This window comes from Burkholderia sp. FERM BP-3421, assembly GCF_028657905.1.
GTDB lineage: Bacteria > Pseudomonadota > Gammaproteobacteria > Burkholderiales > Burkholderiaceae > Burkholderia.
The window spans coordinates 2103129-2217362 of record NZ_CP117782.1; the positions used below are offsets into that span (position 1 = coordinate 2103129).

Genomic DNA, 114234 nt, shown 5'->3' on the forward strand with positions numbered 1-114234 from the left:
ACTCGATCTATCCAGAGAGGAATCCAACATGAATACCAAAATCGCGATGCGCTTGTCCGTTTTCGCTCTCGCCGGCGCCATGCTGGCAGGTTGCGCGACGCCGCAGGGCAATAACACGGCGGTCGGCACCGGCGCGGGCGCCGCGCTCGGCGCCGGGATCGGTGCGCTCGCGGGCGGCGGCAAGGGCGCGGCGATCGGCGCGGGCGTCGGCGCGCTGGTCGGCGGCGTGACGGGTTACAACTGGCAGGCGATCAAGAACAAGCTCGCGCCGTCGGCGCAGCAGACGGGCACCCAGGTCACCGAGCAGCCGGACGGCTCGCTCAAGCTGAACGTGCCGAGTTCGGTCACGTTCGCGACCAACCAGTACGCGATCACGCCCGCCTTCGCGCCGCTGCTCAACGACCTCGCGTCGACCTTGAACCAGAACCCGCAGATCACCGCGTCGGTGGTCGGCTACACGGACAGCACCGGCTCGGCGCCGTACAACCAGACGCTGTCGCAGAACCGCGCGCAGAGCACGGTGACCGCGCTGGTGCAGCGCGGCGTGGCGGGCGGCCGCCTGTCCGCGCAAGGCATGGGCGCGTCGAACCCGATCGCCGACAACGCGACCGAGGCCGGCCGCGCGCAGAACCGCCGCGTCGAGATCTACCTGCGCGCGCCGCAACAGCCGGCGCAGTAAGCACGACGCCCCGGGAGACGCCGCGCGCGGCGCGCCGAGCCCCGCCGGACAAGGCTCGGCGGGCGTCTGGCAAGAAATCGAAAAAATCTTCGAACTTCCTCGACGCCCACCGGTCTTTCTATACGGTACGTGGCTGGTGCTGCCGGCGCGTCACCATTCTCCTCTTGTCGTTGTTGCTCCGGGGCCGAATCCGCCCCGGTTTTTTTTGCCTGTCGTTTCCCTTGCGCAGCGCAGCATCGGCATCGTTTTCCGGTGCCTCCGCGCGTCTTGGCGCCCGTCCCCCATCCCGCGCCGCCGCCCGCTTCCCCCGTCCTGGGTTCGTCCCCGTCCCGCGCCGGACCGTCCACCGCCCCCGGCGAACGGCGGGCAAACCCGCGCCTGCTAGAATCGCAGCTTCCCCGAGATCGTCTCCACTGCCTTCTACCGACCCTATGTCCGCCTCCGACCTCACTTCCGCGCCCGCCGACGCACCGCACGCCCGCCGCCAGATCCTCGTCACGTCCGCGCTGCCCTATGCGAACGGACAGATCCACATCGGCCATCTGGTCGAATACATCCAGACCGACATCTGGGTGCGGGCGCTGCGCATGCACGGCCACGAGGTCTATTACATCGGCGCCGACGACACCCACGGCACGCCCATCATGCTGCGCGCCGAGCAGGAAGGCCTGACGCCGAAGCAGCTGATCGAGCGCGTGTGGCGCGAGCACAAGCGCGACTTCGACAGCTACGGGATTTCGTTCGACAACTTCTACACGACCGACTCCGACGAGAACCGCGTGCTGAGCGAGCAGATCTATCTCGCGCTCAAGGACGCCGGCCTGATCGCCGAACGCGAGATCGAGCAGGCCTACGACCCGGTCAAGCAGATGTTCCTGCCGGACCGCTTCATCAAGGGCGAGTGCCCGAAGTGCCACGCGAAGGACCAGTACGGCGACAACTGCGAGGTGTGCGGCAGCACCTATCAGCCGACCGACCTGCTCAACCCGTATTCGGTCGTGTCGGGCGCGGCGCCCGAGCGCCGCAAGTCGGTGCACTACTTCTTCCGCCTCTCCGATCCGCGCTGCGAGTCGTTCCTGCGCAGCTGGGTGAGCGGCCTCGCGCAAGCCGAGGCGACCAACAAGATGCGCGAATGGCTCGGCGACGCCGGCGAGGCGAAGCTCGCCGACTGGGACATCTCGCGCGACGCGCCGTACTTCGGCTTCGAGATCCCGGGCGCGCCCGGCAAGTATTTCTACGTGTGGCTCGACGCGCCCGTCGGCTATTACGCGAGCTTCAAGAACCTGTGCGCGCAGCGCGGCATCGATTTCGACGCCTGGGTCCGCCAGGACAGCACGACCGAGCAGTACCACTTCATCGGCAAGGACATCCTGTATTTCCACACGCTGTTCTGGCCCGCGATGCTCGAATTCTCCGGCCATCGCACGCCGACCAACGTGTTCGCGCACGGCTTCCTGACCGTCGACGGCGCGAAGATGTCGAAGTCGCGCGGCACCTTCATCACCGCGCAAAGCTACATCGACGCCGGCCTCAACCCGGAGTGGCTGCGCTACTACTTCGCCGCGAAGCTCAACGCGACGATGGAAGACCTCGACCTGAACCTCGAGGACTTCCAGGCGCGCGTCAACAGCGACCTGATCGGCAAGTACGTGAACATCGCAAGCCGCGCCGCGGGCTTCCTGCTCAAGCGCTTCGACGGCCGCGTGCAGGACAGCGCGATGAACCATCCGCTGCTCGCGACGCTGCGCGACGCGATCCCCGCCATCGCCGCCCACTACGAGGCGCGCGAATACGGCCGCGCGCTGCGTCACGCGATGGAACTCGCCGATGCGGTGAACGCCTACGTCGATACGGCGAAGCCGTGGGAACAGGCCAAGGATCCCGCCAACGCGGTCGCGCTGCACGAGACCTGCAGCGTGAGCCTCGAAGCGTTCCGCCTGCTCACGCTCGCGCTGAAGCCGGTGTTGCCGGGCGTCGCGGCCGCCGTCGAACAGTTCTTCGGGATCGAGCCGCTCGTGTGGTCGGACGCCGCGCGCCCGCTGTCGTCGACGCAGCCGATCCGCGCGTACCAGCATCTGATGACGCGCGTCGATCCGAAGCAGATCGAGGCGCTCCTCGCGGCGAACCGCGGCTCGCTGCAAGGCGCGGAAGCCGCGGCGCAGCCCGCGCGCAAGGACGCGAAGCCCGCCGCCAAGGCCGCGGCGCCCGCGGCCGGCGACGAGCCGTTCATCACGATCGACGATTTCGCGAAGGTCGACCTGCGCATCGCGAAGATCGTCGCGTGCCAGGCGGTCGAAGGATCGGACAAGCTGCTGCAACTGACGCTCGACATCGGCGAGGACAAGACCCGCAACGTGTTCTCGGGCATCAAGTCCGCATATCAGCCCGAGCAGCTCGTCGGCAAGCTCACGGTGATGGTCGCGAACCTCGCGCCGCGCAAGATGAAGTTCGGCCTGTCGGAAGGGATGGTGCTCGCGGCCTCCGCCGCGGACGAGAAGGCCGAACCGGGCCTGTACATCCTCGAACCGCACGGCGGCGCGAAGCCCGGCATGCGCGTGAAGTAAGCGCGCCCCGCGCAGCCGTCTGCGCCCGTTCGCGCCCGTTCGCGCGGGGCTTGGCGAACAGGCCGAGCCGCCCCGAAACGGCCCGATCCGCGTACGCCGATCGGGCCGTTTTCATGGGCGATCCGCCACGGCCGCCTGCCGCGCGGCGGGATGAGCCGGATCAGGCGCGCCGCCCTCGTAGGCGACCACGCTGCGCTGCGGATTCGCGATCCGGATCCCGCGCGCGGAAAACAGCGTCGCGATGCGCCGGTTGAACTCCCGCTGCACGCTCCAGCGCGTCGTGTCCGTGCACTGCATCTGCCCCACGAGCGCGAGCGACGCGCCGTCGACCTGGTCGACGCCCCAATAGCTGAAATCCGACAGGATGCCGTCGCGGTAGGTCGGATCGTCGCGCAACGCGGCGCCGATCTCCCGCAGCGCCGCGACCGCGCGGTCGACGTCCTCGCCGTACGCGATCGACACCTTGACGGCCGCGTTGCCGAGCCCGCGATTCGTGTTGTTGACGGTCGTCACCGAGCTGAACGGGATCGTGTACAGCGAGCCGTCGCCGGCGCGCAGCCGCACCGTGCGAATCGACAGGTACTCGACCGTGCCCGACACGCCCGCGAGCGTGACCGAATCGCCGACCTGCATCGCGTTCTCCATCAGCAGGAAGATCCCGGTGATGAAATCCTGCACGAGCTTCTGCGAGCCGAAGCCGAGCGCGACGCCGAAGATGCTCGCGCCGGCCAGCAGCGGGCCGACGTTCACGCCGAGCTGGCTCATCCCCGTCATCACGACCACCAGCGCGATCAGCACGAACAGCAGCGTGCGCAGCATCGGCAGCAGCGTACGCAGGCGCGCGGCGCGCATCAGGTTGCCGTCGTTCGACCAGGTCTGCAGACGGCGCTCGATCGCGATGTTCGCGGCCTCCCACGCCACGAGCGCGACCACGGCCGCGATCGCGATCGTCGCGAGCGCGGACGCGAGCCGGTGGCCGATCGTGCCGACTTCGAACGCGCGCAGCACCGGCACGCCCCACACCTGCAGCAGCAGCGCGAGCGTCACGAGGCCGACCAGGGCCGATACGATCTGGCGCAGCAGCGGGTAATAGCGGTACGCATGGCGATGGACGAGCGTGCTGTCGTCGTCGCGGCGCTGGAACAGCCGCGCGAGCGCGCCGAACACGACGATCGACACGATCCGCATGACGATCAGCACCGCGACCGACCGGCCGCCGAGCGTGACCAGCACGCGGTAGCCGTGGTGCACGTCGAGCGCCCACACGAACCACAGCGCCATCACGATCAGCGCCGACGCGGGCGCCCATGCGTCCGCGAGCGCGTGGCCGAGCGCCGCGAACGACGGCCGGCCCGCGCCATGCGCGCGGATCCGCGCGGCGACGGGCCGGCTGCACCGCAGAATCAGCACCGACACCAGCACGTGGCCGACGAGCGCGACGGCCTTCAGCAGCGCGACGTGGCCCGCTTCGCTCAGGCCGAAGTTCGCGGCCGTCTCGACGAGCGCGGTGCAGCCGCCGACGATCGTCACGAAACGGCCGATCCAGTGCTGCGCGAAGCCCGCCCAGCGATCGCCGATGCGCAGCAGCCGCAGTTGCGGCGCGTCCGGCTGGAAGAACAGCCGCGCGACGATCACGATCAGGCGGCAGATCACGTAGATGTCGATCAGCGCTTCGAGCGCGGCTTCGGCCGGCGTGCCTTCGTCGGCGAGGATCGACATCGCGAGACTCGCGACGCCGACGAATCCCAGCACCGGCACCGCGCGCAACAGCAGGCTGACGAGCGCGCGCGGCATCCGTTGCAGCAGCGTGCTGTGCCGTCGCACGTGGCCGCGTCCGCGCGCGGCCGCGGCGTCGGGCGACGGATCGGGGTCGCTGCCGGACGCGGGCGCGGGTTCCTGCGCGGGCGCGCCGGCGCCGCGACGCGCGGCCAGCGCATTCAGCGTGCGTCGCAACAGACGCGCGGCAAGGCGCTCGACGACGAGCGCAGGCAGCAGCACGGCGACGATGATCGACAGCGCGCGCAGGAATGCGGCGCGCGCGTCGGCGCGGGTCAGCAGGTCCTGCCACCAGTGTCCGACCGAGCCGATGTCGAGCAGCGAGCGCGCCGATTCGTGCAGCGCGCGGCCGAGATCCACGGCCCAGCGCGAGCCCTGGCGCACGAGCATCGAGGCGAGGCCGTTCGACTTGAGCGCGGTGGGCGCGGCGGCGTCCGATGCGGCGCTGGCCGGCGGCGGCGCGCTCGCGGCAGGCGCGCTCAGCGCACCGACGGCGGCGATCGCGCGCAGCGTGGTCTCGACCTGCGCGCGATCGCGCGGGTTCTCGAGCACGGCGAGCGCCTGCTGCGCCTGCTGCGAAGTCAGCGCGGGCGCTGTCGCGGATGAGGTGGGAACGTTCGCCGGCGCGGCGGCCGGCGCACTGGCGGCGGCCTGGGCGGCCGTGACGACGGCGGCAAGCAGCCAGCCAACGAGGATCTGTCGCATAGGTCGACGAGCGGGCGCGCATCGAGGCGGCCCGTGGTAAGGACGATGGCGAAAGTTAACATGATCGCGGGCGGGACCGAATAGTTCCGGCGAATCGCCCCCGGGGCGCGTCGTCCTCGACCACGCAGAAGCGTCATCCGACCCCGCGTCGCGCAGTCGCGCAGTCGCGCAGTCGCGCAGTCGCGCAGTCGCGCAGTCGCGCAGTCGCGCAGTCGCGCAGTCGCGCAGTCGCGCAGTCGCGCAGTCGCGCAGTCGCGCAGTCGCGCAGTCGCGCAGTCGCGCAGTCGCGCAGTCGCGCAGTCGCGCAGTCGCGCAGTCGCGCAGTCGCGCAGTCGCGCAGTCGCGCAGTCGCGCAGTCGCGCAGTCGCGCAGTCGCGCAGTCGCGCAGTCGCGCAGTCGCGCAGTCGCGCAGTCCCGCAGTCCCGCAGTCCCGCAGTCCCGCAGTCCCGCAGTCGCGCAGTCGCGCAGTCCCGCAGTCGCGCAGTCCCGCAGTCGCGCAGTCGCGCAGTCCCGCAGTCCCGCAGTCGCGCAGTCCCGCAGTCGCGCAGTCCCGCAGTCCCGCCCACGGGAAGCGAAGCCCGTACAGCACGGAGACCGGCCCCTTCAGCACCTCGACCCGCTCCATGAAGTACGGATCGATCCGCGGCAGCGCGTACCAGCCGTTGGTGGCGAGCTTCAGGCCGTTCCAGTACGGTGGGGGCAGGCGAAGCAAGGAAACGGCCGACAGAGGGCCGCCTTGCGCGGCCCTCTGTCGTCGGCATTCGGGATGTCAGGCGGTCGGACGTTCAAGCCTTCACGCCGGTCACGATGCTGTAGTACCCGCAGGTCGGCACGGTCCGAATCCCGACGAAGCCGACCTCGGCCAGCATCGCGGACAGCGCCGCCGAGGTGTATTGCTCGCCTTCCGTCCACGCGATCATCACCACGCTGTAGCCCGCCGCCGCGAGCGGCCCGCTCTTGTCGTCGCGCAGCAGCATCTCGTGCAGCGCGATGCGTCCGCCGCTCGGCAACGCGTCGAAGCTCTTGCGGGCGAGCCATGCGCCCTGCGCCGGCGACCAGTCGTGAAGGATGTTCGAATAGAAATGCAGGTCCGCCGGCGGATACGGGTCGGTCCACATGTCGCCCGGATGCAGCGTGATCCGCGCGCGCAGCACCTCGTCGTCGACGAACTCGCCGTGGATCTCGCACACCCCGCCCAGATCGAACAGCACGCCGCGCAGCGCCGGCCATGCGGCCAGCGCGCCATGCAGGTGCACGCCCGAGCCGCCGCCGACGTCGAGCATCACGCGATGCGCGGACAGGTCGAGCCGCGTCGGCCATGCCTGCGCGTGCGCCCCGCCCGCGCTGTGCATCGCGCGCGTGAAGCGCAGGCCCAGCTCGGCCTGGCGCTCGTGCGTGCTGAAGATGTCGTCGGTGTCGTAGGCGCGCGGCGCGTCGCGACGCAGTGCCGCCTCCAGCCCCGCGAGCGTGAAATTGCCGGCGTGGTCGGCCATCAGGTCCCACATCGCGCCCCAGTAGGTCGGGCTCGATTCGATCAGATAATCCGCGCCGAGCGGCGTCAGCGCGAACCGGTTCGCGGCGCGGCGCGCGAAGCCCAGCGCGACCGCCACGTTCGCGAGCGCCTCCGCCGGCCGCCGCGCGAGCGACAACGCATCGCCCAACTCCGCGAGCGTGCAGGCGCCCTCGGCGAGCCGGCGGAACAAACCGAACCGATGCGCGAGCAACAGCGCGGGAAAGGCGTAGAGACCCAGCATCACGTCGAACAGCGCGGCGTCGTCCTGACGCACCGAGGTCGCGCGCATCATGCCCTCCCGTGCGTCGCGAGCGCCACGCGCTCCATCATCGGCGAGCCCTGCCGCGCGCCCTGCTCCGCGGCGGTGCGCCCGACGAACCGCTCGGCCTCCTCGGTCCAGGCGGCAAACACGTCGAACACCCGGTCGACGAACACCACGCATCGTTGCCTGACGTCGTCCGACAACGCGATCCGTTCCAGTGCAACGGTGCCGTCATCGCGCTGCAGATGGCCGTTCTCGAGGGCGAAATGGTCGGCGCCCATGTAACGCAACGGCCGGCCCGTCGCCGCCTGCCATACCTCGGCCGCGCGCGTCGTCAGCGCGAAGAGCACGTGGCCGGTCGCCTCGATCGCTTCGACGATCGCGTAGCGCTCGACGCTGTTCGCCCCGCCGAGCATCGCGCACAACTCGTACATCAGGATCCGGCTGCGGTACGTGTCGTCGCGCCAGAGCGCGCGCAGCGCGTCGGTGGTGGTGGTCGCCGCGTTCCAGCCGAGCGTATCGAGATCTTCGAGGAACCAGACCCAATGATGATCGTCCTCGCGGGTGTGCGCGTTGACGCGCGCATCGTACGGGTCGCGCGGCGGCTCGCGGCGCAGCACGTAACGGTTCAGGTCGGCGAAAGCCATCACGAAGAAGGCCAGGCAGGGCATGAAGCCGAGCCTCGCCCGCGCCGGCAGGCCGTCGTCGCGCAGCCGCTCGAACAACGGCAGCGCAGCGTACGCGCGCTGGCGTCGCGCGATATGAGCAAAAACCGCGTCCATCCGTTGCCTCCCGTCAGGACAGGCAAACTCGCAGCGCGCAGGCCGGCGCGCCAACCCCGTTGGCGGCGCAATGCATCATGCGTTCGTCTGTATCCGCCGATGAAATGCCGGGCGGTGTCCTCAATCTAGGATGGGCTGATCGAATGTCAAGCCGCTACCACCACCAGCGATCGAAACGCCGCGTGTAGTTGAGGTCGACACCCTGGAACGTGCCGGTGTACGCCGACACCGACCAGAAACGGGTCAGGTTGAGCGTCGCCTTGAACGCGTTGCTGGCCGACTGCAGGCCCTGCTCGTAGCCGAGCACGAAGCGCTCGTTGATCGCCTTCGACACCATCACGACCTGCGGATCGGTGAGGCCGACCTCGCTGCGGCCGATCGAGAACTCGTCGAGCCCGAAGGTCTGCGCGACGCGCTTGCCGGTCGCGCTGCCGAGCAGCGCGAGCGCGGTGGTCATGGTGTTCTGCTGGCCCAGGTTGTTGCCCTGGTCGGTGCCGTGGCCGAACAGCAGCCACGACAGCTTCTCGTTGTCGGCGACGTTGGGCTCCGAGACGAGTTTCGCGACCGGCGCCTGCACCGTGCCCGTCACCTGCACGCCGGCCTCCACCTCCTGGTTGCGGCGCATCGCGAGGATGTTGATGCCGGGGTTCGACACCGGCCCGTTGAACGTGAAGAAGCCGTTCTCGATCGCGAGCTTGCGGCCGAACGAGGTGTAGGTCGAGCCTTCCGTCACGCGCACGTTGCCGACCGCGCGCAACGGCACGCCCGGCGCGCTCATCACGGTGATCGTGCCGCGCAGGCCGAGATCCGCGCCATGTCCCTTGAAACGGAAGTCGCTGCCGAGATCGATGTCGACGTTCGCGCGCGGCGCGAGCGACGGGGCGGGCTTGTCGGCGGCCGGCGCCGGCTTGGCGATCGCGGTGCCGGTGCGCGTCTCGCCGCGCACGGTGCCGTCCGGCCGCACGATCACGACGTCGTCCGACAGATGCGGCGCCGATTCCTCGGGCAGGTCGAACAGCGCGCGGTCGACGGTGAACTTGCCGTTGATCGCGACTCCGCCGCGCGCGCCGTCGTTCTCGACCGTCGCCTTGCCCGACAGCGACAGCTTGCGGTCGGGCGCGGCGAACAGTTCGAGCTTGTCCGCGACGATGCTCGCGGCGAGGTCCGGCTCGTTGCCGTCGAGGCGCACGCGGCCGAGCATGCGCAGCGTGCCCTGCCCGCCGTGGAACTCGACCTGCTGGAACTCGACCAGGTTCTCGGTGAGCTTCACGCGCACGACGCCATCCTTGAGCTGCACGCCCTGGTCGACCATCGTCGCCGACAGGCCGTCGCCCGTCAGCATCCCCGACAGGCTCGGCTTCGCCGGCGTGCCGCCCAGCGTGAGCTTGAGCGCCGCGTGCCCGTCGAGCAGGTAGCTCGGGCCGAACAGGCCGCCCGTGGTCTTGAGCGCGGGCACGTCGACGTCGATGCGCCCGGACAGCGGCGCGTCGGCGGCGGGCGCGAGCACGCCGTCGCGCAGCGTGAACGGCACCGCGAGCGAGGCGTCGAGCGTACCGATCCGGTTCGCCTGCGCGCGCACCGTCGCGTTGAGCCGGTTGCCCGCGCCGAACGCGGCGCGCGCCGTGATGTCGGTGATGCCGAGCGAGGCGACGCCGCGCCCCGATTCGAGCGTCACGTCGCCGCTGCGGCGCTTGATCTGCAGATAGCCGCTCGCGGTGTCGGCGAGCGCGAAATCCCAGTCGCCGTCGAGCACCAGGTCGGTGCGCAGCGGGGTGCGCGCGCCCGTCAGTTCCTCGCGTATCGTCAGCGCGCGCGCGACCGACAGGTTCGAGATCGCGCCCGCCGAACGCAGCTTGCCGTGATCGAGCGCGAACGATTTCAGATCGAGCTGCGCGCCCTCGATGCCGAGCCGCGCCGCGCCGAGCAGCACGCGGCCCGCGCCCGCCGACACGGTGAGCGGCGCGTCGAGCGACACCGACGGCGTGCCGCGATTCGCGAGCCGCGTCACGGTGCCGTCCCAGCGCGGTCCCTCGCGCGTCTCGACCAGCCCGCCCGCCGCCGCGACGCTCAGGTTGATCACGCGGCCGTCCGCGGCGCCGAGCGCGGCGGCCTCGAAGGTGTGCTTCGCGCGCGTGCCGTTCAGGTTCGCGGACGCGCTCCTGAGCCGCACCGCGCCGAGCGCGAGATCGGCCGCCTGCGCGTTGAAGACGAGCGCGCCGTGCGCGCCGTCGCGGATCTCCGCCTGCCCCTGCGCGCTGCCGATGCGGTTCTCGCCAAACGCGACGCCGCTCGCCTTGAACGCCGCGCTCACGTTCGGATGCGCGAACGAGCCCGTCAGGTCGCCGTTCGCCTGCAGCAGCCCGGCGAGCCCGAAGCCGAGCCGGTCGAGCTGCGGCGCGTCGACCGCGAAGCGCAGCCGGTCGCCGGCCGCGCCGAAGCTGCCTTGCAGATCCACCTGGTTGCCCGCGATCGACAGGTTCACGTTGCTCGGCAGGATCCGCGCGCCCGCCATCTGCAAGGTGCCCTGGCCCGTCAGCGGCAGGCGGTCGTACACGCTGTCGCCGAGCTTGAACTGCGCGCGCGCCGTGAAGCCCGGTTCGAGCGCGCCGCTCGCCGCGAGCGTGCCGTTGACGCGCGCCGTGCCCGCGCGCGGGCCGCCCGCCCCCGGCCGCGTGCCCGCCGCCGTCAACGCGAGCGGATCGAAGTCGGTGAGCGTCGCCTTCAGGTCGTAGCTGCTGCGCGCGTCGTGCTTGAGGGTGCCCGCGAGATCGACGCGGCCCTTGCCCGCCGTCACGCGCGCCTCGCTGATCGCGATCTGGCGCGGTTCGAGCGCGACCTTCGCCTTCGCGCCGAGCGCGAGCTTCGGATCGCTGAGATCGAACGCGATGGTCTGTCCGCCCTCCGCGAGCGTCACGCCGACCGGCCCGCCGAGCTTCATCGGCCGCAGCGCGGCGACGAACGCGTTCAGGTCGAGGTCGGCGACCTTCAGGTCGAAGCGCCCGCGCCCGCCCGCGAGCGCGCCGCCGCCCGTCACGCTGCCGCCGCGCAGCAGGCGCAGGGCAAGGCCGTCGATGCGCTGCGCGTGCGCGTCGAGCCGCGCGTCGGCGCGCGCGTCGAGCACCGGCAGCAGGTTGTCGCCGAGCGGGCCCGGCTTCGCGTTGACGATCGACACCGGCCCGGTGACGACGAACGCGCCCGGATGGCGCGGATCCGCCGGCGCCGGCGCGAGCTGCGCACGCACCGCGAGATCGGCGCGCGGCGCGCCCGGCGCGAAGGCCTGTGGGTTCACGTGATCGAACGCGAGCGTCGCGCGCGTGAGCGGCACGTCGGAGAACGGCGCGGCCTCGACCTGGGCGCGCCCGTTCAGCTTCATGCCCGAGGCGTCCAGCTCGGCCACCAGCGCGGCAAGCGAGCCGGACACCCGGGCCTGCGCGTTGACCGGCTCGTCGGCGAACTTGCCCGTGTAGGCCGCGTCGCCGGCGATCGCGAACGGCCTCACGCCGTCGAGCCGCGCGCGCGCGCTCAGCGCGCCGAACGGCGTGTCGAGCCGTTCGAGCGTCGCGTCGTGATGACGGCCGTCGCTGCGACCGCTGAACACGAGCCCGGCCAGTTCGGTGGTGGAGCCGCCTTCGTGGATCGACAGCGTGTCGAAGCGCAGGTCGCGCACCGTCAGCTGCAGCGGCAGGCGCAGATCCTCCGGCAGGGTCGTCGGCGACGGCGGCGACGGCGGGATCCGCACGTCGATCGCGCCCGCGCGCAGCGTGTCGATCGTGAGACGCAGCGGCGCGCGCGTGAGCGCCCAGCGCCCGCTCACGCGGTCGATCCGGACCTCGGTGCCGGCGCCGTCGGGGCTGGTCCACGCGAACCCGGACAGACGCACGCCGTGCGCGAGCGAGCCGCCCTCGAGCGTGCCCGCGAGACGGCCGCCGAGCAGCTTCACCGCGGCCTGCCACGCGATGCGCGTGCCGCGCTCGGTCGCCACGGCCGCGACGAGCGCGCCCGCCAGCAGCGCGGCCAGCAGCGCCAGCACGCCGAGCGTCCGCGCGAGCGCGCGCAGCGGCCGCCTGCGGCGCGGGGCGGGCGGCTCGGCGCCGGGTGCGGCGGCGGCGGGCGGCGGGGCGGAAACGTCCTGGGTCATGCGGGTTCGCGGTCTCGAAGATCAGAAGGCAATGCCGAGCGTCAGGTACGGCCTGACGCTCCGGTTGCGCAGCCCGTAGGCCACGTCGAAATTGACCGGGCCGACCGGGCTGCGCCAGCGCGCGCCCAGGCCGACGCCCTGGAAAAACACTTTCTCGCCCCACGCGTCGGTGGCGGTGCCGATGTCGAAGAAGGTCGCCGCGCCCCAGTCGTGGTTGAACCAGTGCTGGTACTCGGCCGTGCCCGTCACCAGGTACTTGGTCGGCAGCACCGAGCCGTCGACGTTGTTGCCGATGCTCTGATAGCCGTAGCCGCGCACCGAGTTCGAACCGCCCGCGCGGAACAGCAGCGACGCCGGCACGCCGGTCGAGCTGCCGCCCGTGAACACGCCGCCCAGTTCCGCGCGGAACACGAACAGGTCGCGCTTGCCGAGCGGCAGGTACTGCTGGCCGCGCGCGTAGCCGCGCACGAAGGTCTGGTCGGTCCCGACGCCCCTCACCGCGAAGCCGGCCTCCGCGTGGATCAGGCTGCCCGCGCGCGGAAACAGCGGATCGTCGACGTTGCGGCGCGTCCAGGCCCACTGCGGCACCAGCGCGCGGCTCGTGGTCGGGCCGACGGCGTTCTGGTCGAGCCGGTCCTGGTAGTACATCAGCGAGTACGAATAATCGATGAACTGGCCGGTGCGGGTGCGCTGCAGGCCGACCCGCGCGCTGTAGATGCGCGTGTCCGACACGTTGGTGTTGGTGTACGACGCGAGCACGCTGTTGGTCCACGCCTTCTCGCCGGGCGGCATCGACAGTTGGATCTGGCCGTACTGCTGGATCTGGTCGAGCCGGCCCGACACCGACAGCGGCCACGCGGCGCCGAAGGTGTCGAGATAGCTGTAGGAGCCCTGCACGTGCGGGCCGGTGTCGGTGGAATAGCCAACCCCGCCGCGCACGCTGTTGTACGGGTACTCGCTGACCTTGACGTGCACCGGCGTGCGCTCCGGCTGCTGCGTGTCGTCGCCGACGTCGATCGCGACGCTCGCGTAGTACGGCGTGTTCTGCAACTGGCGCTGCAGCTCGTTGATGCGCTGCACGTCGTAGATCTCGCCGACCGACAGCGGGCTCACGTTGCGCACGATGCGCTCGGGATAGCGCTGCACGCCCGACACGTCGAGCGGCCCCATCGTGAAGGTCGGGCCGCTGTCGAACGCGACCGTGAGCTTTGCCCGGCGGGTGCGCGGATCGATGCGCGCCTCGGACGCGGTAATCTTCCCGCCCAGGTAGCGGCGCGACTGCAATTGCTTGAGCGCGGCGCGCTTCGCGTCATCCCAGCCGGACTGCGTGAACGGATCGCCGGGCTTCAGCGAGAACGCGAAGCGGGCGGCGGCCGCCTGCTTCGGGTCCTCGCCGTCGATCGGCCCGCTGAAGTTCAGGTCGACCGCCTCGACCGTGGTCTGCGGGCCCGGATCGACCGACACGGTGACGCTGCGCTTGCCGTCGCGGGTGCGCACGTCGGTGCGCACCACAGGCGAAAAATAGCCCGCCGTCGCGGTCAGATCGCGCACCTGCTGCGGCGTCGCGGTGACGAGGAAGTCGAACTGGTCGTCGCTGATGTCGTCGCGCTTCGCGAAGCGGGCGATGTCGAGATGCTGCTTGAGCAGCGCGCGCACCGAGCGCGGCGCGTCGATGTCGACGCCGTACTTGGCGGCCGCGGGCCACGCGCAGGTCAGCGCCACGCACGCGAGCAGCGCCCGCCAGCCTCGCACCGGCAGCCGGCCGCGCCGCCGGCGCGCCAGCTGCCCGTGATCGCCGCGCGCCGTCGCGCGCTGTTGTCTCGCCTGCCCTGCCAAATACGACCTCCGCGTCGGATTCCTGTGAATAAACCGCCATTTGACCACACCGGAGCAACCCCGCCGCCGCGCCGGGCGTGAAAGATGTTCAAGCGACGCGACGCGGCGGGAGCGCATTCGACGCCGGATTGCGCCGGCTGTTCCCCGCATTGCGGTAAAATCCCGTCGATCGTATTCCGGGCGCGGTGCGCCCTCCTCTGAACGGAAGCCCGAACCATGCCGTACCAGTCCGATGTCACGCAATTCCTGAATCAGTTGAAGCAGCAGAAGCCGACGCTCGAGGACGAGCAGCGCAAGGGCCGCTCGCTGCTGTGGGACAAGCAGCCGGTCGACCTCGACGAGCGCGACGCGCAACAGGAATCCCGCGTCAAGCAGACGTCCTACGTCTACTACCAGAACTTCTGACGCCGTGAGCGCCGCGGACGAGGCCGGCGCCTCGCAACCGGAACAGGCGATCGCCGCCCCGTCGGGCGCCGATTCGACGCCCGACACCGTCGACGGCGTCGCCGCGTTCGCGCGCCTGTACGGCGAGCCGCTCTTCAAGCTGCCGCAGGACCTGTACATCCCGCCGGACGCGCTCGAGGTGTTCCTCGAGACCTTCGAGGGTCCGCTCGACCTGCTGCTGTACCTGATCCGCAAGCAGAACTTCAACGTGCTGGACATCCCGATGGCGCAGGTCACCATCCAGTACCTCGGCTATGTCGACCAGATCCGCGAGTCGAACCTGGAACTGGCGGCCGAGTACCTGCTGATGGCGGCGATGCTCATCGAGATCAAGTCGCGCATGCTGCTGCCGGTGAAGAAGGCCGACACCGGCGAGGAAGCCGAGGATCCGCGCGCCGAGCTGGTGCGCCGCCTGCTCGAATACGAGCAGATGAAGCTCGCCGCGCAGCGCATCGACCATCTGCCGCAGCTCGGCCGCGATTTCCTGCGCGCCGACGTCTATATCGAGCAGAGCATCACGCCGCGCTTCCCCGACGTGAACTCCGACGACCTGCGCGCCGCCTGGGCCGACGTGCTCAAGCGCGCGAAGCTGGTCCAGCACCACAAGATCTCGCGCGAGGAGCTGTCGGTGCGCGAGCACATGAGCTTGATCCTGCGCCGCCTGCAGAACGCCCGCTTCATGGAGTTCGCCGACCTGTTCGACACCTCGCGCGGCGTGCCCGTCGTGATCGTCAACTTCATCGCGATGCTCGAACTCGCGCGCGAGTCGCTCGTCGAGATCACCCAGCCCGAACCGTTCGCGCCGATCTACGTCCGGCTCGCCTACCTGCCCGCCTGACGCGCGCCGCCGCGCGTGCATCGTCCCCTATTTCCCGCCCTCCGTCTTGATGCGAACGGTCGTGCCTTTATCGATGCGCTGGAGCGGCAAATCCTCTACAATCCCGACGCTCGCCGCCTGGCTCCACGCCCGGGCGCCCCGCACCCAGTCATGACGCCGCCGTAGGCGGCGCAACGCGCGACCCGCGCGAGGAATCCGACCCGCCACCATGAAAGTCATCAGCTCGATCCAGGAACTGCGCGACCAGTTGCGCGGCCAGAACCGCGTTGCCTTCGTGCCGACGATGGGCAACCTGCATGAGGGCCATCTGTCGCTGATGCGGCTCGCCCGGCAGCACGGCGACCCGGTCGTCGCGAGCGTGTTCGTGAACCGTCTGCAATTCGGTCCGAACGAGGATTTCGACAAGTACCCGCGCACGCTGCAGGACGACATCGAGAAGCTGCAGAAGGACAACGTCTACGTGCTGTTCGCGCCGAGCGAGCGCGACATGTACCCGGAGCCGCAGGAATACCGCGTGCAGCCGCCGCACGATCTCGGCGACATCCTCGAGGGCGAGTTCCGCCCGGGCTTCTTCACCGGCGTGTGCACGGTGGTCACGAAGCTGATGTCCTGCGTGCAGCCGCGCGTCGCGGTGTTCGGCAAGAAGGATTACCAGCAGCTGATGATCGTGCGGCGCATGTGCCAGCAGCTCGCGCTGCCCGTCGAGATCATCGCGGCCGAGACCGTGCGCGACGCCGACGGCCTCGCGCTGTCGTCGCGCAACCGCTTCCTGAGCGAGCGCGAACGCGCGGAGGCGCCGGAACTCGTGCGCACGCTGCATCGCGTGCGCGACGCGGTGCTGGGCGGCGCCCGCGACCTCGCGGCGCTCGAGCGCGACGCGCTCACGAGCCTCGCCGCGCGCGGCTGGCAGCCCGACTACGTGTCGATCCGCCGGCAAGCGAACCTGGTCGCGCCCGACGCGGCGCAACGGGAAGCCGGCGAGCCGCTCGTCGTGCTCGCGGCCGCGAAGCTCGGCGCGACCCGCCTCATCGACAACCTCGAAATCTGAAGCACCTAGGAGTCACCATGCAGCGCCACATGCTGAAATCGAAGATCCACCGCGTCGCGGTCACGCACTGCGAGCTGCATTACGAAGGCTCGTGCGCGATCGACGAGGATCTGCTCGAAGCCGCGAACATCGTGGAGAACGAGCGCATCGACATCTGGAACATCAACAACGGCGAGCGCTTCTCGACCTATGCGATCAAGGGTGAGCGCGGCAGCGGCATGATCTCGCTGAACGGCTCGGCCGCGCGGCGCGCGCAGCTCGGCGACCTGGTGATCATCGCCGCGTTCGCGATGGTCGACGAGACAGCGCTGCAGGCCGGCTGGAAGCCGGACCTGGTGTTCGTCGACGAGCACAACAAGATGAAGGGCAGCCGCGACCACGTGCCGACCCAAAGCTGGACCTGAGCGGCGCGCGCCGCCCGGCCCCGGCCACCCCACGACCCGCCCGGGCGTGGGGTTTTTTATGCGCGCGTCAGGCCCGCGCCTGCGCCCATTCGACGATCGGCTGCCACTGCTCCAGGTCCTTGTCGACCCGGCTCTTCGCGACGTCCCACAGCGTGAGGCCGTGCGCGGCGAGCTGCACGTAGTTCTGGGTGTCGCGCACGTAGCCGAGCACCGGCAACTTGAGCCCCTCGACGAACCGGTGCAGCTGGTCGGCCGAGCGCGTGCGCGCATCGACCCGCATGCCGACGATCCCCACCTCCACCGCGCCCTTGCGCACCGCCTTCTCGCTCGCGAGCCGCTCCAGGAACTGCTGGGTCGCGAGGATATCGAACAGCGACGGCTGCAGCGGCACGATCACCTTGTCGGCGAAATCCAGCGCGAGATTCAGGCGGCCGCCGTGCAGGCCGGCCGGGGTGTCGATCACCGCGTATTCCAGGCCGCGCGGCGGCTTGGAGGGCGCGTCGGGATCGAGCGACCAGGTCTCGATCGGCGGCAAGGTCGACGGCCGCAGGTCAAGCCATGCATGCGCGGACTGCTGCCGGTCGAGATCGGCCAGCGCGACCCACGCGCCCTGCGCCGCGAAATACCCCGCCAGATTGGTGGACAGCGTGCTCTTGCCTACGCCGCCCTTCGGATTCGCCACCACGATCACCGTCATGAATTCCCCCGAAAAAGCCGTCGGCGACGCCGGCCGGAGCCGACGCCGCACCCGTTGCGGATACAGGGAGCGATGATATCGGCAAATGCGGCCGGGGACGACGGCCGCCCGCGCGGCGACCCGGGTTTCAGGCGGCGCGAAGGCGCTCGACCGCGAACGCGCCCGCGCCGAGCAGCGCCTGCACCGCGAGCGTGACGGCCCAGAACGCCGGATATTCCCAGCCGCCGTTCGGCGCGGCGAAACTCCAGCCGTTCGGCAGGTGCGCGAGCACCGCGCCCAGCATGAACGGCAGCAGCACGAGCGCGGCGAGCCGCACCCGGAAGCCCGCCAGCAGCGCGAGGCCGCCCGCCAGCTCGACCACGGTGGTCAGGTAGGCCAGCCAGCCCGGCAGCCCGAGCGAGACGAAGAACTGCGCGGCGCCCGGCAGCGTGAAGACGAATACCTTCTGGGCGACGTGGGCGAGATACAACACACCGAGCGCCACGCGCAGCAGCGTGGCGGCCAGATCGGTCAGGCGGGTCGGGTTCATGTCGGGTTCCTTGTTCCGGTTCGTTGAGATCGATGGAACGGACTTTATTCGAACCCGGCGGGTTGAAAAATCGCCTGACCGGCTTTAATTATTTCCTGTTTGGAACGAATAATCGTGCGACCGGCTGCTTTCATGCAAACGCGTCGAACACGCGCGGCAGGTCGAGATGGGCGGCCAGCGTATCGGCGAGCCGCTCCAGCGACGCCTCGCGCAGCGCCGGGTAGTCGACCGCCTCCGCGCCGTCGTCGAGGCCCGCCCACGCGAGCAGCGCCGCGCACGCGCCGGGCGCGTCGAACAGCCCGTGCACGTAGGTGGCCAGGATCTGCCCGTCTTCCGAGCGCGCGCCGTCGTCGCGCCCGCCCGCCGCGCCGTCGAGCCGCAGCGCGGGCGCGGCGAGCGCCGGCCCGTGCGTCTCGCCCATGTGGATCTCGTAGCCCGCCAGCGCCGGCGCGCCGCCGAACGCGAGCCGGCCGGTCACGTTGACGAGCGTCTTGTCGGGCCGCAGGGTCGTCGCGTAATCGAACAGGCCCAGGCCCGGCACGCAGGCGGGCGGGCCCTCCAGGCCATGCGGATCGTCGAGCGTCCGGCCGAGCATCTGCATCCCGCCGCAAATCCCGAGCAGCTTCCCGCCGTAGCGCAGGTGCCGCTTCAGCACCGCCTCCCAGCCCTGCTCGCGCAGCCAGCCCAGGTCGCGCTGCACGTTCTTCGAGCCCGGCAGGATGAGCAGGTCCGCGGCCGGCACCGGCCCGCTTTTCCAGTAGGTGAAATCCACGCGCGGATGCACGCGCAACGGATCGAAATCGGTGTGGTTGCTGATCCGCGGCAGCGCGGGCACCACGACCCGCAGCACGCCGGCGTCGCGCTCGGCGGCGACGGTGCGCGCCTGCGCGGGCAGCATGTCCTCGGCATCGAGCACGAGCCCGTGCAGGTACGGCACGACCCCGAGCACCGGCTTGCCGGTGCGCGCCTCGAGCCAGTCGAGCCCCGGCTTGAGCAGCGCCGGGTCGCCGCGAAAGCGGTTGATCACGAACCCGCGCACGCGCGCTCGCTCGCTCTCCGACAGGCATGCGAGCGTCCCGATCAGGTGGGCGAACACGCCGCCGCGATCGATGTCCGCGACCAGCACCACCGGGCAGTCGACGCGCTCGGCGAAGCCCATGTTCGCGATGTCGCCGTCGCGCAGGTTGATCTCGGCGGGGCTGCCCGCGCCCTCGACGACCACCGCGTCGTAGCCCGCGCGCAGGCGCGCATACGATTCGAGCACCGCTTCGAACGCGATCGGCTTGTACGCGTGATAGGCGCGCGCATCGAGGTTCGCGCGCGCGCGGCCGTGGATGATCACCTGCGCGCCGCGGTCGCTGGTCGGCTTGAGCAGCACCGGGTTGAAATCGGTATGCGCGGAGATGCCGGCCGCGAGCGCCTGCAGGGCCTGGGCGCGGCCGATCTCGCCGCCGTCCGCCGTGACTGCGCTGTTGAGCGCCATGTTCTGCGGCTTGAACGGCGCGACGCGCGCGCCCGCGCGGCGCGCGAGCCGGCACAGCCCGGCGACGAGCGTGCTCTTGCCCGCGTCGGACGTGGTGCCCTGGATCATCAGCGTGCCGCGCACGCGCGCGGGGGAAACGGAGGCGGTCATCGAAGCGGGCGTTCCGGCAAAAAGCGAAGGTCGCATTATCGCCCGCGCCGTTACAATCATGCGATGACTCCGCACGATCTCACCTTCGTCCTCGGCGGCGCGCGCTCCGGCAAGAGCGCCTACGCCGAGCAGCTCGCCGCCTCGAGCGGGCAGGCCGTCACCTATGTCGCCACCGCACGCGTCGCCGATGACGAATTCGCCGCGCGCATCGCCCATCATCGCGCGCGGCGCCCGGCCGACTGGGCGCTCGTCGAGGCGCCCGTCGAGCTGGCGCAGACCCTGCTGCGGCTCGACGATCCCGCCGCCTGCGTGCTGGTCGACTGCCTCACGCTGTGGCTCGCGAACCTGCTCTGTCCCGCCGACGGCGCGCCCGTCGACCCGGCGCTGTACGAGGCCCGGGTCGCCGAGCTGGAAGCCGCGCTCGGCGCGACGCGCGCGCGGCTCATCGTCGTCAGCAACGAGATCGGCCTCGGCGTGGTGCCGCTCGGCGCGGAAACGCGCCGCTACGTCGACGAACTGGGCCGGCTCAACCAGCGCATCGCCGCGTGCGCGACGCGCGTCACGCTGCTCGTCGCCGGGCTGCCCCTCGACCTGAAGAACGGGCGGGCCGGCTGATGCTGATGCTCTCGATGCCTGCCGTCGCGATCCTCGCGATCGCCGCGTTCCTCGTCGATCTGCGCATCGGCGAACCGCGCGCCGGCCATCCGCTCGTCGGCTTCGGACGGATCGCCGCGCATCTCGAAACCACCCTGAACGACGGGCGGCGCGGCCGCCTCGTCGGGCTCGGCGCCTGGTGCCTCGCGGTGGTGCCGCTCGTCGCGCTCGCCGCGTGGTTCACCGCGGTCCTGCCGTGGGCGCTCGCCGCCGCGCTGCACGTGGCGCTGCTGTGGTTCGCGCTCGGCGCGAAGAGCCTCGCCGATCACATCGCGCCGATCGCGGCCGCGCTCGCGCGCCGCGACCTCGCCGGCGCGCGCGCGCTGACCGCGCGCATCGTGTCGCGCGACACGCGCGACGCGGACGCCAGTGCGCTGTCGCGCGCCGCCGTCGAATCGGCGCTCGAGAACGGCAACGACGCGATCTTCGGCGCGCTGTTCTGGTTCGCGATCGCGGGCGGCCCGGGCGCGCTGCTGTTCCGCCTCGCCAACACGCTCGACGCCATGTGGGGCTACAAGACCCCGCGCCTGCTGCGCTTCGGCTGGGCCGCCGCGCGCATCGACGACGCCCTCAACTGGATCCCCGCCCGCCTCACCGCGGCGAGCTACGCGCTGCTCGGCGACACCGCGAGCGCGTGGCGCTGCTGGCGCACCCAGGCGCGCCTGTGGGACAGCCCGAACGCCGGCCCGGTGATGGCCGCCGGCGCAGGCAGCCTCAACGTCGTGATCGGCGGCCCTGCCGTCTATCACGGCGCGCTCGAAGTCCGTCCGGTGCTCGGCGCGGGCCAGCCGGCCGGCCCGGGGCACGTGCGGGCGGCGCTCGCGCTGGTCGCCCGCACCGCGATCCTGTGGCTCGCGCTGCTGCTGGTCGGCGCGGCCTTCGCGCTCGCGACGCATCATGGGTGACGCGCCGATCGTCCACGGCGGCAACCTGCGCGAGGCCGCGCGCCGCCACGGCATCGCGTACGACAGCTGGCTCGACCTGTCGACCGGCATCAATCCGCGCGGCTATCCGGTGCCGCCCGTGCCCGCCGCCGCGTGGCGCCGCCTGCCCGACGACGACGACGCGCTCGCGACCGCCGCCGCGCGCTACTACGGCGCGCCGGACGCCGCCCACGTGCTGCCGGTCGCCGGCAGCCAGGCCGCGATCCGCGCGTTGCCCGCGCTGCTGCCGCTCGGCACGGCCGGCGTCGCGCCGCTCGCGTACGGCGAATACGGGCCCGCGTTCGCGCGCCACGGTCATGCGGTCGAGGCGTTCTCGTGCGCACACGACACCTTGCCCGCGGCGCTCACCCACCTGATCGTCGGCAACCCGAACAACCCGACCACCGAGCACGTCGCGCCCGCGCGCCTGCTGCGCTGGCACGCGCAGCTGCACGCGCGCGGCGGCGCGCTGATCGTCGACGAGGCATTCGCGGACGCGGACGACGCCGATTCGCTCGCCGCCGAGGTCGGGCGCGCGGGCCTGATCGTGCTGCGCTCGGTCGGCAAGTTCTTCGGGCTCGCCGGGATCCGCGCGGGCTTCGCGCTGGCCGCGCCCGGCCTGCTGCGCGACCTGCGCGACCGGCTCGGCGCGTGGACCGTGAGCGGCCCCGCGGGCCATGCGGTCGCCGCCGCGTTCGCCGACACGGACTGGCAGCGGGCCACCCGCGCGCGGCTCGCGGTAGACGGTGCGCGGCTCGCGGCCGGCCTGCGCGCGCAGGGCTTCGCGACGCAAGCGACGCCGCTGTTCAGCTGGACCGACGACCCGCGCGCCGCCGCGCTGCACGAGGCGCTCGCGCGGCGCGGCGTCTGGACCCGCTACTTCGCGCACGCGCCGAGCCTGCGGATCGGCTTGCCCGACGACGAGGCGGCATGGCGGCGCTTCGAGCAGGCGCTCGCGGAAGCCGTCGCGACGCTCGGCGATCCGACGGCGGCGACCGCCGCCCCGGCGCCCCTGTGATGACGCGCAGCCTGCTCCGTCTCCTCGCCGCGTGCGCCGCGCTCGTCGCCGGCGCCGCGCACGCGGCCATCACCGTCACCGACGACGACGGCCGGACCGTGACGCTCGCCGCGCCGGCGCGGCGCGTGGTCAGCCTCGCGCCGCACGTCACCGAGTTGATCTACGCGGCGGGCGGCGGCGATCGACTGGTCGGCGCGGTGTCGTACAGCGACTACCCGCCCGCCGCCCGCGCGGTGCCGCGCGTCGGCGACAACAAGGCGCTCGATCTCGAACGGATCGCCGCGCTGCGGCCCGACCTGATCGTGGTCTGGCGACACGGCAACGCCGATCGCCAGACCGACCGGCTGCGCGCGCTCGGCATCCCGCTGTTCTACAGCGAACCGAAGCATGTCGACGACGTCGCCGGCGCGCTGACCCGGCTCGGCGACCTGTTCGGCACGCGCGCGGCCGCCGACGCGGCGGCGGCCGACTACCGCCGGCGCATCGCGGCGCTGCGCGCGCGCTATGCGGACCAGCCGCGCGTCGACGTGTTCTTCCAGGTCTGGGACCGGCCGCTGATGACGCTCAACGGCACCCACATCATCAGCGACGTGATCGCGCTGTGCGGCGGCCGCAACGTGTTCGCGCAGCTGAAGCCGCTCGTGCCGTCGGTGACCGACGAGGCGGTGCTGGCCGCCGATCCCGAGGCGATCGTGACCACGCGCACGGGCGCGACCGCGTCGGACACGCCGCCGCCGAGCCTCGACCGATGGCGCGCCTGGCCGGCGTTGAAAGCGGTCGCGCGCGGCAATCTGTTCGCGATCGACGGCGACTGGCTGACGCGGCCCGCGCCGCGCCTCGCGCTGGGCGCGGAGGCCTTGTGCAAGGATCTGGAGGAGGCGCGGGCGCGGCGGCCGGGGCCGTGACGGGCACGCCGTCACGCCCCCGGCGTATCGACCTGCAGTCCTGCCGTCACGGCCGCGCCGTCACGGCCCCGCTGCAGCAACCTCGCCGCGTCGAACTTGCCGTGAAAACCGTGCGCGCCGTCGCGACGCCAACGCGCGCCGACCGCGCATGATGACGCCGGCGCAAGCGCGAGACGTGGCGTGCCGTGGCCATCCCAAACGACGAAGCGGCGCACGCGTGCGGCATCGCTCACGATTCCTCTCCGCCTTTGCCGCCTTGCGAGACCCCGTTTCGCGGGCCTATTACGCGCGCAAGATCCACCAGGGCAAGCGCCACGCCCAAGCGCTCGCTGCGCCGGCACGGCGACGCTGTGACGTCCTGTTCGCCATGCTGCGCGACGGCACCATTTACCCACCCAAGTCAGCCCCTGACGCTTGACGAACAACATAGGGCAACCCCGCCGCCGCCCCGTGCCGCGCCCGCAGCCGCTCACGTCGCCCGCAGATCGACGACCGTCCTGCCCTGTCCCTGCCCCTTCGCCAGCGCCGCCGCGGCTTCGACGACCCCTTCGAGCGGCACCTCGCGCAACATGCTGTCGAGCGCCGCGAGCGGCACGCATTGCGCGAGCCGCTGCCACGCCTCGATCCGCCGCGGGGTCGGGCAGCGCACCGAATCGATGCCGACCACGGACACGCCGCGCAGCAGGAACGGAAACACGGTGGTTTCCAATTCGATGCCGCCGACGAGCCCGCATACCGCCACGCAGCCGCCGTAGGCGAGCCGCGCGAGCGCCGACGACAGCACCGGGCCGCCCACGGTATCGACGACGCCCGCGAACAACTCCGGCTCCATGCCGTGACGGCCCGGCTTCAGCGCCCCGGCGTAATCGTCGCGGCCGATCGTGCGCGCCGCGCCGAGCGATTTCAGATACGCCTCGTTCCCGGGCCGGCCCGTCATGGCGACGACGCGATAGCCGAGCTGCGCGAGGATCACGGTCGCCAGGCTGCCGACGCCGCCGCTCGCGCCCGTCACGAGAATCTCGCCGCTCGTGGGTCGCACGTCGTGCCGCTCCAGCGCGAGCACGCACAGCATCGACGTGAGGCCGGCGGTGCCGATGCCCATCGCCTGCCGCAGCGTGAGCCCCGGCGGCAGCGGGACGAGCCAGTCGGCGTCGACGCGCTCGACCTGCGTGAAGCCGCCCCAGCGCCGCTCGCCGAGTCCCCAGCCGGTCAGCACGACGGCGTCGCCCGGCCGGAAGCGCGGCGTCGCCGAGGTCGCGACGACGCCGGCGAAATCGATGCCCGGGATCGCCGGAAACGCGCGGATGATGCCGCGATTGGCCAGCGCCATCGCGTCCTTGTAGTTGATGCTCGAATAATGCACGTCGACGGTCACGTCGCCGTCCGGCAGGTCGTCGACGCCCAGCCATTCGATCGACGGCGCGACCACGCCGTCCGTCTCCTTCAGCATCAGAGCCTTGAATCGTGATGCACTCATCCGCGTCTCCCGCGAGGCGAAGCGCGCGGCGTCACGAGGACGCGGCGCGCTTCGTGATTGAGCTGGCGGCGCGCATGCCGGGCAGCGCGTCGACGAAAAAGTCAGCCTGCAGCGGCGAGCCCGCCTGCACGTCGTACTGCGCGAAATCGCGCACGCCCGCGGCCAGCAGCACCACGTCGTCGATGAAGAAGTTGCCGGTGCAGGTGGTCGCCGGCTGCGTCAGGATCGCATGGGCGGCGTCGGCCATGATCTCGGCCTTGCGCGACGCGGCGATCAGGTCCGCGCCGCCCAGCTCGTTGCGCACCGCCGCGGTCGCGATCGTCGTGCGCGGCCACAGCGAGTTGACCGCGATGCCGACATGCTCGAATTCGGCCGCGAACGCGAGCGTGAACAGGCTCATCGTGTACTTCGCGATCATGTACGGCGGGTAGTCGCGAAACCATCTCGGATCGGTCGACAGCGGCGGCGACAGCGTGAGGATGTGCGGATTCGACGCCTTGAGCAGATACGGCACGCACGCCTGCACGCACACGAAGGTTCCGCGTCCGTTCACGCCGTGCATCAGGTCATAGCGCCTGGGCGGCGTGTCGAGCGTGCCCGTCAGGCGGATGGCGCTCGCGTTGTTCACGACGATGTCGATCCCGCCAAAGGCCGCGACCGTCTCTTCGACCGCGGCCTGGACGCGGGCTTCGTCGCGGATGTCGACGATGAGCGGCAGCGCCCGGCCGCCCGCGTCCTCGATCGCCTTCGCGGCCGTGAACACCGTGCCGTCGAGCTGCGGGTGAGGCGTCGCGGTCTTCGCGGCGAGCGCGACATTCGCGCCGTCGCGGGCCGCGCGCAGCGCGATCGCGAGGCCGATGCCGCGGCTGCCGCCCGACATGAACACGGTCTTTCCGGCAAGGTTCATCTGTCTCTCCGTCAGGCCCGCGCGCCTAGGCGTCGCCGAGATCGTCGACGCAGGCCGCGCGCCGCGCGGGGCGCGGCTCCGCCGCCGCGCGTGCGCCGCGCTTCCCGCCCGGCCGCGCGCCCGATCGTCCGTCCGCGTCCGCGGGCGCGCCGCCGAGATCCGGAAACTGCCGCCGGATCGCCTGCTCCAGTTGCGGCACGCTGCGCTGCACGGCCAGCCAGACGAGTTTCTTCAGCCGCGCGGAGTCATGCGTGTGTTTCAGGTATTCCGCGCGCATGCCGATCAGCCGCCACGGGAAATCCGGCAGGCGCAGGCGGAACTCGGGACTGAGGCAGGTCCACGTGTAACCGATGAGTTCGATGTTGCGCACGACGGCGTCCTGCAGCAGGTCGGACCCGTCGAGCGCCTGGCGGCCGTCGCGCGTGTATTCGCGAATGCGGCCGATCCGGTGCTGCATGTCCCGCAAATGACGCAGATCGTCATCCATGTTTCGTTCTCCCACGCATCGACGCGTCGTCGCGCGCATCGCAGATGGCCGGGCGACAGCGGGTCGACGCCGGGCGCGCGGACGGCAGACGCGGGCCCGGGCGCTCATGCGGCGAGCGCATCCGAAATCGCGTCGAGAATGAAGCTGCGATCATCGACGACCCCGAAATGCGCCCCATCGCGCGTGAACAGGTTGAACTCGCCGCTCGTGAATTCGCGCCAGGCCAGCGCGTCCTCGTGCGTCACGTAGATGTCGTCGCGGCCCCGGAAGCTCGTGATCGGCATCGACCAGCCCGAATTCGGCACGAACACGTAGCGGCTCGCCATCTCGAATTCAGCCCGCACGACGGGCAGGACCAGCTCGCGCAGCTCCGGAATCGCGAGCATCTGTTCCGTCGCATCGATCTGGAAGTGGCGCAGCGCTTCGGCGAGCACGTCGTCCGGCTGCCGGTAGAGCGGCGCGACGACGTCGAAATCGCGCAGGCCGAGCAGCATCGACGTGAGCTTGCGCTCGAACGCGGCGTCGGCCATGAGCCTATGCGGCGGCCGCGCGCCCGATGCGAACAGGTGCACGGGCGCGACGCCCTCGCGGTCGATCAGCGCGCGCGCCGTCTCGTACATCGTGAGGCCGCCGATGCAGTGCCCGAAGAACGCGACCGGCTTGTCCAGCAGCGGACGCAGTTCCGCGAGCAGCCCGTCGACGAACCGATCGATCCGGTTCACGGGCGGCTCGCCGATCCGCGACAGCCGGCCGGGCGGCTCGACCGCGAAAATCTCGGCGTGCGGGTCCGCGCCGTTGGCCCAGGCGCGATAGATCGCCGAGCCGCCGCCCGCGAACGGGAAGCAGATCAGCCGGTAGCGCGCCGCGGGATTCGGCCGGATCTCGGCCAGCCAGCGTTCGTGCCGGAGCGGGGCCGCGCCCTGCGCGAGCACGGCGGGCGCAGCCGGTCGCGCCGCCTCGCCCGCCGTCTCGGCAATCCTGAGCTTCGGCAGCAATTCGTCGACGAGCTGGTCGAGACTCGGCCCCTTGAGCATCGCCGCGGCCGGCAGCCGCACGCCGACCGCCGCGTCGAGCTGGTTGATCAGCGTGATCGCCATCAGCGAGTCGAGCCCCAGCTCGCGCAGCAGCTGCGTCGAATCGAAATCGCCCTTGATCTCGAGCACCGCGCGAACCATCTGGCCGACGATGTCGCGCAACACGTCGCGCCGTTCGCCATCCGGCGCGGCCGCGAGCCGCGCATCGACCTGCGCGCGCGTGAAGAGCGCATTGACCGCGCGCGCCGGCGCGCCGCGCACGAGCCGCTCCAGCAGCGCCGGGCTTCTCGGATACTGCGCGGCCCACTGCGGCCACTCGGTCAGCGTCACGATGCTTTGCTGGATCCCGCGCGCGAGAATCGCATGCAGCAGGGCCATGCCGTCTTCCGCGTCGATGTACTCGGTTCCGCGCGCGCGCCAGATCGCCGCGCCCCGCTCGCCCGACTCGGTCGCGAGGCCCGCGCCGCCCCACGGCCCCCAGTTGATCGCCTGCGCGGGCAGGCCGAGCCGGCGGCGATGTTCGGCGAGGCCGTCGAGGAACGCGTTGCCGGCGACGTAGTTCGCCTGCCCCATCGCGCCCGTCACGCTCAGCACCGACGAGAACAGCACGAAATGATCAAGCGGCAGATGGCGCGTCGCGGTATGCAGCGCCCAGCCGCCGAGCACCTTCGGGCCGGTCGTGCGCGCGAACTTGTCCCAGTCCATTTGCGCCAGCACGCCGTCGTCGAGATTGCCCGCGCAGTGGAACACGCCTTTCAGCGGCGGCAGCTCGACGCCGATCTGCTCGATCAACGCCTGCGTGTCGGCCGCGCGCGCGACGTCGGCCTGCTTGACGACCACGTTCGCGCCCAGCCGCCGCCACTGCTCGAGCACCGCGCCGATCGCCTCGCCGGGCGCGCGCCGCGCGGTCAGGACCAGATGCCGCACGCCCTGCGCGGTGACGAGCCAGTCCGCGACCTTCAGGCCGAGCGCGCCGAGCCCGCCCGTGAGCAGATAGGTCGCGGCCGGATCGAACGGCGGAACGATCCGCTCGGGCGCCGGCTCGTCGTCGTGGTCGAGACGCGGCGCATAGCGACGCCCCCCACGCACCGCGACCTCGCTTTCGGCGTCGCCCGCGAGCAGGGCCGCGCCCAGCGCCGCGACATCCTCTTCGCCGCCGAGGTCGATCGTCCCGGCCCACAGTTCCGGATATTCGAGCATCGCGACGCGCCCGATGCCGCACAGCGACGACTGCAACGGGTCGCCGCCCGGCGCGCGCGGCGCGGGCGCATGCGCGCCGCGCGTGACGAGCCACACGCGCGGCGGCGGATCGGCAAGCACCGCGAGCGCGCGCACCAGCGCGAGCGTGCGGCCGCTCGCCCGGCGTTCCGCGGCCGCGAGCGCGTCGACCGTGGTCGTCTCGTCGACGCGCTCGCCGAGACCGTGCGCGAGCACGACGCCGACAGGGCCGGCCGCATCGGCGGCGCGCCCGGCCCATGCGGCGCTCAGTGCGGCCTGGAGCTCGGCGTCCGAGCCGTCGTCGGGCAGCGGCAAGACCGCCGCGCGATGCCCGAGCGCGCGCAACTGCGCGTCAAGCGCGTCGGCGATGCCGCGTTCGACGCCCGCGACGATCAGCCAGTCCGACGGCCCGGCCGCCGCGGCCTCCGGCAGCGGCGGCGTCGAGCGCTCGATCCATTCGAGCCGATGCAGCGCGCGATTGCGCGACGCGCTCGCGCGCGGCGCGAGCTGCGCGCGCGTGATCGGCTTCACCGTCAGCCCGCCGAGCAGCGCGACCGGCGCGCCGTCGTCGCCGTGGATTTCGATATCGAACGTGACGACGTCCGGCTGCGCGACCTGGCGGCGCTTCGCCCGCACCCACACGTGCGCCGCGCCGTCGCGCGCCATCTCGAAGCGCTCGATCGAGATCGGCAGCCAGGTGCCCTCCGGCTTCGCTTCGAGATCGGCCAGGCTCCGATATTCGGGGACCAGCGCCGGATAGAGGTGCAAGCACGCATCGAGCAGCGCGGGATGCAGCGCGTACGCGGCCGCGTCGAGCGGCTCGGGCAACTGCACGCGGCTCACCGCTTCATCGTCGCCGCGCCACAGCGCGACGATGCCGCGAAAGCCCGGGCCGTAGCCGAATCCGAGCGGCGCGATCGCATCGTAGTAGCGCGCCGGATCGATCTGCGCCATCCGCTCGACGCCGATCGAGGCCGGCAACGGCGTCGCGAGCGGCGCGAGGCGCGACGCCGCGAGCGCGCTCACGCGCGCGCGCAGGTGGCGACGCCAGGTTTCGTCGCCGGCGGCGCGGCTCGCCAGCTCGGCATCGATCTCGTCGTCGCCCTGCAGGATGATCTGCACGGCGCGCGCGCCGTCGTCGGGAATGACGAGCGCGTCGTCGTAGGTCAGCGATTCGATCGCGACGGCCGCGCCGCCCACCCGCTCGCGCGCGGCCGCGGCGAGCGCGACGAGCCCCGCCACGACCGGCAGCACGGCCATGCCGAAGATGCGGTGATCGGTGAGCCACGGCAGCGCGTCGAGGTCGTAGGTCGCCGCGTACTGCCAGGCGGCGAGCGGCGACGACAGGCGCCGGCCAGTCAGGTCGGCGCCCGCTCGCGAACCCGCGCCCGCGCCGGCCGTCGCACTGCCCTGGCCGGCGTCGAGCCAGTAGCGCTCGCGCTCGAACGCATAGGTCGGCGCGGACACGCGGCGACGCGCATACGGCGCGTCGAACGCACGCCAGTCGACCGGCGCGCCGGTCCGCCACAACGCGGCGAGCGTCGCCGTCAGCTCGCTCCATTCGCGCTCGCGGCCGATCGATGCGAGGAAGCGCCGCCCGTCGGCCGCGTCGTTCCCCAGGATCTGCTGCGCGAGCGATACGAGCGTCGTGCCCGGGCCGACCTCGACGAAGTCGACGATGCCGGCCCGCGCGAGCGTTTGCACGCCCGCGATGAAATGCACGGGCTGCAACGCGTGATCGCGCCAATAGCCGGGCGTCGGCGGGCCGTCGGCCAGCTCGCCCGTCAGATTCGCAACCAGCGGGAGGCGCGGCGCGGCCGCGCGATGATGGCCCGCGAGCGCTTCGAGTTCGGCCGCCGCGCGCGTCATCAACGGCGAGTGGAACGCATGCGACACGGTCAGCTCGCGCCCGCCGATGCCGGCCTGCCGCGCCCGCTCGACCACCTCGGCCACCGCGTCGGCGCTGCCCGACACGACGGTGTTCTCGGGCCCGTTGTACGCCGCGACGGCGATGCGCTTCGGGTCGCTCGCGTCGAGCAGGCGCTTGACGGCCGCCTCCCCCGCGAACAGCGCCGCCATCGCGCCGCCCTTCGGCAGCGCCTGCATCAGCCGGCCGCGCGCCGCGATCAGCGCGAGGCACGTCTCGAGGTCATAGCAGCCGGCCACGCAGGCGGCCACGTATTCACCGACGCTGTGGCCCAGCACCGCGCTCGGCACGATACCCCACGCGCGCCAGAGTTCGGTGAGCGCCCACTCGATCGCGAAGAGCGCCGGCTGCGCGTAGGCCGTCTCGTCGATCAGCGCCCTCGCGTCCGCATCGCCGTAGAGAACCGACAGCAGCGGCGTGTCGAGATGCGGGCGCAGCAGCGCGTCGCAGCGATCGAGCGCATCGCGGAACACGGGCTGCGTCCGGTACAACTCGGCCGCCATTCCCGCGTACTGCGAGCCCTGCCCGGTAAACAGGAACGCGAGCGGCCGCGCCTCGCCGCGCGCCGTGACGGACGGCGCCGCGAGCTGGGCCGACAGCTCGCCCGCCGTGCCGCCGATCGCGGTCAGCCTGACGTTGAGCTGCGCGCGCCCGGTGTTCGCGGTATGACAGAGATCGGCGACCGGCTGGTCCGTCGCCGCCAGATGCTGACGCCAGCGGTCCGCGAGCGCGGCGAGCGCGCGCTCCGAGCGGGCCGACAGCGCGAGGACGTGCAGCGGCCGCTCCTGCGCGGCCGCCGCGCGCGGCTGCGCGGGCGCCTCCTCGAGCACGGCGAACGCGTTCGTGCCGCCGAGCCCCAGCGAATTGACGGCCGCGAACCGGGGCGCGGCGCCGCGCGGCCAGTCGCGCAGCGCGGTGTTCACGAAGAACGGCGTCTGCGCGAACGGAATCCGCGGGTTCGGCGTCTCGAAATGGAGGCTCGGCGGGATCCGCCCGCGCTCGAGCGCGAGCGCGACCTTGATCACGCTCGCCACGCCCGACGCCTGTTCGAGGTGGCCGAGATTCGTCTTGACCGAGCCGACCGCGCAAAAGCCCGTGTCCTGCGTGTGACGCCGAAACGCCTTGGTGAGCGCATCGATCTCGAGCGGATCGCCGACCACCGTGCCGGTGCCGTGCGCCTCGACGTAGCCGATCGCGCGCGGCTCGACGCCCGCGCCGGCGAATGCATCCAGCATCGCCTTCGCCTGCCCGGTCACGCTCGACGCGGTGTAGCTCACCTTCGATCCGCCGTCGTTGTTGATCGCCGTGCCGCGAATCACCGCATAGATGTGATCGCCGTCCGCGAGCGCATCCTCGACGTGCTTCAGCACGATCGCGCCCGCGCCGCTGCCGAAGACCGTGCCTTGCGCCCGCGCGTCGAATGCGCGGCAGTGCCCGTCCGGCGACAGGATGTCGCCCTGGCGCGCGGTATAGCCGGCGAGGTGCGGCACGCGGACGGTCGACGCGCCCGCGATCGCCATGTCGCATTCGCCGTTCAGGATGCTGCCGCATGCGAGATGGATCGCGACGAGCGAGGTCGAGCAGGCGGTCTGCACGGTCACGCTCGGCCCGGTCAGGTTCAGCTTGTACGACACGCGCGTCGCGAGAAAATCCTTGTCGTTGCCGATGTGCTCGACGCCGCCCGTCGAGCCGTGCAGCGCGGGATTCGAGGCGAAATAGCTGCTGACCACGCCGCCCGCGCCGGCGAACACGCCGATCGCGCCGTCATAGGCGTCGGGCCAGTAGCCCGCGTCTTCGAGCGCATCGTGGACGACTTCGAGAAAGACCCGATGCTGCGGGTCCATCACGCGCGCCTCGCGCGGCGAATACTCGAAGCGGCCCGCGTCGAAGCGGTCGAAATCGTCGATCACGGGCGACGCCTTCACGTAGTCCGGCGCGGCGAGCTGCCCGGGGTCGACGCCCGCGCGCAGCAAGGCCGCGTCGTCGAAGAAGCGGATCGATTCGACGCCGTCGACGAGGTTCTGCCAGAACGTCCGCCAATCGTTCGCGCCCGGCAGGCGGCAGCCGATCCCGACGATCGCGATGCCGCCGGGCGCGGCATGCGCGGCATCCGGCGGCGGCGCGTCGTCGGCCGGCTCCGACACCTTCGCCGCCGTCATTCCCGCGCCCCGCGACGTTGCCGGCGGCGTTCGCTCGCCGCCTGCGCGTCGGCGAGCTCGTCGCGTGCGTCGGCCGGCGTCGCCGTATCGTCGAAGAGGCGCAGGTAGGCGCCGGCAAGCTGCCCCACCGTCTGCACCGACGTGATCGGCACGAGGGTCCGGAACGGGTCCGCGCCGAACGTCAATTCAAGCTCGAACACGAGCTGGGCGAGATCGAGCGAACTCAGGCCGAGCGTCGCGTTGAGCTTGTCGTCGTCGCGCAGCTCGCGCGGCGGCTGTCCCTGCTGGCTCATGACCTTGAGCACGGCGCCGTGGACGAGACGCGCGGTCTCGTCGCGATCGAAATGCGTGGTCAGCATGTGATGCCTCCGTCAACGGCGATCGTCTGCCCCGTCACGAACGCGGCGCGATCAGATGCGAGGAATTCGACGACCCGGGCGATGTCGTCCGTGTCGGCGAGCCGGCCCAGCGGCGTGCGGCGGGCGATCCGCGCGCGCGCGGCCTCGTCGAGATGCTGGACCATCTCGCTTTCGAAGTAGCCGGGCGCGACCGAGTTCACGCGCACGCCGCGCGCGCCCAGCTCGCGCGCGAGGCTGCGGGTCAGGCCGTCGAGCGCCGCCTTGGTCGCGCTGTACACGGCCACGCCGGCATGGCCGCGGATCGCGTTGACCGACGCGATGTTGACGATCGCGCCGCGGTTGGCGCGGATCATCCACTTCGCGCAGCACTGCGTGAGCAGGATCGCGCCGGTCAGGTTGACCGCGATCATCTGTTCGATCTGCTCCTCGCGCATCAGCGCCAGCAGCCCGTCGTGGCTCACGCCCGCGTTGTTGACGAGCACGTCGACGCCGCCCCAGCGCTCGGCCACGCCCGCCACGAACGCCGCCGCGGCCGCGCCGTCGGTGCCGTCCACCTGCGCCCAGTGAAACCGCGCGCCGCGCGTGTCGCGCTCGATCAGGTCGTCGATCCCGGCGGTGCGCGAGCGGCTGAACGTCGCCACCCGCCTGCCCGCGTCGAGGAACGTACGCACCAGCGCGAGCCCCAGCCCCCGGCTGCCGCCGCTGACGATGACTACGTCGTTTGCGTCGCTCATCTGGCTTGCTCCGTCGGTCGTGACACCCTGGCTTTCTTGAACCGGTCGTTGTGATGCGCGCTTTCGTCGACATCGATATGGACCGGCACCTTGAACCGTTCGAGGCGGCTCGCGCAGAACGTCCGCAAGCGCGCGGCGAGCGCCGCCGGCGTCTCCGGTTCGATCGGCGACACGCGCGCGATGACGACGTGCCCGGTCACCGGATTGGGCCGGCCCGACACGGTGACGTCGCGCACGTTGCCGGCCGCGAGCAGCGTGTTCTCCACCTCGCTCGGATAGACCTTCTCGCCGCCGACGTTGATGATTTCCGAACGGCGGCCGAGCACCCGCACGTAGTCGCCGTCCGTCTCGACGACGTCCTGCGTGTTGAACCAGCCCGCGTCGTCGAACGGCGACGGCGCGTTCAGATAGCCGAGCATCGCGGTTTCCGAGCGCACGTGCAGCACGCCGTCGACGACGCGGTGCTCGAACCCGTCGGCGCCGAGCTTCATCCACAGCGAGCCCGATTCCTTCGATTGCGTCGGCAGGATGCCGAGTTCGGACAACCCGTAGGTCTGCTTCAGCCGGACCTCGGGCAGCGCGGCGTGCAGCGCGGCAAGCGTCGTCTCGGGCATCGGCTCGGTGCCGTAGGTGACGAGCTTCAGCGACGACAGGTCGTAGCGCGCGCCCGCATCGGCGATCAGCATCATGTTGAGGAACGTCGGGCTGGTCGGCAGCAGTTCGACGCGATGGCGCGCGATCGCGTCGCACACGGCGTCCGGCGTCCGGCTGGCGGGCGTCACGATCGTGCCGCCCTGGCTCAGCACGTTGAGCAGCGTGTTGATGCCGCCGATGTGATCGAGCATCAGGAAGACGAGCGTCACGTAGGCGCGGCCCTTCGTCCGTTCGAGCTTCCCCAGCATGCGATCGAGATCGAGCAGCGAGGCCTTGCTGCGGCCGGTCGAGCCGGAGCTGAAGAGGATCAGGCCGGCCGAGCCGGCCGCGCGCAGCTGTTCGAGCAGCGGATGCGACGCCGCCGGCGTCGTGCGGCGCTCGACCCGCGTGGCGCCGGCCGAGTCGAACGTGACGACGAAGCCGACTTCCGCGATGTCGAGAAACTCGCCGCGCTTCGCGCCGGCCGACGCGATCGGCACGACGATCGCGCCCGCGAATGCCAGGGCGAGCAGCAGCGCACAGACGTTCGGCGCGTAGTCGCCGCAGACCGCGACCGTGTCGCCGCGTCCGATGCACCATACGTCGAGTTCGCCGCGCCAGAAATCGATCCGGTCGGCGAATGCGTCGTAGGCGATGGTCTCGTCCGCCGAGACGAGACAGGGACGCGCGCCGAACGAACGGATGCGCTCGTGGAGGAAGGTTGTCATCGCGCCCTCACCGGGATGCGTGGGAAACGGCCGTCGCGTCGTTGGCGGACCCATCCGCGGACAGTTGCACCGCCACCACGATCGCCTCCCTCAGTTGTTGGCTGAACAGCTTGCCGGCGACGTTTTCGTCGATCGCGGTGCGCAGCAGGGACTGCGCCGACTCGAGCGCAAGCAGGCTCACGCGCAAGGGCGTATCGGCGAGCAGGCGAAACGCCTCGTACGAATCGCTCAGGCCCTGCACCCATTGCTGATAGAGAAACGATTGGCTCGGTATGACTTCGGTGGACATCGCGACGGCCTCCTCATCGAAAACGGGCGCGCCGACCGCGTCGCCGACGCGCGCGCCTCATCGTGAATGGATACGGGCTTGGCGCCCGTCAGGATGTTGCCCGGCCCGCCCGCTCGGGGCGGCCGTGTGCTTCGCGCAGCGCAGACCGCTCGCGTGCGTGCTCGCCGCCGCGGTCATGTGGAACAACATCGGTGTCGCCAATCACGAGGCCCGTGGGACTGTGCCCGGCCTCGCCGCGCTCGGAGATGAACGCGCGACGGTGAACCGGTCCATTTGCCTCATCGAATGCTCCCTCGCGCCGACGATCGATCCCGTCGGATTACGGCAATTCGACACGTGCGTCTTTCCAACCATTTCCCGATTGCGGAGGCAACGATCGACCCTCCGTTCCGAAAACGGAAATAGCGGAGACATGGGGATACACAGCGAAGATATGGCCCTCTACCCTCCGCGAAAACCGCGTTCGCTGGAGCACTGCACCATATTCTTATGTCGTTGATCATAGGAGGAAATCCGCAAGATGCAAGATCGCGATCGTGGGATTTGCTGCTTAGCGAAATGCGTGCGCGCGTGCGATGGCCGGGCGGGCAGATAGCTTGATGCAGGACAAGAAACGCGTATTTTTTCCGCCATCGGGAAGGTGGCTGCGATTGTTCGAAATCGAGGCCGCCGATGATGCGGACGCTGCGGGAGCCGGGAAAGAAAGCGCGTGGGATCGAACGTCCGGTGCAGATGATGATCCGATCGGGTTGTCGAGGAACCCTCTCGCCGGGGCCTGCGAGCGTGCGCGGCTCCCTGGCTCCAGCGGCGCAACCCGCCGCGGTACGAAGGAGATGTAGGGCTCAGGGGGAGAACATCGCGCGGCTGACGCCCGGGGTGCCGCGCCCAGCACGATCTCGACATGGAAGGACGCGCCGGTGGCGTGGCGGCGGTTCGCTGCCGTGAATCAGCTGGGTCCGCGCAGGCCCATCAGCGCAACGACGGAGAGAACCATCAGGATACGAAACGAATCAGCCGGCGGATCCGATCCTCGCGCCCGAGCCGTCAGGCTTCATCCCACGCCATCAGCCGCCAGCCCGAACGCGTCGCCGGATCCGCGCGCAACCACACCACGCCGCCATACGCGACCGGCCGTTGCAACAGACCGTCGAGCGGCAGGTCGAGCGCCCGAGCCGCGAGCGCGCGCACCACGCCTGCATGCGTGACGTAGCCGCGCATTTCGTTGGTCGTGTTGGTCGTGTTGGTCGTGTTGGTCGTGTTGGTCGTGTTGGTCGTGTTGGTCGTGTTGGTCGTGTTGGTCGCGTTCGTCGCGTTCGTCGCGTTCGTCGCGTTCGTCGCGTTCGTCGCGTTCGTCGCGTTCGTCGCGTTCGTCGCGTTCGTCGCGTTCGTCGCGTTCGTCGCGTTCGTCGCGTTCGTCGCGTTCGTCGCGTTCGTCGCATTCGTCGCATTCGTCGCATTCGTCGCATTCGTCGCATTCGTCGCATTCGTCGCATTCGTCGCATTCGTCGCATTCGTCGCATTCGTCGCATTCGTCGCATTCGTCGCATTCGACGCATTCGACGCATTCGACGCATTCGACGCCGGCAGCATGGGCGCGATCCGCGCGACGAACTGCGCGACGCTCTCGCCGCCATGCTCGCGCGCGCCCCACAAGTCCGCGCTCCAGCGTTCGATCGCCTCACGGCCGATCTCATCCCAACGCAGCATCTCCCACGCGCCGAAGTCGATCTCGCGCAGCCGCGGCTCGCTCCGCAACGATGCTCGCCAGCCGCGCGCGAGCGCCGCCGCGAACCCGGCGCAGCGCGACAGCGGGCTCGTGACGAGCGCATCGGGAACCGGAATGCCGCGCGCGTCGAACGCACGCATCAACGCACGGGCCGCCTCGTCCGGGTCGACCGCGAGCGGTACGTCGCTGCGCCCGTAGCACACGCCCGGGTCCACCGCGACGGCCGGATGACGGATCAGGACGAGATCCATCCGAGCGCCACCAGATAGATCGCCAGTTCGAACAGCTGCTGCGCGAAGCCGAGGCAATCGCCGGTATAACCGCCGATCCGCGCGACGAAGTAACGCGCGAGCAGCACGCGCAATCCGGCGAGCACGCCAAGCGCGACCAGCCCCATGCGCCAGTCCGGCCACAGCAGCCACGGCAGCCCGCCCAGCGCGGCGAAGCCGAACGCCCGCGCGGACATCCGCTGCGCGACCGGCTTCGCCTTGCCCTCGCCGCGCACGTAGTCGAGCGTGACCAGGAGGCTCACCGCGCCCACGCGGCTCGCCGCATGCGCGGCGAGCATCGTCCACGCGACATGCGTGGGCGGCAGCGCGACCAGCGCCTGCCACTTCAGCGCAAGCGCGATCACGAGCGCCGCCGCGCCGAAGGTGCCGATCCGCGAGTCGTGCATGATGCGCAGCACGTCCTCGCGCCGATACCCGCCGCCGAAGCCGTCGCAGCTGTCCGCGAGGCCGTCCTCATGGAACGCGCCCGTCAACAGCAGCGTGGCCGCGATCGACAGCAGCACCGCCACGCCGGCCGGCCACAGTCGCGCGGCCAGCAGGTACACGCCGGCCGCGACCGCGCCGACGCCCACGCCGACCAGCGGGAAATAGCGCGCCGCGCGATTCAGGTCGTCCGCTTCGTAGCCGACCCAGCGCGGCACCGGCACGCGCGTGAAGTACCCAAGCGCGACGAACGCATAGCGCAGCTCCGCGCGCAGGCCCACGGCGCGCTCAGGCGTCACGGTTCGCGACGCCGGCCGCATCGAAGCTCGCCATCTCGACGAGGAACGCGGCGGCGGCCCGCACGAGCGGCAGCGCGAGCGCGGCGCCCGTGCCCTCGCCGAGCCGCAGGTCGAGCGCGAGCAGCGGCTCCGCGCCGAAATGAGCGAGCATGCGGCGATGCCCGCGCTCGTCCGACGCGTGCGAGAACACGCAATACTCGCGCAGCGCCGGCGCGAGCGCATCGGCGACCAGCAGCGCCGAGGTCGCGATGAAGCCGTCGACGAGCACTGTCATGCGCGCGGCCGCCGCCGCGAGAAATGCGCCCGTCATCATGGCGATCTCGAAACCGCCGAAGGCGGCCAGCACGTCGAGCGGCGCGCGCGCATCCGGGTGGCGCGCGAGCGCGCCCGACAGCACCGCGCGCTTGTGCGCGAGCCCCGCGTCGTCGAGGCCGGTGCCGCGCCCGACGCACGCGTCGAGCGGCAGGTCGAGCAGGCGGCTCATCACGCACGCGGCCGCCGACGTGTTCGCGATGCCCATCTCGCCGAAGCCGATCACGTTGGTGCCGAGCGCCGCGTGGTGGCGCACCCGCGCCGCGCCCGCCGCGAGCGCCGCCTCGCACTCGGCGCGCGACATCGCCGGTTCGTGCGCGAAGTTGCGCGTGCCGGCGGCGATCGGCAGGTCGAGCAACGACGCGTGCGCGGGCAGCGGCGTCGCGACGCCCGCGTTGACGATTTCGAGCGCGCAGCCTGCGACGCCCGAGAACGCATTGATCGCCGCGCCGCCCGCCAGGAAGTTCGCGACCATCTGCGCGGTCACGGCCTGCGGATACGGGCTCACGCCCTCCGCCGCGATGCCGTGATCGGCCGCGAACACGATCATCACCGGCCGCTCGACGCGCGGTGCATCGCACTGCTGGATCCGCGCCAGTTGCAGTGCGAGCGCTTCGAGCCGACCGAGGCTGCCGGGCGGCTTCGTCTTGTGATCGAGCAGGTGCTGCAGCGGTGCACGCGCCGCTGCGTCGAGCGGATCGATCCGGGGCACGGAAAAAGTCGAGGTCATGGGTTCGCCTGAGTCGAAATCGGAAACGGAAACGGAAACGGGATCGGAAACAACGCCGGGGGCGCCGGGCGGCCCCCGGACGCGAACACGTACGGGCGGCCCGACATCATCGCGCCGTCTGCGCCGGCCACACCGGCACCAGCGCTTCGCGGCCGTCGCGCTCGATCAACACGAGCGGATAGCCGAACGCCCGGCTCGCGCGCTCGGCGCTCAGCACCTCGCGCGCGGGGCCGGCCTGCGCGCCGCCGCGCCCGTCGAGCAGCAGCGCGTGGGTCGCGAAACGGCGCGCGAGGTTCAGGTCGTGGCACGAGAAGATCACGGTGCGCGCGCCGCCGCGCAGCCAGTCGGCCAGCGCGGCGAGACAATCGATCTGGTGATGGAGGTCGAGATGCGCGAGCGGTTCGTCGAGCAACAGCAGCGGCGCGTCCTGGCACAGCGCGCCGGCCAGCGCGACGCGCTGGCGCTCGCCGCCCGACAGCGACAGCACGTCGCGCGCGGCGAACGCCGCGAGCCCGAGCGCGTCGAGCGCGGCCTGCGCGGCCGCGCGATCCTCGGGACGCTCCCAGCCCCAGCCGGACAGATGCGGCAAGCGGTTGAGCAGCACGGTGTCGAACACGCTCGCGCTGAACGCGTCGTGCACGCTCTGCGCCATCAGCGCGCGCCGCCGCGCGAGCGGCGCGGGCGACCATGCGGCGAGCGGCACGCCGTCGAGTTCGACCTGCCCGCGCGCGGGCGGCGCGAGTCCGGCGAGCGTCGAGATCAGCGTTGTCTTGCCCGCGCCGTTCGGGCCGGCGATGCACCACAGCTCGCCCGGGCCGAAGCCTTGCGTGAAATCGTCGAGCAGCAGGCGGCCACCCGCTTGCAGTGCGAGCCGCCGCGCATCGCAGCGCGCCGCGACGGCATCCGGAAGCAGGCGCGGCGCGCTCATCGCGCCCGCCTCAGCAGCATCCACAGGAACACCGGCACGCCGATCAACGCCGTCATCACGCCGACCGGCAATTGCGCGGGCGCGATCGCCGTGCGCGCGAGCAGGTCGGCCGCCATCACGCCGCCACCGCCCGCGAGCGCGGCGGCGGGCAGCAGCATGCGCTGGTCGTTGCCGAATGCGAGCCGCAGCGCGTGCGGCACCACGAGGCCGACGAAGCCGATCGTGCCGGCCGTGGTCACCGCGGCCGCGGCGGCCAGCGAGGCGATCAGGTAGATGCGCAGCCGCAGCCGCGCGACCGGCACGCCGAGCGCCGCCGCCACGGCGTCGCCGCGCAGCAGCGCGTTGAGCTGCGGCGCGACCGGCAGCGCGGCGAGCAAGGCCGCCGCGAGCGCCGCGAGCGCGAACCAGGGCGCGGCCGCGCCGCTCAGGTCGCCCGACAGCCAGAACAGGATGCCGCGCAGCCGGTTGTCCGGCGCGATCGACAGCAGCAGCGTGATCAGCGCGCCCCACCCCGCCGCGATCACCACGCCCGTGAGCAGCAGACGCGGCGATGCGTCGCGAACGTCGCCGCGCCACAGCGCGCGACGCCCGAGACCGAGCAGCACGGCGATCGACGCGAGCGCGCCGAGGAACGACGCGGCGTCGACCATCCACCACGCGCCGCCCGCGATCATCGCGACGAGCGCGAAGCCCGCCGCGCCGCCCGATACGCCGAGCACGTAAGGTTCGGCGAGCGGATTGCGCAGCAGCACCTGCAACAGCGCGCCCGCGAGCGCGAGCAGCGCGCCGCAGCTGAAGCCCGCGAGCGCCCGCGGCAGGCGCAGCGTGCGCACGACCTCGACCGCGAGCGGCGTCGCGTCACCGCCCCCATGCGGCGCGAGCGCGGCCAGCGCCTGTCCGGGCGAGACGGGCAGGCTGCCGCACGTCAGCGACGCGACGAACACGGCGGCCGCGACGCCCGCGGCCCCGGCCCAGATCAGGGCCGCGCGGCGCGCGTTCATCCGCGCGCCCCGCCGCGTGCGTCACGGCTGCTGCCAGCCGATCGTGACGTAGGCGCCGCGGCGCGGCGTGTTGTACGCATAGGCAAGTTCGTAATCCTTGTCGAGCAGGTTGTCGATGCGCGCGCTCACGTACCACGCCTTCGTGATGTTGTAGCGCGCGGACAGGTTGACGACCCCGTAGCCGCCGAGCGGATTGCCGGTGTCGTTGCGCGCGCCGCTGACGAGCCATTCGCCGCCGACGCGCCAGCCGCCGAACGCGCGGTTCAGCGCGAACGATGCGAAGCGGCGCGCGCGCCGGTTCAGGTCCTGGCCGGCCGTCTCGTCGACCGGGTTCTGCACGGTCGCCGCGACCCGCACCTCGGTCTTGCCGACATGGCCCTGCCACGAGCCCTCGACACCCTGCACCTTGGCCCGGCCGATGTTCACGGCCTGATAGTAATAGCTGTTCGCGACCGGCTGGTAGTCGATCAGGTCCGTGTAGCGCGTCTGGAACACCGTCACGCGCGCCACGCCGAGCGCGTCCGACGCGTACTGCACGGCGGCCTCGACCGAGTGGCTGCGCTCGGGGCGGATCGCCGGATTGCCTGCGTTCGGGTAGTACAGATCGTTGAAGCTCGGTGCGCGGAATGCATCGGAATAGCTGGCCGTGACCTTCCAGTGCTCGGTCACGTCGAGCCCATAGCCGAGATAGTAGCTGTTGGCGCCGCCGAAATCGGAGTACTGGTCGCGCCGCACGTTGGCCTGGAACTGGCTGTTCCCGAAGCGGCCCGTGTAGCCGAGCCAGCCCGAATTCACATGACGCTGCGGCGCGGCGAACACGTCGGAGTCGAACGCCTGGTCGAGCCGCTCATAGCCCGCCTGGATGCGCTGATCCTTCAGCGGCGCGAAATCGTTTTGCCAGGTGTACTGGCGGTTGTCGGTGTTGAAGTGATCGGTATAGGCGCCGTTCAGCCAGGACTGGCTTCGATCGTTGCCGCTCGCGACGCGCAGATGCGTGGTCCACCAGTCGGTCAGCTTGCCGTCCGCGAACGCGGCGATCTGCTGCACCTTGGTATACAGGCTGTTGAGATCGGTCGGCTGCCCGTAGGCATTGTCGAAGCTGGTGTCGCCGTTGCTCTGGAAGTAGCTGACACCCGCGCTCCAGCGCGCGTTGAAGCGATGCTTGAGCGACGCGGCCACGCTTTCGTCGAGATAGCCGTTCGCATTCGGATTCGCCTGCGGCTGCCGGACCGGATCGATGGCCGAGAAGCCGTCGGTCTTGTCGCGCGACAGCGACACGCTGAAGGTCGTGTCGCCCGCCGCGTCGAGCCGGCCCGACACGCCCGCGGTCTGGCTCTGCGTGTGATAGCTGCCATAGCCGACCGAGAAGTTGAAGCGCGGCGGATGATCGCCGCCGTCCTTCGTGAACACCTGCACGACGCCGCCGATCGCGCCCGAGCCGTACAGCGACGACACGTTGCCGTTGACGATCTCGACCCGCTCGATCTGGTCGAGCGGCAGCTGCGCGATCTGCGCCTGGCCGAGGCTCGCCGAATCGACCCGCACGCCGTCGATCAACACCAGCGACTGAGTCGACTGCGCGCCGCGCAGGAACAGGCTCGCGGTCGCGCCGGGCCCGCCGTTGCGCACGATCTGCGCGCCGGGCGCGAGCGCGAGCAGGCCGGGCAGATCGGTCGCATTGCTGTTCTCGATGTCCGCGCGGGTAAACAGAGTGGTTTGCGGCAGCGCGTCCGCGAGCGCTTGCGGGGCACGCTGCGCGGTCACGACGATCGGCTCGAGCTGGGTCGGCGCGGCGGCGGACGAAGGCGGCGGGGAAGAAGCAGGCGGCGTGCTCTGCGCGACGGCGGCGCACGGCAGCCCGGAACACGCGACGAGCGCGGCGCGGGCGATCTGGGTTCGCATCGATGAATCCTGTTGAACGGTGCGGCCCCCGCCTCCCCGCAGGTTCCGCCTCACGAGGACGGCGCGCATCGCGCGTCCGCCCTCCCGCCCTGGCCGGTATCCGGGCTGGCGGCGTCACCGCCCCGCCTTCCCGCGCGCATCGCGCAGTGGCCGCGCGGCAAACGCCGCGCTTGTGGGGACAGCTGGCATCGCACGCGATGCGCCGCTTACCGTTGCGGGGGCAGCGCAGGTTGGCCGGTCCTGGCGGACCGTGCGCCCTGCTTCCCGTTTAACCGCGTGCGCGTGCACGCGAGCACCAAAGCGGCGCCAGTGTAGGAGCGCGGGTGCCGGCCGTCAAGAAAGCCTCCCGCGCGCCGCGCGCGCCCCCCAGCTCGCGGGATTTGACCCAGATTTGTCGCAAAATTCGCATCAACACGCATGAACGTTACGTCTCGATACGATCCGGATCTCGGGTTGGACGATAATCCGCGCTAAAATGCTGGGTCTTTAGAGGACGCAGCAGATGCTCAACGAACTCGAAACTCTATCTCAAAATATTGGCCGTTTGATCGCGCTGAACAAGCGTCATCACACGGAGCGGCTCGCGCTCGAAGAGCAGCTCGCGCAATTGCGCACGGAAGCGGAAGCGACCCGCACGGAACTCTCGCAACTGCGCGAGGAACGCGACGCCCTTGCGGCGGAGCGCGACGCGCTGTCGGCGAAGATCGACGATGCCCAGGTGAAGCTCAATGCGATTCTCGAGAAGCTGCCGCGCGCGAAGAACGCGCCGGACGCGGAAAACCAGCTCGACCTGCTCGACCCGCGCGATGATGCGCGCGAGGGCGGCCCGGCCAGCCACGGAGAACATGCATGAGCACCAAGCAGATCGAAGTATCGATCCTCGGTCAGGCGTATCGGCTCGCCTGCTCCGCCGACACCGAAGCCGCGTTGCTCGAGGCGGTCGCGCGCGTCGATGCGGAGATGTCGAAGATCCGCTCGAACAGCTCCGTGCGCGGCACGGATCGCATCGCCGTGATGGCCGCGCTGTCGCTCGCGTCGGAGCTTTTGAGGCTGCAACAGAGCGTGCGGCACGGAGAAGCATTTCCCGCGGAGGAAATCCGGCGTACAATGCATCAAATGAATGAACAGCTTGGTGCAGTGCTCGCACAGCACGAAGCGCAGTAAGCGGGTCGCACGGGTTCTCGTGGTGCTTGATGTCCAGCGTGATGAGCATCGCGCAAGCCACTGAATCCAAACACGATCCGCACGATTAGTCAGCTTCCCTGCCTGGTTCGCCAAGGTCATATATTCCTTGAACCAATGCCATGTGCACGGTTGCGGAAATTTGTAGCACGGGCGCGCGCGTCACTCTGTCTGATGTACCCGATGTGCTGCTAACTGCGACCAATTCTGAACCCCAGGTTCAGGATGCCGGCCTAGCGGCCAAGGCGGGGGCCTTTTCAACGGCATCGGGCGATTCCCGATGCCGTTTCCTTTTGCGGCAGCCTTTTTCCTGCGTCGATCACGATCCATGCACCACTGGCTGATGAAGTCCGAACCGGACGAAGCGAGCATCGACGATCTCGCGAACGCGCCGCAGCGCACGCTGCCGTGGACCGGCGTGCGCAACTATCAGGCGCGCAACTTCATGCGCGACACGATGCACATCGGCGACGGCGTGCTGTTCTATCACTCGAGCTGCCCCGAGCCCGGCATCGCCGGCCTCGCCGAGGTCTGTTCGACGCCCTATCCCGATCCCACGCAGTTCGATCCGAAGAGCCCCTATCACGATCCGAAATCCACGCGCGAAACACCGCGCTGGATGCTGGTCGACGTGAAGTTCGTGCGCAAGTCGCCGCTCGTGCCGCTCGCCGCGTTGCGCGAGCACGACGCCCTTGCCGACATGCGCGTGCTCGCGAAAGGCAACCGCCTCTCGATCACGCCCGTCACGCCCGCCGAATGGCGCTTCATCACGCAGAAGCTGATGAAGTGAGGTCGCGCCGCGGCCCGCTTCAAGGAAAGTCAAATCGGCCGGCCCGGCCGGCCGCGCAGCGGAACTCGGCGCGCCTTTCATTGGCCTAACGGTCGCTCAGCCGGCAAGCCGCCGGTTACGATCCTCATCAGGCGCGGCCTCGTACCGCGTTTTTGCGCGTATCGCGTGCGCGCTTCCGTTCAAGGAGTCCAACATGACGAAAAAAACCGCCCTCGTGCTCGCTCTCGCCGTCGCCACCGTGGTGCCCGTCGCGCTGTCGCTCGCCCCGTCCGTCGCACGCGCGCAGAGCGTCGGCCAACAACCGCCGCCGGCCGGCGTGCTGTCGCTGTCGGCACAGGCCAGCGCCGACGTGCCGCAGGACGTCGTCACGATCACGCTGTTCTACGAGCAGCAGGCGCGCGACCCCGGCAGCCTCACGGCGGACCTGAACCGCCGCGCCGACGCGGCGCTCGCGCAGGCGCGCGGCGTCGCCGGCGTGACCGCGCGCACGGGCGCGTTCTCGGTCTATCCGAGCACCGACCGCGACGGCAAGATCTCCGCATGGCGCGGCCGCACCGAGGTCGTGCTCGAATCGCACGACTTCGCGGCCGCCTCGAAGCTCGCCGGCCAGCTCGCCACGACCCTGCAGATCGCCGGCGTCGACTTCTCGCTGTCGCCCGAGGCACAGCGCGCCGCCGAGCAGAAGCTCACGACGGAAGCGATCAAGTCGTTCCGCACGCGCGCCGAGGAAGCCTCGAAGGCGTTCGGCTACAGCAGCTATTCGATCCGCGACGTCAACGTCGGCGGCGGTCACAACGTGCAGCCGTATCCGCGCATGATGGCGATGGCCGCGGCCGCGCCGATGTCCAAGGACGCCGGCGCGCCGATCTCGGTCGAGGGCGGCAAGGCGACCGTGACCGTCAACGTGAACGGCTCGGTCCAGATGAAGTGACGCGCGACGCGCGACGATAAAAAAACGCCGGCTCCCGCCGGCGTTCTTCATGGTGCGCGGCTCACGCCGCCCGTCATGCGCGCGCGGCGCGCGCGCCACGACGATAGGCCCACACGAGCATCGCGATGCCCGCGAGGATCATCGGCAACGACAGCCACTGCCCCATCGACAAGCCGAACGTGAGCAGTCCGAGGAAGTCGTCGGGCTCGCGCGCGAACTCCACGGTGAAACGCGCGAGGCCGTAGCCGATCAGGAACACCGCCGACACCGCGCCGAGCGGCCGCGGCTTGCGCGCGAAGAAGAACAGCACGAAGAACAGCGCGACGCCCTCGAGCGCGATCTCGTAGAGCTGCGACGGATGGCGCGGCAGCATCTGATACTGCATGAACACCTCGTTGAGGTTCCACTTCGCGGCAAGCGCCGGATGCGCGCCGAGCCACGCGGCATCGTCGCGCGCGGCGCCGGGGAACAACATCGCCCAGGGCGCGTCCGGGCTCGTCACGCGGCCCCACAGCTCGCCGTTGATGAAATTGCCGAGACGCCCCGCGGCGAGCCCCGTCGGCACCATCGGCGCGACGAAGTCGGTCACCTCCATCCAGCTGCGCTTGCGCTGCCACGCGAACAGCGACATCGCGAACACCACGCCCAGGAAGCCACCGTGGAACGACATGCCGCCCTCCCACACCTTGAAGATGTCGAGCGGGTGCGAGAAATAGAAGCTCGCCTTGTAGAACAGCACGTAGCCGAGACGGCCGCCGAGCACGGTGCCGAGCACGCCGTAGAACATCATGTCGTCGATGTCCTTCGCGGTCCAGCCTTGCGCCGCGACGTGCGGCAGGCGCAGCCGCAGCCGGCCGACCACGATCGCCGCGATGAACGCGACCAGATACATGAGGCCGTACCAGCGGACGGCGAGCGGCCCGAGGTGGATCGCGACGGGATCGAAATGCGGGTGAATGATCATGGATAAACGGTGTAGGGTTCGGATTCATCGCGCCGCGCACGAGGTGCGCGACGCGTGTTTGACGGCGGGCGCGCGCCGAGGTTCTCAGCCGTCGATGCCGGGCGCCGCGCGCCGCACGATCTCGATGAAGGCCGCGAGCACCGGACTCACGTCGCCCGTGCGCCAGGCCAGCCCGGTCTCGACGACCGGCGCGTCGGCGGCGAGCGGCCGGTAGATCACGCCCGTGCGCCGCAGGTTGCGCAGCGACTGCGGCACCAGCGCGACGCCCATGCCGGCCGACACGAGGCTCACGATCGTCTGCATCTGGATCGCCTCCTGGCCGATGCGCGGCGTGACGCCCGCCGCGCCGTAGCAGCCCGTAATGATGTCATAAAAGCCGGGCGCCAGACGACGCGGAAAGATCACGAGCGGCAAGTCCGCGACCTCGGCGAGGCGCACCGGCGTCTCCTCGCCCGCCTTCGACGCGTCGGCCGGCATCGCCACCACGAGCGGTTCGCGCGCCACGGGCAGATAGGACAGCACGGCCGCATGCCGCGGCGGCACGGGCGGAATGATCAACCCGGCGTCGATCCGCCCGGCCGCGAGTTCGTCGATCTGCACGTCGCTCGTCGCCTCGGTCAGTTGCAGCCGCACGTGCGGATTGCGCGCGCCGAACTCGCGCAGCAGGTTCGGCAGCAGGCCGTAGTCCGCGGTCGACACGAACGCGAGCGACAGCGAGCCGGCCTCGCCGCGCGCGAGACTCTGCGCGAGCGGCGGCAGCGCGTCCGCCGCAGCCAACAGCCGCTCGACCTCGGGCAGGAGCGCCGCGCCCACCGCCGTCAGCTCGACCGAGCGCTTGGTGCGCGCGAACAGCGCGACGCCCAGCGCCTCCTCCAGCGCGCGGATCGCCTGCGACAACGGCGGCTGCGTCATCGACAGCCGGGCGGCCGCGCGGCCGAAATGTCGCTCGTCGGCGACGGTCACGAAATAGCGCCACTGGCGCAGGTCGGGGCTCACCTCGGTCACGCTCCCTGATATGTTGATCGACCTAATCGGCTATGAATAATATATTGGACATTCCCAAAGAGAAACTGCATCCTTGGCCCACTTGAGCCGTTCCGCCCGTGCCGCGGCCGGCCGCCCCGCAATCAAGACAACAAACGGATGGAGTTCCCCATGTCGTACAACCGCCGCTCGAAGAACATCACGCAAGGCGTCGCGCGCGCGCCGAACCGCTCGATGTATTACGCGCTCGGCTACCAGAAGGACGATTTCGACAAGCCGATGATCGGCATCGCGAACGGCCACTCGACCATCACGCCGTGCAACGCGGGCCTGCAGCGCCTGTCCGACGCCGCCGTGAAGGCGGTCAAGGACGCCGGCGCGAATCCGCAGATCTTCGGTACGCCGACGATCTCCGACGGCATGTCGATGGGCACCGAGGGGATGAAGTACTCGCTCGTGTCGCGCGAGGTGATCGCCGACTGCATCGAGACCTGCGTGCAAGGTCAATGGATGGACGGCGTCGTGGTCGTGGGCGGCTGCGACAAGAACATGCCGGGCGGGATGATCGCGCTCGCGCGCCTGAACGTGCCGGGCATCTACGTGTACGGCGGCACGATCCGCCCCGGCCACTGGAAGGGCAAGGACCTGACGATCGTGTCCTCGTTCGAGGCGGTCGGCGAGTTCACCGCGGGCCGGATGTCGCAGGAAGATTTCGAAGGGGTCGAGAAGAACGCGTGCCCGACGACCGGCTCGTGCGGCGGGATGTACACCGCGAACACGATGAGCTCGTCGTTCGAGGCGCTCGGCATGTCGCTGCCGTATTCGTCGACGATGGCGAACCCGGACGACGAGAAGGTCGACTCGGCCGCCGAATCGGCGCGCGTGCTCGTCGAGGCGGTGAAGCGCGACCTGAAGCCGCGCGACATCATCACGAAGAAGTCGATCGAGAACGCGGTGTCGGTGATCATGGCCACGGGCGGCTCGACCAACGCCGTGCTGCACTTCCTCGCGATCGCGCACGCGGCCGAGATCGACTGGTCGATCGAGGACTTCGAGCGGATCCGCAAGCGCGTGCCGGTGATCTGCGACCTGAAGCCGTCGGGCCAGTTCGTCGCGACCGACCTGCATGCGGCGGGCGGCATCCCGCAAGTGATGAAGATCCTGCTCGACGCGGGCCTGCTGCACGGCGACTGCATGACCATCACCGGCGAGACCATGGCCGAAGCGCTCAAGGACGTGCCGAGCGTGCCGCGCGCCGACCAGAAGGTGATCTACCCGATCGACCGGGCGCTGTACAAGGAAGGCCACCTCGCGATCCTGAAGGGCAATCTCGCGGAAGACGGCGCGGTCGCGAAGATCACCGGCCTGAAGAACCCGGTCATCACCGGCCCGGCGCGCGTGTTCGACGACGAGCAAGGCGCGCTGCAGGCGATCCTCGACGACAAGATCAATGCGGGCGACGTCGTCGTGCTGCGCTATCTCGGCCCGCAGGGCGGCCCGGGCATGCCGGAAATGCTCGCGCCGACCTCGGCGATCATCGGCAAGGGGCTCGGCGAAACGGTCGGCCTCATCACCGACGGCCGCTTCTCGGGCGGCACCTGGGGCATGGTGGTCGGCCACGTGGCGCCGGAAGCCTTCGTCGGCGGCACCATCGCGCTCGTGCAGGAAGGCGACTCGATCACGATCGACGCGCACCGGCTGCTGTTGCAGCTGAACATCGACGACGCCGAGCTGGCGCGCCGCCGCGCCGCCTGGAAGCAGCCGGCGCCGCGCTACACGCGCGGCGTGCTGGCAAAGTACGCGGCGCTCGCGCTGCCCGCGAACAAGGGCGCGGTGACGGGCTGACGCTTGCGGACAACGGCCGGGGCATCCCGGCTGCGTCAAGGAAGCGGGGGGCGCGAAAAACTCGCGCCCCCTTTGCTTTTATAATGCGCGCAAACCAAGCCGGACACCCACGCCGGCGGAGACCTCTAGATGATACGAATCCCGTTGCGTCTGATGGCAATCCTGCTGGTTGCCGCCGGAGCCAACGCGCATGCGCAGCAAGCCGATGGCCCGACGCTCGCGCAGCGCAGGAACTGCATGGCCTGCCATGCGATCTCGCAGCCCCTGATGGGGCCGTCGTTCAACGCGATCGCGGACAAATACGCGGCGCGCGCCGACGCCGCGCCCTATCTCGCGCAGGCCATCGTGAAAGGCAGCGTGGGGGTGTGGGGCAGCGTGCCGATGCCCGCCAATACGCAACTGACGAACGCCGAAGCGGGCACGCTCGCCCACTGGATCCTGTCGCTCAAGTAAGCGGCGCGCGCCGCCTCATGCGGTATCGGTATCGGCGCCGCGCGCGGCGCGGCGCGCCAGTTCGTCGTCGACCGCTTCCCTGACCCAGCCCGCGATCTCCACCTCGAGCGTGCGCGCCACCTCGCGCGTGACCTCGTCGACGAGCCGCGCGCCGTGATCCCGCAGGGCCGCCTCGCAGCGGGCCTCGATCAGCGCACGCCCCGCTCCGCCCAGATAATCGGCCACGCGCCGCTGCAGGCGGCCGGCGATCTCGCGCGCGTCGACGCGCGCATCCGCCGCGGCGGCCGCGAACGACGCCAGCGGCGGCGGCGTGACCGCTTCGGGTGCGGAATGGGACGCCGGCAACTCGTCGGCAAACGCCGGCGGCGCGTCGAATGCGGTCAACAATTCGGCAGCCGGCGTGGCGGCCTGGAGGTCGACGCCGTCGGCGGGTGGTGCCAGCTCGGTCGCGCGCGCCGGTTCATGGTTCGCGCTCGTGGCGGGATCGTCGGTCGGCGCGGATGCGGCCGATGCCTCGTGCGACGCCGTTGCGCCCGCGAGCAAGGGAGAGGTCGCCAAGGGCCGGCCGGGGAACGGCGCGGACAAGGCCGATGCGGCTTGGGCAGACGTCGGCGTGGACGCGTCGGCCGGCGATATCGCACCGAGCGCTTCGGCGCGTATCGCCGACGGCTTGCCGGGGGGCGGTATATCGGCGGGGGGCGGCGATACGGCTTCCGGCGCTTCGATGCGCTTCTCCGGCGGCGATGCGCCGACCGGTTCAAGCACCGTCGCACCCGACTTGCCCGGCTCCAGTACCTCGGTCAGCGTCGGCGGCATCGGGAACGGTTCGGCCTGCGACGCGGCTTCCGGCGCTTCGACACGGCCCGCCGGCGGCGATGCGCCGACCGGTGCAAACGCCGTCGCCCCCGACTTGCCCGGCTCCAGCACCTCGGTCAGCGTCGGCGGCATCGGGAACGGTTCGGCCTGCGACGCGGCTTCCGGCGCTTCGGCACGGCCTGCCGGCGGCGATGCGCCGACCGGTGCAAACGCCGTCGCCCCCGACTTGCCCGGCTCCAGCACCTCGGTCAGCGTCGGCGGCATCGGGAACGGTTCGGCCTGCGACGCGGCTTCCGGCGCTTCGGCACGGCCTGCCGGCGGCGATGCGCCGACCGGTGCAAACGCCGTCGCACCCGATTTGCCCGGCTCCAGTACCTCGGTCAGCGTCGGCGGCATCGGGAACGGTTCGGCCTGCGACGCGGCTTCCGGCGCTTCGGCACGGCCCGCCGGCGGTGCGGCGAGCGCTTCGCCCGACGTCGCGTCCGGCTTGCCCCGCTCCAGTACGGTGGTCAGGAGCGGCGGCATCGCGGGCGGTTCGGTCGGCGACACGGCTTCCGCCGCCTCCCCACGCCCCGCCGCCGGCAACGCGCTCGCCGGTTCACCCGGCGCCGCCTCCGGCCGCCGGCCCGGCGTCAATACCTCGGTCAATACCAGCGGCATCGCGGATGCGAGCGTCCGCGCGTCCATTGGCTCCGCCGCCTCGAATCGTTCCGGGGCGCCCTGCTTGAGCACGTCGGTCAACAACGGCGGCGTCGAGGCCGCCTCGCCCGCCGCCAGCAGCGCATCGGCCGGCGATACGGCGCCCGGCTCCGCCGGCACCGGCATCGACGCCTCGGCCTCGCCCTCCGCCAACGGCGCCGCCACCGGCCTGCCCGGCGTCAGCACATCGGTCAACAACGGCGGCATCGGGGCCGCCTCGGCCCCGGGCGCCACCGGCTCGCCCGGCGCCAGCACCTCGGTCAATACCGGCGGCAACGCCCCCGGCTCGTCCGCGGTGCGCGAGCCGGGCACGAGGACATCGGTCAACACCGGCGGCATCGAGGCCGACACAACCGGCCTGCGCCCTTCCGCTGGCGCCGTCGGCTTGCCCGGCGTCAGCACGTCGGTCAGCACCGGAATCGAGGATGCGGGGACTTCCTGCACGTGACCTCCGTCCGGCAAGGCTAGGCGCCTTGCTTGTAGTTGTTGAGCGCGTAACCGCGATCGCGGTAGAACCGGTAGCGCTCACGGCCCGCCGCCAGCTCGTCCGGCGCGTTGCCGACGACTTCGAGCAGGCGCTCGAAGCGCGCGAACTGCGCGGGCACGTCCACGCCCAGGTTCAACAGGATCTGATGATGCGGCGCGCGCTCGAGGTCGACCGTCAGCACGATCGGCGTGCCCGCCGCATGCGGGCTGTCGACCGAGCAGTGCGGAACGAAATCGAGCGGCGAGAAGGTCCACAGCCGCTCGTCGAGCGCGCGCAGGCGCGCGGCGTCGGCGAGCACGACGACCGGCTGCCCAGCCTGATAGGCCTTGCGCAGCAGCCGACACGCATACGCGAGCGAATCGCCGACGTTCGAATGAAAATCGATGCGCGTCATCGCCCGTCGCGCTCCGTCGCGTTGCCGCCTTGCGCCATCACGCGCCGGCGCGGTCGATCAGGAACTGCGCGAGCAGCGGCACCGGACGGCCGGTCGCGCCCTTCGCCGCGCCGCCCTTCCACGCGGTGCCCGCGATGTCGAGGTGGGCCCACGGATAGCTTTCGGTGAAGCGCGACAGGAAGCACGCCGCCGTGATGCTGCCGCCCGGACGGCCGCCGATGTTGGCGAGATCCGCGAAATTCGACTTCAGCTGTTCGTGATACTCGTCGTCGAGCGGCAGGCGCCAGGCCGGATCGCCCGCTTCGCGCGACGCATCGAGCAGTTCGCCCGCGAGCGCGTCGTCCTTCGAGAACAGCCCGCTGTTGTGATGGCCGAGCGCGATCACGCATGCGCCCGTCAGCGTCGCGACGTCGATCACGGCCGCCGGCTTGAAGCGCTCCGCGTAGGTCAGCGCGTCGCACAGGATCAGCCGCCCTTCCGCGTCGGTGTTGAGCACCTCGATCGTCAGCCCCTTCATGCTGGTGACGATGTCGCCCGGCTTGGTCGCGTTGCCGGCCGGCATGTTCTCGCAGGTCGGGATGATCGCGACGACATTGAGCTTCAGGCCCATTTCCGCGACCGCGCGGATCGTGCCCAGCACCGAGCCGGCGCCGCACATGTCGTACTTCATCTCGTCCATGCCTTCGCCCGGCTTCAGCGAGATGCCACCCGTGTCGAACGTGATGCCCTTGCCGACCAGCACGATCGGCGCAGCCTTCGCCGCGCCGCCGCGGTAGTGCAGCACGATGAACTGCGGCGGCTCGACCGAGCCGCGCGTGACCGACAGGAACGAGCCCATCTTCAGCGCCTGGATCTGCTTGAGGCCGAGCACCTCGGCCTTCAGGCCCCAATCCTTGGCCAGCTGCTTCGCGGTGTTCGCGAGATAGGTCGGGGTGCACACGTTGCCCGGCAGGTTGCCGAGGTCGCGCGTCAGGTCCATCCCGTTGGCGAGCGCCACCGACTGCTTGACCGCGGTCTTGGCGGCCTTCTCGTCGGCCGGATCGACGCTGAACACGACGCGCTTGAGCGCATGCGCGGCCGTTTCCGGCTTGCTCTTCAGCTGCGTGAAGCGGTAGGTCTCGCCGCGCAGGGCGAGGATCGCCGCGCGCACGCCCCAATCCGCGGTGCGTTCCGCGATCGGCAGTTGGGCGAGCGTGAAGGTGGCCTGGACCACCTTGGTCGCGAGCAGCGCGCGCCAGGCGGCCTTCGCTGCGTCGTTATAAGCTTTCTGGCCGAAAGCATCCTGCTTGCCCAGGCCGACGAGCAGCACGCGCGATGCGCCGATGCCCGAAACTTCGTGCAAAAACAAGGTCTTGCCGGCTTTGCCGTCGATATCGCCGGCCTTGATCACGCGCGAGATCAGGCCCTTCGTGGCCGTATCGATGTCGAGCGCCGCGCCCGACAGGGACTGCGCCTCGAACACGCCGAGCACGATGCAGTCCGACTTGCCCGTCACGAACCCCTTCGACGTGCCTTTGCTCCAATCACAGCCTTTTATGCTAAAGTCCATCGCGCTTGTCCTCGGATAAAATCTGGGCTAAGGATGAAAGCCGCAATTATCCGCTATTTTTCCCGTGGCGGAGTGAGTACCTCCCCACGCGTGCGCTGCCTCCCGCCCTCTTCTCATCAATAATGATCTTCGAACGCTCCCTCCAGCGCGAGCTTGCGTATACCGCCGGCGCTGTATTCATGGTGCTGCTCACGATCATGCTGACGTCGATGATGATCCGCATCGTCGGCTACGCGGCATCGGGTGAAGTCAGCCCCAAAGACGTGCTGGTGCTGATCGGCCTGACGGTGATCGGCTACCTCGCGATGATTCTCGTCGGCACCCTGTTCGTGTCGATCCTGTTCGTGCTCACGCGCTGGTACCGGGATTCGGAAATGGTCGTCTGGCTCGCCTCCGGCGTGAGCCTGACCCGCCTCATCAAGCCGATCGGCCTGTTCGCCACGCCGATCATCGTGCTGATCGCGTTCTTCGCGTTCATCGGCTGGCCGTGGTCGAACCAGCAGAGCAAGCTGATCAAGGCGCGCTTCCAGCAGCGCGACGAGGTATCGCTGCTCGCGCCGGGCCAGTTCCGCGAATCGACCTCGACCAACCGGGTGTTCTTCATCGAGAAGATGTCGCCGGACCAGAGCAAGGTGCAGAACGTGTTCGTGACCACCACCGAGCACGGCAAGGTCAACGTGGTCGTGTCGCAGACGGGGCACACCGAGACCATGAAGAACGGCGACCGCTTCATCGTGCTCGAGAACGGCCGCCGCTACGACGGCGCGCCGGGCCAGCCGAACTTCAAGATCATGGAGTTCGAGCGCTACGGCGTGAAGATCCAGAGCAAGCAGGTGGTCAACCAGCCGACCACCACCGGCACCCCGACGCTCGACCTGCTGCGCAACCCAACCAACGAAAACCTCGCCGAGTTCGCGTGGCGCGCCGGGCTGCCGCTGATCGCGATCAATCTGATGATCCTCGCGATCCCGCTTTCGTACCAGAATCCGCGCCGCGGCCGCACCATCAACCTGGTGATGGCCGTGCTGATCTATCTCACCTACTCGAACCTGTTGAACGTGGTGCAATCGCAGATCGAACGCGGCAAGCTGCCGTTCAGCGTCGGCCTCGTCGTGCTGCACACCGTGGTGGCCGCGATCGTCGGCGTGATCTTCTGGCTGCGCGTGCGCAATCGCCCGCTGTTCACGCGCGCGCTGTTCCGCCGCTCGCAGGGGGCCTGACCGATGCGCCTCTACGAGAAATACTTCGCGCGCCAGATCTACGTGACCTTCACGTTCGTGCTGTTCGCGTTCTCCGGCCTGTTCTTCTTCTTCGACCTGATCAGCGAACTGAACTCGGTCGGCCACGGCAACTACAAGTTCGGCTACGCGGTGCTGCGCGTCGCGCTGCAGACGCCCTCGCGCTTCTACGAGATCATCCCGGTCGCGACCTTGATCAGCTCGATCTACGTGTTCGCGCAGATGGCCGCGAACTCCGAGTTCACGATCTTCCGCGTGTCCGGCCTCGCGACCAACCAGGCGCTGCGCTCGCTGCTCAAGATCGGCGTGCCGCTCGTGATCGTCACCTACATGATCGGCGAATTCGTCGGCCCCTACTCCGACCAGCTGTCCGAGCGCGTGCGGCTCGAGGCGCTCGGCTCGTCGGTGTCGTCGAACTTCGCGTCCGGCGTGTGGGTCAAGGACACGCTGACCGCGCGCGACAACGGCGAACCCGTCACCCGCTTCGTCAACGTCGGCAAGCTGTCGCCCGATTCGACCATCAGCGACGTGCGCATCTACGAATTCGACTCGAAGTTCCAGCTGCAGAACGTCCGGATCGCCAAGACGGGGCGCTACCAGCCGCCCGGCCACTGGCTGCTGACCGACGTCACCGACACCCAGCTCACGAGCCTCGCACCCGCGCCGGCCGGCCAGCCGACCGACGCGCTGAATCCCGTCTATCGGTCGAAGCAGGTCGAGATGCCGCAATACTCGCTGCGCTCCGACCTGACGCCGCAGATCCTGTCGGTGCTGCTGGTGTCGCCGGACCGGATGTCGATCTTCAACCTGTTCCGCTACATCCAGCACTTGCGCGAGAACCAGCAGGACACGCAGCGCTACGACATCGCGCTGTGGCGCAAGCTGCTGTATCCGTTCGCGGTGTTCGTGATGCTGGTGCTGTCGCTGCCGTTCGCATACCTGCACACGCGCGCGGGCGTGGTCGGCGTCAAGGTGTTCGGCGGGATCATGCTCGGCATGAGCTTCCAGCTGTTCAACACGCTGTTCTCGCACATCGGCACGCTCAACACCTGGCCCGCGCCGCTCACCGCCGCGATCCCGGGCCTCGCCTACCTTGCGCTCGGGTTGTTCGCGCTCAAGTGGGTCGATCGTCACTGAGCATCATGGGCAAACACGGTCTCGTCCTGTTCGGCCACGGCGCGCGCGACGCGCGCTGGGCCGAGCCGTTCGAACGGCTCGCCGACCGGCTGCGCGCGGCGCGCGGCGCCGACGCGCCCGTCGTGCTCGCGTTTCTCGAACTGATGACGCCGACGCTGCCCGAGGCGGCCGCCGCGCTCGCCGCGCAAGGCTGCGACGCGATCACCGTGATCCCGGTCTTCTTCGGCCAGGGCGGCCACGTGCGCCGCGACCTGCCGCAACTGCTCGACGCCTGCCGCGCCGCCCAGCCGGGCATCGCGTTCGCCTGCGCGAGCGCGGTGGGCGAAAACGACGCGGTGCTCGACGCGATCGCCGGCTATTGTCTGCGCCAGCCGCCTCCCGCGCCCTGACGCCCTGAAACGCGCATAAAAAAACGCTGGCCCACGGCCAGCGTTTTTTATTCCCGGACGCGCCTCACGCGGCGTCGCGCATCCCGCCGCCTTCCGCCCCGGGCTCCGCTTCGCCGTCGCCCTGGCCCGCTCCTCGCGCGGCGAATGCCTCGCCGATCATCAGCAGGCTCGGTTGCGTCGCATCGAGCCAGGCCTGCGCGTCCCCGGCCGCCATCGCATCGAGCGTGAGCGTCAGCCGGCGCTCGCGCGGCGTGCTGCACGCCTCGACGATCGCCACCGGCGTCGTGCCCGCGCGCCCCGCGTCGATCAGCTCGCGCGCGATGCCGGGCGCGCTGTCGCGGCCCATGTAGTAGACCAGCGAATCGGCGTTCACCTGCTCGCGGAGCGCCTCGCTGCCCGGCGCGCGGCTGTGGGTCGCGAACGCGACGCTGCGCGCGACCCCGCGCAGCGTCAGCGAGCGCTTGAGCGTCGCCGCGCCGGCCAGCGCGGCGGTGATGCCGGGCACGACCTCGTAGTCGATCCCGGCCGCCTCGAGCGCGCGCATCTCCTCGTCGGCGCGCCCGAACAGCATCGGATCGCCGCCCTTCAGGCGCACCACCACCGCGTGCTCGCGCGCCGCGTCGACCAATTGCTTGTTGATGAACTGCTGCGCGGTGGAGCGCTGCCCGCAGCGCTTGCCGACCGCGATCCGGCGCGCATGCGCCGGCGCGTAATCGAGCATCGCCGGCTCGACGAGCGCGTCGTGCAGCACCACGTCGGCGTCGGCCAGCAGGCGCGCGCCGCGCACCGTGATCAGGTCCGCCGCGCCGGGTCCCGCGCCGATCAGATACACCTTGCCCATATGTGTTCCGTTTCCTCGAATCCGTGCAAGCGGGCCGCGCGGCGACGCGCGGCCCGGACCATCATGCGGAAAATTCGCGGATCATCCCTGCCGCGACCGTGTGATGGGTCGCCTCGTCGATCAGCACGAACGCGCCCGTGCCCGGGTGCGCATCGTAGGTGTCGCACACGATCGGCTTTTGCAGCGTCAGCGCGACCCGGCCGATATCGTTCATCTTGAGATCGTGGCGGTCGGTCGCATGCGACAGCGTATGCACGTCGAGCACCTGCCGGACTGCGCCGATCTTCGTCAGCACCGTGTTCGTGGTCTGCTTGAGCAGGTATTTGCGCTGCGTCGACAACGGCGTGTCGTCGAACCAGCACAGGTCCGCCTCGAGCTTCTTCGCAGGCTCGATACGCCGCGCGGCCGGCACGAAGGTGTCGCCGCGCGACACGTCGACGTCCTCGGCGAAGCGGATCGTGACCGCCTGCCCCGCGAACGCACGCTCGACCGCCGCGGTGCCGCCCGGCACCGGCGCGATGATCTCCGCGACCGTCGCCTCGCGGCCCGACGGCAGCACCGCGAGCGCGTCGCCGACCTGCACCGCGCCCGCCTCGACGCGGCCCATGTAGCCGCGGAAGTCATCGGCCGAGCTGCCGTCCTGGCGCGCGACCCACTGCACCGGGAAGCGCAACGCGTCGCCAGCGTCGACCTCGACGGGCAGCCGCTCGAGCACGTCGAGCAGCGCCTCGCCCGCGTACCACGGCATCTTCTCGCTCGCGCCGACGATGTTGTCGCCCTTCAGCGCCGACACCGGCACGAAGCGCACGCCGGCGAGGCCGAGCTGCTGCGCGAGCGTGACGTAGGCGTCGCGGATCTCGTTGAAGCGGGTCTCGCTGTAGTCGACGAGATCCATCTTGTTGATCGCGACGATCACGTGCTGCAGGCCGAGCAGCTTGACGATCGCGCTGTGACGCTTGGTCTGCGGCAGCAGTTGCGCGACGCCCTGCTCGAACGTGACGCGGGTCGCGTCGATCAGGACGATCGCCGCGTGCGCGGTGGACGCGCCCGTGACCATGTTGCGCGTGTACTGCTCGTGGCCCGGCGTGTCGGCGATGATGAACTTGCGCTTCGCGGTCGCGAAGTAGCGATACGCGACGTCGATCGTGATGCCCTGCTCGCGCTCGGCCTCGAGGCCGTCGGTCAACAGCGCGAGGTCCAGCTCGTCGCCGACCGTGCGCTTGTTCTTCGCGCGCGACAGCGCGGACAGCTGGTCGGACAGCACGGCCTTGCTGTCGTACAGCAGGCGGCCGATCAGCGTGCTCTTGCCGTCGTCGACGCTGCCTGCCGTGATGAAGCGCAGCACGCCGAGGTCTTCGTGATTCTCGATGATGCTCATGATGTCGGTGTCCTCGTGTGCCTCAGAAATAACCCTGCTTCTTGCGCTGCTCCATCGCCGCCTCGGAGGCCTGGTCGTCCATCCGGGTCGCGCCGCGCTCGGTGATCTCGGTCACCGCGGTTTCGGCGATGATCTTCTCCACGTCGTCCGCGTCGCTCGCGACCGGGCAGGTGCACGAGATGTCGCCGACCGTGCGGAAACGCACCAGCGCCTGCTCGCTCGTTTCGCCCTCGCGGATCGGCGTGAGCGGCGTGACCGGCACGAGGAGACCGTTGCGGCGCACGATCTCGCGGCGGTGCGCGTAGTAGATCGACGGCAGTTCGAGCCCTTCGCGCGCGATGTACTGCCACACGTCCAGCTCGGTCCAGTTCGAGATCGGGAACACCCGCAGATGCTCGCCCTTGTGCAGGCGCGCATTGAACAAGCTCCACAGTTCCGGGCGCTGCGCCTTCGGGTCCCACTGGCCGAATTCGTCGCGGAACGAGAAGATGCGCTCCTTCGCGCGCGCCTTTTCCTCGTCGCGGCGCGCGCCGCCGATCATCGCGGTGTAGCCGTGCTGCTCGATCGTCTCGAGCAGCGTGACGGCCTGCGCGGCGTTGCGCGAATCGGTCTCGCGGCGCAGCACCACGGTGCCGCGCTCGATCGAATCCTCGACGTGGCCGACGATCAGCTCCGCGCCGATCTCCTGCGCGCGGCGATCACGGAAATCGATCACCTCGCCGTAGTTGTGGCCCGTGTCGATGTGCACGAGCGGGAACGGCAGCGACGTCTTGCGGTTCGCGCCGAGGCCGAACGCCTTCAGCGCAAGGTGCAGCACGACCACCGAATCCTTGCCGCCCGAGAACAACAGCGCGGGCTTGCTGCATTCGGCCACGAGTTCGCGCAGGATGTGGATCGACTCGGCCTCGAGCCAGTCGAGGTGGCCCATCCGGCCGGCGCTGCCGACGGGCGGGGCAAAGGCGGAGTGTTCGAGCGTCGTGCTCATGGTCATCAGTCCTTGTTCTGGGTCGCGCCCACCGTTTCCGGGTGGCGCGGGATTCAATCTTATTACGACGGCTCAGGCGCCGGCAGATTCGGTCGGGGCACCCGACGGCAGCGGCGTGATCGGAATGTGCAGCCCGCACTCCCTGGTGTCGCGGGATTCCCACCACCAGCGGCCGGCGCGGCTGTCCTCGCCGGGGCGCACCGCGCGCGTACAGGGCTCGCAGCCGATGCTCGGGTAGCCGCGCGCGTGCAGCGGATTCACCGGCACCTCGAAGGCCTTCAGGTACGCCCACACGTCGGCCTCGGTCCAGTCGGCGAGCGGATTGTACTTGGCGATGCCGCGCGCCTCGTCCCGCTCCTCCTCGTGCAGCTCCGCGCGCGTGACCGACTGCTCGCGGCGCTGGCCCGTCACCCATGCGTCGACCCCGGCGAGCGCGCGGTTGAGCGGCTCGACCTTGCGAATCGCGCAACAGCCCTTGCGCAGGTCGACGCTCTCGTAGAACGCGTTCAGGCCATGCTGCGCGACGTAGGCGTCGACCGCGTCCTGGCGCGGCTGGAACTGCTCGATCTCGTAGCCGTAGCGCTCGCGCACGCGGTCGAACATACCGAGCGTCTCCGCATGCAGACGGCCCGTGTTCAGCGAGAAGATGCCGATCGCCACGCCTTTCGACAGGATCGCGTGCGTCAGCAGCATGTCTTCCGCCGCGAGGCTGCTCGCGAACTTCACGCGCGGATGCCGCGCGCCGATCGTCGCGAGCAGCGCGTCGAGGCGGGCGATCTTGTCGGCCAGTTCAGGCGCGACGCCCGGCGCGACGGTATTCATGCGCCCACCTTCTGCACGGCGCCATCGCGGCGGCGGAACAGCGGCGACGGATTGTCGACCGCGCCCTGGTAGCGCTGCGAGAACTCGCCGAACGCGTGCAGCGCGTCGTGGATGTCCTTGTCCGCGCGCACCGCGAACGCATCGAAGCCGCAGCGCGACATATAGAGCAGCTGGTCGCGCAGCACGTCGCCGAGGGCGCGCAGCTCGCCCGTCCAGCCATGACGCTCGCGCAGCAGGCGCGCGATGCTGTAGCCGCGGCCGTCGGCGAAACGCGGGAAATCGACGCCGATCAGCGCGATCCGATCGAAATCGGCCACCAGGTCGGCCGGTTCGCTGTCGGGCGCGAGCCAGACGCCGAGCGCGTCGCGGCTGCGGCCCGCGACGAGCGCGTCGCGCTCCGCCTGCCACAGCGCGAGCGGCACCAGCACCTTGCCGGCCGGCAGCGCGGCCGCCGCGGGCAGTGCGCCGTCCTCGGCCGCGCGCACGACCTGCCATGCATCCTCGGCCACCGCGCGGTTCTTGATAATCAAAGCCATCTGCTGATTCCTTGTAGCCGGTTTCACGCGTGCGCGGGCTGGCGCGCCGCATACACACGTTCCTTGAACGGCGCGAGGCCGATGCGGTTGTAGGTGTCGATGAAGCGCTCGCCGTCGGCGCGCTGCTCGACGAAGGTGTCGACCAGCGTCGTGATCACGTCCGGCACCTCGTGCGCGGAGAACGACGGGCCGATCACCCGGCCGAGCCGCGCGCCGCCCGCGCCCGTGCCCTGCTCGCCGCCGAGCGACACCTGATACCACTCGGCGCCGTCCTTGTCGACGCCGAGGATGCCGATGTTGCCGACGTGGTGATGGCCGCACGAATTCATGCAACCCGAGATGTTCAGCGACAGGTCGCCGAGATCGTACACGTAGTCGAGATCGTCGAAGCGCGCCTGGATCGCCTGCGCGATCGGAATCGACTTCGCGTTCGCGAGCGAGCAGAAATCGCCGCCCGGGCACGCGATGATGTCCGTCAACAGGCCGATGTTCGGCGTCGCGAAACCCTGCGCCTTGGCCTTTTCCCACAGCGCGTACAGGTCGCGCTTCTTCACGTTCGCGAGGATCAGGTTCTGCTCGTGCGACACGCGCAGCTCGCCGAACGAATACGCGTCCGCCCAGTCGGCGACCGCTTCCATCTGCGCATCGGTCGCATCGCCGGGGGCGGGCCCCGTCGGCTTCAGCGACAGCGTGACGGCCACGTAGCCCGCCACCTTGTGCGGCGCGACGTTGCGCTCGACCCAGCGGGCGAACGCCTTGTTGTCGAGCAGGCGCTGCTCGAACGACGCATCGGTGTCCGGCAGCTTCTCGTACGCCGGCGGTGCGAAATCGCGCGCCACGCGTTCGAGTTCGGCTTCGGTCAGCGTCGACGGACCGTCCTTCAGGTGCTGCCACTCTTCCTCGACCTGCTGCGAGAACTTCTCCGGCGACAGCGCCTTCACGAGGATCTTGATGCGCGCCTTGTAGAGATTGTCGCGCCGGCCGTAGCGGTTGTAGACGCGCAGCACCGCCTCGCAGTACGTGAGCAGATGCCGCCACGGCAGGTTCTCGCGGATGATCGCGCCGACGATCGGGGTACGGCCGAGACCGCCGCCCGCGAGGATGCTCGCGACCACCTCACCCGCGTCGTTGCGCGACAGGTACACGCCGAGATCGTGGATCTGCACGGCCGCGCGGTCGCTCTTCGCGCCCGACACCGCGATCTTGAACTTGCGCGGCAGCCAGGCGAACTCGGGATGGAAGGTCGACCACTGGCGCAGGATCTCGGCCCACGGACGCGGATCGATCGCCTCGTCCTGCGCGACGCCGGCGAACTGGTCGGCCGTGATGTTGCGGATGCAGTTGCCCGAGGTCTGGATCCCGTGCATCTGCACCGAGGCGAGCTTCGCGAGGATCTCGGGCGTTTCCTCGAGCTTGATCCAGTTGAACTGGAGGTTCGAACGGGTCGAGAAGTGGCCATAGCCGCGATCGTGCTCGCGCGCGATCCGCGCCAGCATCCGCAGCTGGTCGCTGCGCAGGTTGCCGTACGGGATCGCGATGCGGTGCATGTACGCGTGGCGCTGCAGGTACAGGCCGTTCTGCAGCCGCAGCGGACGGAACTCCTCCTCGCTCAACTCGCCCGACAGGCGGCGGCGAACCTGGTCGCGGTACTGCGCGACGCGCTCGTCGACAATCGTCTGGTCGTATTGGTCGTACTGATACATTCGGGGACCCCAGGGTTTCTAGAATGACCGCGCGACGTCCTAGCCACGCCGCGCCCGAATCCTGCTCCGCCCGCACCGAGCCGGCCTCCCGCCGCCCGCTCATTTGCTAATGACGAAAACAGATATCCATATTTGAAAAACACTGGGGAATCGTAATAAACTCCCTTTATATTTCAAACGACTAAAAAATTCTGTCTATATGCGGAAGGGTTATAAATGAACCTGCACCAGTTTCGCTTCGTGCGCGAGGCCGTCCGTCAGAATTTCAATCTGACGGAGGCCGCGAAGGCGCTGTACACGTCGCAGCCGGGGGTGTCGAAGGCGATCATCGAGCTGGAGGACGAGCTGGGCGTGGAGATCTTCACGCGCCACGGCAAGCGCGTGCGCTCGCTGACCGAGCCGGGCCGGATCATCCTCGCATCGGTCGAGCGGATCCTGCAGGAAGTCGAGAGCCTGAAAAGGGTCGGAAAGGACTATGCCGCGCAGGACCAGGGCAACCTGACGATCGCGGCGACGCACACGCAGGCGCGCTACTCGCTGCCGTCCGCGATCGCCGAATTCAAGAAGCGCTTTCCGAAGGTGCATCTGTCGATCCTGCAAGGGAGCCCGACCCAGGTGGCCGAGATGGTGATCCACGACCAGGCCGACCTCGCGATCGCGACCGAGGCGATCGCCGACTACAAGGAACTGGTGTCGCTGCCCTGCTTCCAGTGGCACCACACAGCCGTCGTGCTGGCCGATCACCCGCTGCTCGAACGCAAGCCGCCGTCGCTCGACGATCTCGCGCAGTTTCCGCTGATCACCTACGACGACGCGTTCGCGGGCCGCAAGAAGATCAACCAGGCGTTCGCGCTGCGCGGCCTGTCGCCCGACATCGTGCTGGAGGCGATCGACGCGGACGTGATCAAGACCTACGTCGAGCTGGGGCTCGGCGTGGGCATCATGGCCGATATCGCGTTCAACCCGGAGCGCGACCGCAACCTGCGCGCGATTCCGGTCGGCCATCTGTTCGGCAGCAACGTCACGCGGGTCGCGCTCAAGCAGGGCGCCTACCTGCGCAGCTATGTGTATACGCTCGTCGAGCTGCTGTCGCCGACGCTGAACCGGCGCTTGATCGAACAGGCGCTGAAGGGCGAGGCCGATACCTACGAGCTGTGAACGGGTTGGGCATAGCCGTCGGGGCCTCGTCCGGCGTTCGGCGGCTACGACGGCTTCGCATGGCGCGGGCAGGTCGTCCCGGCAGGCAGCCGGACCAGGGGAAACGCACGGCGGGCGCGGAGCCGCGAACGGCCGCACCGCACCGCTTGCCCAGCCCGAGGTTTTCCGACATAATCCTTGGTTCGTCGCGTGCGCTCGTATGCGCAGACACACGGATCTGCCCAGGTGGTGAAACTGGTAGACGCAGGGGACTCAAAATCCCCCGCCGCAAGGCGTGCCGGTTCGATTCCGGCCCTGGGCACCATGACATAGTTCCGGGAAATTCCCGGAAGTCCCAAAACCCGCGACAGCACAAGGCTTCGCGGGTTTTTTCATTCCGGCAAAGTGCCGTGTGGTGCGTAGACAGCCGGGGGCAATATTGGGGGCAACTAACCCGAAATTGCCTTACCCGTCAGAAGTTGCCCCCGTGCCACTAACCGATACAGCCATCCGGAACGCCAAGCCTGCCGACAAGCCCGTGCGCCTGTTCGACGGAGGCGGCCTCGATCTGGAAATCGCCCCGAGCGGGGGCAAGTGGTGGCGGCTCAAATACAGGTTTGGGGGCAAGGAAAAGCGCTACTCGCTCGGCGTCTACCCGGAAGTTGCATTGGCGACCGCACGGAAGAAGCGCGACGAAGCCCGTGAAAAGCTCGCTGCCGGAGAAGTAGAAACTAAGCGGCCATGGCCAGCCGCTGCTTTGGCGTAAATCCGCCCAGGGCCATGTTCGGGCAGTCGTGATTTAAACACATCCAGTCGGTCGCGAAGCGCTGCATGTGGTCAAAGTCTTCCCAGTGGTACTGCGACAGCCATTCGTACCGCACGGTCCGGTTGAATCGTTCGACATACGCATTCTGCTGAGGCTTCCCCGGCTGGATGTAGTCGAGCCTGATGCCGTACTGTCGGGCCCATTCGATGATCGCTGTGCTCAGGTACTCGGGCCCGTTATCGCACCGAATCGCCTTGGGTCTGCCGCGCCATCCGATGATCTGCCGCAACGCACGGATCACGCGTTCCGATGGCAATGAGCAGTCGATCTCGATGCCGAGTGCCTCGCGGTTGAAGTCATCGATCACGTTGAATAGCCGGATGCTGCGCCCGTCGGCCAGTTGGTCGTGCATGAAGTCCATCGACCAGACCTGGGACGGCGCACGGCACCGCCAGCGGCTCCGGTACCTGCCGGACCAGCCGCTTGCGCGGCTTGATCCGCAGGTTCAGTTCCAGTTCGCGATAGATCCGGTACACCCGCTTGTGATTCCAGCAGAAGCCCTTCACGTTGCGCAGGTACAGGAAGCACAGCCCGAAGCCCCAGTTCCGATGGTTGTCCGTCAGGCGCAGCAGCCAGTTTGCAATCTCGTCGTTCTCGGCGCTGCGCCGACTGACGTACCGATAACAGGCTTGGCTGATCCCGAATGCCTCACATGCCAGCCGGATCGAAATGCCCCGGCTGGACACCGCATGCATGGCCATCTCACGCCGGCAAGATAGCCTCAGTCTTTTTTGCGAGCGCCTCCGCCACGATCTCGGCCTTGATCTTCTCCTCGACGTACATCTTGCGCAGCCGGGCATTCTCGGCCTCCAACTCCTTCATCCGCACGATCAGCGAGACGTCCATGCCGCCGTACTTCGAGCGCCATTTGTAGAACGTCGCCGTGCTGATGCCCAGTTCCCCGCACAGGTCCGGCACCGACAGACCTGATTCCACGCGCTTGAGCGCGTCCATGATCTGGCTGTCCGTGAATCTTGATTTCTTCATGCTGTAGAACTCCCTCAACGAGAAAATTCTACTTCTGATCACCCCGGTTTTTCGGGGGGATTACCCACTTCGAAATCAGACCCGAAGAATTCCGTCAGCCGACTTTTCATAACTGTGGTGGCCGTTAATACGGACGATCGAACCGTATATGCTCGACACTCTTCATGTCGGGATTGCCGTCCCTGAACTCTTTCCAGACCGACTCCGCTGCCCTGTCCGGAAGGCGCATGTGTGGGTCGCCAGCCTAGCAGGCTCGACCAGTCCTATACATCGACCGACGCGGCCTTGCGACACTGGAACTTCCGAATCAATCGTCCTCAAGCAAGATGGCGATGGCGAACAGAACGCCAGCGACAACCGCCCCCTGTGCAGCCCAAAGATTCTCTTGCGACGAAAGGGTTTGAAGCGACTTGATTGCCTTGTCTGCAGCCAACGGCAAAGCTGAAGCCGCGATCCCTGCCTGTGCAGATACGTGCCACATGACAGCGGAATATGCCGTCGCTGCCGCACCAATAGTCGCGGCGGTTCGCCGCATCGATTTTTTGAACATAGCGATGGCCTGTAGGCTTGAAGTTTCAAGTGGCCGAGTCAGCCTCGGGGGCTGCATCCGACGGTGAAATTTTTACACGGCTATACGCGTGTGCGCTACGGGTATCGACGCGTCCATGTACTGCTGCGCCGGGAAGGCTGGCAGTTGGGTCGGAATCAGGCGTACCGGTTGTATTGCGAAGAGCAGTTGCAGTTGCGCTCGAAATTGCCGAAGCGACGAAAGATGGTGGTGACGCGCGTGGCGAAGATCGTTCCGGTCAGGCCAAACGACGCTTGGAGTATGGATTTTGTGGCTGACCAGCTTGCTGATGGCTCGAAATTTCGCACTTTGACGATCGTGGATGTGTTCACGAAGGAGGCGTTGGCGATCGAAGTGGGGCAACGCTTGAAAGGCGAACACGTGGTATCCGCATTGAACCGAATCGCCGCTCGGCGCGGCGCTCCGCGGCATCTGTTTGTCGACAACGGCAGCGAGTTTTCCGGGCGCCTGCTCGATATGTGGGCGTACCACTACCAAGCAAAAATCGACTTCAGCCGACCGGGCAAGCCGACGGACAATTGCCACATCGAGACGTTTAACGGATCATTCCGCGATGAGTGCTTGAACCTACATTGGTTCGAGACGTTGGGCGAAGCCAAAGCGATCGTCGAGGCCTGGCGCCGGGATTACAACGAGAGCCGTCCTCACTCTGCTCTCAAAGAGTTGGCACCAGCTGAATTCGCCCGTCAGCTGATGCCTTTGCCGGGTTCAACCAGACCCGAAACGCCGGAAAACTCGCTCTAGATCTGGTCCGGGAAACCCAAGCGGATCAAACGCGGGAAAACTCGCTCTAGATCTGGTCCGGGAAACCCAAGCGGATCACAAGTTGGAATGCCACGCTTTGTAGTGGTCTAATGAATCCGGACACTGATTTAGGCGAGAATGGTCGCCATGAAGAGGTGTCTGATGAGCAAGCAACGACGTACGTTTTCCCCGGAGTTCAAACAGCAAGCCGCGTGTCTGGTGCTCGACCAGGGCTATAGCCATATAGAAGCAAGCCGCTCGGTCGGCGTCGGCGAGACGGTGCTGCGCCGCTGGGTGCAGCAACTTCAGATGGAACGCCAGGGCGTCACGCCGCAGGGCAAGGCAATCACGCCGGATCAACAGCGTATTCAGTAACTCGAGGCGCGTATCGAACGCCTTGAGCGTGAGAAGGCCATTTTAAAAAAGGCTGCCGCGCTCTTGATGTCGGAAGGCATCGAACGTACGAAGTAATTGATCAGATTGGCGCAAGCGAATCGGTCGAGCTGATCTGCGCGGTATTCGACGTGTCGCGGTCCTGCCTGTATGCCCATCGAGGGCGAACCCGACGCGTTGATGCCGAGCGAATGGCACTGCGTAGCCGGGTACACGAACTATTCATCGAGAGTCGAAGCTCTGCTGGCAGTCGCAGCATCATGGGCATGATGCGCGAGGAAGGTACGGCGATTGGCCGCTTCAAGGTCAGCCGCTTGATGGAAGAACTCGGGTTGATCTGCAAGCAGCCGGGCCGCCATGCCTACAAGCAGGCCACGGTCGAGCGGATCGATATCCCGAACCATCTCAATCGCGAATTCGAGGTTGGTACGCCGAATCAGGTGTGGTGTGGTGACATCACGTATGTCTGGGCGCAGGGCCGTTGGCATTATCTGGCCGTAGTACTCGACCTGTTCACGCGTCGGGCTGTTGGCTGGGCGTTCTCGACACGCCCTGATGCCGATCTGGTCGTGCAGGCGTTGGAGATGGCCTACGAGCAACGTGGTCGACCGCAAGGCTTGCTGTTTCACTCGGATCAAGGCGGTCAATATGCAAGCCGGAGATTCCGTCAGCGCCTCTGGCGCTATCGGATACAGCAGAGCATGAGCCGTCGAGGAAATTGTTGGGACAACTCCCCGATGGAGAGGTTGTTCCGCAGCTTCAAGACCGAATGGCTACCGTCAGTGGGCTACATGTCGGCGCAGGAGGCACAGCGGGACATCAGCCACTACCTGATGCACCGGTACAACTGGATACGGCCGCATCAGTTCAATGACGGACTGGCGCCGGCGGTTGCGGAAGAAAAACTTAATGCAGTGTCCGGGATTAGTTGACCACTACACAGGCGATCCTGATCCTGACGGGCGCCTACATTGGCTTTCTGCCCAAGCACTACGCGAAGCAATGGGTCGATGCGGGCCAGATGCGCCAGATCGGGTCACAACTGACGTCAACATGGCCGTTTTCGTCGATCACTCGTCGCGTCGCGGCGCAGCCGACCGTGCTGCGTGCGTTCGTCGTTGATCTGATGGCGCATGCGGACCACCGTTCCCTAACTGCGGACAGATAGATTGCGCCGCAGTATCCGGCTCGACGCGATAGCGTCACAGCCTTGCCGCGCAATGCATTGCTACCGACGTGCAATCGTCACTCGGAGATAGTGCTGCTATCAGGCACCCGGACCGGCGCGACTTGCCGGCTTTATATACAGAACTCGCGCCATCCGTATTTCTTCGCGACGGCAAACTGGTGTGTGGGTATCACGGGCTAACGATGGGGCGTGACGGTCGCTGCACGGGGATGGCGGGACAACGGGTCACCGGTTTTCCGACGATCCACAGCTATCCCGCTGTCGAGCGGTACGGCTTTAAGCTGATTTACGTTGCTGCCAACGCACGGATGATCATGAACCCAGAAGACTCGACGCTCTATGTGCAATCTTTCGCCACCGGCATCGCGGTGCTGGGCGCATTCGATGTGCAGCATGCATCGATGATGCTTGGCGGAGATTGCCGCTGCCGCGGGTATCAGTCGTAGCGCGGCCCAGCGATTTGCCTTTACGCTCGAAGCGATCGGCTTGTTGATGAAGGACCCGATCAGTAAGCGTTATTCGCTGTCGTCGCGTACCCTGGATGCGGGTTGTCGCTATCTGCAGTCGCATCCGCTGCTGAATCGCGCCAATCCTTATCTGCTCGAACTCAATCGTAACGCGGGTGAAACGGTCAATCTGGCGGAGCCGGCCGGGACGGACATGATCTATATCGGCCGATTCCCGAGCCCGATGCGGCTGATGGTGCACATGCCGATTGGCCGCCGGATTCCGATGTACTGTTCGTCGGCCGGCCGGGCGTTTCTGTCGTGTCTGCCCGAAGAGCAGGCGCGTCGGGGCCTGCAAAGCACACAACCGGTGCGTTTCACGCCCAGTACGATGGTGGATGTGGACGAGTTGCTCAAGCGTTTGCAGAGGGCGCGCCAGGATGGATATGCGTACTGCAACGGGGAGTATTACCGCGGCGACCTCGCGCTCGCAGTACCGGTATTCGATCTCGCTCAACGTGTGGTCGCGAGCTTGCAGGTTTCCGTGTCCGCCTCCAAGTGGTCGCTCAATCGAGCGGTGTCGCATTTCGTGCCGATGATGCAGGAAACTGCACGGCTGATCTCCACGACACCGCCGACGCAGCGCGCTCTGGCATCGCTCCTTGGGCCCCATGTCGATCAACCAGCCACATTGGGTGATCGGGCGGGTTCCCAGTAGGCAAATACCGTCCAGAACTGCTTCGACATCGTGACGGAGGCGGGCCTCGGCAAGGAAGACACTGTTCACATGAAAGCGTTTTTGACCGATGCCCTCTACTTCCAGTCGTTCAACAAAGTATTCAAAGCATTCTTTGCCGCACACCCGCCGGCCCGCGTTTGCTACGTTGCCGAAATGGAAGACGTTACTGCTCGGCTGCTGGAATCCTTCAATACTGCTTTTTAAGCCCAATGACGGCCACCTACGGGGGATATTCACTCCCCCGTACTTTCATTAGAGCGGCATGTCGAGCGTCACGTGATCGACGACGGTCGGCGAGTATAGTCACGCGCCGAAGACCTTGCCGCCACCGGAGTTTCGTGCGCTACGCTTCCAGCGCAAGCAATGCGAACGTCGCGAGCCAGTGCTCGCCCATGTAGTCACCGGCCACGTGCGCGAGCGCGCTCGCGAGATGACGGTCGGCTGCGTCGAGCAGCTTCGCGCGCCGCGCGTCGCCTTCCGGTAGTGCGCCGGCCAGCGCACGCTGGCACCATGCGCGGCTGAGGTTCAGCCCGTCCAGGTGTGCGATCTTGCCGTCGCTGCGGTCGCTGACAGTCGCCGGCTCGAACAGTGTCGCGGGTTCGCCGCGCGCGAGATCAGGCAGGAAGCGCGCAAACCAGCCGTCGAATTCGCCCGCCGGCAGCACCCGCCGCATCAACTCAGCCTCCATCAGCGCAGGCGACAGGAACTCGTCGCCCGACGGCTCCCACGCCTGGCACGCGACATCGTTCAGGTGCCAGCGCTTCGCGGTATCGACGATCAGCGCCGCGAGCCCGTCGCGCTGCGTGTCGCGTGCGAAAGCGAGCGTGAGCGCAAGCGCGAACGCGGTGTTGAAGTGCGTGCCGACGCGCAGCGGATAGGTCGCTTTCGGCAAGAAAGCCTCGAAGCGCGACACGAACAGATCGGTCAGCGGCGCCATCGTCTTCGCCCAGCCCACGGCCTGCGGCAGCGGGCCCCTCAGCGCAAGCCGCTCGAGCTGCGCGGCAAGCGCGAGCAGCCACGCCCAGCCGTACGGCCGCTCGAAGCCACTGTTGTGCGGCAGAGCAAGATACGCGCGTTCGCCGACAACGTTCGCCTCGGTGAAGTGCGCATCGACAATCGCGACGATGCGTTCGGCCGCCGGCAATGCCGGGTAGTGTTCGAGCACGCGCAGCACGAGCCAGTAGCCGTGCACACACGAATGCCAGTCGTAGCTGCCGTAGAAGATCGGGTGCAGCGCGCGCGGACCCTGCACGTCCTGCGGGCTGGCGAGCGAATGTGTGAGCTTGTTCGGATATTCGCGGGTTAGGTGCGCGAGCGCAAGCGACGCGAATTTCGACGCGAGTTCGAGGGGCAGTCGGTCGGTCATGAGGGGCTCGTCCATCTCGTCAGAAGCGGAAAACGAACGCATACATCAGCAACGTGTTCACGGCGAGCAGCAACACGGCTGTCGGCCACTGCGCCTTGATCACGCCGTTCTTGTCCTTCAGCTCAAGCAGCGCCGCCGGCACGATATTGAAGTTCGCCGCCATCGGCGTCATCAGCGTACCGCAGAAGCCGCTCAGCATTCCGATCGCACCGAGGATCGCCGGGTTGCCGTGGAACTGGTGGACGATCAGCGGCAGCCCGATACCGGCCGTCATCACGGGGAACGCCGCGAAGCTGTTGCCCATGATCATCGTGAACAGCGCCATGCCGAACGTATAGGCGGCGACGACCGCGAACGGCGAATCGATCGGCACCCAGTCCCTCACGAGTCCTGACACGACGCCGCCGACGCCCGCGACCGCGAACAGCGCGCCGAGCGCCGCGAGCATCTGCGGCAAGATCGCGGCCCAGCCGACCGCATCCATCGTGTGGCGCGCCTCCTTCATGGCATGCACGGGCGAATCGCGCAGCATCGCGAGCGCGACGCTGAACGCAACGAGCGTGCCGAGCACGAGCGAGATCAGCGTCACGCTCTTCTGGTCGACGAACGGCACTCCTTTCAGCGCGAATGTACCGATCAGCGTGACGACCGGAATCAGCAGCGCGGGCAGGAACAGCCGGTTGCCGAAACGCTGCGCGAGCGTCTCGCGGCGCACGGCCGCGGCTTCCCCCGCTTCATCGGACTTGCCGCGCCCGAGCTTGCCCGAGCCGGCGATCGCCGCGAGCGCGATCGCGAGGCAGCCCGTCACGAAATGCGGCAGCAGCGCGCCGAACAGGAACGTGGCCGCGTAGATCGCCCAAAACGCGAAATTGACGATGCGGCGCGGGTTCGTGCGGTCCATCAGGTTGAAGTACGCGAACGCGGCGAATATCAGCCCCGCAAGCGTGTACAGCGATTCAAGGCCGATCATCGTGCGCCCTCCCGCCCGAGCAGGCCAAAGCCACGCGCCAGCCGGCGGTCGAGCAGCGCGAGGCGCGTGCAGTGGATCAGGAGCGCTGCGATCGCGGTCGGGATCGCCCACACCGACAGATGCAGCGGCTCGATGGAGATCCCGTTCTGTTCAAGAAAGCCCTTGATTAGCAAGATCGACTGGATCGCGATGAAAATGTCTTCGCCGAAGAACACGGCGATGTTGTCGACGCCCGATGCATGCGCGCGGATCTGCTGGCGCACCGATTCGGGCAGTTCACCGTGCAGGTTGACCGCCGCGGCCTCGGCCATCGGCGCGATCAGCGGCCGCACCATCTGCGCGTGGCCGCCGAGCGACGTGAGGCCGAGCGCGGCCGTCGCCTGGCGCAGCACGAAGTACAGCATCAGCACGCGACCCGTGGTGGCCGCTTGCACGCGCGAGATCATCCGCTTCGCCTGCTCCTTGAGCCCGTTGCGCTCAAGCAGAGCGATCACCGGCAGCGTCAGCCAGATGAGCCCCATGTAGCGGTTTTCGGTGAACGCCTTGCCGAACGCGCTGACGATGTCGACGAGATTCAGCCCGCCCGCCAGCCCTGTCGCGAGCCCCGCGATCGTGACCACCAGCAGGGCATTGAAGCGCAGCGCAAAACCGATCACAACGATCGGCACTCCAATCAGCACCAGCATTGCTCCTCCTTGTATCGGACGCGCGGCGCCATGCACGCGGCACCGCCTGCCCGGTTTCGGCCGGGCTCGATGCGCGCAATCTAGCACGAGAATTTATCGATAAAAAGTCGATGATTTGCTGCCTAGGGTAAACGTTGAAGCGCGCGGGTACAGGTTCCGATTTCGCGGTCCGTCACGCCAAAGCGACTGGCAAAAGTACACCCTCCGGGACTCGCTCAGCCTCTTCCTCCACGTTACGGCCACAGGCGGTCACGCCTAGCACTCCCGCTACTACTGGGCTGGCAAGCAAAGGCCCATCTCATTCGGCACCTATCGGCGGAAGGACTGACGTGAACAATCGCAATATCGTCTGAGTTCTCTTTCGTGCGATAGGCCTGATAGTTTTCCGGGTCCTCCATGTCGGCATATTCGAGAGCCTGATCTGTGAGATGCTCCCGAGCCTCCAAAGTGTTGCGATGTTCTTCGTACTGACATGGCAAATTATTCTTGAAGTTGAGGATCGCTTCGCGGGCTCTGTCGCGAAGCAGTTCGTTGGTGAAGATAAACCTTGGCACCATCCAACTAAGCTGTGCTTTACGGACCGGCCGGGCATTTGCTATGCCAGTTCAGCGTAGGCCAGACGAGACAACGGGTACTTAATCACTGCGTCTGGGTCCGACAGAAATAGGCAGTTACGTCATCAACATCATCGCTCCAGTACCGCAACATCAGACTACTCAACTTGATCTCGCGTCCGTTCCGATGACCAACCTGGTCACTGCTAGCTGCTGCGGGATACTCGGAGTCAAAAGTTGCAGGTACTCTGCCGGGGGGTATCTACGGGGGTAGTTATTTCGACACTCATGCTCAACATCACTAAGAATCAGAAGGTTACGCGTGCAAATCAAGGCTGACCCTGGGCACCATCCACTTCTTTGTCGCCGTGTTCTCGGCGAGACTTCCCGGCTTTTCCAGCTTATCCCGCCTCGTGACGGCGTTTCCGCTCGGCTGCTGGCACGCCGCTGGCTGTCACGCTGGCTTGCGCCCAGGCGGAATCGCCCAAAGAAGCCCCTCGCGCCCGGTGGCCGAGGCGTCGCCTACTGATGCCTCAAGCACGAACCAGCCGGCGACGAAGGGCTCGATTTATATCGAAGCGGGTCGAGCCCTGATCACGAAGCGATATCACGTCGCGGGCGACAATTTCGGCGTCTTGTGCAGTTCGACCCAATAGCTGTTTATCTCGTCGTCGGGCACGTTGAAGCGCTGCAACCATGCCTCTGTTGCCACGCGGGTATTGAGCAATGGCGCGGTGCTGTCCACGGTTCCGCCTTGCAGAATGTCGGACGACTCCGCCACGATCGGGCGCAGCGCGTGATTGAGCAGCACATACGCGGCGGGGGCTCCCGGGGGAATCCCTTTACCCATCGGCACGCCGGCGGCCGGCTCCGGGCCGGCCTGGATGACGAGGCCGCCATTGCCGAACGGCGTCTTGCGGAACCAGTCCGGCGGGAGCATCAGTGTGCCCTCACCGCCTAGCTGACGAACGAGATCGGCGTCGAGCGCCGTCAGCCAGTCGACGGTCTTGATCTTGTCCCGCGTAACGATGGTCGCATGCGTCATAGGCTCCCCGACGTCGATGCCGGGTCCGTACAACCGCGACCAGAAATTCTCGCTCGCTTCGTTGGGCTCCTGCTCGGTGGGCGGGAGATTCACGCCAAAACCAGCATGCCCCCAAACGGTCGGCAACGTCGCGACGAACGCCACAAACAGCTTCTCGAAAATGCCGGGACACAGCTGCAGAAATCGGCGCGGCACGCTGAATTTGAGCGTATCGAGCGCATAATCAGCCTGCCAATCCTCGAAGCAAAATACACCGAACGAAAAGAAACCCGCCGCAAGCTTGTGGTCGGCGCTCGTTGTTTCCGAAACGACTGGCGCGCCGCTCGACTGGGCACGCGCCAAGCTCGGGAATTTACGCGCCTTATCGAAAGCCACCGGGCTCTTGCCTTCCTCGTAGAACCAGCGCATCGGGCTCGCGCGCGGCGGCTCGGTGCCGGCTGCTTGCGCGTAGACCTTCGCATACTCATCGAGAGCAGCCATGTAGCGCTCGTAGCACTTCACGAGGGCTTCACGTACCGGCTTGGTATTCCCTTGCTTGAAATACACCACACCCCGAACAACAAGAGCCGCGCCGACAATAGCCTTTTGGTAAGGAGGCTCATAAAGCCCAAAGGGCAAGGTGTCCTGTCGTCGCGGGTCATGCGCCCATGCGACCAATTCGTCGTTTGTCATGATCTTTAAGGAAAGACCGCACCAGGAGCGGGTGACCCGGGGCTGACAGGCGTCATGGGCGGCAACCCGAAAGGCCCGGCAGTGTTTCCGCTCGTGTTCGCGCCGAACAGTTCATCCGTATTGGATTGTGTCTGTACCGATCGGGCGGACTTGCCCTGTGGCTCTCCGTCATCGCATGGACAATCCGCCCGCCTTAGCGAGACATATTTACTATCGTCACCCGCAATCCGCTTGTACGATATTTCCTGCCCGTGGCTAAACCCATCATCGAACTTCATTTCGACGACGGCCTTGATATTCGACTGTACGGGAGGCTGACCTGGGTCATTCACGATGACCACATCGGGACGGCGAATCTGATCCAGGCCGGTCTTTTTGCCCTTGATATACCCGCCGAGTTTGCCCGGCCATTTCTCCTGAATCCAGATCAGCAAACGACCGACCGGCGTTAGCGCATCGTCGTCTTCCATGATCGGCACCGGTGGCGCCGGGGGCTTGGGTCGCATGTCGTACGATACTTCCGGCAAGTACTGCGTTGGTTTCCCGGACATGATTCTTGAAGTCGTGTTCGTAAAATTCAACCGCTCCGCAACGCACTTCTGCCGGAGAAACCGGCCTCCCTTTTTTGTCGCGATGGCAACGCCGATGCGGCCACATCGACACATGAGATCGCAAAGCTTCTGCCTTTCGTGCGGCAGCAACCCGTTGCGAACGCCTATGGCTGTCGTTCTCCCCTCGCCACCTCCCGAACCTCCGACCACCGAACCGCCGCTCATGCTTCACCCATGCTCGCCGCCCCGAACGTTCCCGGATGGCTGAACAAAAGCGATACCGCCTGACGGCTGTTGAGCCAAGCCGTGTAACCGTTCGCGTCCGTCGTGCCGTGAATCGTCTGACCGTCGGCCGACGTCACCGTGTAGGGATGGTTCGCGATGGGCTCGCGCGTAAGGTCGTCGACAAGCTGGAAACGCCCACGAGATGGGCCATCGTCGTGCGCGGCATGCTGCGCAACCGCGCTTGTGCCCGCACCGACCGCCCCGCCTACCCCCGACGTCTGCTCCGCCGTCGCTTCGCCTTGCGATGCGATCAACGTCGCGCCGCACGCCGTCTTGTCGCCTTCGGTCGCGACGGCACGGCCGTCGAACGTCATGCTGCGAATCCGGACGCCGACGATCGGATAAACGCCGCGGCACCTCGGGCACGACACCATGTCGCCCTCCAGCGCAATCGCCTTCCCGAGGACCGTGTTGGTCGATGTACACGCCAGCACGCGGCCGCCGTGGGAGGTCGTATCCCCCTCCCGAATGAACGCTGAACCCATGCCCGATCCTCTGTCGAAAACTCGCGAGGACTCGAGCATGCGTCGAACCGAGGTGATTGCCCTATCAGCATTGCCGGACAAAGCGCGGCGCGAAGGTTGAGACACGAACGATCTTTCGCGCCCCCGTATCAGTCAGGGGGCGCGCCATACCATCGCGGAGCCAAGTCCAGCGTGAATTTCCGGGGCAACGCGACCGGCGAGCCCTTGTCGCGCCGTCGCCAGGCGACAGCCTCATCCGCCCGTCGACAGAAATGTGTATTTTGGTGACGCGCTCGATGCTCACGAACCCCGCATCGGAAAATGCGCGCCGGATTCTTCAAGTGCGCGACACCATCGCTTTTTTGTTTTCGACGGCACGCACTGCCCGCCGGGCGCAAGCTGCGACGCAGGCCGACGCCCAGACAGAATCTTCCCGCGGCGTCACGCAGCCCTCACCCCGCCAACACCGCCTCCGGCGGCCGCACCTCGAACCCCACCACCTCCGCCTGCCGCAATCGCGCCGCGTGCCCCGCGCCGGGCTCGCGAATGAACAGGCGCGTCAGCCAGCGATCCTTGCCGTCGAACCGCGGCTCATACCGGGTGCGCGAATGGGAGGTCCGGTGGTTGTCGAACACCAGCACGTCGCCGGGCTTCAGGTAGAGGATTTCCTGCGTCTCCTCGATCGCCGCCATGAATGCCTCCAGCGCCTCGTGCGCCGCGCTGCCCGCCTCGCATTCGATCAGCCGGCCGTCGTAGCGGATCCGGTCGTCGTTGTCGAACAGCAGGCGCAGCCGGGTCTGCGGGTCGGGCTGCTCCGCCGTCTTGAACAGGTCGTCCACGCGCCACGTCAGCGGCACCGACCGCAACACGTCCTGATGCGCGGCGCTCAAGCGCTTCACGATGCGCCGGACCGAGATGACCGGCGTACCGGCCCGACCTTCATGGTCCGCGCGCGAACAGCCCAGCGCCACGTAATTGGGCTGCGCCGTCAGATACGCGAGCTCCGTGTGATAGCGAAGCGCGTCCCGATAACCGTGCGAGGTCATGGAATGCTCGCTGGCGATCATGGTCTTCGCGTCCCGCGACGGAAACACATCCTGCAGCGGCGCGCCGCTCCGATTCCGGTCGTAGCCGGTCGCCACGCCCATGCGCATGCCGATCAACGCGACCCACGCCTCGGTCTGCAACAGCGTGCGTTCCGGCGGCGGCGGCCAATGCTCAGGCGTGTCGGGCAAGGCGTCCGGGTCGAGCGGCAGCCCGCGCAGCAGCAGGTAGCCGCCCTCGTTGCCGCGCGCCCGGAACGCCGCCAGGGTGTCGCGGATCGGCGCCGGCAGCGCGTCGGACAGCGCGGCGGCCCGCGTGAAGAATGCGCCGAGATCCGCGCGGGGCAGCGCGGGAAGCTCGGCGCGCAGAGCCTCGAGCGCATCCGCATGGGGGCTGCAATCGAGTATCGCCGGTACGTGCATGGGATCCTCCATCAGGTCAGGGATCGGTACATGTGATGGACGTCGACCAGGCCCTGCGTCGGGTGGCGGAACGCCCGGGGAACGATGGCGAGGGTCTCGAAGCCCAGCCCGTGCCAGAGCCTGACGGCCCGTTCGTTGGCCGCGACCACCGCATAGGCTTCCATCGCCGCATAGCCGGCGGCGCGGCAGGCGTCGATGACGTATTCCGCCAGCGCGCGCCCGACTCCGTGCCCCCAGCATTCCGGCGTCACCATCAAATCAAAGTTCGCGATGTGATCGCCGTGGCCGTAACGCAGCGGCTTCGTCTGCATCGCGGCGACCACGACGCCGTCGCGCTCGGCCACGTAGAGCGCCGCGCGCGGCGGCCGCAGCCAAAGCGCGATGGCGTCCTCCTCGGTTGCGTCCAGCGGATACGGGTGCGTCTCGCCCGCCGACACGATGCGGCGCCACAGCGGCCAGATGCGCGGCCAGTCGGCGGCGTCCGCACGCCGGACCTCGACCGCTTCCGCAAGCGGCGGTGCAAGCCACTCGCTCATGCGTCACCCGCGCGCGCCGGCTGACAGGGGCGGCGCGGCGCGCCCGCGCCGGAATCGCCCGCAATGAAATGAATCAGCGTTTTTTCCCCGTGCTTTTCGGCATTTCGCCTGGTCATCCACGGCTGTAATAATGAAAACATTCTCTCGGCCCATCATTCTTTTACTTTTCATTGCTTCGACGCCATTCCCGCGGCGGTTGCGCCACGCGGCGCGCTCCTCGGGAATACATCGGACGTGCGGTGCCGGGTATCGGCCCCGACTCCCCGAACCCGCCAGGCAAAACAGGCAAACACCGGGCGGATCTCGGCCGATCGACGATCGGCGGCGCACCCATCATTGTTTTGCTTATTTGAATCATCAAGCCGGCGTTTAGAATAAGCCAACTATTAAATTCAGTCCACTATGAATGAATCAGTAACCACGGGATTTTCTGATGGAAATGAAATCAGGCGTGGAATATCCCTGGCCCGCCGGAACCGCGCGGCAATCGGCGCCCGGAACAGCACGCGCGCCTAGCCGTCGCGCTCGATCGCATCCCGCGCCAGTTCCTCGAACCAGTCGACGAACACATTGAGCCGCCGCGACCGGTGCCGGCGGTGCGGATACAGCGCCGAGACCTCCATCGACGCCGCGCGATGCTCGGGCAGCACCTCGACGAGCGCGCCCCGGTCGAGCAGATGCTGGACGTCGAAACGCGGGATCTGGATCATCCCGAGCCCGGCGAGCGCGGCCGCGATATAGGTCTCCGCATTGTTGACGATCACCCGGCTCGGCATCGCGAGTTCGATCGCGCGGCCGGCCGCGACATACTCCCAGGGCGTCTCGCGCCCCGTCGTCGGCAAGGCATAGCCGACCGACCAGTGATGCGCTTCGAGCTCCTCGGGCCGCAGGGGCACGCCCTGCTCGCGCAGATAGCCTGGGCTCGCGCAGTTGATCATCGCGATCCGCCCGAGCGGGCGCACCACGAGGCTGCTGTCGGTGAGCCGCCCGACCCGGATCGCGCAATCGACGCCCTCCTGCACCAGATCGATCGAGCGATCGGTGGAACCCAGCGACAGCTGCAGGTTCGGATAGCGGCGCATGAAACCGGGCAGGGCGGGCGCGATCAACCGGCGCGCGATCCGGCTCGGCACGTCGACATTGAGCCGCCCCGCGACATCGCGATCGCTGCCGCGGAACAGCCGGTCCAGTTCGTCGGCCTCGGCGAGCAGCCGGCGGCCGCGCTCGACCAGCAGCGCACCGTCCGCGGTCAGTTGCACCTGACGCGTGGTCCGATGCAGCAGCCGCGCGCCAACGCCCGCCTCGAGCTGCTGCACGGCGGCCGACACGGTCGCGCGCGGCAGGCTCAGCGTATGGGCGGCCTTGATGAAGCTGCCCATTTCCGCCACCTGCAAAAACACCCTGATCTGTTCCAGCTTGTCCATGACGCCGACCTCCCGACGCGGCGCGCGTTGGCGCAAAAAGGCCGCGCGCCCCCGAGCCGGGAGCGCGCGGCCGCCATCTCGACGCCCGGCGGACGCACCCGCCCCGGCCGGGCGAGGCGGCTCACCGCGCCGCCTCGCCCGGTCGGGGGCGCGCCGCCCCGACGCCCTACTTCGTCGTGTAGCCGCCGTTGATCAGGAGCGTCTGCCCGGTGATCCACCAACCGTCCGTCACCAGGTGGCGGATGAACGGCACGACGTCCTCGATGTCGGTCAGCCCGGTCTTGCTGAACGGCGACAGCGCCGCAGCGGTCTTGTGGTACGCGACCGCATCCGCGCCTTCGGCCGGATAGAAGAACGGCGTATCCATCGGGCCGGGCCCCACCGCGGTCACGGAAATGCCGCGTGCGCCGTATTCCTTCGCCGCGGCGCGCGTGAAGTGCTCGACGGGCGCCTTGGCGCCCGCGTACGCCGCGTAGAACGGCGTGAACGCGCCGAGCAGCGAGGTGACGAGCGTCAGCAGCTTGCCGTTGTCCTCCAGGTGGCGGCCCGCCTCCTTGATGAAGAAGAACGCGGTCTTGCTGTTGACCGCGAACATCTCGTCGTACTCGGCCTCGGTGATCTCGGTGAACGGCTTCTTGAGCACCTTGCCGACGGTGTTGATCGCGATGTCGATCTTGCCGAAGCGGTTCTTCGCGTCGTTGAACAGCCGCTCGACGGCCTCCGCCGACGTCAGGTCGCCCCGGAACGCCGCCGCGTTGGCGCCCGCCGCCTCGAGCGCAGCCACCGTCTCGTCGGCCTGCGCCTTGCTCGATGCACTGTTGTAGTGAACCGCGATCGATTTCGCGCCGTGGCTCGCGAGGTCGCGCGCGATCAGTCCGCCGAGGTTCTTCGCGCCGCCGGCGATCAGGACGACCTTGTCCTTGAGGGTATGTGCTGTCATCAGTGACTCCATCGCGTTGAGAGGAGTCCGTAGTGTAGGCAGGCTTCGGCGCGCGGTCAGCATGCACGGGCTGGATAGATTATCCAGAAATCAGATACAAACGGAAACGTCATACAAATTGCCGCCCGACCCGGGATTCGCTCGCGGGCGTCGGCAATGGCGCGCGGAGTAGCGGCCGCCGGCCGACTCCGGCAGCGCCGCGCCGCCGCCCGTCATGCGCATCGCGCATGACACGGCCGAGCGAATGGAAAGCCTGGCTGGGCAATCCCGCGCCGCCCGGCATGGCGGCGGGCGCGCGTCACTTCACGCTGAAGCGATAGCTGCCCTGCGTGCGATGGCCGTCGGTCGCGACCGCGACCCAGCGCACCGTATAGTCCCCCGCCGCGATCGGCTTGAGCGCGACCGACATGCGCTTGCGGTTCGCGGCGTCGATCGTCGCGCGGCCGTCGGCGGCCGGCTGGCCCGCCGCGTCGGTCACGACGATCGAGCTGAAGGCCGGTTCGAGCGGCTCCGTGAAATCGATCGCGACAGCATGCGGCGCGTCGGTGACGACCGCGTTGGCGGCCGGCTCGCTGTGTTCGGGTTTCGCGTGCGCGAAGGCCGCGGCCGACAGCGTGAGCGCCAGGACGGCGAGCGCGCCGCGTCGGGCGAGCGGCATCAGGATGGAAGTCATGGCTTGCCTGTATCGTTGGTTCATGCACGCGCCGCGACGGCGCGTCCGGACCCGGCAGCTTACCAGCCCCGCGCGACGCGCTTGGTACAATGCGCGCGCCATGAATCTCGAAAGCATTCTCTTCAAGCAGGGCTTCGGCTCGCGCCGCCAATGCCGGGCGCTGATCGACGCGGGCCGCGTCGCGGTCGACGGTGCGATCGCGGCCGACGCCGACGCCCATTTCGACACGACGGACCTCGTGTTCGAGGTCGACGGCGTCGCCTGGCCCTACCACGAGCGCGCGTACCTCGCGCTGAACAAGCCCGCCGGCTACGAATGCTCGCGCGATCCGCAACATCACCTGAGCGTGTTCAACCTGCTGCCGCCGCCTTTCGCGGCGCGCGGCGTGCAGTGCGTGGGCCGGCTCGACCAGGACACCACCGGCCTGCTGCTGCTCTCCGACGACGGCCAGTTCGTGCACGCCTACACGTCGCCGAAGCGCAAGGTGCCGAAAACCTACCTCGCGACCGTGCGCCACGTGCTCGACGACGCCCAGCTCGACGCGCTGCGCGCCGGCGTGCTGTTGCACGGCGAGCCGAAGCCGCTCGCGGCGCGCGCCGCGCGCGCCCGAGAAGAACGACTCCTCGAGATCGCGGTGCTCGAAGGCAAGTATCACCAGGTCAAGCGCATGGTCGCCGCCGCGCACAACCGCGTCGATGCGCTGCACCGCGAAAGCATCGGCGGCTACCGCCTGCCGGACGCGCTCGCGCCCGGCGCGTGGTGCTGGCTCGCCGAAGCCGATCTCGCTGCATTGCGCAACACGGCGAATACCCTCTGAGGGAAAGCCCGGAGCGTCCTTCGAAGGCCCCGCGGCGCACCTTGCGGCGCAGCATGGCAGAGTTGAAATCCCCCGCTATACTCGAATCAAAACCAAAAAAACTGGTTGAGGGGAGACATCATGATCATCAACAGTCCGATTGAACTTTCTTCGGTGATGCTCGCGTTCGCCGCGCTTGGCGCGATCGTGATCGGCGCGCTTTTGACGGCAATGCACCTGAAGCGCAAGTACCATCCGAGCCTGATCGGCGCCATGATCGGCGCCCTGCTGTGTTTCCTGCTGATCGAGGCGCTGCCTGCGATCACCTGATCACGGCCGGGCGACGCCGCGCAGGAAGTCGTCGACGTTCGGATAGCGCAGCGCGATCCGCAGTTCGCTCTTCATGCGCGCATTCACGAGCCGGCGCGATTCGCGCATGAACGACAGCAGCGACGGATCGAGCTGCCGTTCGGCCTCGGCGCGCGTGATGCGCGGCGGCGGCGCGAGCCCGAACGCGCGCGCCACGCGCGCGAAGTAATCCCCCATTTTCAGCTCGGTGTCGTCCGACGCATGGTAGGCGCGCGACGCGCGGCCGCGCGTCGCCGCGCGCAGCAGGATCGTCGCGAGATCGTCCGCCTGGATGTGATTGGTGTAGACGTCGTCCGCCTCGCACAGCGCGGGCGTGCCCCGTTCGAGCCGCGCGAGCGGCAGGCGGTTCGCCGCGTAGATGCCGGGAATCCGCACGATCCGCGCCGACAACGCGCCGCGCGCGGTTGCATCGCGCAGCTGCCGCTCCGCCGAGACGCGCCGCCGCGCACGCGGATTCGCCGGCCGCGGCGTGCGCGTCTCGTCGACGCGCACGCCGCCGCAGTCGCCGTAAACCCCGCTCGTGCTCGCGTAGACGAGCGTGGGCGGGCGGAATCGCTCGGGTACAATACGCGCTGCCCGACGCGGCGGCCCGGGCGGCCGCGCGGCTGCGCGCCGCCCCGGCGCCGACAGCGCGGCGATCAGGGCGCGGGTTCTGCGGTCGTCGATGCCGGACGGCTGCGGTGGCGCGAGGTGCAGCACGACGGGCGCAAGTCCCGCGAGACGCCCGAGCGACGCCCGCTGGTCCAGGTTGCCGACGAGGGGCACCGCCCCCGCCGCCCGCAGTTCGGCCCGCCGCGCCGCCTGGCTCGTCAGGGCAATGATGCGAAGCGGCGCACGGCGCGCGCGCAGCTGCTCGACGCAGCGCGCGCCGACATCGCCGCAGCCGACGATCAGTACGCGCCGGCGGCGCAGAATTCGTGTCGCGATCATGGTGTATGCGTGTTTTGTAGCGGATGCATTGTAGCCGCCGTGCGCATGCCGCACGGTCCCCACATTTTGTTCTCAACGACTCTATGGCATTCAACGTAACCCTCAAGCAAAGCGGCCGGCAATTCCAGGTCGAGGCCGACGAAACCGTGCTCGCGGCCGCGCTGCGACAGAACGTGCATCTGCCGTACGGCTGCAAGAACGGCGCCTGCGGCTCGTGCAAGGGCACGATCGTGCAGGGCCAGATCGAACAGGGGCCGCATGCGGCGTCCGCGCTGTCGAACGACGAACGCACCCGAGGCCTCGCGCTGCTGTGCTGCTCGAAGCCGCAATGCGATCTCGAGATCGACGTGCGCGAGATCGCCGGGGTCGACGGCGTCCAGGTGAAGAAGCTGCCGTGCCGCGTCAACGCGCTCGAACGCCGGGCGGACGACGTGGTCGTGCTGAAGCTGCAGCTGCCCGCCAACGAGCGCCTGCAATATCTGGCCGGCCAGTACATCGAATTCATCCTGAAGGACGGCGCGCGCCGCAGCTACTCGATGGCGAGCGCGCCGCACGACGACGGCCCGGTCGAACTGCACATCCGCCACATGCCGGGCGGCAAGTTCACGGACCACGTGTTCGGCGCGATGAAGGAGCGCGACATCCTGCGCTTCGAAGGGCCGCTCGGCACCTTCTTCCTGCGCGAGGACTCCGACAAGCCGATCGTGCTGCTCGCCTCGGGCACGGGCTTCGCGCCGATCAAGGCGATCATCGAGCACGCGCGGCACCTGGGCCTCGAGCGCCCGATGACGCTCTACTGGGGCGCCCGTCGCAAGAAGGACCTGTACCTGCTCGAACTCGCCGAGCAATGGGCGCGCGAGACACCGAACTTCCGCTTCGTGCCGGTGCTGTCGGAGCCGGACGAAGGCGACGCGTGGACGGGCCGCACAGGCTTCGTGCACCGCGCGGTGATCGAGGATCTGCCGGACCTGTCGGGCCACCAGGTGTACGCATGCGGCGCGCCCGTGATGGTCGAGTCCGCCCAGCGCGATTTCACCGCGCACCACGGGCTGCCGGCCGACGAGTTCTACGCGGATTCGTTCACGAGCGCCGCGGACCTCGCGCACCCGGTCTGAACGCAGGCGGGCACGCGCGACCGCCGCGACCTCGAATTGTTGCATCGCGGCGGTTTACTTGAAGACGCGTGATGCCGTATGCTTGCGTGCATGAACCGCTACCTGTCCACACTTCGACGTCGCCGCTCGCCGCTCCGCCCGGATGCCGCCGGTTCGTCACGGACTCGCGCGTAACACCTGCCTCACCGGTTACGCACAAGCTGTTCGACTCACCCAGCCACGGCATTCCGTGGCTTTTTTATTGTCTGTTTCCGACCACCCGCTGGAGTTCGCCGTCATGTCCCTGAACGATTACCCGATCGACTCGCTGATGTACATCACGAACCGCCCCGACCTCGTGTTCACGCACGGCAAGGGCTCCTGGCTCTACGATCACACCGGCAAGCGCTATCTGGACTTCATCCAGGGCTGGGCGGTCAACAGTCTCGGTCACTGCGACGACGGCGTCGTCGAAGCGCTCAAGAACCAGGCGGAACAGCTGCTGAACCCGTCGCCCGCGTTCTACAACGCGCCGATGGCGAAGCTCGCCGCGCTGCTCACGCAACACAGCGTGTTCGACAAGGTGTTCTTCACGAACAGCGGCGCCGAAGCCAACGAAGGCGCGATCAAGCTCGCGCGCAAATGGGGCCGCAAGTTCCGCAACGGCGCGTACGAGATCATCACGTTCGACCACAGCTTCCACGGCCGCACGCTCGCGACCATGTCCGCGAGCGGCAAGCCGGGCTGGGACACGATCTACGCGCCGCAGGTGCCGGGCTTCCCGAAGGCCGAGCTGAACAACATCAATTCGGTCGAGAAGCTCATCACCGAGAAGACGGTCGCCGTGATGCTGGAGCCGATCCAGGGCGAAGGCGGCGTGATCCCCGCGACCCGCGAGTTCATGCAGCAGCTGCGCGCGCTGACGAAGCAGCACAACCTGCTGCTGATCGTCGACGAAGTGCAGAGCGGCTGCGGCCGCGCGGGCACGCTGTTCGCGTACGAGCTGGCCGACATCGCCCCGGACATCATGACGCTCGGCAAGGGTATCGGCAGCGGCGTGCCGCTCGCCGCGCTGCTGTCGACGGCGGACGTCGCGGTGTTCGAAGCCGGCGACCAGGGCGGCACCTACAACGGCAATCCGCTGATGACCGCGGCAGGCTACGCGGTGATCTCGCAGCTCGTCGCCCCCGGCTTCCTCGAAGGCGTGCGCGCGCGCGGCGAATACCTGAAGCGCAAGCTGCTCGAATTGTCGGAGGAGCGTGGCTTCGAAGGCGAACGCGGCGAAGGCCTGCTGCGCGCGCTGCTGCTCGGCAAGGACATCGGGCCGCAGATCGTCGAGAAAGCGCGCGACATGCAGCCGGACGGCCTGCTGCTGAACGCCGCGCGGCCGAACCTGCTGCGCTTCATGCCCGCGCTCAACGTGACGAACGACGAGATCGACCAGATGATGGCGATGCTGCGCTCGGTGCTCGACACGCTCTGAGCGAGGCCCGCCATGTCCCCCGAGACGAGCGGCGGCGCCGCGCTCGCGATCCGCGCGTTCGAACCGGCCGACACCGAGGCGGTACTCGCGGTCTGGCGCGACGCGTTCCCACACTACTCGGACGCCGATGCGCCGCCGCATCGCGATCCGCTGCGCGCGATCGAGATGAAGCGCGCCACCCAGCCCGAGCTGTTCTTCGTCGCGCTGTGCGACGGCCGCCTCGTCGGCACACTGATGGCGGGCTATGACGGCCATCGCGGCTGGCTCTACTCGCTCGGCGTGGCGGCCGGCACGCGGCGCGTCGGCATCGGCCGCGCGCTGATCGCGCACGCGGAAGCCGTGCTCGCCGCGCGCGGCTGCGTGAAGGTGAACCTGCAGGTGCTGGCCGGCAACGACGACGCGTGCCGCTTCTACGAAGCGCTCGGCTATCGGGCCGAACCGCGCCTCTCGTTCGGCAAACCGCTGCCGGGCGTCTGACGCGCGGCGGGCCGCGTCGCGCTCAGCGCGTGATCGGCCCGCCGCCTGGCGCCGGGTTGCCGAGCGTATCGGTCGGCACCGTCTGCTGGTCGAACGCGGCGAAATAGGCCGCCCAGTGCGCGGCGCCGAGATTCACCAGCAGCGCGCCGTCCTGCCAGACGTCGTTGTGGTCGTTGCTGTCGTCGCCCGCCTGATGCGCGTAGTGCGGCCCCGCCGATCCCTGGTTCAGGTGGGTGTCGTGGATACCGTTCCCTTCCTGATACACGCGGCCGTACACATACAGGTCGAGCCCCTCCTGCTGCGCCGTCCGGATCAGCCTCAGCACCGACGGAATCGGCTCCGCCTGCTCGCTGCCGTCCATCACGTCGCTTTGCCGCCACGGCCCGGTCTCGTCGAGGACCGTGCTGCGCAGATAGTCGAGCGCCGGCAGCACGGCGGCGCCCGTCAGGTCGTTGTAGCCTTCCGGCGCCGCGGCGAGCGTCTGCGTGAGCGGATGCTGGTAGTCGTAGACGAGCTTGTAGCGCAGCAGGTCGTCCGCGTCGTTGGTGCCGACGTTGATCGCGACATCCCAGTCGCCGCCCGCCATCGCCAGCGTCACGTGCACGTGGTACTGGATCTCGTTGCCGTGCCCGGCCGACCGGAGGCCCGCGATCCGCCTGATCGTCGCCTTCACGAAACCGTACTTGAGACTCATGCCCGACCTCCCTCGTATCGATGGATCGCGCGGCCCCGCGCGTCGCTCAGCGCAACAGCATCGGCGCGCGCGATGTCCGCACGATGACGCGCGGAGCGGCCGGCTAGGTGCGGCCGGCTCAGACACGGCCGCCGCGGCGCGGCCGCCGCTAGAAAGGCTCGACGATCCGGCTGACGGCAGGTGCGCCGCCCGCCGTGCCGTCGAGCCGCACGATCAGGTCGAACACCTGCGGATTCCACGGGTCGGGATAGCTGCCCGCCGGGGCGCCGAGCGCCGCGAGCAAACCCGGGATATGCCCGTGGTGCCAGCAGACCACGACGCGCCGGCCCGCATACTTGTCCTTCTCCAGCAAGTCGCGCGCAAGCTTCGCGTAATCCTTGTCGGCGATCTTGTCGTCGATCGGCACGCCGACCTGCTGCGACAGCGGCGTCACGGTCTCGACCGGCCGGGCGCTGTCCGCGCCGGTCGCCGCCGCGAGGATGAAATCGGGGACGCCGAAGGTTGCGGGCACGTAGGTCGCGAGCGCCGCCGCGCGCGCCTCGCCGGCCGGCGACAGGTTCGGATCGCTGGCGTCCCGAGGCTTCTCCGCATGCCGCATGACGAGGATGAACAGAGGGAAGGACATGAGACGGATCTCCTGACACGACATCGACATGGAACGCGGCGGGTGCACCGCGACGTCGCCGGCGCCGCGCGCCAACCGCCTCGATTATAGGAAGCGCTACACGCGACGGGCGCGGCGAGCCGAGCCGGGCTGCACCATGACAAAGGGCCGCCCCGGTTCCCCGGGGCGGCCCTTGCGCAAGCGGCGCGGCGCGGCCGCGCCGCGCGTCACTCGCCGAGGTAGGCGGCGCGCACCTTCGGATCGTCGAGCATCTGCTTCGCGTCGCCCGACATCGTCACCGTGCCGGAGTCCATCACGTAGCCGCGATCGGCCGCCTGCAGCGCGAGCCGTGCGTTCTGCTCGACGAGCAGCACGGTCAGGCCTTCCTTCGAGATCTCGCGCACCACTTCGAAGATCTTCTCGACCATGATCGGCGAGAGGCCCATCGACGGCTCGTCGAGCAGCAGCAGCTTCGGCTTGGACAGGATCGCGCGCGCCATCGCGAGCATCTGCTGCTCGCCGCCCGACAGCGTGCCCGCCAGCTGCGTCGCCCGCTCCTTCAGGCGCGGGAAGAAGCCGAACATGCGCTCGACGTCATGCTTGATGCCGTCGTTGTCGTTGCGCAGGTAGGCGCCCATCTGCATGTTCTCGAGGATCGACATGCGCGCGAAGATCCCGCGGCCTTCCGGCACCATCGCGAGGCCGCGCTTGAGCAGTTCGTGCGTCGGCACGCCCTTGATCGACTGGCCCAGGTATTCGATGTCGCCAGCCGAATACGGCTTGAGGCCCGTGATCGCCTTCATCGTCGTGGTCTTGCCCGCGCCGTTCGCGCCGATCAGCGTGACCAGCTCGCCCTGCTTCACCTCGAGGTCGACGCCCTTGACGGCCTGGATCCCGCCGTAGTTGACCTGCAGGCCCTTGATTTTCAACATTGCCGCTGCCATCAGTGCACCCCTGCGCCGAGATATGCCTCAATCACCTTCGGATTCTTCTGCACGTCCTGCGGCAGACCTTCGGCGATCACCTTGCCGTAATCGAGCACCGTCATCCGGTTGCACAGCCCCATCACGAGCTTCACGTCGTGTTCGATCAGCAGGATCGTGCGGCCGTCCGCGCGGATCTTGTCGAGCAGGCGCGTCAGTTCAACCTTTTCGGTGGCGTTCATGCCCGCCGCCGGCTCGTCGAGCGCGAGCAGCTTCGGGTCCGTCGCCAGCGCGCGCGCGATCTCGAGCCGGCGCTGGTGGCCGTACGAGAGGTTGCGCGCCGTGTAGTCGGCGTACTGCAGCACGCCGACGTAGTCGAGCAGCTCGATCGCGCGCTCCTTGATCTCGCGCTCCTCGCGGCGTTCGGCCGGCGTCTGGAACACCGCGCCGAGCAGCCCGTGCTTGGTGCGCACGTGGCGCCCCACCATCACGTTCTCGAGCGCGGTCATGCCGCCGAACAGCCGGATGTTCTGGAACGTGCGCGCGATCCCCGCCTTCGCGACCTGATGCACCGCGGTCGGGGTGTAGTGCTCGCCGTCGAGCTTGAAGTCCCCGGAGTCCGGCGTGTAGAGCCCGGTGATCACGTTGAAGAACGTGGTCTTGCCCGCGCCGTTCGGGCCGATCAGGCCGTAGATCTGCCCTTCCTTGATCTCGAGGCCGACGTCGGACAGCGCCTGCAGGCCGCCGAAGCGCTTGTTCACGCCCTTCACGGACAGTCGAATGTTGTCGCTCATTGCATTGCTCTCCCGCATGCCGTTCGTTATGCGCGCACCGGCTTCTTGCCGCCGCGCTTCGCGAGTTTCGCGATCCTGTCCTCATGCTTCGGCGCGGGCCACAGGCCTTCCGAGCGATACAGCATGATGACCACCATCGCGAGGCCGTAGAGGCCCTGGCGGATCACTTCCGTCGCGATCACTTCATGGCCGAACAGCGCGTGCTGCAGCGGGCTCATCGTCGAACGCAGGAATTCCGGGAACACCGCGAGCAGCACCGCGCCGAGGATCACGCCCGGGATGTGGCCCATGCCGCCCAGCACCACGCAGGCGAGCACCACGATCGACTCCCAGAAGGTGAACGATTCCGGCGACACGAAGCCCTGGAACGCACCGAACATCGCGCCCGACAGGCCGCCGAACGACGCGCCCATCGCGAACGCGAGCAGTTTCACGTTGCGGGTGTTGATGCCCATCGCCTTGGCGGCGATCTCGTCCTCGCGGATCGCGGCCCAGGCGCGGCCGATGCGCGAATGCTGCAGGCGCGTACAGACCCAGATCACGAACAGCGCGCAGATCACGAACAGGTAGTAATACATGTACACCGACGGCAGCGACACGCCGAAGATCGTGTGCGTCTGCGAGAGGTTGAAGCCCGCGACCGTCACCGGATCGATGCCCGTCACCCCTTGCGGCCCGTTCGTGATGTTGAGCGGACGGTCGAGGTTGTTCATGAAGATCCGCACGATCTCGCCGAAGCCGAGCGTGACGATCGCCAGGTAGTCGCCGCGCAGGCGCAGCGTCGGCGCCCCGAGCAGGATCCCGAACAGCGCGGCGAGCGCCATCGCGACCGGCACGATCAGGAAGAACGGCAGGTGCAGGCCGCCCGGGAACAGCTGCGCGATCCACTCGAAGTTGTTGGTCAGGTGCGGCGAGCTGAGCAGCGCGGCGGTATAGGCGCCCACCGCGTAGAACGCGATGTAGCCGAGGTCGAGCAGACCCGCGAAGCCCACCACCACGTTGAGCCCGAGCGCGAGCATCACGTACAGCATCGCGAAGTCGAGCACCCGCACCCAGTAGTTGCCGCCCGCGGCGCCGATCACCATCGGCGCCGCGATCACGAACGCGGCGATGAGCACGCCGATGGCATAGGTTTTCGCGCCCTTGCGCTCTTCGACGAGCGACGTCGACGATTCGATCGGTTGAATGGATGTCATGTTGTTCTCTCCTTACGCACGATCCGCGACGCGTTCGCCCAGCAAGCCGGACGGACGGAACACCAGCACGATGATCAGCACGATGAACGCGAACACATCCTGGTAGTTGCTGCCGAACACCCCGCCCGTCAGGTTGCCGATGTAGCCGGCGCCCAGCTGCTCGATCAGGCCGAGCAGCACGCCGCCCACCATCGCGCCGCCGAGGTTGCCGATCCCGCCCAGCACCGCCGCCGTGAACGCCTTCATGCCCGGGATGAAGCCCATGTAGAAGTGCACGTTGCCGTACTCCGACGCGATCATCACGCCCGCCAGCGCGGCCAGCGCCGAGCCGATCATGAAGGTCGCCGAGATCACGAAGTTCGGGTTCACGCCCATCAGGCTCGCGGTGCTCGGGTTTTCGGCGATCGCGCGCATCGCGCGGCCGAGCTTGGTCTTGTGCACGAGCAGCAGCAGGCCGCCCATCACGAGGAACGCGACCGCGATGATCACGATCTCGGTCGCCGAGATCACGGCGCCCGGCGTCGTGTCGGTCGCCTGGATCACGTTGATCGGATTGGTCGAGAGCAGTTGCGGGAACGGCAGCGGATTGCGCGACCAGATCATCATCGCGGCGGTCTGCAGCAGGATCGACACGCCGATCGCGGTGATCAGCGGCGCGAGACGCGGCGCGCGGCGCAGCGGCCGGTAGGCGACCCGCTCGATCGTGAAGCCGACGGCGGCGCACACCACGGCCGCGATGCCGAGCCCGATGGTCAGCGTCGCGACGTTGCCGAGCCCGGGGAAGTGGTTCTGCAACACGGTGATCGCGGACAGCGCCACCATCGCGCCAATCATCAGAACATCGCCGTGCGCGAAATTGATGATGCCGAGAATGCCGTACACCATCGTGTAGCCCAACGCGATGATGGCGTAGACACTGCCGAGCACCAGCCCGTTGAGGACCTGCTGGACGAAAATATCCATTTAAAGCTCCTTGGCCCGTGCTGCCGGATGAACGCGCCGCCATGCAAACAAGCATAGGCTTCGTGCCATCTCAACGACACTGCGGGTACGAATAAATACCGGTAAGGGTGATATTTCATCCCGGCGCGCCGCGCGATCCTGTCGGGATCGCGCACGCCGCCGGGACTGATACGAAAACGGCACCTGCACGAGGTTCGGTGCCGTCGCGAGTCCCGTCGCGGGTTCATCACGACGTCAAGGACGTTTGCCTGGCCTCCTTGAAGTCGTAGTGTTTCGTCGGGCGCGGCGCGCGTGCCCGGCTGCCCCCGTCGCCGCGCCGCGTGCGAGCCGCCGTGGCTCGCGTGCGCGACCGCGCCGGGGTCTTGCCATGAATGATCGGTAGGGAAAGGATGTGCACGATGCCCGCGTCGCTCCCAGCGTCCGGCGTCGGCCGCACGCTCGTTTCCGCACGCATGTCCGCCGCCTCACCCCGGTGATCCCACAGCCGAGCAACTTGCGTGCCGGCCGGGCCAGGACGCCCCGCCCGCCGCGGCCAGCCCCCTTGGGCGCGGCCGCCGACGATCGAGACCCCGCTCGCTCCGCGTGTCGAGCACGCCCCGTTGTCGCGCTGTGCACCATTCCGGTACATCGGCGCGGACCGCCCGCGCCCGTCGCCTTCGCAACGGTCGGCAGGCGTTGCAACCGCAGCGGCAACGGGCCCGGCAACTGCCAACTTCACATGCATCAAATAGGTCTCCCGCGCCTTGCCCAAACCATGTTTCAAGCCCTTTGGACCTGAAAACGGGCGCATTGTAACTCTATTTATAGGACGACCAATATTCCTGATTCGACAGGGTTTTCCTGCATTGCAACCATTTTTGAGACTGATGTTTACGACATGATTGCAACTGAGTTGCACCAATTAAAGCGCAATCGGTTGCTCTCGTAAAAAATCGTCACACAAAACAAAAGCGCGCTCTTGGCGCGCTTTTGTAGGAAGAAAGCAGAATGAAAGGCGAACTTATGCGGCAGGCGGCAGGTTGAGGCCGCGCGGCAGCGGGAACGACACGCTTTCCTCGATGCCCTCGAGCGCCCGCACATTGCGCACGCCCAGTTCGCGCAAGCGCGCGATGACGGCCTGCGCGAGCACCTCGGGCGCCGATGCGCCGGCCGTCACGCCGATCCGGCGCTTGCCCGCGACCCAGGCCGGGTCGATCTGCTCGGGTGCGTCGACCATGTAGGCCGCCACGCCGCGCTTCTCCGCGACCTCGCGCAAGCGGCTCGAATTCGAGCTGTTGGGGCTGCCCACGACGATGACGACGTCGCATTGCGGCGCCATGAACTTGACGGCGTCCTGGCGGTTCTGCGTCGCATAGCAGATGTCCTGCTTCTTCGGCTCGCGGATCGCGGGAAACTTCGCCTTCAGCGCGCCGATGATCTCGGCGGCGTCGTCGACCGACAGCGTGGTCTGCGTGACGAGCGCGACCCGCTCCGGGTCTGGCAGTTCGAGCGCGCGTACGTCCTCGACGCTTTCGACGAGATGCATGCCGCGCTCGACCTGCCCCATCGTGCCCTCGACCTCCGGGTGGCCCTTGTGGCCGATCATCACGATGTCGACGCCGTCCTGGCGCATCTTCGCGACCTCGACGTGCACCTTCGTGACGAGCGGGCAAGTGGCGTCGTAAATGCGCAGGCCGCGCACGCCGGCCTCGTCGCGCACTGATTTCGACACGCCGTGCGCACTGAAGATCACCGTGTTGCCGGACGGCACTTCCTCGAGTTCCTCGACGAAAATCGCGCCCTTCTTCTTGAGGTCTTCCACGACGTACTTGTTGTGGACGATTTCATGGCGCACGTAGATCGGCGCACCGTGCATCGCGATCGCGCGCTCGACGATCTCGATCGCGCGATCGACGCCTGCGCAGAAGCCGCGCGGCTGCGCGAGCAGGATCTCGGCATCGGCCGCGACGGTCGGACTGGTCAGCGTATCGGTGGAGCTCATGATTACAGGATCCCGATGATTTTCACCTCGAACGTGAGCGCCTGGCCCGCGAGCGGATGATTGAAGTCAAAGAGTGCGGAGGTCTCGCTGATTTCCTTCAGCACGCCGGCATAGCGACCGCCGTCGGGTGCGTTGAACTCGATCAGGTCGCCCGGCGCGAACTCCTCGCCGACCATGCCGTTCTCGCGCAGCGTCGCCATCGACACACGCTGAATCATATCCGGATTGCGCGGCCCGAACGCCTGCTCGGGCGTTAGCCGGAAGGTCGAATGGTGCCCCGCCTTGAGGCCGACGAGAATCTCCTCCAGCGACGGCGCAAGCTGTCCCGCCCCGAGCAGCAGGGTGGCGGGCTTGTCGGCGAAGGTGTTGACGATGTCGGCGCCATCCGCGAGCGCGAGCCGGTAGTGCAACGTGATGTGTGAACCGGGCTTCACTTCGGAAATATCGATGAGGCTCATGAGTAACTCGTTCAATCAGCGCCCCAGAAACAGCCCTGCGGCCTGGCGCAAAACCCATATTGTAAGTCACCTGAGCGATCGGGGCGGAGTACGGCGCGATTCTCGGGGCCGGCGCCCCAACACGGAGATTGATCGATGCCAAGCTGTTCGCTGCCGGACGCCGCTCCGGATCCCATCCTCGCGCTCGCGGCGGGCCACGACCTGCCGCGCGAGCGGCTGCTCGCGCGCGGGCCCTCGGCGCTGTCCGACATGGAGCTGATCGCGCTGCTGCTCGGCTCGGGGCTGCCCGGCCACAACGTGTTCCGCGTCGCGCAGGGGCTGCTCGACCACTTCGGCTCACTGCGCGGCCTGCTCGACGCGACGCCCGGCGATTTCGGCGGCATGCGCGGCATCGGGCCCGCGCGCACCGCGCTGCTGGTCGCGGTCATGGAGCTGGCGCGGCGCGCGCTCGCGGAAAAGGCCCGCGAACGGCCCCTGATCGAATCGTCCGGCGCGGTGGAGGACTACCTGCGGCTGTTGATCGGCACCCGCCCGTACGAGGTCTTCGTCTGCCTGTTCCTCGACGCGCGGCACCGGCTCGTGCAGACGGAGGAAAGCTCGCGCGGCTCGCTGACCCGGATGGCCGTCTATCCGCGCGAGATCGTCCGGCGCGCGCTCGCGCTGAACGCGGCCGCCCTGGTGGTCGCGCACAACCACCCGTCCGGCGCCGTGCGGCCGAGCGCCGCGGACCGGCGCCTGACCCGGGTGCTGCGCGACGCGCTCGCGCTCGTCGACGTCCGGCTGCTCGACCATCTGGTGATCGGCGCGCACGACACCTTTTCGTTCGCACACGCCGGCTGGATGTAGCCCGACAGGCCCCGCCGGCGGGCCGCGCGGCCCGCCGCAACCGGCTCGCGAAATTGGGTTTGATTTTCCTGAACTTTTTCTGTTAGAATCGCCGTCTGTCTTTTTTCCAACCAGTTCTGAAGCCACCGAAGGCCTTGCGCCAGCAAGAATTCGAGCGCGACCATGGATCACACGGTCGTACTAGGAAACCTTCACCGGCGGTCGAACCCCGAATTCAGCGTATTAGGAGTGCTCTCATGGCACGCGTATGCCAAGTAACTGGGAAAGCGCCGATGAGCGGCAACAACGTTTCCCACGCCAACAACAAGACGAAGCGCCGCTTCCTGCCGAATCTGCAAAACCGCCGGTTCTGGGTGGAAAGCGAAAACCGCTGGGTGCGTCTGCGCGTTTCGAACGCCGGCCTGCGCCTGATCGATAAGAACGGCATCGATTCCGTGCTCGCAGACCTGCGCGCACGCGGCGAAGCCTAAGCCCAAGGAGCAGAATCATGGCAAAAGGCGCACGCGACAAGATCAAGCTTGAGTCGACCGCAGGCACGGGTCACTTCTACACGACCACGAAGAACAAGCGCAACATGCCGGAAAAGATGGAGATCATGAAGTTCGATCCCGTCGTCCGCAAGCATGTGGCGTACAAGGAAACGAAGATCAAGTAATCTCCGGTTCCTGCCAGCCTGACGATGACAAAAAAGCCCCGCACCCGCGGGGCTTTTTTCATTTCCGGGCCGCACGCCGCTTCACGCGACGCGGTATGCTCTGGCCTTTGCCCCGCCGCGCAACCTGCGGCATACATAAGACCAGACGTACAACGACGGAGATAAGGCATGGACTTCGATGTAGCGATCGTAGGCAGTGGCTTGGCGGGACTGTCGGTCGCATTGAACCTGGCTGAAACACGACGCGTCGCGCTGATCGCGAAGCGCTCGATCATGGAGGGCGCCAGCGATCACGCGCAAGGCGGCATCGCCGCGGTGCTCGATTCGGCGGACAGCATCGAAAACCACGTGCGGGATACGCTCGTCGCGGGCGGCGGCCTGTGCGACGAAGCCGCCACGCGCTTCATCGTCGAGCACGGGCGCGCCGCGATCGAGTGGCTGATCTCGCAGGACGTGCCGTTCACGCGCGACGACGCGGCCGAACTCGGCTTCCACCTGACCCGCGAGGGCGGTCACAGCCATCGGCGCATCATTCACGCGGCCGACGCCACCGGGCACGCGGTGCTCGCGACGCTGAGCGAGCGCGCGCGCCGCCATCCGAACATCACCTTCCTCGAGGATCACCACGCGATCGACCTGATCACGTCGGATCGGCTCGGCCTGCCCGGCCACCGCTGCCTCGGCCTGTATGCGCTCGACGTGAACAGCGGCCGCACGGTGACCATCGAGGCGCCGCACACGGTGCTCGCGACGGGCGGCGCGGGCAAGGTGTACCTGTACACGACGAATCCCGACACCGCGACCGGCGACGGCATCGCGATGGCATGGCGCGCGGGCTGCCGGGTCGCGAACATGGAATTCATCCAGTTCCATCCGACCTGCCTGTTCCACCCGTACGCGAAGTCGTTTCTGATCACCGAGGCGGTGCGCGGCGAAGGCGGGCTCCTGAAGCTGCCGGACGGCACCCGCTTCATGCCCGAGCACGACGAGCGCGCGGAACTGGCGCCGCGCGACATCGTCGCGCGCGCAATCGACTTCGAGATCAAGAAGCGCGGCATCGACTGCGTGTACCTCGACATCAGCCATCAGCCGGAGGCGTTCCTGCGCGAACACTTCCCGATGATTCACGGCCGCTGCCTCGAATTCGGCATCGACATCGCGAAGGAGCCGATCCCGGTCGTGCCCGCCGCGCACTACACATGCGGCGGCGTCGTGACCGACCTCGCGGGCCGCACCGATCTCGCGGGCCTGTACGCGGTCGGCGAAACCGCCTGCACCGGGCTGCACGGCGCGAACCGCCTCGCGAGCAATTCGCTGCTCGAATGCCTCGTGATCGGCCGCGCGGCCGCCGAAGCGATCGAGCAGGCCGGCTATGCGTCCGCGACGCACGGCCCGCTTCCCGCGTGGGACGAGAGCCGCGTGTCCGACCCGGACGAGGAAGTGGTGGTCGCCCACAACTGGGACGAACTGCGCCGGCTGATGTGGAACTACGTGGGCATCGTGCGCACCGACAAGCGCCTCGAACGCGCGCGGCATCGCCTCACGCTGCTGCGCGACGAGATCCACGAGTACTACGCGCACTTCCGCGTGAGCCGCGACCTGCTGGAACTGCGCAATCTCGTCGACGTGGCGTCACTGATCGTCGACGGCGCGCAAGCCCGCCACGAAAGCCGCGGCCTGCATTTCAGCCGCGACTGGCCGCAGCCTTTGCCGAAGGCGCTGCCGACCGTGCTCTCGCCACGCAGCGCCGCGCGGCGCTGACGCCGAGCGCGCCCACGAACGACAAAGCCGCCGGGACGCGACGCGCCCGGCGGCTTTTTCTTCGCTTCGCGCGCATCGTCCGGCCCTTGCGCCGGCGCGCGCGAAGCGTCTCAGTCGACGATCCGCATCGAGAAATCGGTCGCGCGCAGATCCTTCGTCAACACGCCGATCGAGATCCGGTCGACGCCCGTCTCCGCGATCGCGCGCACCGAATCGAAGTTGACGCCGCCCGACACTTCGAGCACCGCGCGCCCGCCGGCGATGCGCACCGCATCGCGCATCATGTCGAGCGTGAAATTATCGAGCAGCACCGCCTCCGCGCGATGCGCGAGCGCCGTCTCGAGTTGTTCGAGCGTCTCCACCTCGACCTGCACCGGCACGCCCGCATGCAGCGCGAACGCCGCGTCGAGCGCTTCACCGACCCCGCCCGCCGCCGCGATGTGGTTTTCCTTGATCAGAATGCCGTCGTAGAGCGCGAGGCGCTGGTTCGCGCCGCCGCCCACACGGACCGCGTACTTCTGCGCGAGCCGCAGGCCCGGCAGGGTCTTGCGGGTATCGAGGACGCGCGCGCGGGTGCCGGCGATCCGGTCGACATAGCGGCGCGTCGCGCTCGACACACCCGACAGCAGCTGCAGGAAATTGAGGCCGTTGCGTTCGGCGGTGAGCAGCGAGCGCGCCGGGCCATGCAGCTCGCACACGGCGGAGCCGGAAGCCATCCAGTCCCCTTCGCGGTAATGCCAGGTCACCTCGATACGCGGATCGACCGAGCGCATCACCGCCGCGAACCATGGCACGCCGCACAGCACCGCGTCCTCGCGGACGATGATGCGTGCATGGCGGACCTCATCCGCGGGCACGAGCAAGCCGGTCCGATCGCCGTCGCCGACGTCTTCCGCGAGCGCATCGGCCACGTTGCGCGCGAGCGCCGCCTCGAATGCCGCGCCGTACTGGCGCGTGATGTCCGCGTACAGCGGAGAAATCGCGTCCTTCATGCCGCCCCCACGTTGGAAAACAATTGCGTATCGCGCTGCAGGTCGCCGCTCGCCTGCACCCGCCGCTTGTGACGCGCCGCGAAGTCGAGCATGCGGTCGATCGGCACGCGTGCGCGCAAGCCCAAAGCGGGGTCGACGAGGATTTCGTTGTGTCCGCGCTCCAGTACGTCGGCGAGATTCAGGAGGCCGTTCATCGCCATCCACGGACAATGCGCGCAGCTCTTGCAGGTCGCGCTGTTGCCGGCCGTCGGCGCTTCGATGAAGGTCTTGCCCGGCGCCGCGAGGCGCATCTTGTGCAGGATCCCGAGATCCGTCGCGACGATGAAATGCGACGCGTCGAGCTTCACGGCCGCGTCGATCAGCTGCGTCGTCGAGCCGACCACGTCGGCCAGCGCGACCACGTTCTCGGGCGACTCCGGATGGACCAGCACCTTCGCGTGCGGGTGCTCGGCGCGCAGCAGATCCAGCTCGATGCCCTTGAATTCGTCGTGCACGAGGCACGAGCCCTGCCACAGCAACATGTCGGCGCCCGTCTTCTTCTGGATGTAGCCGCCCAGGTGACGGTCCGGCGCCCAGATGATCTTCTCGCCGCGCGCATGCAGGTCGGCGACGATCTCGAGACCGATCGACGACGTGACCATCCAGTCCGCGCGCGCCTTCACGGCCGCGCTGGTGTTCGCATAGACCACCACCGTGCGGTCCGGATGCGCGTCGCAGAACGCCGAGAACTCGTCGACCGGGCAGCCGAGGTCGAGCGAGCAGGTCGCGTCGAGATCGGGCATCAGGATGCGCTTGCCGGGGCTCAGGATCTTCGCGGTCTCGCCCATGAAGCGCACGCCCGCGACGATCAGCGTCTGGGCGTCATGGTCGCGGCCGAAACGCGCCATTTCAAGCGAATCGGCCACGCAGCCGCCGGTTTCGTCAGCCAATTCCTGCAAATCGGGATCGACATAGTAGTGGGCCACGAGCACGGCGCGCTCGCGCTTGAGCAAGGCCTTGATGCGCGCCTTCAACGCCTCTCGTTCGGGCGCGGACGGCGCGTCGGGCACCTTCGCCCACGCTTGTCCGACCCCGCATACAGTACCTGTCGAGAGCGGCCGGTCATACTCGACGGGTTTGATCGTCGCTTCCATATTGATGATCTCCTCGGTCCTGCTGATCAGCCGCCGCGTTCTGCCTGCCGGACGGCGGGCCAAAAATAAAAAACCCCGCCAGCGCGGGGTTTGTTGACGTGCCGAAATTCTAATCGATTTCGGTTTATGCGTAGCGGCGCAAACGTGTCGCGAATTCCTGCAAAGCCTTGATGCCGCTTTGCTCTGCGCGGTGACACCAATCTTGCAATTGAGCCAGCAATTGTTCACGCGACGCGTTCGAGCGATCCCACATCGAAGCGAGATCCTGGCGAAGCTGGAAATACGTATGAAGCTTCTGGCTGTTCGCGAAGATCTCCGGCAGCATGCGCTTCTGCGGTTCGTTGAGGCCGTTTTCTTCCTTGTGGAACCACGAGCGCGCGCCGCGCATCAGCTGGTACTTCTCGCGCGAGCCCAGTTCCTTCAGATGCGCCAGCTCCTGGCGATACGCACGCTTCACGGCCTTGCCGTAACGCGCCATCACTTCGTAGCGGTTCGACAGCACGGCCTGCAGGGTTTCCTGGTCGAGCACGGCCTTGCGCGCGGCGAGACGCGGCGTCGGCGCAATCTTCTTCACCTTCGCGAGACGGAACGCCGACAGGATGCGGATGTACATCCAGCCGATGTCGAACTCATACCACTTGTTCGACAGCTTCGCCGAGGTCGCGAACGTATGGTGGTTGTTGTGCAGTTCCTCTCCGCCGATCACGATGCCCCACGGGAAGATGTTGGTGCTCGCATCCGCCGCGTTGAAGTTGCGATAGCCCCAGTAGTGCGCGAGGCCGTTGACGACACCCGCGGCCCAGAACGGGATCCACACCATCTGCACCGCCCACACGGTCAGGCCGACGAGGCCGAACAGCGCGACGTCGATCACCATCATCAGGCTCACGCCGAGGATCGGATACTTCGAGTAGACGTTCCGCTCAAGCCAGTCGTTCGGCGTGCCGTGGCTGAACTTGCGCATCGTCTCTTCGTTCTTCGCTTCCGCGCGGTACAGCTCGGCGCCTTCGAGCAGCACCTTCCAGATGCCGCGCGTCTGCGGGCTGTGCGGATCCTCTTCGGTCTCGCACTTCGCGTGGTGCTTGCGATGGATCGCCGCCCATTGGCCGGTCAGCATGCCCGTGGTCGTCCACAGCCACAGCCGGAAGAAGTGGCTGACGACCGGATGCAGGTCGAGCGCGCGGTGCGCCTGGCAACGGTGCAGGTAGACGGTGACGCCGATGATCGTGACGTGCGTGACGGCCAGCGTGAACAACACGATCTGCCACCACGTGAAGCGCAACAACCCGTTGGCGAGGAAATCGAGCAGGGAATTCAACAAGGCTAGGTACCTGTGCAAGTAACGACGACGGGCGAAACCGCCTGCGTCAAGAAAATGAAAGCATGCAGCGAGTTAAGACGAAATTTTACTGCATCCGTTCCAAGTCTTTGTAAAAAATGAATATTTCTTGCCGCAACGCAATGCGATCCGCGGTCCAATCCGGGACTGCGATCGCATTTCAGTCCAGTTTCGCGACATCCGCGGCGCGTGCGCCGCCGCCCTCCCGCCCCGGCCCGGCGGCCTGCGGCGCGAAACCCTCGGGCAGCCCGATCACGCGCACCTCGCGCTGCGGGAACGGAATCGACACGCCATGTGCGGCAAACAGTCGCCAGAGATTGCGGTTGACGGACGAGCGCACACCCGAGGTGCCCTTCGCCGAGTCGGCAATCCAAAACCCCAGCTCGAGATCGATGCCGTCCGCGCCGAAACCGACCAGATAAGACGTGGGCGCGGGTTCCTCGAGCACCCGGTCGACGCCCTTCGCCGCCTCGGCGAGGAGCGTCATCGCGAACTCGACGTCGGTCGTGTAGGCCACCTGCACGGCGACCTTCGCGTAGCCGCGCGTCAGGTACGACGACTGATTCTGCACCACGTCGGTGATGAGCTTCTCGTTCGGGATCAGCGTCTCGTTGCCGTCGAGGCCCCGCACCACCGTGTAGCGGGTGCGGATCTGCGTCACGACGCCCTGCAGGCCGCCGACGTTGATCGCGTCGCCGAGCCGCAGCGAACGGTCGAGCAGGATGATGAAGCCGGACACGTAGTTGCTCGCGATCTTCTGCAAGCCGAAGCCGAGCCCCACGCCGAGCGCGCCACCGAACACGCCGAGCACCGTCACGTCGATGCCGACGAGCGACAGGCCGACCAGCACCGCCGCGACGATCAGCAGCGCGCGTCCGATCCGTGACAGCACGACCTTGAGATTCGCATCGAGCGTGCGCGCGCGCATCAGCCGCTCGTCCAGCACCGAGCCGAGCCACATCGCGACGATCAGCGTCAGGCACACCCACAGCACGCCGGACACGAGCGACAGCAGCGTGAGGTGCGCGTTGGCGACGCGGAACTGCACGCTGTCGAGCCACGCGACCACGTCGCGCTGAATGCCGAGCACGGTCAGCACCATGCCGATCCAGACGATCGTCGAGACGATCCGCTCGACGATCGACAGCCACGCGCTCGTGTGGCCGTCGCGCGCGAACACGCGCCGCGCGACGAAGAACAGGATGTAGATCAGGCCGATGCCGAACAGCGGCACCAGCGCGAGCTGCAGGAGCGAGGTCGAGATGAAGTCGTCGAGCGCGGCCTGCACGAGCCACGCGAGCAGCCCGCCGAACAGCGGGAACAGCGCGCGGTTCAGGCTCTGCGCGCCCGCGCCCGCCGGCCGGCCGGCCGCGGCGCGGCGCGCGTCGAGCCGCCCGCGCAGATAGCGCGCGAGCAGCCAGGCGACGGCCAGCGCGCCGAGCAGCGCCGCGGCCTGCCATAGCATCACCGGCTGGCCGAAGTCATGGATGACGTTCTCGAGCCGCCGCGACAGCAAGCGGTTCGGCATCATGCGCCGCTTTCCGCGCCTGCCGCGCGTCGTTCGAGGACCGCCGCGAAGAAGCCGTCGGTCGCATGGCGGTGCGGCCACAGCGACAGGTAGTCGCCCATCTCGAGTTCGATGCGTTGCTCGGCGAGCACGTCGCGCGCCGGCACCAGCGTGAAGTCGGGATGGTCGGCGAGGAAGGCCGTGACGATCGCCTCGTTCTCCGCGTCGAGCAGGCTGCAGGTCGCGTAGACGAGCCGGCCGCCCTTCTTCACGAGGCGCGCGGCGCTCGCGAGGATCGACGCCTGCTTCGGCGCCAGTTCGGCGACCGAGGCGCTGGTCTGGCGCCACTTCAGGTCCGGATTGCGGCGCAGCGTGCCGAGGCCGCTGCACGGCGCATCGACCAGCACGCGGTCGATCTTGCCCGCAAGCCGCTTGATCTTCGCGTCGTGCTCGCTGTCGATCAGCACCGGGTTCACGTTCGACAGCCCGCTGCGCGCGAGGCGCGGCTTCAGTTTCGCGAGCCGCTTCTCGGACACGTCGAACGCGTACAGCCGGCCCGTCGAGCGCATCATCGCGCCGAGCGCGAGCGTCTTGCCGCCCGCGCCCGCGCAGAAGTCGACCACCATCTCGCCGCGACGCGGCGCGACGAGCGAGCACAGCAGTTGGCTGCCCTCATCCTGCACCTCGATCAGCCCATCCTGGAACAATTCGAGCTTGGTCAGCGCGGGCTTGCCCGCCACCCGCACCCCGGCCGGCGCGAACGGCGTCTCGCCCGCGTCGATGCCGACCGCCTGCAGCCCCTCGAGCACCTGCTCGCGGCTGGCCTTGAGCGTGTTCGCGCGCAGGTCGAGCGGCGCCGGATAGTTGACGGCGGCGGCCAGCTGCGCCAGTTCCTCCGCGTCGAGGCGCTGCGCGAGCGCCTGGTGGATCCAGTCGGGCAGGTTGGTGCGCACGCGCAGCGGCAGGCTCGCCGGATCGATCTTCGACACGTGGTCGAGCCACGCCCACTCGGCGTCCGACACGTGCGGACGCAGCGCCGAACGGCCGGCCGTCTGCATCAGGCCGAGCAGCGCGAGGCGCCGCGCCGGGTTGCCGGAGCCGCTCTCGGCGAGGTGGCCGTACTCCATCTTCCGGCGCAGCACCGCGAACACCGCCTCGGCGATCACGCCGCGCTCGGCGTGGCCGAGCTTCGGATGCGCGCGGAAAAAGCGGCTCGTGGTCGCGTCGGCAGGGCCGGTGAATTTCAGGACTTCGGCGAGCAGCGTCTCAGTCTGACCAATCAGAAAACCATGCAACTTCTTCATACACCCTCACCCGTCGGATTCGTTGTCGTGTTTGCGTCGTCCGTGAAATACCAGCGCGCCTCGTGCGGCGCGACGACCGCCCGGCCGCCCTCCAGGCGCAGCCGCCCGTCGACGAACCAGCGCACCGCGCGCGGATACAGCACGTGCTCGGCCGCCAGCACGCGAGCGGCCAGCGCCTGCGCGTCGTCGCCCGCGCGCACCGGCAGCGCCGCCTGCGCGACGATCGCGCCGCTGTCCAGCTCCGGAATCACGAAATGCACGGTCGCGCCATGCAGCGCGACGCCGGCGTCGAGCGCCTGCTGATGCGTGTGGATGCCCTTGAAGCTCGGCAGCAGCGACGGGTGGATATTCAGCATCCGGCCCTCATATCGCTTGACGAAGGCCGGCGTCAGGATGCGCATGAAGCCCGCGAGCACGACCAGATCGGGGGCGAAGCGGTCGATCTCGGCGGCGAGGGCCGCATCGAAGCTGTCGCGGCTGTCGAAGCCGCGGTGGTCGACCACCGCCGTCGCGATGCCGTGCGACGCGGCGAACGCCAGGCCGGCCGCGTCGGGCCGGTTGGCGATCACGGCGGCGATCTGGGCGGGCCAGCGTTCGCGCGCGCATGCGTCGACGAGGGCCTCCATGTTGCTGCCGCGGCCGGAAATCAGGATGACAAGTTTTTTCATCCGCGGATTTTACCATTCGCCCTCCCCGATCCCGCCGTCCTGAGCCGCCCTGGCTCGCGTGCGTTTATAATCTTCTGCTTTGCGGCATTTGCCCGCGTCATCCCCACGCTGCCACCCGCTTATCGTGAAAGTCTTCCGCGGCCTGCCCAACGCCGAAAGCCGCGCCCCGTGCGCGCTGACGATCGGCAACTTCGACGGTGTCCATCGCGGCCACCAGGCGCTGCTCGCGCGCGTGCGCGCGGCGGCGGACGCGCGCGGGCTGCCGGTATGCGTGATGACCTTCGAGCCGCATCCGCGTGAATTCTTCAACCCGGCCGGCGCGCCGCCGCGCATCGCGATGCTGCGCGACAAGCTCGAGGCGCTGCGCGAGCACGGCGTCGACCGGGTCGTCGTCGAACACTTCAATCACACGTTCGCGAGCCAGTCGCCCGACGCGTTCGTCGAGCGCACGCTCGTCAACGGCCTGCACACGCGCTGGATGATGGTCGGCGACGATTTCTGCTACGGCGCGAAGCGCGCGGGCGATTTCGCGTCGCTCAAGGCCGCGGGCCTGCGCCACGGCTTCGAGGTCGAGCAGATGGCGACGCTCGCCGATCCGGGCGGCACGCGCATCTCCAGCTCCGGCGTGCGCGCGGCGCTGGCCGCGGGCGACCTCGATGCGGCCGCGCGCGCGCTCGGCCACGGCTACGCGATCAGCGGGCACGTCGCGCACGGGCTCAAGCTCGGCCGCGATCTCGGCTTTCCGACGCTCAACCTGCCGATCGCGCACAAGCGCCCGGCGCTGTCGGGCATCTTCGTGGTGCGGGTGCACGGCCTCGGGCCCGCGCCGCTGCCGGGCGTCGCGAGCCTCGGCGTGCGGCCGACCGTCGACGATTCCGGCCGCGTGCTGCTCGAGGTCCACCTGCTCGACTGGCACGGCGACGCGTATGGCAAACTCGTGCGCGTCGAATTCCTGAAGAAGCTGCGCGACGAGGCGAAATTCGACGATCTCGAAACGCTGTCGCGCGCGATCGCGCAAGACGTCGCCGACACCCGCGCGTACTTCGCGGCGCACGGCCACGCGCCGGGCGGCCGCGCGACCGGCTTCGCGACCTCGGCCACGGATCGAATTAGCTGATCTTGCGGCACGCCCCGCGCGTGCCCTCTTCCGCGCGCCCGGTGCCGGCGCCGCGACCCGATTCACGACGCGCGAGCGTCCCCCCGATTTCACAGCGATCTCATCATGAGCAACAAGAAAGCCGATTCGAAACCGCAGGCCAAGTATCCGGTCAACCTGCTCGACACGCCGTTCCCGATGCGCGGCGACCTGCCGAAGCGCGAGCCGCAATGGGTGAAGGACTGGGAAGCGCGCGGGATCTACGACAAGATCCGCGCCGCCAGCCAGGGCCGCCCGAAGTTCATCCTGCATGACGGCCCGCCGTATGCGAACGGCGATATCCACCTCGGCCACGCGGTCAACAAGATCCTCAAGGACATGGTGGTCAAGTCGCGCAACATGGCGGGCTTCGACGCGCCCTACGTGCCGGGCTGGGACTGCCACGGCATGCCGATCGAGATCCAGATCGAGAAGCAGTTCGGCAAGGCGCTGCCGGCCGCCGAGGTGATGAGCAAGGCGCGCACCTACGCGACCGAGCAGATCGAGAAGCAGAAGGTCGGCTTCAAGCGGCTCGGCGTGCTCGGCGACTGGGGCAATCCGTACAAGACGATGAACTTCGTCAACGAGGCGGGCGAGATCCGCGCGCTCGGCAAGATCATCGAGAAAGGCTATGTGTATCGCGGGCTCAAGCCCGTCAACTGGTGCTTCGATTGCGGCTCGGCGCTCGCCGAGGCGGAAGTCGAGTACAAGGACCGCACCGATCCGACGATCGACGTGCTGTTCCCGTTCGCCGAGCCGGAAAAGACCGCGCAGGCGTTCGGCCTCGCCGCGCTGCCGCGCGCCGAGGGCGGCATCGTGATCTGGACCACCACGCCGTGGACCATCCCCGCGAACCAGGCGCTCAACCTCCATCCGGAAATCGTCTACGCGCTCGTCGACACCCCGCGCGGCCTGCTGATCCTGGCCGAGGAGCGCGTCGCCGCGTGCCTGACGGAGTTCGGCCTGACGGGCGAAGTGATCGCGACGACCCCGGGCGCGGCGCTCGCGAACCTGCGCTTCCACCACCCGCTCGCGGGCGCCCACCCGGGCTACCGCCGCACCGCGCCCGCCTACCTCGGCGACTACGTGACGACCGACACCGGCACGGGCGTGGTCCACTCGTCGCCCGCGTACGGCGTCGAGGACTTCGTGTCCTGCAAGGCGCACGGCATGACCGACTCCGACATCATCAACCCGGTGATGGGCGACGGCCGCTATGGCGAATCGCTGCCGCTGTTCGGCGGGCTGTCGATCTGGGATGCGAACCCGAAGGTGATCGAGGCGCTCGACGCGGCCGGCACGCTGCTGCGCAGCGAGAAGTACACGCACAGCTACATGCACTGCTGGCGCCACAAGTCCCCGATCATCTACCGCGCGACCTCGCAATGGTTCGCCGGCATGGACGTCAAGCCGAACGACGGCAAGGGCACGCTGCGCGAGACCGCGCTCGAGGGCGTCGAGGCGACCGCATTCTACCCGTCGTGGGGCAAGCAGCGCCTTTTCAGCATGATCGCGAACCGGCCGGACTGGACGCTGTCGCGCCAGCGCCAATGGGGCGTGCCGATGGCGTTCTTCGTGCACAAGGAAACCGGCGAGCTGCATCCGCGCACGCTCGAACTGCTCGAAGCGGTCGCGCAGCGCGTCGAGCAAAACGGGATCGAGGCCTGGCAGACGCTCGATCCGCGCGAGCTGATCGGCGACGACGCCAACCTGTATGAAAAGAACCGCGACACGCTCGACGTGTGGTTCGACTCGGGCACGACCCACTGGCACGTGCTGCGCGGCTCGCACAAGGACCAGCTGCAGTTCCCGGCCGACCTGTACCTCGAAGGCTCGGACCAGCACCGCGGCTGGTTCCACTCGTCGCTGCTGACGGCCTCGATGCTCGACGGCCGCGCGCCGTACAAGGGCCTGCTCACGCACGGCTTCACGGTCGACGGCGAAGGCCGCAAGATGAGCAAGTCGCTCGGCAACGGGATCGACCCGCACGAGGTCGCGAACCGCCTCGGCGCGGAAATCATCCGGCTGTGGATCGCGTCGACCGACTACTCGGGCGAGCTGGCGATCTCCGAGGAAATCCTCAAGCGCGTGACGGAAGGCTATCGCCGGATCCGCAACACGCTGCGCTTCCTGCTCGCGAACCTGTCGGACTTCGACTACGCGCAGCACGCCGTGCCGCCCGAGCAATGGCTCGAGATCGACCGCTACGCGATCGCGTTCTCCGCGCAGCTGCAAACCGAGCTGCTCGCTCACTACGAGAAGTACGAGTTCCATCCGGTGGTCGCGAAGCTGCAGACCTACTGCTCGGAAGATCTCGGCGGCTTCTACCTCGACGTGCTGAAGGACCGCCTGTACACGAGCGCCGCGGGCTCCGTCGCGCGCCGCTCCGCGCAGACCGCGCTCTATCACGTGACGCAGGGCCTGCTGCGCGTGCTCGCGCCGTTCCTGTCGTTCACGGCCGAGGAAGCGTGGCAGGTGTTCCAGCCGGGCGCCGAGACGATCTTCACCGAGACCTACTACGCGTATCCGGAGATCGCCGGCGCGCAGGCGCTGATCGACAAGTGGACGCTGCTGCGCGAGGTGCGCGGCAACGTGACGAAGGCGCTCGAGGAAGCCCGCACCGAGAACCGCATCGGCTCGTCGCTGCAGGCGGAGCTGACGCTGCACGCGAGCGGCGCGCGCCACGACGCGCTCGCGAGCCTCGGCGACGATCTCAAGTTCGTGCTGATCACCTCGGCCGCGACCGTGGTCCGCGTCGACGACGAGGCGCACGAAGGCGTCGACGTCGCGGCGTCGAAGTACCAGAAGTGCGAGCGCTGCTGGCACTACCGCGCGGACGTCGGCGCCCACGCCGACCATCCGACGCTGTGCGGCCGCTGCTTCTCCAACCTGTTCGAAAACGGCGAAACCCGGAGCATCGCTTAATGGCCAAGACCCTGTCGAAATCGTCGAGCGGGACGCTCGCGCCGTGGCTCGGCATTTCGCTGATCGTGATCCTGTTCGACCAGCTGACCAAGATCGCGGTGCTGAAGACCTTCGCGTACGGCGTGCTGCATCCGCTCGCGCCGTTCTTCAACCTAACGCTGATCTACAACCGCGGCGCCGCGTTCGGCTTTCTCGCGACCGCCGGCGGCTGGCAGCGCTGGGCGTTCACCGCGCTCGGCATCGTCGCGACGCTCGTGATCTGCTACCTGCTCAAGCGCCACGGCCAGCAGCGCCTGTTCAGCACGTCGCTGGCGCTGATCCTCGGCGGCGCGCTCGGCAACGTGATCGACCGGCTCGTGTACGGCCACGTGATCGACTTCCTCGACTTCCACGTCGGCAACTGGCACTGGCCCGCGTTCAACCTCGCCGATTCGGCGATCACGATCGGCGCGATCCTGCTGGTCTACGACGAGCTGCGCCGCGTGCGCGGCACGCGCTGAACGCTTACACTGCGCGCAGGGCCGGCGCCGCGCGCCGGCCGCCACGTGCTTCCGGAGGCCTCAGTTGGCACACGCAGAACTCGCAGGAAAACACCTCGTCCTCGGCCTGACGGGCGGCATCGCCTGCTACAAGATCGCCGAGCTTACGCGCCTGCTCACCAAGGCCGGCGCGACCGTCCAGGTCGCGATGACCGACGCGGCCACGCAGTTCATCACGCCCGTCACGATGCAGGCGCTGTCCGGCCGGCCCGTCTACACGAGCCAGTGGGATCCGCGCATCGCCAACAACATGGCGCACATCGACCTGTCGCGCGAAGCGGACGCGATCGTGATCGCCCCCGCCTCGACCGACTTCCTCGCGAAACTCGCGCACGGCTTCGCGGATGACCTGCTGTCGACGCTGTGCGTCGCGCGCGACTGTCCGCTGCTGGTCGTGCCCGCGATGAACCGGCAGATGTGGCAGAACCCCGCCACCCAGCGCAACGTCGCGCAGCTGCGCGCGGACGGCGTCTCGGTGCTCGGCCCCGATTCGGGCGCGCAGGCGTGCGGCGAGGTCGGCGACGGCCGCATGCTCGAACCGGACGCGATCTACGAAGCGATCGTCACGCATTTCCAGCCGAAGGTGCTCGCGCACCGGCGCGTGCTGATCACGGCCGGCCCGACCTTCGAACCGCTCGATCCGGTGCGGGGCCTGACCAACCGCTCGAGCGGCAAGATGGGCTTCGCGCTTGCGCGCGCGGCGCAGCAGGCGGGCGCCGACGTGCACCTGGTGGCCGGTCCGGTCGCGCTGGCGACGCCGTGGGGCGTCACCCGCGAGGACGTGCAGACCGCGCAGCAGATGCACGACGCCGTCCTGAACGCGGTAACCGACGCGGACGTCTTCATCGCGGTGGCCGCGGTCGCCGACTGGCGCGCCGCCCATCCCGCCGAGCACAAGATCAAGAAGGCCGCCGATCGCAAGACACCGGCGCTCGCCTTCGTCGAGAACCCCGACATCCTCGCCACCGTCGCGGCCATGCCGCACCCACCGTTCTGCGTCGGCTTCGCCGCGGAGAGCGGCGACCTCGACGTGCATGGCGAGGAAAAGCGCGTGCGCAAGAACGTGCCGCTGCTGATCGGCAACCTCGGGCCGCTCACGTTCGGGCGCGACGACAATGAAGTCGTGCTGTTCGAGGCAAGCGGCTCGACGCGCCTGCCGCGCGCGGACAAGACGACGCTCGCGCACACGCTGATCGGCGAAATCGCGAAGCGCCTGCCGGACGCGCGCCTGATCTGATTCCCGCCACCGCGCCGCCGCGTCTCGCGGCCGCGCGGTTTCACTCGTCACTCCGTCACTGATTCACGCCGTATGAAACTCGACCTCAAGATCCTCGATGCGCGGATGCGCGACTACCTGCCCGCCTACGGGACGCCCGGCAGCGCCGGCCTCGACCTGCGCGCGTGCCTCGACGCGCCGCTCGTGCTGCACCCGGGCGACACCGCGCTCGTGCGCACCGGCCTCGCGATCCACGTCGCCGACCCGGGCTACGCCGCGCTGATCCTGCCGCGCTCGGGCCTCGGCCACAAGCACGGGATCGTGCTCGGCAACCTGGTCGGGCTGATCGACTCCGACTACCAGGGCGAGTTGATGATCTCGACCTGGAATCGCGGCCAGACCGAATTCACGCTGAACCCGTTCGACCGTCTCGCGCAGCTCGTGATCGTGCCGGTCGTGCAGGCGAGCTTCAATCTCGTCGATGCGTTCGCCGACAGCGAGCGCGGCGCGGGCGGCTTCGGCAGCACCGGCCGCCAGTAAGCCGGCAGGCGTCGCGCGGCGCGGGCAAGGCCCGCCGTCGCGTCAGCGGATGTGCCGCGCGCGGTAGTGGAATCGGTAGGCGAGCGTCAGCAGCACGATGAACGCCACCCCGACCCTCATGGTCATGCCGAATTCGCGCGTGAACGCCGTGGTGGCCAGGATGGCCGCCACGAGCGCGCCGCCGAGCAGGCTGCCCACGGGATGCAGCCACATCCGGAACGCGGGCGCCGGGCCGCGATAGCGGGCCCGGAAGAACAGGTGCGTGACGAAGATCATCAGCCAGGTGAACAACGCGCCGAACATCGCGATCGCCATCATCAGCGTGAACGCGGTCTCCGGATAGCGCGCGACCAGCACGGTCGCCACCGCGACGCCGCTCGTCGACACGAGCAGCGCGGCAAGCGGCACGCCGTTCGCCCTGACCCGGCCGAACACGGCCGGCGCGAGGCCCGCGCGCGACAAGCTGAACATCATGCGGCTCGTCACGTACAGCTGGCTGTTCATCGCCGACAGCGCGGCCACCAGCACCACGAAATTGATCACGCCGGCCGCATAAGGCACGTGGGTCGCGGCCATCACCTTGACGAACGGGCTCTCGTCGGTGCCGGCCTGCGTCCAGGGCACGATCGCGAGCATCAGCGACAGCGTCAGCAGATAGAACAGCACGAGGCGCAGCACCGTCGAACGGAACGCGCGCGTGACCGCGCGCTGCGGATCGCGCGCCTCCCCCGCCGCGATCGCGACGGTTTCGATGCTCATGTAGCTGAAGATCGCGACGATCACGGCCACCCAGACGCCCCAGCCGCCCTTCGGGAAGAAGCCGCCGTGCGCGGTGTAGTTCGCGAAGCCGAGCGTGGACCCGGCGGGCGCGGACCAGACCAGATAGGCGCCCAGCACGATGAACACGACGATGGCGGCGATCTTGAGCAGCGAGAACGCGTACTCGACCACGCCGTACAGCGTGACGCTCGCCATGTTCACCGCGATCAGCACCGCCGAGAATGCGACCACCCAGTACCAGCCGGGCACGTCGGGGAACCAGTACTTCATGAACACCGCGATCGCGCTGATCTCGGTGCCGATCGCGAACACCACCGCGAACCAGTACGCATAGCGGACCAGGAAGCCCGCGAGCGGCCCGACATAATGCTCGGCATAGGCGCCGAACGAGCCGGCGGTCGGATGGACGACCGTCATCTCGGCGAGCGCGCCCATCAGCAGCAGCGCGATCAGCGCGCCGATCGCATACGACACGAGCACGCCCGGGCCGGCGAGCCCGACCGCGAACCCGCTGCCGAGAAACAATCCCGTACCGATCGCGCCGCCGATCGCGATCATCGCCATCTGCCCCGAACCGAGGCCGCGCCGCAGGCCTTTTTCGCGCTCGACGATCGAGTCGAACGTCCGTTGTTGTTGTGTCACGACCTGCTCCCTGCGTCCTTGCTGAACATCCTGTCAATAAAACAAACGGCGCGGGAAGCTCCCGCGCCGTTGGATCCTGCGTTACCGCTGCCCGCTATTCAAGCTCGACCGCTTCCTCGGACTTGCTCGGCGGCGTCGCGGCCTTGTCGAACGACAGCGATACCTTGTCGCTCTCGTCGACATCGACCGTCACGTGCCCGCCGTTCAGCAGCTTGCCGAACAGCAGCTCGTCGGCCAGCGCGCGCCGGATCGTGTCCTGGATCAGGCGCTGCATCGGCCGCGCGCCCATCAGCGGATCGAAGCCGTGCTTGGCGAGATGCTTGCGCAGCGCATCGGTGAACAACGCATCGACCTTCTTCTCGTGCAGCTGCTCCTCGAGCTGGATCAGGAACTTGTCGACCACGCGCATGATGATTTCCTCATCGAGCGAGCGGAAGCTGATGATCGAGTCGAGGCGGTTGCGGAACTCCGGCGTGAACAGACGCTTGATGTCGGCCATCTCGTCGCCCGTCTCGCGGCGCGTCGTGAAGCCGATCGTCGCCTTCTGCATCGATTCGGCGCCCGCGTTCGTCGTCATGATGATGATGACGTTGCGGAAATCCGCCTTGCGGCCGTTGTTGTCGGTCAGCGTGCCGTGATCCATCACCTGCAGCAGCACGTTGTAGATATCCGGATGCGCCTTCTCGATCTCGTCGAGCAGCAGCACGCAATGCGGCTTCTTCGTGACCGCCTCGGTCAGCAGCCCGCCCTGGTCGAAACCGACGTAGCCGGGCGGCGCGCCGATCAGGCGACTCACCGCGTGACGCTCCATGTACTCCGACATGTCGAAGCGGATCAGCTCGATGCCGAGCGTGAACGCGAGCTGCCGCGCCACCTCGGTCTTGCCGACGCCCGTCGGGCCGGAGAACAGGAACGCGCCGATCGGCTTGTCCATCTTGCCGAGCCCCGCGCGCGCCATCTTGATCGACGCGGCGAGCGCATCGATCGCCGGATCCTGGCCGAACACGACGCTCTTCAGGTCGCGGTCGAGCGTCTGCAGCTTGCTGCGGTCGTCCTGCGACACGCTTTGCGGCGGAACGCGCGCGATCTTCGAGATGATTTCCTCGATCTCGCTCTTGCCGATCGTCTTCTTCTGCTTCGACTTCGGCAGGATCCGCTGCGCCGCGCCCGCCTCGTCGATCACGTCGATCGCCTTGTCCGGCAGATGACGGTCGGTGATGAAGCGCGCCGACAGTTCGGCGGCGGCGGACAGCGCGCCCGACGAATACTTGACGCCGTGGTGTTCCTCGAAGCGCGACTTCAGGCCGCGCAGGATCGCCACCGTCTGCTCGACGGACGGCTCGGTCACGTCGACCTTCTGGAAGCGCCGCGACAGCGCCGCATCCTTCTCGAAGATGCCGCGATATTCGGTGAAGGTGGTCGCGCCGATGCACTTGAGCGTACCCGACGACAGCGCCGGCTTGAGCAGGTTGGATGCATCGAGCGTGCCGCCCGACGCGGCGCCCGCGCCGATCAGCGTGTGGATTTCGTCGATGAACAGGATCGCGTGCGGACGCTCCTTCAGTTCCTTCAGCACCGTCTTCAGACGCTGCTCGAAGTCGCCGCGATACTTGGTGCCCGCGAGCAGCGCGCCCATGTCGAGCGAATAGACCTGCGCATTCGCGAGGATGTCCGGCACCTCGCCGCGCGTGATGCGGTACGCGAGCCCTTCGGCGATCGCGGTCTTGCCGACCCCGGCCTCGCCAACCAGCAGCGGATTATTCTTGCGGCGGCG

Annotated in this window: 100 protein-coding genes, 1 tRNA gene, 1 other RNA gene, 7 pseudogenes and 1 riboswitch (1 of these 110 cut by a window edge); of the genes and pseudogenes, 44 read left to right on the forward strand and 65 right to left on the reverse strand. The window is 68.4% G+C overall.

The window, feature by feature from the left end:
- Positions 1 to 28 precede the first annotated feature (28 nt).
- Both Bsp3421_RS25440 and metG read left to right on the forward strand, forming a co-directional pair.
- Positions 29 to 679 carry an OmpA family protein gene (locus Bsp3421_RS25440; protein ID WP_273998646.1) on the forward strand — a complete coding sequence of 217 codons (651 nt, stop codon included), beginning with the start codon at positions 29 to 31 and terminating at the stop codon, positions 677 to 679.
- A gap of 431 nt (positions 680 to 1110) precedes the next feature.
- The gene (gene metG / locus Bsp3421_RS25445; RefSeq protein ID WP_273998648.1) at positions 1111 to 3243 is read left to right on the forward strand and encodes a methionine--tRNA ligase; all 2133 of its coding nucleotides are present in this window, start codon (positions 1111 to 1113) and stop codon (positions 3241 to 3243) included.
- Positions 3244 to 3354: 111 nt separating this feature from the next.
- Here the strand turns inward: metG and Bsp3421_RS25450 are convergent, their stop codons facing one another.
- From Bsp3421_RS25450 to Bsp3421_RS25470, 6 genes are all read right to left on the reverse strand, one after another.
- Complete coding sequence (locus tag Bsp3421_RS25450) at positions 3355 to 5724, reverse strand: mechanosensitive ion channel domain-containing protein (protein WP_273998649.1); 2370 nt, start codon at positions 5722 to 5724, stop codon at positions 3355 to 3357.
- Between the two features lie 133 nt (positions 5725 to 5857).
- Entirely contained in the window at positions 5858 to 6436 is a 579-nt protein-coding gene (locus Bsp3421_RS34105; RefSeq protein ID WP_337995289.1) for a TonB-dependent receptor plug domain-containing protein, read from the reverse strand.
- A gap of 73 nt (positions 6437 to 6509) precedes the next feature.
- Positions 6510 to 7526 carry a methyltransferase gene (locus Bsp3421_RS25455; RefSeq protein ID WP_274004356.1) on the reverse strand — a complete coding sequence of 339 codons (1017 nt, stop codon included), beginning with the start codon at positions 7524 to 7526 and terminating at the stop codon, positions 6510 to 6512.
- The gene (locus tag Bsp3421_RS25460; RefSeq protein ID WP_273998650.1) at positions 7526 to 8281 is read right to left on the reverse strand and encodes a hypothetical protein; all 756 of its coding nucleotides are present in this window, start codon (positions 8279 to 8281) and stop codon (positions 7526 to 7528) included. The genes Bsp3421_RS25455 and Bsp3421_RS25460 overlap by 1 nt, the downstream gene beginning before the upstream one ends.
- Positions 8282 to 8435: 154 nt before the next feature.
- Complete coding sequence (locus Bsp3421_RS25465) at positions 8436 to 12419, reverse strand: translocation/assembly module TamB domain-containing protein (RefSeq protein WP_273998651.1); 3984 nt, start codon at positions 12417 to 12419, stop codon at positions 8436 to 8438.
- Positions 12420 to 12440: 21 nt separating this feature from the next.
- Positions 12441 to 14201, reverse strand: a complete 1761-nt coding sequence (locus Bsp3421_RS25470; RefSeq protein WP_443111598.1) for an autotransporter assembly complex protein TamA — start codon at positions 14199 to 14201, stop codon at positions 12441 to 12443.
- A 270-nt stretch (positions 14202 to 14471) separates the two neighbouring features.
- Here Bsp3421_RS25470 and Bsp3421_RS25475 point away from each other — a divergent pair, with 270 nt between their 5' ends.
- From Bsp3421_RS25475 to panD, 4 genes are all read left to right on the forward strand, one after another.
- Entirely contained in the window at positions 14472 to 14660 is a 189-nt protein-coding gene (locus tag Bsp3421_RS25475) for a DUF3460 family protein (protein WP_273998652.1), read from the forward strand.
- A gap of 4 nt (positions 14661 to 14664) precedes the next feature.
- A complete protein-coding gene (locus Bsp3421_RS25480; protein ID WP_273998653.1) occupies positions 14665 to 15537 on the forward strand; it encodes a segregation and condensation protein A in 873 nt (290 codons plus the stop codon).
- 208 nt (positions 15538 to 15745) lie between these two features.
- Entirely contained in the window at positions 15746 to 16585 is an 840-nt protein-coding gene (gene panC / locus Bsp3421_RS25485) for a pantoate--beta-alanine ligase (protein ID WP_273998654.1), read from the forward strand.
- Between the two features lie 17 nt (positions 16586 to 16602).
- Positions 16603 to 16989, forward strand: a complete 387-nt coding sequence (panD, locus tag Bsp3421_RS25490; RefSeq protein ID WP_273998655.1) for an aspartate 1-decarboxylase — start codon at positions 16603 to 16605, stop codon at positions 16987 to 16989.
- Positions 16990 to 17056: 67 nt separating this feature from the next.
- On the opposite strand, the gene Bsp3421_RS25495 is transcribed toward panD, so the two are convergent.
- The 3 genes from Bsp3421_RS25495 to Bsp3421_RS25505 all read right to left on the reverse strand — a co-directional run bounded on the left by Bsp3421_RS25495 (position 17057) and on the right by Bsp3421_RS25505 (position 19848).
- Positions 17057 to 17686, reverse strand: coding sequence for a ParA family protein (locus tag Bsp3421_RS25495; RefSeq protein ID WP_273998656.1), 630 nt, complete (start codon positions 17684 to 17686; stop codon positions 17057 to 17059).
- A gap of 127 nt (positions 17687 to 17813) precedes the next feature.
- Positions 17814 to 18215 (reverse strand): DoxX family protein, encoded by a 402-nt coding sequence (locus Bsp3421_RS25500; protein ID WP_273998657.1) that lies wholly within the window; start codon positions 18213 to 18215, stop codon positions 17814 to 17816.
- Positions 18216 to 18345: 130 nt separating this feature from the next.
- Entirely contained in the window at positions 18346 to 19848 is a 1503-nt protein-coding gene (locus Bsp3421_RS25505) for a cobyric acid synthase (RefSeq protein ID WP_273998658.1), read from the reverse strand.
- A 63-nt stretch (positions 19849 to 19911) separates the two neighbouring features.
- Here Bsp3421_RS25505 and cobU point away from each other — a divergent pair, with 63 nt between their 5' ends.
- Genes cobU through Bsp3421_RS25525 form a run of 4 tightly spaced genes read left to right on the forward strand, consistent with a single transcriptional unit; the run spans position 19912 to position 23348 of the window.
- A complete protein-coding gene (gene cobU / locus Bsp3421_RS25510) occupies positions 19912 to 20463 on the forward strand; it encodes a bifunctional adenosylcobinamide kinase/adenosylcobinamide-phosphate guanylyltransferase (protein ID WP_273998659.1) in 552 nt (183 codons plus the stop codon).
- Entirely contained in the window at positions 20463 to 21407 is a 945-nt protein-coding gene (gene cbiB, locus Bsp3421_RS25515) for an adenosylcobinamide-phosphate synthase CbiB (protein ID WP_273998660.1), read from the forward strand. The genes cobU and cbiB overlap by 1 nt, the downstream gene beginning before the upstream one ends.
- Entirely contained in the window at positions 21400 to 22443 is a 1044-nt protein-coding gene (cobD, locus tag Bsp3421_RS25520; RefSeq protein ID WP_273998661.1) for a threonine-phosphate decarboxylase CobD, read from the forward strand. Before cbiB ends, cobD begins: the two co-directional genes overlap by 8 nt.
- Positions 22443 to 23348: a cobalamin-binding protein gene (locus Bsp3421_RS25525; protein ID WP_273998662.1), complete on the forward strand. Its 906-nt coding sequence runs from the start codon at positions 22443 to 22445 to the stop codon at positions 23346 to 23348. The genes cobD and Bsp3421_RS25525 overlap by 1 nt, the downstream gene beginning before the upstream one ends.
- Before the next feature lie 11 nt (positions 23349 to 23359).
- On the opposite strand, the gene Bsp3421_RS25530 is transcribed toward Bsp3421_RS25525, so the two are convergent.
- Positions 23360 to 23581 carry a hypothetical protein gene (locus Bsp3421_RS25530; protein WP_274004454.1) on the reverse strand — a complete coding sequence of 74 codons (222 nt, stop codon included), beginning with the start codon at positions 23579 to 23581 and terminating at the stop codon, positions 23360 to 23362.
- Here Bsp3421_RS25530 and Bsp3421_RS25535 point away from each other — a divergent pair.
- Positions 23539 to 23766, forward strand: a pseudogene (locus Bsp3421_RS25535) (IS110 family transposase); the annotation flags it as partial. The gene Bsp3421_RS25530 and the pseudogene Bsp3421_RS25535 sit on opposite strands and share 43 nt — an antisense overlap.
- 51 nt (positions 23767 to 23817) lie before the next feature.
- On the opposite strand, the gene Bsp3421_RS25540 reads toward Bsp3421_RS25535, so the two are convergent.
- The 14 genes and pseudogenes from Bsp3421_RS25540 to Bsp3421_RS25610 form a co-directional block, all read right to left on the reverse strand.
- Positions 23818 to 24825 (reverse strand): MDR family oxidoreductase, encoded by a 1008-nt coding sequence (locus tag Bsp3421_RS25540; protein WP_273998663.1) that lies wholly within the window; start codon positions 24823 to 24825, stop codon positions 23818 to 23820.
- A gap of 31 nt (positions 24826 to 24856) precedes the next feature.
- Entirely contained in the window at positions 24857 to 25732 is an 876-nt protein-coding gene (locus tag Bsp3421_RS25545) for an SDR family oxidoreductase (protein WP_273998664.1), read from the reverse strand.
- A gap of 25 nt (positions 25733 to 25757) precedes the next feature.
- A complete protein-coding gene (locus Bsp3421_RS25550) occupies positions 25758 to 26219 on the reverse strand; it encodes a HepT-like ribonuclease domain-containing protein (RefSeq protein ID WP_273998665.1) in 462 nt (153 codons plus the stop codon).
- A 104-nt stretch (positions 26220 to 26323) separates the two neighbouring features.
- Positions 26324 to 32557, reverse strand: a complete 6234-nt coding sequence (locus Bsp3421_RS25555; RefSeq protein WP_273998666.1) for a type I polyketide synthase — start codon at positions 32555 to 32557, stop codon at positions 26324 to 26326.
- The gene (locus Bsp3421_RS25560) at positions 32554 to 32916 is read right to left on the reverse strand and encodes a hypothetical protein (protein ID WP_273998667.1); all 363 of its coding nucleotides are present in this window, start codon (positions 32914 to 32916) and stop codon (positions 32554 to 32556) included. Before Bsp3421_RS25560 ends, Bsp3421_RS25555 begins: the two co-directional genes overlap by 4 nt.
- Positions 32910 to 33650, reverse strand: coding sequence for an SDR family NAD(P)-dependent oxidoreductase (locus Bsp3421_RS25565; RefSeq protein WP_273998668.1), 741 nt, complete (start codon positions 33648 to 33650; stop codon positions 32910 to 32912). Before Bsp3421_RS25565 ends, Bsp3421_RS25560 begins: the two co-directional genes overlap by 7 nt.
- Positions 33647 to 35011: an ANL family adenylate-forming protein gene (locus Bsp3421_RS25570; protein ID WP_273998669.1), complete on the reverse strand. Its 1365-nt coding sequence runs from the start codon at positions 35009 to 35011 to the stop codon at positions 33647 to 33649. The genes Bsp3421_RS25565 and Bsp3421_RS25570 overlap by 4 nt, the downstream gene beginning before the upstream one ends.
- Positions 35012 to 35018: 7 nt before the next feature.
- Positions 35019 to 35300, reverse strand: a complete 282-nt coding sequence (locus Bsp3421_RS25575; protein WP_273998670.1) for a hypothetical protein — start codon at positions 35298 to 35300, stop codon at positions 35019 to 35021.
- 1590 nt (positions 35301 to 36890) lie between these two features.
- A pseudogene (locus Bsp3421_RS25585) lies at positions 36891 to 37277 on the reverse strand (histidine phosphatase family protein); the annotation flags it as partial.
- A complete protein-coding gene (locus Bsp3421_RS25590) occupies positions 37262 to 38038 on the reverse strand; it encodes an adenosylcobinamide-GDP ribazoletransferase (protein ID WP_273998671.1) in 777 nt (258 codons plus the stop codon). The gene Bsp3421_RS25590 and the pseudogene Bsp3421_RS25585, both read right to left, overlap by 16 nt.
- A complete protein-coding gene (gene cobT / locus Bsp3421_RS25595) occupies positions 38028 to 39080 on the reverse strand; it encodes a nicotinate-nucleotide--dimethylbenzimidazole phosphoribosyltransferase (protein WP_273998672.1) in 1053 nt (350 codons plus the stop codon). The genes Bsp3421_RS25590 and cobT overlap by 11 nt, the downstream gene beginning before the upstream one ends.
- 106 nt (positions 39081 to 39186) lie before the next feature.
- Positions 39187 to 40008: an ABC transporter ATP-binding protein gene (locus Bsp3421_RS25600; protein WP_273998673.1), complete on the reverse strand. Its 822-nt coding sequence runs from the start codon at positions 40006 to 40008 to the stop codon at positions 39187 to 39189.
- Complete coding sequence (locus tag Bsp3421_RS25605) at positions 40005 to 41009, reverse strand: FecCD family ABC transporter permease (RefSeq protein WP_273998675.1); 1005 nt, start codon at positions 41007 to 41009, stop codon at positions 40005 to 40007. Before Bsp3421_RS25605 ends, Bsp3421_RS25600 begins: the two co-directional genes overlap by 4 nt.
- A 21-nt stretch (positions 41010 to 41030) precedes the next feature.
- Positions 41031 to 42911, reverse strand: coding sequence for a TonB-dependent receptor domain-containing protein (locus Bsp3421_RS25610; RefSeq protein ID WP_273998676.1), 1881 nt, complete (start codon positions 42909 to 42911; stop codon positions 41031 to 41033).
- Between the two features lie 74 nt (positions 42912 to 42985).
- Positions 42986 to 43226: riboswitch (cobalamin riboswitch) on the reverse strand.
- A 187-nt stretch (positions 43227 to 43413) separates the two neighbouring features.
- Here Bsp3421_RS25610 and Bsp3421_RS25615 point away from each other — a divergent pair.
- The 5 genes from Bsp3421_RS25615 to Bsp3421_RS25635 all read left to right on the forward strand — a co-directional run bounded on the left by Bsp3421_RS25615 (position 43414) and on the right by Bsp3421_RS25635 (position 45814).
- On the forward strand, positions 43414 to 43764 hold the full coding sequence (locus tag Bsp3421_RS25615; RefSeq protein WP_273998677.1) for an ATPase: 351 nt from the start codon (positions 43414 to 43416) through the stop codon (positions 43762 to 43764).
- Positions 43761 to 44075, forward strand: coding sequence for a cell division protein ZapA (locus Bsp3421_RS25620; protein WP_273998678.1), 315 nt, complete (start codon positions 43761 to 43763; stop codon positions 44073 to 44075). Before Bsp3421_RS25615 ends, Bsp3421_RS25620 begins: the two co-directional genes overlap by 4 nt.
- Before the next feature lie 92 nt (positions 44076 to 44167).
- Positions 44168 to 44349, forward strand: a non-coding RNA gene (gene ssrS, locus Bsp3421_RS25625) — 6S RNA.
- Between the two features lie 72 nt (positions 44350 to 44421).
- Positions 44422 to 44883 (forward strand): EVE domain-containing protein, encoded by a 462-nt coding sequence (locus tag Bsp3421_RS25630; RefSeq protein WP_273998680.1) that lies wholly within the window; start codon positions 44422 to 44424, stop codon positions 44881 to 44883.
- Positions 44884 to 45076: 193 nt separating this feature from the next.
- Entirely contained in the window at positions 45077 to 45814 is a 738-nt protein-coding gene (locus Bsp3421_RS25635) for an SIMPL domain-containing protein (RefSeq protein ID WP_273998681.1), read from the forward strand.
- A 73-nt stretch (positions 45815 to 45887) separates the two neighbouring features.
- Here the strand turns inward: Bsp3421_RS25635 and lgt are convergent, their stop codons facing one another.
- Both lgt and Bsp3421_RS25645 read right to left on the reverse strand, forming a co-directional pair.
- The gene (gene lgt, locus Bsp3421_RS25640; protein WP_273998684.1) at positions 45888 to 46778 is read right to left on the reverse strand and encodes a prolipoprotein diacylglyceryl transferase; all 891 of its coding nucleotides are present in this window, start codon (positions 46776 to 46778) and stop codon (positions 45888 to 45890) included.
- 84 nt (positions 46779 to 46862) lie between these two features.
- Positions 46863 to 47774, reverse strand: a complete 912-nt coding sequence (locus Bsp3421_RS25645; RefSeq protein ID WP_274004358.1) for a LysR substrate-binding domain-containing protein — start codon at positions 47772 to 47774, stop codon at positions 46863 to 46865.
- Positions 47775 to 47933: 159 nt separating this feature from the next.
- On the opposite strand from Bsp3421_RS25645, the gene ilvD reads away from it, so the two are divergent.
- Positions 47934 to 49607 (forward strand): dihydroxy-acid dehydratase, encoded by a 1674-nt coding sequence (ilvD, locus tag Bsp3421_RS25650; protein ID WP_273998686.1) that lies wholly within the window; start codon positions 47934 to 47936, stop codon positions 49605 to 49607.
- 129 nt (positions 49608 to 49736) lie between these two features.
- Positions 49737 to 50060 (forward strand): c-type cytochrome, encoded by a 324-nt coding sequence (locus Bsp3421_RS25655; protein WP_273998688.1) that lies wholly within the window; start codon positions 49737 to 49739, stop codon positions 50058 to 50060.
- Between the two features lie 15 nt (positions 50061 to 50075).
- Here Bsp3421_RS25655 and Bsp3421_RS25660 read toward each other — a convergent pair whose 3' ends face one another.
- The 3 genes from Bsp3421_RS25660 to Bsp3421_RS25670 are packed head-to-tail and all read right to left on the reverse strand — an operon-like array spanning position 50076 to position 54005.
- Positions 50076 to 52019 carry a DUF2486 family protein gene (locus Bsp3421_RS25660; protein WP_273998689.1) on the reverse strand — a complete coding sequence of 648 codons (1944 nt, stop codon included), beginning with the start codon at positions 52017 to 52019 and terminating at the stop codon, positions 50076 to 50078.
- A gap of 20 nt (positions 52020 to 52039) precedes the next feature.
- Complete coding sequence (locus Bsp3421_RS25665) at positions 52040 to 52456, reverse strand: DNA polymerase III subunit chi (protein ID WP_273998690.1); 417 nt, start codon at positions 52454 to 52456, stop codon at positions 52040 to 52042.
- Positions 52457 to 52493: 37 nt separating this feature from the next.
- Positions 52494 to 54005, reverse strand: coding sequence for a leucyl aminopeptidase (locus Bsp3421_RS25670; protein WP_273998692.1), 1512 nt, complete (start codon positions 54003 to 54005; stop codon positions 52494 to 52496).
- A 122-nt stretch (positions 54006 to 54127) separates the two neighbouring features.
- Between Bsp3421_RS25670 and lptF the strand changes: the two genes are divergently transcribed.
- From lptF to Bsp3421_RS25685, 3 genes are read left to right on the forward strand one after another with little or no spacing between them, the layout of a single operon-like run.
- The gene (gene lptF, locus Bsp3421_RS25675; RefSeq protein ID WP_273998694.1) at positions 54128 to 55225 is read left to right on the forward strand and encodes an LPS export ABC transporter permease LptF; all 1098 of its coding nucleotides are present in this window, start codon (positions 54128 to 54130) and stop codon (positions 55223 to 55225) included.
- A gap of 3 nt (positions 55226 to 55228) precedes the next feature.
- The gene (lptG, locus tag Bsp3421_RS25680) at positions 55229 to 56380 is read left to right on the forward strand and encodes an LPS export ABC transporter permease LptG (RefSeq protein ID WP_273998695.1); all 1152 of its coding nucleotides are present in this window, start codon (positions 55229 to 55231) and stop codon (positions 56378 to 56380) included.
- 5 nt (positions 56381 to 56385) lie between these two features.
- Positions 56386 to 56769: a sirohydrochlorin chelatase gene (locus Bsp3421_RS25685; RefSeq protein ID WP_273998696.1), complete on the forward strand. Its 384-nt coding sequence runs from the start codon at positions 56386 to 56388 to the stop codon at positions 56767 to 56769.
- 64 nt (positions 56770 to 56833) lie between these two features.
- Here the strand turns inward: Bsp3421_RS25685 and cobA are convergent, their stop codons facing one another.
- From cobA to Bsp3421_RS25715, 6 genes are all read right to left on the reverse strand, one after another.
- A complete protein-coding gene (gene cobA / locus Bsp3421_RS25690) occupies positions 56834 to 57610 on the reverse strand; it encodes a uroporphyrinogen-III C-methyltransferase (protein WP_273998698.1) in 777 nt (258 codons plus the stop codon).
- Between the two features lie 61 nt (positions 57611 to 57671).
- The gene (locus tag Bsp3421_RS25695; RefSeq protein WP_273998699.1) at positions 57672 to 58988 is read right to left on the reverse strand and encodes a sulfate adenylyltransferase subunit 1; all 1317 of its coding nucleotides are present in this window, start codon (positions 58986 to 58988) and stop codon (positions 57672 to 57674) included.
- Between the two features lie 22 nt (positions 58989 to 59010).
- Positions 59011 to 59973: a sulfate adenylyltransferase subunit CysD gene (gene cysD, locus Bsp3421_RS25700; protein WP_273998700.1), complete on the reverse strand. Its 963-nt coding sequence runs from the start codon at positions 59971 to 59973 to the stop codon at positions 59011 to 59013.
- Between the two features lie 72 nt (positions 59974 to 60045).
- Complete coding sequence (locus tag Bsp3421_RS25705; protein ID WP_273998704.1) at positions 60046 to 60795, reverse strand: phosphoadenylyl-sulfate reductase; 750 nt, start codon at positions 60793 to 60795, stop codon at positions 60046 to 60048.
- The gene (locus tag Bsp3421_RS25710) at positions 60792 to 61331 is read right to left on the reverse strand and encodes a DUF934 domain-containing protein (protein ID WP_273998705.1); all 540 of its coding nucleotides are present in this window, start codon (positions 61329 to 61331) and stop codon (positions 60792 to 60794) included. The genes Bsp3421_RS25705 and Bsp3421_RS25710 overlap by 4 nt, the downstream gene beginning before the upstream one ends.
- 23 nt (positions 61332 to 61354) lie before the next feature.
- Positions 61355 to 63034: a nitrite/sulfite reductase gene (locus Bsp3421_RS25715; RefSeq protein WP_273998706.1), complete on the reverse strand. Its 1680-nt coding sequence runs from the start codon at positions 63032 to 63034 to the stop codon at positions 61355 to 61357.
- A 216-nt stretch (positions 63035 to 63250) separates the two neighbouring features.
- Between Bsp3421_RS25715 and Bsp3421_RS25720 the strand changes: the two genes are divergently transcribed.
- From Bsp3421_RS25720 to Bsp3421_RS25730, 3 genes and pseudogenes are all read left to right on the forward strand, one after another.
- On the forward strand, positions 63251 to 64192 hold the full coding sequence (locus Bsp3421_RS25720) for a CysB family HTH-type transcriptional regulator (RefSeq protein ID WP_273998707.1): 942 nt from the start codon (positions 63251 to 63253) through the stop codon (positions 64190 to 64192).
- Positions 64193 to 64411: 219 nt separating this feature from the next.
- Positions 64412 to 64496 (forward strand) — tRNA-Leu (locus Bsp3421_RS25725).
- Between the two features lie 162 nt (positions 64497 to 64658).
- Positions 64659 to 64892 (forward strand): annotated as a pseudogene (locus Bsp3421_RS25730) (Arm DNA-binding domain-containing protein); the annotation flags it as partial.
- Between the two features lie 10 nt (positions 64893 to 64902).
- On the opposite strand, the pseudogene Bsp3421_RS25735 reads toward Bsp3421_RS25730, so the two are convergent.
- Positions 64903 to 65984 (reverse strand): annotated as a pseudogene (locus Bsp3421_RS25735) (IS3 family transposase).
- Positions 65985 to 66291: 307 nt separating this feature from the next.
- Positions 66292 to 66534 carry a hypothetical protein gene (locus Bsp3421_RS25740; RefSeq protein ID WP_273998708.1) on the reverse strand — a complete coding sequence of 81 codons (243 nt, stop codon included), beginning with the start codon at positions 66532 to 66534 and terminating at the stop codon, positions 66292 to 66294.
- A gap of 84 nt (positions 66535 to 66618) precedes the next feature.
- Between Bsp3421_RS25740 and Bsp3421_RS25745 the strand changes: the two are divergent.
- From Bsp3421_RS25745 to Bsp3421_RS25770, 6 genes and pseudogenes are all read left to right on the forward strand, one after another.
- Positions 66619 to 67317: pseudogene (locus Bsp3421_RS25745) on the forward strand (IS3 family transposase); the annotation flags it as partial.
- 162 nt (positions 67318 to 67479) lie between these two features.
- Positions 67480 to 68642: pseudogene (locus tag Bsp3421_RS25750) on the forward strand (IS3 family transposase).
- A complete protein-coding gene (locus tag Bsp3421_RS25755; protein WP_273998709.1) occupies positions 68639 to 68878 on the forward strand; it encodes a hypothetical protein in 240 nt (79 codons plus the stop codon). Before Bsp3421_RS25750 ends, Bsp3421_RS25755 begins: the two are co-directional and overlap by 4 nt.
- Positions 68879 to 69036: 158 nt before the next feature.
- Positions 69037 to 69189: pseudogene (locus tag Bsp3421_RS25760) on the forward strand (aromatic ring-hydroxylating dioxygenase subunit alpha); the annotation flags it as partial.
- Between the two features lie 118 nt (positions 69190 to 69307).
- Positions 69308 to 70063 carry an IclR family transcriptional regulator gene (locus Bsp3421_RS25765; RefSeq protein ID WP_273998710.1) on the forward strand — a complete coding sequence of 252 codons (756 nt, stop codon included), beginning with the start codon at positions 69308 to 69310 and terminating at the stop codon, positions 70061 to 70063.
- A gap of 30 nt (positions 70064 to 70093) precedes the next feature.
- Entirely contained in the window at positions 70094 to 70288 is a 195-nt protein-coding gene (locus tag Bsp3421_RS25770; protein WP_337995290.1) for a Rid family hydrolase, read from the forward strand.
- A 139-nt stretch (positions 70289 to 70427) separates the two neighbouring features.
- Here Bsp3421_RS25770 and Bsp3421_RS25775 read toward each other — a convergent pair whose 3' ends face one another.
- The 11 genes from Bsp3421_RS25775 to copC form a co-directional block, all read right to left on the reverse strand.
- Positions 70428 to 71450 carry a DUF2891 domain-containing protein gene (locus tag Bsp3421_RS25775; RefSeq protein ID WP_273998713.1) on the reverse strand — a complete coding sequence of 341 codons (1023 nt, stop codon included), beginning with the start codon at positions 71448 to 71450 and terminating at the stop codon, positions 70428 to 70430.
- 19 nt (positions 71451 to 71469) lie between these two features.
- Positions 71470 to 72420, reverse strand: a complete 951-nt coding sequence (locus Bsp3421_RS25780; protein WP_273998716.1) for a DUF979 domain-containing protein — start codon at positions 72418 to 72420, stop codon at positions 71470 to 71472.
- Positions 72417 to 73106: a DUF969 domain-containing protein gene (locus tag Bsp3421_RS25785; RefSeq protein WP_273998717.1), complete on the reverse strand. Its 690-nt coding sequence runs from the start codon at positions 73104 to 73106 to the stop codon at positions 72417 to 72419. Before Bsp3421_RS25785 ends, Bsp3421_RS25780 begins: the two co-directional genes overlap by 4 nt.
- Before the next feature lie 1161 nt (positions 73107 to 74267).
- On the reverse strand, positions 74268 to 75377 hold the full coding sequence (locus tag Bsp3421_RS25790) for a type VI immunity family protein (protein WP_273998719.1): 1110 nt from the start codon (positions 75375 to 75377) through the stop codon (positions 74268 to 74270).
- A gap of 5 nt (positions 75378 to 75382) precedes the next feature.
- Positions 75383 to 75847 carry a nuclease gene (locus tag Bsp3421_RS25795; RefSeq protein ID WP_273998720.1) on the reverse strand — a complete coding sequence of 155 codons (465 nt, stop codon included), beginning with the start codon at positions 75845 to 75847 and terminating at the stop codon, positions 75383 to 75385.
- A gap of 302 nt (positions 75848 to 76149) precedes the next feature.
- Positions 76150 to 76698, reverse strand: coding sequence for a PAAR domain-containing protein (locus Bsp3421_RS25800; protein WP_273998721.1), 549 nt, complete (start codon positions 76696 to 76698; stop codon positions 76150 to 76152).
- A 431-nt stretch (positions 76699 to 77129) separates the two neighbouring features.
- Complete coding sequence (locus tag Bsp3421_RS25805) at positions 77130 to 78143, reverse strand: TauD/TfdA family dioxygenase (RefSeq protein ID WP_273998723.1); 1014 nt, start codon at positions 78141 to 78143, stop codon at positions 77130 to 77132.
- 11 nt (positions 78144 to 78154) lie between these two features.
- Positions 78155 to 78679, reverse strand: a complete 525-nt coding sequence (locus Bsp3421_RS25810) for a GNAT family N-acetyltransferase (protein ID WP_273998725.1) — start codon at positions 78677 to 78679, stop codon at positions 78155 to 78157.
- Between the two features lie 512 nt (positions 78680 to 79191).
- Positions 79192 to 80103, reverse strand: coding sequence for a LysR family transcriptional regulator (locus Bsp3421_RS25815; protein ID WP_273998727.1), 912 nt, complete (start codon positions 80101 to 80103; stop codon positions 79192 to 79194).
- A gap of 166 nt (positions 80104 to 80269) precedes the next feature.
- Positions 80270 to 81043 (reverse strand): SDR family oxidoreductase, encoded by a 774-nt coding sequence (locus tag Bsp3421_RS25820; RefSeq protein WP_252984421.1) that lies wholly within the window; start codon positions 81041 to 81043, stop codon positions 80270 to 80272.
- A gap of 298 nt (positions 81044 to 81341) precedes the next feature.
- A complete protein-coding gene (gene copC, locus Bsp3421_RS25825; RefSeq protein ID WP_273998730.1) occupies positions 81342 to 81716 on the reverse strand; it encodes a copper homeostasis periplasmic binding protein CopC in 375 nt (124 codons plus the stop codon).
- Between the two features lie 100 nt (positions 81717 to 81816).
- On the opposite strand from copC, the gene Bsp3421_RS25830 reads away from it, so the two are divergent.
- Both Bsp3421_RS25830 and Bsp3421_RS25835 read left to right on the forward strand, forming a co-directional pair.
- Positions 81817 to 82533, forward strand: a complete 717-nt coding sequence (locus Bsp3421_RS25830; RefSeq protein ID WP_273998732.1) for a pseudouridine synthase — start codon at positions 81817 to 81819, stop codon at positions 82531 to 82533.
- A 120-nt stretch (positions 82534 to 82653) separates the two neighbouring features.
- Entirely contained in the window at positions 82654 to 82842 is a 189-nt protein-coding gene (locus Bsp3421_RS25835) for a hypothetical protein (RefSeq protein ID WP_273998733.1), read from the forward strand.
- On the opposite strand, the gene Bsp3421_RS25840 is transcribed toward Bsp3421_RS25835, so the two are convergent.
- Positions 82843 to 83865: an NAD-dependent epimerase/dehydratase family protein gene (locus tag Bsp3421_RS25840; protein WP_274004360.1), complete on the reverse strand. Its 1023-nt coding sequence runs from the start codon at positions 83863 to 83865 to the stop codon at positions 82843 to 82845.
- A 29-nt stretch (positions 83866 to 83894) separates the two neighbouring features.
- Between Bsp3421_RS25840 and Bsp3421_RS25845 the strand changes: the two genes are divergently transcribed.
- The 3 genes from Bsp3421_RS25845 (at position 83895) to Bsp3421_RS25855 (ending at position 86865) form a co-directional block, all read left to right on the forward strand.
- On the forward strand, positions 83895 to 84926 hold the full coding sequence (locus Bsp3421_RS25845) for a CDP-6-deoxy-delta-3,4-glucoseen reductase (protein ID WP_273998734.1): 1032 nt from the start codon (positions 83895 to 83897) through the stop codon (positions 84924 to 84926).
- A gap of 277 nt (positions 84927 to 85203) precedes the next feature.
- Complete coding sequence (locus tag Bsp3421_RS25850; RefSeq protein ID WP_273998735.1) at positions 85204 to 86388, forward strand: acetylornithine transaminase; 1185 nt, start codon at positions 85204 to 85206, stop codon at positions 86386 to 86388.
- Positions 86389 to 86400: 12 nt separating this feature from the next.
- Positions 86401 to 86865: a GNAT family acetyltransferase gene (locus tag Bsp3421_RS25855; RefSeq protein ID WP_273998736.1), complete on the forward strand. Its 465-nt coding sequence runs from the start codon at positions 86401 to 86403 to the stop codon at positions 86863 to 86865.
- A gap of 22 nt (positions 86866 to 86887) precedes the next feature.
- Here the strand turns inward: Bsp3421_RS25855 and Bsp3421_RS25860 are convergent, their stop codons facing one another.
- The 8 genes from Bsp3421_RS25860 to Bsp3421_RS25895 all read right to left on the reverse strand — a co-directional run bounded on the left by Bsp3421_RS25860 (position 86888) and on the right by Bsp3421_RS25895 (position 94478).
- The gene (locus Bsp3421_RS25860; protein WP_273998737.1) at positions 86888 to 87559 is read right to left on the reverse strand and encodes a DUF2278 family protein; all 672 of its coding nucleotides are present in this window, start codon (positions 87557 to 87559) and stop codon (positions 86888 to 86890) included.
- A 148-nt stretch (positions 87560 to 87707) separates the two neighbouring features.
- Positions 87708 to 88184: a histidine phosphatase family protein gene (locus Bsp3421_RS25865; protein ID WP_273998738.1), complete on the reverse strand. Its 477-nt coding sequence runs from the start codon at positions 88182 to 88184 to the stop codon at positions 87708 to 87710.
- A gap of 206 nt (positions 88185 to 88390) precedes the next feature.
- On the reverse strand, positions 88391 to 89107 hold the full coding sequence (locus tag Bsp3421_RS25870; protein WP_273998739.1) for an ABC transporter ATP-binding protein: 717 nt from the start codon (positions 89105 to 89107) through the stop codon (positions 88391 to 88393).
- Entirely contained in the window at positions 89107 to 89880 is a 774-nt protein-coding gene (locus Bsp3421_RS25875) for an ABC transporter ATP-binding protein (protein WP_273998740.1), read from the reverse strand. The genes Bsp3421_RS25870 and Bsp3421_RS25875 overlap by 1 nt, the downstream gene beginning before the upstream one ends.
- 26 nt (positions 89881 to 89906) lie before the next feature.
- Positions 89907 to 91076 carry an ABC transporter permease subunit gene (locus Bsp3421_RS25880; protein WP_252984410.1) on the reverse strand — a complete coding sequence of 390 codons (1170 nt, stop codon included), beginning with the start codon at positions 91074 to 91076 and terminating at the stop codon, positions 89907 to 89909.
- A gap of 12 nt (positions 91077 to 91088) precedes the next feature.
- The gene (locus Bsp3421_RS25885) at positions 91089 to 92039 is read right to left on the reverse strand and encodes a branched-chain amino acid ABC transporter permease (protein ID WP_273998741.1); all 951 of its coding nucleotides are present in this window, start codon (positions 92037 to 92039) and stop codon (positions 91089 to 91091) included.
- Between the two features lie 1000 nt (positions 92040 to 93039).
- Positions 93040 to 94020 (reverse strand): 4-hydroxy-3-methylbut-2-enyl diphosphate reductase, encoded by a 981-nt coding sequence (gene ispH, locus Bsp3421_RS25890; RefSeq protein ID WP_252984408.1) that lies wholly within the window; start codon positions 94018 to 94020, stop codon positions 93040 to 93042.
- 2 nt (positions 94021 to 94022) lie between these two features.
- Entirely contained in the window at positions 94023 to 94478 is a 456-nt protein-coding gene (locus Bsp3421_RS25895) for an FKBP-type peptidyl-prolyl cis-trans isomerase (RefSeq protein ID WP_273998743.1), read from the reverse strand.
- Between the two features lie 135 nt (positions 94479 to 94613).
- Between Bsp3421_RS25895 and radC the strand changes: the two genes are divergently transcribed.
- From radC to nadB, 4 genes are all read left to right on the forward strand, one after another.
- Entirely contained in the window at positions 94614 to 95324 is a 711-nt protein-coding gene (gene radC / locus Bsp3421_RS25900) for a RadC family protein (RefSeq protein WP_273998744.1), read from the forward strand.
- 236 nt (positions 95325 to 95560) lie between these two features.
- The gene (gene rpmB / locus Bsp3421_RS25905) at positions 95561 to 95794 is read left to right on the forward strand and encodes a 50S ribosomal protein L28 (protein ID WP_004186391.1); all 234 of its coding nucleotides are present in this window, start codon (positions 95561 to 95563) and stop codon (positions 95792 to 95794) included.
- A 17-nt stretch (positions 95795 to 95811) separates the two neighbouring features.
- A complete protein-coding gene (gene rpmG, locus Bsp3421_RS25910) occupies positions 95812 to 95979 on the forward strand; it encodes a 50S ribosomal protein L33 (RefSeq protein WP_007586229.1) in 168 nt (55 codons plus the stop codon).
- Positions 95980 to 96147: 168 nt separating this feature from the next.
- A complete protein-coding gene (gene nadB, locus Bsp3421_RS25915) occupies positions 96148 to 97740 on the forward strand; it encodes an L-aspartate oxidase (protein ID WP_273998759.1) in 1593 nt (530 codons plus the stop codon).
- A gap of 110 nt (positions 97741 to 97850) precedes the next feature.
- On the opposite strand, the gene nadC is transcribed toward nadB, so the two are convergent.
- The 6 genes from nadC to purN form a co-directional block, all read right to left on the reverse strand.
- Complete coding sequence (gene nadC, locus Bsp3421_RS25920) at positions 97851 to 98732, reverse strand: carboxylating nicotinate-nucleotide diphosphorylase (RefSeq protein WP_273998761.1); 882 nt, start codon at positions 98730 to 98732, stop codon at positions 97851 to 97853.
- Positions 98729 to 99865, reverse strand: a complete 1137-nt coding sequence (nadA, locus tag Bsp3421_RS25925; RefSeq protein WP_273998764.1) for a quinolinate synthase NadA — start codon at positions 99863 to 99865, stop codon at positions 98729 to 98731. Before nadA ends, nadC begins: the two co-directional genes overlap by 4 nt.
- 124 nt (positions 99866 to 99989) lie before the next feature.
- Positions 99990 to 101186: a DesA family fatty acid desaturase gene (locus Bsp3421_RS25930; RefSeq protein WP_273998766.1), complete on the reverse strand. Its 1197-nt coding sequence runs from the start codon at positions 101184 to 101186 to the stop codon at positions 99990 to 99992.
- A 178-nt stretch (positions 101187 to 101364) separates the two neighbouring features.
- The gene (locus Bsp3421_RS25935) at positions 101365 to 102735 is read right to left on the reverse strand and encodes a mechanosensitive ion channel family protein (protein WP_273998767.1); all 1371 of its coding nucleotides are present in this window, start codon (positions 102733 to 102735) and stop codon (positions 101365 to 101367) included.
- Positions 102732 to 104015 (reverse strand): RsmB/NOP family class I SAM-dependent RNA methyltransferase, encoded by a 1284-nt coding sequence (locus Bsp3421_RS25940; protein WP_273998769.1) that lies wholly within the window; start codon positions 104013 to 104015, stop codon positions 102732 to 102734. The genes Bsp3421_RS25935 and Bsp3421_RS25940 overlap by 4 nt, the downstream gene beginning before the upstream one ends.
- Positions 104012 to 104683 carry a phosphoribosylglycinamide formyltransferase gene (gene purN, locus Bsp3421_RS25945; RefSeq protein WP_273998771.1) on the reverse strand — a complete coding sequence of 224 codons (672 nt, stop codon included), beginning with the start codon at positions 104681 to 104683 and terminating at the stop codon, positions 104012 to 104014. The genes Bsp3421_RS25940 and purN overlap by 4 nt, the downstream gene beginning before the upstream one ends.
- Positions 104684 to 104807: 124 nt before the next feature.
- Here purN and Bsp3421_RS25950 point away from each other — a divergent pair, with 124 nt between their 5' ends.
- The 5 genes from Bsp3421_RS25950 (at position 104808) to dut (ending at position 111038) form a co-directional block, all read left to right on the forward strand.
- Positions 104808 to 105800 (forward strand): bifunctional riboflavin kinase/FAD synthetase, encoded by a 993-nt coding sequence (locus Bsp3421_RS25950; protein WP_273998773.1) that lies wholly within the window; start codon positions 104808 to 104810, stop codon positions 105798 to 105800.
- 105 nt (positions 105801 to 105905) lie between these two features.
- The gene (gene ileS / locus Bsp3421_RS25955; protein WP_273998775.1) at positions 105906 to 108743 is read left to right on the forward strand and encodes an isoleucine--tRNA ligase; all 2838 of its coding nucleotides are present in this window, start codon (positions 105906 to 105908) and stop codon (positions 108741 to 108743) included.
- Positions 108743 to 109243: a signal peptidase II gene (lspA, locus tag Bsp3421_RS25960; protein ID WP_273998776.1), complete on the forward strand. Its 501-nt coding sequence runs from the start codon at positions 108743 to 108745 to the stop codon at positions 109241 to 109243. Before ileS ends, lspA begins: the two co-directional genes overlap by 1 nt.
- Positions 109244 to 109307: 64 nt before the next feature.
- Complete coding sequence (gene coaBC, locus Bsp3421_RS25965; protein WP_273998778.1) at positions 109308 to 110519, forward strand: bifunctional phosphopantothenoylcysteine decarboxylase/phosphopantothenate--cysteine ligase CoaBC; 1212 nt, start codon at positions 109308 to 109310, stop codon at positions 110517 to 110519.
- A 72-nt stretch (positions 110520 to 110591) separates the two neighbouring features.
- Positions 110592 to 111038, forward strand: coding sequence for a dUTP diphosphatase (gene dut, locus Bsp3421_RS25970; RefSeq protein ID WP_273998779.1), 447 nt, complete (start codon positions 110592 to 110594; stop codon positions 111036 to 111038).
- 42 nt (positions 111039 to 111080) lie between these two features.
- Here dut and Bsp3421_RS25975 read toward each other — a convergent pair whose 3' ends face one another.
- Positions 111081 to 112460 carry an amino acid permease gene (locus Bsp3421_RS25975; RefSeq protein WP_273998780.1) on the reverse strand — a complete coding sequence of 460 codons (1380 nt, stop codon included), beginning with the start codon at positions 112458 to 112460 and terminating at the stop codon, positions 111081 to 111083.
- A 94-nt stretch (positions 112461 to 112554) separates the two neighbouring features.
- Positions 112555 to 114234 carry the 3' portion of an ATP-dependent Clp protease ATP-binding subunit ClpA gene (gene clpA, locus Bsp3421_RS25980; RefSeq protein ID WP_273998781.1) on the reverse strand. It continues 618 nt past the right edge of the window, so only the last 1680 of its 2298 coding nucleotides appear in the window; the start codon falls outside the window, past its right edge; its stop codon occupies positions 112555 to 112557.

Coding starts and splice junctions, on each gene's coding strand:
- cysD (WP_273998700.1), bottom strand. CDS start 59,973: ATGAGCACGACGCTCGAACACTCCGCCTTTGCCCCGCCCGTCGGCAGC.
- Bsp3421_RS25710 (WP_273998705.1), bottom strand. CDS start 61,331: ATGGCTTTGATTATCAAGAACCGCGCGGTGGCCGAGGATGCATGGCAG.
- Bsp3421_RS25550 (WP_273998665.1), bottom strand. CDS start 26,219: ATGGATGACGATCTGCGTCATTTGCGGGACATGCAGCACCGGATCGGC.
- Bsp3421_RS25600 (WP_273998673.1), bottom strand. CDS start 40,008: ATGAGCGCGCCGCGCCTGCTTCCGGATGCCGTCGCGGCGCGCTGCGAT.
- Bsp3421_RS25665 (WP_273998690.1), bottom strand. CDS start 52,456: ATGACGCGCATCGATTTTCATTCGAACGTCGGCGATTCGCTCGCGTAT.
- Bsp3421_RS25860 (WP_273998737.1), bottom strand. CDS start 87,559: ATGAGTCTCAAGTACGGTTTCGTGAAGGCGACGATCAGGCGGATCGCG.
- lptG (WP_273998695.1), top strand. CDS start 55,229: ATGCGCCTCTACGAGAAATACTTCGCGCGCCAGATCTACGTGACCTTC.
- Bsp3421_RS25815 (WP_273998727.1), bottom strand. CDS start 80,103: ATGGACAAGCTGGAACAGATCAGGGTGTTTTTGCAGGTGGCGGAAATG.
- Bsp3421_RS25795 (WP_273998720.1), bottom strand. CDS start 75,847: ATGGAAGACGACGATGCGCTAACGCCGGTCGGTCGTTTGCTGATCTGG.
- Bsp3421_RS25885 (WP_273998741.1), bottom strand. CDS start 92,039: ATGGATATTTTCGTCCAGCAGGTCCTCAACGGGCTGGTGCTCGGCAGT.
- Bsp3421_RS25820 (WP_252984421.1), bottom strand. CDS start 81,043: ATGACAGCACATACCCTCAAGGACAAGGTCGTCCTGATCGCCGGCGGC.
- Bsp3421_RS25855 (WP_273998736.1), top strand. CDS start 86,401: ATGTCCCCCGAGACGAGCGGCGGCGCCGCGCTCGCGATCCGCGCGTTC.
- Bsp3421_RS25810 (WP_273998725.1), bottom strand. CDS start 78,679: ATGAGCGAGTGGCTTGCACCGCCGCTTGCGGAAGCGGTCGAGGTCCGG.
- Bsp3421_RS25560 (WP_273998667.1), bottom strand. CDS start 32,916: ATGCTGACCACGCATTTCGATCGCGACGAGACCGCGCGTCTCGTCCAC.
- Bsp3421_RS25605 (WP_273998675.1), bottom strand. CDS start 41,009: ATGAACGCGCGCCGCGCGGCCCTGATCTGGGCCGGGGCCGCGGGCGTC.
- metG (WP_273998648.1), top strand. CDS start 1,111: ATGTCCGCCTCCGACCTCACTTCCGCGCCCGCCGACGCACCGCACGCC.
- panC (WP_273998654.1), top strand. CDS start 15,746: ATGAAAGTCATCAGCTCGATCCAGGAACTGCGCGACCAGTTGCGCGGC.
- Bsp3421_RS25865 (WP_273998738.1), bottom strand. CDS start 88,184: ATGTCCTTCCCTCTGTTCATCCTCGTCATGCGGCATGCGGAGAAGCCT.
- Bsp3421_RS25940 (WP_273998769.1), bottom strand. CDS start 104,015: ATGAAGAAGTTGCATGGTTTTCTGATTGGTCAGACTGAGACGCTGCTC.
- Bsp3421_RS25805 (WP_273998723.1), bottom strand. CDS start 78,143: ATGCACGTACCGGCGATACTCGATTGCAGCCCCCATGCGGATGCGCTC.
- Bsp3421_RS25850 (WP_273998735.1), top strand. CDS start 85,204: ATGTCCCTGAACGATTACCCGATCGACTCGCTGATGTACATCACGAAC.
- Bsp3421_RS25875 (WP_273998740.1), bottom strand. CDS start 89,880: ATGAGCGACAACATTCGACTGTCCGTGAAGGGCGTGAACAAGCGCTTC.
- Bsp3421_RS25620 (WP_273998678.1), top strand. CDS start 43,761: ATGAGCACCAAGCAGATCGAAGTATCGATCCTCGGTCAGGCGTATCGG.
- Bsp3421_RS25845 (WP_273998734.1), top strand. CDS start 83,895: ATGGCATTCAACGTAACCCTCAAGCAAAGCGGCCGGCAATTCCAGGTC.
- nadA (WP_273998764.1), bottom strand. CDS start 99,865: ATGGAAGCGACGATCAAACCCGTCGAGTATGACCGGCCGCTCTCGACA.
- Bsp3421_RS25685 (WP_273998696.1), top strand. CDS start 56,386: ATGGGCAAACACGGTCTCGTCCTGTTCGGCCACGGCGCGCGCGACGCG.
- Bsp3421_RS25655 (WP_273998688.1), top strand. CDS start 49,737: ATGATACGAATCCCGTTGCGTCTGATGGCAATCCTGCTGGTTGCCGCC.
- Bsp3421_RS25870 (WP_273998739.1), bottom strand. CDS start 89,107: ATGGCAGCGGCAATGTTGAAAATCAAGGGCCTGCAGGTCAACTACGGC.
- Bsp3421_RS25695 (WP_273998699.1), bottom strand. CDS start 58,988: ATGAGCATCATCGAGAATCACGAAGACCTCGGCGTGCTGCGCTTCATC.
- Bsp3421_RS25740 (WP_273998708.1), bottom strand. CDS start 66,534: ATGTTCAAAAAATCGATGCGGCGAACCGCCGCGACTATTGGTGCGGCA.
- Bsp3421_RS25800 (WP_273998721.1), bottom strand. CDS start 76,698: ATGGGTTCAGCGTTCATTCGGGAGGGGGATACGACCTCCCACGGCGGC.
- Bsp3421_RS25670 (WP_273998692.1), bottom strand. CDS start 54,005: ATGGACTTTAGCATAAAAGGCTGTGATTGGAGCAAAGGCACGTCGAAG.
- Bsp3421_RS25830 (WP_273998732.1), top strand. CDS start 81,817: ATGAATCTCGAAAGCATTCTCTTCAAGCAGGGCTTCGGCTCGCGCCGC.
- ileS (WP_273998775.1), top strand. CDS start 105,906: ATGAGCAACAAGAAAGCCGATTCGAAACCGCAGGCCAAGTATCCGGTC.
- Bsp3421_RS25790 (WP_273998719.1), bottom strand. CDS start 75,377: ATGACAAACGACGAATTGGTCGCATGGGCGCATGACCCGCGACGACAG.
- Bsp3421_RS25540 (WP_273998663.1), bottom strand. CDS start 24,825: ATGAGTGCATCACGATTCAAGGCTCTGATGCTGAAGGAGACGGACGGC.
- nadB (WP_273998759.1), top strand. CDS start 96,148: ATGGACTTCGATGTAGCGATCGTAGGCAGTGGCTTGGCGGGACTGTCG.
- Bsp3421_RS25610 (WP_273998676.1), bottom strand. CDS start 42,911: ATGCGAACCCAGATCGCCCGCGCCGCGCTCGTCGCGTGTTCCGGGCTG.
- Bsp3421_RS25880 (WP_252984410.1), bottom strand. CDS start 91,076: ATGACATCCATTCAACCGATCGAATCGTCGACGTCGCTCGTCGAAGAG.
- Bsp3421_RS25720 (WP_273998707.1), top strand. CDS start 63,251: ATGAACCTGCACCAGTTTCGCTTCGTGCGCGAGGCCGTCCGTCAGAAT.
- Bsp3421_RS25895 (WP_273998743.1), bottom strand. CDS start 94,478: ATGAGCCTCATCGATATTTCCGAAGTGAAGCCCGGTTCACACATCACG.
- Bsp3421_RS25780 (WP_273998716.1), bottom strand. CDS start 72,420: ATGATCGGCCTTGAATCGCTGTACACGCTTGCGGGGCTGATATTCGCC.
- Bsp3421_RS25775 (WP_273998713.1), bottom strand. CDS start 71,450: ATGACCGACCGACTGCCCCTCGAACTCGCGTCGAAATTCGCGTCGCTT.
- rpmB (WP_004186391.1), top strand. CDS start 95,561: ATGGCACGCGTATGCCAAGTAACTGGGAAAGCGCCGATGAGCGGCAAC.
- purN (WP_273998771.1), bottom strand. CDS start 104,683: ATGAAAAAACTTGTCATCCTGATTTCCGGCCGCGGCAGCAACATGGAG.
- Bsp3421_RS25615 (WP_273998677.1), top strand. CDS start 43,414: ATGCTCAACGAACTCGAAACTCTATCTCAAAATATTGGCCGTTTGATC.
- Bsp3421_RS25630 (WP_273998680.1), top strand. CDS start 44,422: ATGCACCACTGGCTGATGAAGTCCGAACCGGACGAAGCGAGCATCGAC.
- copC (WP_273998730.1), bottom strand. CDS start 81,716: ATGACTTCCATCCTGATGCCGCTCGCCCGACGCGGCGCGCTCGCCGTC.
- Bsp3421_RS25475 (WP_273998652.1), top strand. CDS start 14,472: ATGCCGTACCAGTCCGATGTCACGCAATTCCTGAATCAGTTGAAGCAG.
- cbiB (WP_273998660.1), top strand. CDS start 20,463: ATGCTGATGCTCTCGATGCCTGCCGTCGCGATCCTCGCGATCGCCGCG.
- Bsp3421_RS25835 (WP_273998733.1), top strand. CDS start 82,654: ATGATCATCAACAGTCCGATTGAACTTTCTTCGGTGATGCTCGCGTTC.
- dut (WP_273998779.1), top strand. CDS start 110,592: ATGAAACTCGACCTCAAGATCCTCGATGCGCGGATGCGCGACTACCTG.
- Bsp3421_RS25570 (WP_273998669.1), bottom strand. CDS start 35,011: ATGACAACCTTCCTCCACGAGCGCATCCGTTCGTTCGGCGCGCGTCCC.
- nadC (WP_273998761.1), bottom strand. CDS start 98,732: ATGAAGGACGCGATTTCTCCGCTGTACGCGGACATCACGCGCCAGTAC.
- radC (WP_273998744.1), top strand. CDS start 94,614: ATGCCAAGCTGTTCGCTGCCGGACGCCGCTCCGGATCCCATCCTCGCG.
- lspA (WP_273998776.1), top strand. CDS start 108,743: ATGGCCAAGACCCTGTCGAAATCGTCGAGCGGGACGCTCGCGCCGTGG.
- Bsp3421_RS25565 (WP_273998668.1), bottom strand. CDS start 33,650: ATGAGCGACGCAAACGACGTAGTCATCGTCAGCGGCGGCAGCCGGGGG.
- Bsp3421_RS25525 (WP_273998662.1), top strand. CDS start 22,443: ATGACGCGCAGCCTGCTCCGTCTCCTCGCCGCGTGCGCCGCGCTCGTC.
- cobT (WP_273998672.1), bottom strand. CDS start 39,080: ATGACCTCGACTTTTTCCGTGCCCCGGATCGATCCGCTCGACGCAGCG.
- Bsp3421_RS25495 (WP_273998656.1), bottom strand. CDS start 17,686: ATGACGGTGATCGTGGTGGCGAATCCGAAGGGCGGCGTAGGCAAGAGC.
- Bsp3421_RS25455 (WP_274004356.1), bottom strand. CDS start 7,526: ATGCGCGCGACCTCGGTGCGTCAGGACGACGCCGCGCTGTTCGACGTG.
- Bsp3421_RS25545 (WP_273998664.1), bottom strand. CDS start 25,732: ATGAACCTTGCCGGAAAGACCGTGTTCATGTCGGGCGGCAGCCGCGGC.
- Bsp3421_RS25555 (WP_273998666.1), bottom strand. CDS start 32,557: ATGACGGCGGCGAAGGTGTCGGAGCCGGCCGACGACGCGCCGCCGCCG.
- lgt (WP_273998684.1), bottom strand. CDS start 46,778: ATGATCATTCACCCGCATTTCGATCCCGTCGCGATCCACCTCGGGCCG.
- cobU (WP_273998659.1), top strand. CDS start 19,912: ATGACTCCGCACGATCTCACCTTCGTCCTCGGCGGCGCGCGCTCCGGC.
- panD (WP_273998655.1), top strand. CDS start 16,603: ATGCAGCGCCACATGCTGAAATCGAAGATCCACCGCGTCGCGGTCACG.
- Bsp3421_RS25500 (WP_273998657.1), bottom strand. CDS start 18,215: ATGAACCCGACCCGCCTGACCGATCTGGCCGCCACGCTGCTGCGCGTG.
- Bsp3421_RS25715 (WP_273998706.1), bottom strand. CDS start 63,034: ATGTATCAGTACGACCAATACGACCAGACGATTGTCGACGAGCGCGTC.
- cobD (WP_273998661.1), top strand. CDS start 21,400: ATGGGTGACGCGCCGATCGTCCACGGCGGCAACCTGCGCGAGGCCGCG.
- cobA (WP_273998698.1), bottom strand. CDS start 57,610: ATGGGCAAGGTGTATCTGATCGGCGCGGGACCCGGCGCGGCGGACCTG.
- rpmG (WP_007586229.1), top strand. CDS start 95,812: ATGGCAAAAGGCGCACGCGACAAGATCAAGCTTGAGTCGACCGCAGGC.
- Bsp3421_RS25575 (WP_273998670.1), bottom strand. CDS start 35,300: ATGTCCACCGAAGTCATACCGAGCCAATCGTTTCTCTATCAGCAATGG.
- ispH (WP_252984408.1), bottom strand. CDS start 94,020: ATGAGCTCCACCGATACGCTGACCAGTCCGACCGTCGCGGCCGATGCC.
- Bsp3421_RS25440 (WP_273998646.1), top strand. CDS start 29: ATGAATACCAAAATCGCGATGCGCTTGTCCGTTTTCGCTCTCGCCGGC.
- lptF (WP_273998694.1), top strand. CDS start 54,128: ATGATCTTCGAACGCTCCCTCCAGCGCGAGCTTGCGTATACCGCCGGC.
- Bsp3421_RS25460 (WP_273998650.1), bottom strand. CDS start 8,281: ATGGACGCGGTTTTTGCTCATATCGCGCGACGCCAGCGCGCGTACGCT.
- Bsp3421_RS25635 (WP_273998681.1), top strand. CDS start 45,077: ATGACGAAAAAAACCGCCCTCGTGCTCGCTCTCGCCGTCGCCACCGTG.
- Bsp3421_RS25450 (WP_273998649.1), bottom strand. CDS start 5,724: ATGCGACAGATCCTCGTTGGCTGGCTGCTTGCCGCCGTCGTCACGGCC.
- Bsp3421_RS25785 (WP_273998717.1), bottom strand. CDS start 73,106: ATGCTGGTGCTGATTGGAGTGCCGATCGTTGTGATCGGTTTTGCGCTG.
- Bsp3421_RS25505 (WP_273998658.1), bottom strand. CDS start 19,848: ATGACCGCCTCCGTTTCCCCCGCGCGCGTGCGCGGCACGCTGATGATC.
- Bsp3421_RS25705 (WP_273998704.1), bottom strand. CDS start 60,795: ATGAATACCGTCGCGCCGGGCGTCGCGCCTGAACTGGCCGACAAGATC.
- ilvD (WP_273998686.1), top strand. CDS start 47,934: ATGTCGTACAACCGCCGCTCGAAGAACATCACGCAAGGCGTCGCGCGC.
- Bsp3421_RS25935 (WP_273998767.1), bottom strand. CDS start 102,735: ATGATGCCGAACCGCTTGCTGTCGCGGCGGCTCGAGAACGTCATCCAT.
- Bsp3421_RS25465 (WP_273998651.1), bottom strand. CDS start 12,419: ATGACCCAGGACGTTTCCGCCCCGCCGCCCGCCGCCGCCGCACCCGGC.